Genomic DNA, 90659 nt, shown 5'->3' with positions numbered 1-90659 from the left:
GGGGGGTGTTGCCCCGGCGGGGGCCCCACGGCGGCCCCGCCCCCCCCCCCCCCGGCCCCCCCCCCGGGGGGGGGGGGCGCGCCGCCGCCCCCCCCCCCGCACGGGGCTTTCCGCGTGGCTGGGTCAGTCGGTTCCGAGGCCGTCGATCAGGCGGTTGAGGAAGCGGGTGAACGTCGCTTCAGGGGTGAGGGGGCGGCCGGGGGCGGAGAGGGCCGCGGCGAGTTCCGGGTGGTGGCCGTCCGCGGCGACGGCGGCGAGGTAACGGGCTTCGGCCGCGGCTCGACCGGGCGCCTGCGAGGCCGAGGCCTGGGCGATCTCGTGGGCGACGTGACCGACCACGAACGCGGTGAGCTGAGCGAACACCTCCAGCCTCGCCGCACCGTCCAGCCCGGTGGGCCGCAGGGCGGCGAGCGCGCGTTCCATGAAGGCCAGCGTATGGGGGCCGGGAGTGCGGCGGGTGGACAGGGCGGCGGGCAGCCAGGGATGCCGCAGCATCAGGGCGCGCTGGAGGTGGGCGACGGCCTTGATGTCGGCGCGCCAGTCGCCCGTGGGCGCGACCGTGGTCGGCAGTTCGCCGCTGACGTGGTCGACCATCAGCTCCAGCAGCGTCTCCTTGTCGGGGGCGTAGCTGTAGAGCGACATGACACCGGCTCCGACCCGTGCGGCGACCCGGCGCATGGTGACCGCTTCGAGCCCTTCCGCGTCCGCCAGTTCGACGGCTGCCGCCGTGATCGCCTCACGGCTGTAGGCGGGTCTGCGGCCCCTGCGGGGCTGGAGGTGACCCAGCCACAGCTGTTCGGGGTCGACGCCCGTGGCGCCGGTCTCTCCGTCTCGGGACACGGACTTCGTGCTCCTTTCCTCGTACGCGACACCGCCCTCGCGGGTGTCATCCAAGCATCCTCCATTCGCGTACGCTGTACGGAAACATTCTCGTACGCTGTACGGAAAACGAGGAGGGCAACGATGACAGCACGCACACACGGCCCTGCGCCGGCGCACACCTGGGCACCGCCTTCCGGCAAGGCGCCCCTCGTCTCACGGCTGATGAGGGCGACCTGGCGCGGGCTCCCGCGCACACGGCACGACGCCGGATGGGAGCCGGGGCTGGTGGTTCCGGCCGCGGACGGCAGCCCGTTGATCACCGACCACTACTTCCCGCGCGCACAGGGCGACTTCCCCACCCTCCTGGTGCGCTCGCCCTACGGCAGGGGCCTGCCCTGGTCCCCCATGTACGGCATGCTCTTCGCCGAACAGGGCTTTCACGTCGTCCTGCAGAGCTGTCGCGGCACCGGCGGTTCAGGCGGTGCGTTCCATCTGTGGCGCAACGAGGCGGAGGACGGCCGGGCCACGGTGTCCTGGCTCCGCGAGCAGCCCTGGTTCAACGGAACGCTGGGGACCGTGGGCCCCAGTTACCTCGGCTACGTGCAGTGGGCTCTCGCCCTGGAGCCGCCACCGGAGCTGAAGGCGATGGTGGTGCAGGTGGGCCTGCACGATCCCCACGCCCTCTTCCACGCGGACGGCACACTTCGCCTGGAGAACGTCCTCGCCGTCGGCGCGGGCATGACCTATCAGCACCAGGGGATGGCACCGTTTCTGAGGGCGACGCTGCGTCTCCAGCGCCGCCTGCGTGACGTCACCTTCGCGCAGCCGCTGCGCGGGGCGTACGCGTCCGCCCTCGGGGGCGAAGTGCCCTGGCTGGACGACGTGATGACGCACCCGGACGCCGACGACGCGTACTGGCGCGGCGCGTCACCGTCAGCGGCGGCGGACCGGCTGAACGTGCCGACCAGCCTGATCACCGGATGGCACGACGCACTGGTCGACCAGACCTTCGCACAGTACGAGCGACTGCGCCGGTCCGGCTGCCGGACCGCCCTGCTCGTCGGCCCGTGGACCCACACCTCCGCACTGCAGCAGGGGTGGCCCGAGATGTTCGCCGAGAGCCTCGCCTGGCTGCGCGCCCACCTGTGCGGCGACTCCTCCGGCCTGCGCCCCACCGCGGTGCGCGTGCACATCGGTGGCGAGGACGCCTGGCGCGACCTCGACGACTGGCCGGCGGACCCGGCCACCACCACGTGGTTCCCCACCCCGGACGGGCATCTCACCCGGCAGGCCCCCACGGACTCCGGTCCACTGGCGTCGTTCCGCTACGACCCGGCCGATCCCACCCCGTCCCTCGGCGGCCCGCTGCTTTCCCGCGGTGCCGGTCCTCGCGACAACAGCGGCCTGGAAGCCCGGGACGACGTCCTGACCTTCACCGGCCCGCCGCTGACCGAACCCGTGGACGTCCTCGGCCCGGTCTCGGCCCGGCTGGGCATCTCCACGGACACCGGCCACGCCGACGTCTTCACCCGCCTGTGCGACGTGGACCCACAGGGCCGCTCGGTCAACGTCTGCGACGGGCTGGGCCGGACGAGGACGGCCGGGCAGGCGCCCGCGCGGGTCACCGTGTCCATGAGCGCCACCGCCCACCGCTTCGCCGCCGGTCACCGCATACGCTGGCAGGTCAGCGCGGGCGCTCATCCGCGCTATGCCCGCAATCCCGGTACCGGCGAGTCTCCGGTGGACGCCACCACCTTCACCGCGGTGCGCGTCACACTGCACGCGGACTCCGCACTGACGCTCGCCCACGGTTCCGGACCGGCTTGACGCTTCCCCGGCGGTCCGGCGGTCCGGCGGTGCTGCCGGACGGCGAACGGCACACGTCGACGCGGGCCCCGCCGGGAGTGAACTCCCGACGGGGCCCGCGTGCTCAACGCGCTTCCGCAGCCGCCGGTTTGGGGATGAGGAACGACGTCACGACGGCGACGGCCATGATGACCGCACCCGTGATCATGGCGGTCGTGTAGTCGCCGGTCGACGACGGGTCCGCGGGCGCGGCCGCGGTCTTGACCGCGTACAGCACCGCGAAGCTCAGACCGGCGCCGAGGTTGAACGCACCCGCGTTCAGACCGGGCAGGAACCCGGGGTTCTCACGCGGGGACAGCACGATGCCGAGCCCGTTGAGCACGATGTTCCCGATCCCGGCATAGGTGATCCCCACCAGGATGGACGCCGTCAGCAGCAGCGCGCGCGAATGGCCGTGCAGCGTGAGGATCATCAGTACGACGGTCGCCGCGGCCCCGATGAGGCCGATCCGCAGGATCCGGCCGTAGCCGAAGGTGGCGGCCAGCCGGCCCGCGATCGGGCCCATGGCCAGTCCGGCCAGGGCGTACGGCGTGAGGGTCCACCACGCGGACTGCTGCGCGGACATGCCCAGTCCGGCCTGCGCGTCCTCGGCGAACGCCGGGATCAGCCCGTTCATGACGGCGAACACACCCGTCATGGTGAGTACCGTCGTCAGCAGGAGCGCCCATGTGGAGCGCTGCCGCAGATGGCGCGTGGCGACCAGCGGATGCCCGCTGCGGTCCTCGTTGCGCCAGAACAGCGCGAAGGCGCCCGCGGCGACGACGACGAGCAGGGCGATCAGCGGCCAGTTGGCCGCGGCGAGCTTGCCGGCCTCGTTCAGCGCGATGAGCAGCGAGCCGACCGAGACCACGAGGAGGACGACGCCGGGCCAGTCCATGCGCGCGGTGACCGGCGCCTTGGACTCGCGGCTCATCAGAGCGACCATCCCCGTGGCGACCGCCGCCACGACGGCCATCGCCCAGAAGACCGACTGGAACCCGTGGTGGTCGGAGAGGTAGCCGCCCGCGAGGGAGTCGACACCGGCGACCCCGCCGTTGAAGGCGGTGATCACACCGAGCAGGGTGCCGTAGCGCTTGGGCTCGGTCACCTCCTCCCGCAGCATGATCAGGCACAGCGGGACGACCGGGCCGCTCACGCCCTGGATGACGCGCCCGGCGAACAGGACCGGGACGTTGTGTGCGAACGCGGCGACGACACATCCGACGGCCATCAGGGCCAGCATGCCGGTGAGGACCTTGCGGCGGCCGACGACATCGCCCAGCCGCGGCAGGAACAGCGAGAACAGGGCCGCGGAGGTGAAGAACGCGGTCTGGGTGAGCCCGATCTCCGCGGAGGTGGCGTGGAGGGCGCCCTCCATGCTCTTCAGCGCCGGGCTGATCATGCTGGCGTTGAGCTGGAAGGCCACGCACGCGGCGAGCAGCGCGGTCAGCAGCACACCGATCCGGACGGGGGAGCCCTGCCCCGAGGCGGGCGGTCTGTCGGTTGTGGAAACGCTGGGAACGGTCATGCCTGGACGTCGCCGATCCGCTCGAGGGCGTCCACCACCAGGTTCCAGAACCGCTCGTGGTCGAGCTTCACCGCGACCTGGGTGTGGCAGTCGTCCGGGGCCGGCGCCCGGAAGTCGGCCACGGTCATGCCGAGGGTCAGGGTGCCGGTGAGCTCGATGTCCACCGGGGCCTTGCGCACCGTCATGACCTCCGGGTCGATGACGTAGGCGACCGCGCAGGGGTCGTGCACGGGCGGGAACTCGAATCCCTGGGCCTGCTCGTACATCGCGCCGAAGAAGTCCAGCAGTTCCAGGACGAACTTGGCGGGCGCGGTGCCGACCGCGGCGATCTTCTCGGTGACGGCGGGCGTCGCGAGCGCCTGGTGCGTGAGGTCGAGACCGACCATGGTGACCGGCCAGCTCTCGTTGAAGACGATGTGCGCGGCCTCGGGGTCGATCTTGATGTTGAACTCGGCGACCGCGCTCCAGTTGCCCTCGTGGTAGCCGCCGCCCATCAGGACGACCTCGCGGACGCGCGAGGCGATGCGCGGCTCCTTGCGGACCGCCATGGCGATGTTGGTCAGACCGGCGGTCGGCACGATCGTGATCTCGCCCGGCTCGTGCGACATGACCGTGTCGATGATCAGGTCGACCGCGTGGCGGCGGTCCAGCTCCAGGGTCGGCTCGGGCAGCACGGGTCCGTCGAGCCCGGACTCGCCGTGGATGTCCGGCGCCGTCTCGATGGCGCGCACCAGAGGCCGGGGGCAACCCGCGGCGAAGGGCACCCCGGTGATCCCGGCGATGCGGGCCACGGACAGGGCGTTGCGGGTCACCTTCTCCAGCGTCTGGTTCCCGACCACGGTCGTGACGGCCACGAGCTCGATCTCGGGGTTGCCGTGCGCCAGAAGCATGGCGATGGCGTCGTCGTGCCCCGGGTCGCAGTCGAGGATGATCTTTCTGGCCAACGGAGAGCCCCTTTGCTCGCTTACCTTTGGTGAAACCGATCTCCGGGGACGCCCAGGGGCGGACGCGTCCGGAGGGCGCCGAATGGTCCGGCGCCTCGGGAGACGTTAGGGAAAACGTTCTCCCGAACATTCGCCCATTCCTCACCGATGTGTCAATGGCGGTTACATCTTTCTTTCACCTCCCCCTGCTCCGTGGCGGCCTGCGACGGAAGGGGCAGGTGATAACGTTCTCCGGCATCGGTGCTGGTCGGTGCCGGTCGGTGCTGGTTGCTCCTGTGCCGGCCAGGAAACCGACCCGACAGAAGGGGGCGGAGTACGGTGACCGAGGTGACATTGCGTGACGTGGCTCGCGCGTCGGGCTGCTCCGTCGCCACGGTGTCCCGCGTGCTGGCCGGCACCCGCCCGGTGGGAGCGGAGACGGCACGCCGTGTGCGGGCCGCGGCCGAAAGCCTCGGCTACCGCCCCAACCAGGTCGCCCGCGCCCTGCGCAGCCGCTCCACCGGCACCATCGGCCTGGTGCTGCCGCAGATCACGAACCCCTTCTTCCCCTCCCTCGTACGTGAGGTGGAGCACGCCCTGCACGCCGGGGGCCGCGGCCTGCTGCTCGCCGACTGCGACGACGACCCGCGGACCGAGGCGGCCCGGATCACCGCCCTGCTGGACCGGCAGGTGGACGCGCTGCTGGTCATCCCCGTCGACGAGACACACAGCCGCGAGGCCGTCGAACTCGCCGCGGCCCGTGTCCCGTTGGTCCTGCTCGACCGCTCCTGCGGTCCCGGGATCGCCGACTCGGTGGCCGTCGACAACGCCGCCGGCATGGCCCTGGTCCTGGAGCACCTGACCCGCACCGGGCGCCGCCGGTTCTGCTTCCTCGGCGCCGCCGGGACCGCCTCGACCGCCGTCGAACGGCGCATGGCCTACGCGGCGGGCGTCGCCGCCCTGGACCCGACGGCACCGGACCGCACCCAACTCGGCGACTTCTCCGTGGAGTGGGGGCGTGCCGCGGTCGAGCGGATCTGGCCGGCCCGCCCGGACGCCGTCGTCTGCGCCAACGACCTCATCGCGGTCGGAGCGGTGCAACGCCTCGGACAGCTCGGCGTCGACGTGCCCGGCGAGGTCGCCGTCACCGGCTTCGACGACATCCCCATGGCGAGCCTCGCCGAACCGAACCTGACCACGGTCCGCCAGCCGGCCGCCCAAGTCGCGGCCGAGGCGCTCCGGCTCCTCGACCAGCGCCTCGCCGGCGGGGGAGCCGAGGCGTACCGGTCCGTCCGCCTCTCACCCGAACTCGTCGTACGCGCCTCCAGCGCTCCCCGCGCCAACGCGGCCGCGACCATCCCCGGCAGCAGAACCCCAGAGGAACACCAGTGATCGCAGTCGTCGGAAGCCTCAACCTCGATCTCGTCACACCCGTTCCCCGGCACCCGGTGCCGGGGGAGACCGTGCTGGGCGGGGACATCGTCGAGCACCCCGGCGGCAAGGGGGCCAACCAGGCGGTCGCCGCGGCCCGGCTCGGCGGACAGGTCGCCCTGATCGGCCGAGTCGGCGAGGACGACGCGGCCGACGTGATGGCCGCCGCGGTGCGCGCCGAGGGCGTCGACACCGCGCACCTGTCCCGCACCCCCGGAGTGCCCACCGGGCGCGCGCTGATCGCCGTCAACCCGTCGGGCGAGAACTCGATCATCGTCAGCCCCGGCGCCAACTCCCGCCTGACCGCGGCCGACTGCCGGGCCGCCGCCGACGTGCTGAACCGGGCCAAGGTCACCGTCCTCCAGCAGGAGGTCCCCGACGAGGCCAACCACGCGGCCGCCGAGCTGGCCGGGGGCATCGTCGTGCACAACCCCGCACCCGCCGTCGAGGGCGCCGTCCCGCCCCGCCGCGTCGACGTACTGGTCCCCAACCGCACCGAACTGGCCGCCCTCACCGGCACCCAGGTTCCGGAGACGATCGACGAGGTCGCCGCCGCCGCGGGCAAACTGAGCGGACCGGGCGCGGTCATCGTCACCCTCGGCGGTGACGGCGTGCTGCTCCTGGAGGGCACCGCGCGGCTGCACATCCCGGCCTTCGCGGTCCGGCCGATGGACACCACGGCGGCCGGTGACTGCTTCTGCGGCGCGCTCGCCGTGGCCCTGGCCGAGGGCCGCACCCTGGAACAGGCCGTCCGCTGGGCCTGCGCCGCGGCGGCGCTCAGCACCACGCGCCCCGGCGCCCAGCCGTCGCTGCCCCACCGCGATGAGGTGGAGGCATTTCTCAGGCGCTGAGGACCCCGGTGATCGAGGGCTTGTCGTGGGAGAGTGCCCGGCCTCGACGCGACTGCCGGGGGCCTGACAGCCGACACGGACGTCGACCGGCTGCGCTCCGATCTCCTCGCTGCCGTCGCACAAGCGGCGGGTCGGCTGGCGGAGTTGCCGCGACCAGGCCGCCACGTCGACCGCCCGTCGGCCGCCCGAAGCATCGACGCCCTCATCAAGCGGGCACTGGCGACTGCACGCCGAGTCGGCCGACTCGCACGGGATATTGCGTTGTGGGACCAGGAACAGCCCCGTAGGGTCCCGGCATGTCCCTACGAGTACGTATGCGTCAAGCCCTCCCGGAAGCGATGCGCGCCCGCGACAAGGCCGCGGTGAGCGCCCTGCGCTCGACACTCGCCGCCTTTGACAACGCGGAGGCGGTGCCCGTGGGCGAGACCGAGACACGTGGCCTGGCCCTGGAGCAGTCACCGGTCGGTGCCGGCGCCACCGAAGCCTTGCGGCGTGAGCTGACGGAGAACGACGTGGCGGACATCGTGCGGGCCGAGGCCACCGAACGACTCGAAGCCGCAGCGCAGTTGACCACGCCCGCGCACGCCGACCGAGCCACCCGACTCCGCGAGGAGGCCTCGGTGCTGCTCCGCTTCCTGGACGGTCACGGCACCGCCTAGCACAGGGCGGCCCCGTCGTGGCTCAGGCTCGAAGACCGACGCATGTGGACGATGACCGCCCTGTCAGGTCAGGTCCGGGTGTCAGAGGATCAGGGCGATGATCTACGGGTGTTCTGCGAAGACCTCAGCGAGTACGACCACCAGGACGAGGACGCGTTCAAGGACAGGGAATCAGGCTTCTACGCGCTCTGGTACCGACCGGCGTTGCCGAAGTCCCCGGCACCCTTGTCGATGCGGGAGAGCGGCCGGCCGTACAACGTGCGCACCACGTTCGCGCCCGCACGTGCCGCAGCGATGGCGACCTCGGCATCATCAAGTCCCGCGTACGAGTTGATCACGCCCCGCAGAGTAGTCGAGACCGGGAACAGCCCCGCCGATTCACCGGCACCGGTCGCTCACCACGGGCAGGAACGCGGAAACCGCGGCGGGTTCCGATGGTCTTCGGCTGGGGGTAACCGGGAAGCCCGGGGCGCCCCGGCGGGGGAGGGGTCGCTCCTGTGTGCGGTCCGTGTCACCCCGGCGGCCCCGTATCTCATCGGGGACATCGGGTAGGCCCCTCTGTGGGCCAGGGCGGTGCCGGCACTCGCCCCGCAGCGGAATGAGTACGAACTCGGCGAAATCGCCATCCGCCCGTCGGGCATGTGATCCGGATTCCAGGGCCCTTTCGGTAAAGGACGACTCTGGAACGGGAGATATGACCCAGACGGATCGCAGGGCATCGGCCGGTGCAGCCACGCGACCGCGGAACGAGGGGGCGGTCACAGAGGAAGTGCTGGTGCCGCAGGCGCCCCCTGCGGCACGGGTGATCGTCGCCGGGAAGGGCACCGGAAGAGACAGACTCGCCGCACTGGACGGGCTGCGCTTCCTGGCGGCGCTGTCGGTGGTGCTCTTCCACTTCGTCGGCCAGACCCCGGGGGCGATGGAAGGCATCTGGGGGCGCCCCTACCAGAGCGTCTTCCCGGAGCTGCACGGCTACTTCGCCTTCGGGCGGCTCGGCGTCGACCTGTTCTTCCTGATCAGCGGCTTCGTCATCTGCATGAGCGCGTGGGGGCGCACCCCGCGTGACTTCTTCATCTCACGCGTCACCCGCCTGTACCCGATGTACTGGATCGCGATCGTGGTGTCGGCGTGCGTCATCTACTTCGCCGACACGCCCTTCGGGCACCCGCACCCGCGAGTCCTGCTGGCGAACTTCACGATGCTGCAGACCCCGCTCGGCGTGTCCAACCTGGACCCGGTCTACTGGACCCTCTGGCCGGAGCTCTGCTTCTACCTCACGTTCGCGGTCGTGGTGTGGAAGGGTCTCACCTACCAGCGCGTGGTGATCTTCTGCGGCTTGTGGACGGTCGCCGCGGTACTCGCGCCCGCCGCCCACATCCCGCTGCTCACACTCGTGGTGAACCCGACGTCGGCCCCGTACTTCATCGCGGGCATGGCCTTCTACCTCATGCACCGGTACCGGCCGACACCTCTGCTGGGGGGCATCGTCGCCATGTCGTGGCTGCTGGCGCTGCACTTCCTGCTGGCGCCCACCGGTGGCCGCAACAACTGGGAGACCTGGTCGCCGTGGCGCGGCTGGCTGGTCCTGGCGGTCACGGTCTTCTTCCTGGCGGTCGCCGCCATCGCGCTCGGCTGGACCCGCCGGCTTCGCTGGCGCGGGCTGACCGTCATGGGCACGATGACCTTCCCGCTGTACCTGCTGCACGACACGCTCGGAATGACCGTCGCGCACCACTTCGGCGACCGGGTCGATCCCCTGCTCCTGGTCGGGGTCACGGTCGCCGCGCTGGTCGTGCTGTCCTATCTCGTGCACCGGTTCGTGGAGCGCCCGATGGTGCGGGCCATGCGGCGTTCGCTGAAGACCGCCGCGTTCGGCCCGGAGCCGCCCACTCGGCGCCGTTGAGCGACTCGGCTACCTCTGCTGTCCGCCCGGGGCGCCCACGGTCGCGGCGCCGTCGGTCTGCCGGAGTTCGGCGAGCAGTTCGTTCTGGCCGGCCAGGAGTTCGGTGAGGATGCGGCGGGCCGCGCGCAGCAGTTCGGCGACATCGCCGCCGGCGAGGGCGTAACGGACCGTGGATCCCTCCCGGATGGACACGACGATGCCGGAGCGCCGCAGCACGGCCAGCTGCTGCGAGAGGCTGGACGGCTCGATCTCGATGTCGGCGAGCAGATCACGTACGGGCACGGGACCGTGCTGGAGCAGCTCCAGGACCCGGATGCGCACGGGGTGCCCGAGCATGCGGAAGAACTCCGCCTTGGCCTGGTAGAGGGGGACTTGCATGAGTGCCTGCTCCCTGCCGCATCGGGGATGGTCCAAAGACGCGGTGGCGCCCCGGAGGGCGCCACGCGGAATGTGCCGTGCAGAGCAGATCCTTCTCGCCCCGGGCCGCGTGCAACCACGAGTTGGAATCATGCTGATGTGGTGACTTGAAGAAGTTTTCACATCATGGGCGCACGTCGGCCCGGGGCGCGAAAAGACCTAGACCTCGAGCTGTTCCTCGACGCGCTTGAGCTGGTGGCGGGCCATCGCCAGATTCGAACGGGACTTGTCCAGGACCAGATAGAGGAACAGGCCGTTGCCGTTGCGTCCGGTGACCAGGCGGATCAGGTGGTACTGGTCGCCGAGCGTGATCAGCACGTCCTGGATCTGACTTTTCAGGCCCAACTGCTCCATGGTGCGCACCTTGGCGCGGATGACGTCCGTGTTCCCCGCCGCGGCGATGGTCAGATCCAGATCCTTGCCTCCGCCCAGCGTTCCCAGGGCCATTCCGCTGGTGTAGTCGACGACCGCCGCGCCCAGCGCCCCCTCGACCGCGGTCATCATTTCCTTCAGCGACACTTCCACACTCGCCACGGTGCCTCCCCTTGATCGTCGGCTGAGTCCGGACGGCCCGGGCCGACCGGTGATCGCACCGTAGGCGCGCGGCCCGGGAGTTCGAGTGAAGGTCTTCAAGACTGACGCCCATTGATCGAGGAGTGTCGTATGCGAACACTTCGACGACTGCAACTGACCTTTCGCTTCTCTGTGCCAACGCGTTCCGGAGGTCAGGGGACGCGCAGGGCCAGGATGGCGATGTCGTCGTGCTGGTCGTCGCTCAATCGGGTGAGCAGTTCGTCGCGGAAGACCGTCAGCGGTTCCCGGGCCAGCGCGGCCGCGTGCTGGCGCAGCCGGGTGAGGCCGCGGCCGATGTCCTCGCCGGGGCGTTCGATGAGGCCGTCGGTGTAGAAGAGCAGGGTGCCTCCGGGAGGCAGGGTGACCGCCGCGGTCTCGCGCTTGAGCGCGGGGTCGACTCCCAGCACGGGGGCGTGCCCTTCCTCCAGCAGGAGAGTGCGGCCGTCGGGCTGGGCGAGCAGCGGCGGAAGGTGGCCGGCGTTGCTCATGAGCAGCCGCCACGGTCCGTCGGGAGGCGTCTCGATACGGGCGATGACGGCCGTGACGAGTTCGATGCTGGTCAGGCCCTGCATGACCCGGTCCAGGCGGTTCATCACTCCGGCCGGGTCGTCCCCGCTGTCGTAGGCCAGCGCGCGCAGCATGTTGCGCAACTGGCCCATGCGGACCGCGGCCGCCAGGTCGTGGCCGACCACGTCCCCGATCGCGAGGATCACCGAGCCGTCGGGGAGCGGGAAGGCGTCGTACCAGTCGCCGCCGACCTCGGCCCGCTCGCGGGCGGCCACGTAGCGGGTGGCGAGCTGGAGGTGCCCGAGCCCGGTCAGATCGGGCAGGAGGGAGAGCTGGAGCTGCTCCGCGGTGTGCTGTTGCAGCGCGTACAGGCGCGCGTTGTCCAGCGCGAGGCCCGCGCGGTGTCCCAGGTCGGCGGCGAGCGCCTGCTCCTGCTCGTCGAAGGGAACGGCCGGGGCGCGGCGGACGAAGGTGAGCGCCCCGAGGGCCTCCCGCCGTACGCCCATGGGCACGATCAACGCGGTCTCGGCGCCCAGCATGCGGTAGAGGGTCCACTGGGCGGCGTGCAGGGAGTCGTCCGGATCGGGCATGTCGAACTCGGTGACCACCATGGGGCCCGCCCCGCGCAGCACCTTCGCCAGAGCGGCGGCCGAGTCGTCCGGCCCGGGCAGGAACCCGCCGGGCAGGACCCGCAGCACCCGTTCAGCGTCCCGGTCCGCGACGCCGAGGCGGCGCAGCCCGTTTCCCTCGACCATGTCGACGACGCAGGCGTCGGCCAGATGCGGGACCACCACCCGGGCCAGCCGGCGCAGCGACTCCTCCGCGTCCAGGCCCGAGGCCAGTGCCCGGCTCGCCTCGGCGAGCAGACGCAGACGAGCCGCAGCGACCTCCGGCGTGGATCCCGCCTTCGGTTCCGTCGACGGTGAGGGTTTCCGCTTCATCACGTTCCTTCCCTGTGCGCCTGTTGTCATACTCTGTCATCCGCCGCCGGGGGTGCTGCGCCGTCCGGTGCGGTGAAGGCTCGTGAGCGGTTCGCCGCAGATGTACGGTGGACGTGTCGAAACTTTCGCCACGTTCTGCGAATCGGCTGGAACGTCCCGTTGCGTGGCGCCGCAGGCGTCGACCGGTGCCGTCGGTTTCCCCTCATCCGCCCTCTTTGCACGTCCTGTTGAGCGCCAGTGGTAGTGCCGGAATGGCCAAACTGAGGCGGCCCACTTCTCGGGTGTTGTCATGCTCCGACCCCGTTCTTACGCTTGGGAGCGCTCCCAATCCTGGCCGTGGCGCCCCGCGTTCCACGCAACATTCGAGGAGGGAACCCCAAGTTTCTGCGGGTCGCCGTCCCTGCGGCGGCACCGCGTCATGCCGGCCGGGCAGGGTCCGTCCCCCGTCGATCGCGCACCTTCCTCTGGAGGTCCCCCATGCGCTTCCATCGGTATCGATATCGGCCCCGGGTGTGGGCGGCCGCGGCCCTGGTGGCCGCCGCGAGCCTGATCACGCCCTCGCTCACCGCGCAGGCGGGCGCCGCCGACGGACAGGTCGTCGCCGCGCAGGTGCAAGCCGGCGGCGAGGACGACGGCGCGGACTGCGCGGTGCCCAACCCGGGCTCTCCGACGTCCAGTTCCATGCTTCCCGATCCCTTCAAGAGGCTGAACGGTACGCGCATCTCGGCCACCTCCGACTGGCGGTGCCGCCGGGCGGAGATCAGAGATCTGGCGCAGAGATCCGTCTACGGCCAGAAGCCCGCGAGACCCGCCAGTGTCACGGGCACGGTGTCGGCGAGCAGCATCACGGTGAACGTGTCGGACCAGGGCAGGAGCGCGAGCTTCTCGGCGAGCGTGAGCCTGCCGAGCGGTTCGGGACCCTTCCCCGCCGTCATCGTGCTGGGCGGGCTCGGCGCGGACACCGCCACCATCAAGGCCTCCGGTGTCGCCGTCATCAACTACGACCCCTACTCGGTGGGGAAGGAGGGCACCGCGCGGAACAACAAGCAGGGCGCCTTCTACAGCGTGTACGGCTCGTCCAGCAGCACGGGCCTGCTGATGGCCTGGTCCTGGGGCGTCAGCCGCATCATCGACGTCATCGAGCAGTCGGGCGGCAACATCCTCAAGGCGAGCGCGACCGGCGTCACGGGATGCTCTCGGTTCGGCAAGGGTGCCATCGTGGCCGGGGCGTTCGACCAGCGCGTCGCGCTGACCATGCCGATCGAGTCCGGGAGCGGCGGCGTCCCCGTCCTCCGCGGTATTCCGGGGGAGAACGGCGCCCAGCCGCTGAGCAGCGCCTACTCGGAACAGCCCTGGCTGGGCGACGCGTTCAGCTCCTACACGGGCAACCCGAACTCCCTGCCGGTGGACACCCACGAGATCCTGGGCATGGTCGCGCCGCGTGGGCTGTTCGTCATGGAGAACCCGTACGTCGACTGGCTGGCCGCCAGGTCGGGCAGCGTGGCGGCGCTGGGCGCGGCCGAGGTCTACAAGGCGCTCGGCGCGGGGAGCAACATCAGCTACTGGTCCGACGTCCAGGACGGGACCCATTGCGCTGTCAGGTCCGAGTGGAAGACGCCGTTGCAGCAGAACATCCAGAAGTTCCTGCTGGGCACGGGAAGCAGCTCCGGCGTGTTCAGGATCGCCCCCAGCAAGTCCGGCAACCTGTCCACGTGGCGGGACTGGCAGACACCGACCCTGACCGACGGGGGAGGCGGCAATGGCGGTGACCCGGGCGGCGGCACGGGAGGCGATCCGGGTGGTGACCCGGGTGGCGGTGGCACCAACGGCACCTGCACCGCCGGCTACCGCAACGTCAACAGCTGGCCCGGTGGCTTCCAGGGCGAGGTGACGATCCGCAACAACGGCACCAGCACGCTGAACGGCTGGACCGTCGGCATGAGTCTGGCCTCCGGTCAGTCCATCAGCAGCCTCTGGGACGGGGTGAACACCGGGACCAGCGGATCCGTCACGGTGCGCAACAGCTCGTACAACGGCACCCTCGCGGCCAACGGCACCGCCACCTTCGGCTTCACCGCCACCGGCAACTCCAGCCCGGCACCCGCCAACCTCACCTGCAAGAGCCCCTGAATCCCGCTGTGTTCTGATGGAGGAGTACCACCGGGTCAGCCGGTACCTGGACGGCACCGGCTGACCCGATCCAAAGCCCTCTGCGGGGGTGCCCATCGTGGCAAACCGGCACCCACGCACTTCCTCCGGAGAAGCCGCACGCGGATCGACTGCCACATCCCCCGGAGAGGATGGGCGGCCCACCGGTTGGATATTCACATCCAATCCTCCGGGTCAGGGCACCGGCAAGGGGTTTCTGGAGGCGTCACTCCAACAGGGGACCGCGACGGTTTCAATCATTCTCGGCGTACCGCCCACTGGGATTCCCTAGGTCGCACGCCTCAACGGTGTCTTGCCTTGTGAGACAAGCGAGTTGATCGCGGCCGTTCGACGCGGCGGCGGCGCCGCCCGGTCGGGCGGCGCCGACCCGTCGCCGTACGAGGGCGCGGCGCCCGGCGGGCCAGGCAGAGAATTACTCCATACGGGTGATTACGATGAATTGCCTCTTGTCACTCGATCAGACGTGTGGGTCACTGAAAGTGCGATACCGGCGGGCTGCCCATCCCCGTGCCAGAAGGACGTTGAGACAGGCAGCTGTTGGCCGGTTTTCTCCATGCCCAGGGAGACGGCGCAGGTTGCTGTGCGCCCGGCCGTGCGTGCCGGCGCGAGAGTCCGTTCGTTCCCTCCGGGCCCAGAAGCACTCCTGAGCCGTGTCCTTCCACGCCTGAAGCAGCCCGAAAGGGCTGACGGCGCTCTGCGCCGGCGGCGGTCCCGCTTCTCGGCGGCGGCGCGGACGGTGACTGGCCACTCCGCTGGTTCCTCGCATGTCCCCACCAGAGACGAAGGAGTGTCCCCATGCCCATTTCTCCGAATCAGGGTTCCACCGGCGGAGGCACGCTGGTGACCATCACCGGTACCAACCTCTCCAACACCAGCGCGGTGCTGTTCGGCACCAAGCCCGCCACGAGCGTCACCAACGTCTCACCGACCCAGGTCACCGCGGTCTCCCCCTCGGGAGCGGGCTCGGTCGGAGTCACCCTGACCACCCCGGGCGGGACGAGCAACCCGGTGTCGTTCTTCTACGTCGGCGCCCCGTTCAAGTCCTCCCTGAGCACCAGCTCGGGGCCGCTGGCCGGCGGCAACACCATCACCGTCAACGGCACCGGCCTGTCGACCGCGACCAGCGTGTCCTTCGGCGGGAACACCGCCACCCCCACGGTGAACTCCGACAGCTCCGTCAGCGTCGCCGTGCCGGCGGGCACGGCGGCCGGGCCGGTGCCGGTGACCGTGACGACCGCGGGCGGCAGCAACAACGGCCTGTCCTACACCTACATCGACGACCCCACGATCGTGACCGTCAACCCGACCTCGGGTCCGGCCTCCGGCGGCACGGCGGTGACCATCACGGGCACCAACCTCGACACCGCCAGCTCGGTCACCTTCGACGGCACCGCCGCGCCGTTCTCGGTCATCAGCGCCACCACCTTGTCGGCGGTCACGCCGCCCGGCACGGCCGGTGCGGTCGACGTCGTGGTCACCAACCCTGCCGGGTCCGCCACCGCCACCGGCGGATTCACTTACGTCACCGGCCCCGGCATCTGATCCAGCAGCCCCGTACCGGGGATGCACACGGCACCCGTCCGAACGCGGTCCCCTCCTCCGCTCGGACGGGTGTCACCCCGTTCCGGCTGTCGTCGCCATAGCCGGTCCGCCGCAGATCCGCCGTAGATACGCCGTCGTGTTGCCTGAAGGAGTACAGCCATGGCTGCCCCCACCGTCTCCTCGATCAGCCCCAACCAGGGGCCGTCCTCAGGCGGGAACATCGTCACCGTGACCGGTACCGGCTTCAGCGGCACGACAGCCGTCCAGTTCGGCGGCAGAGCCGCCACCTCGTTCACCGTCCTCAGCAGCACACAGCTCACGGCGGTGCCCCCTTCCGGCACCGGTGCGGTCAACGTCACCGTCACCACCAGCCAGGGCACCAGCACCCAGACGGCCACGTACACCTACGTCGCCGTCCCCGCCGTATCGGGTGTGACGCCCAGTCAGGGACCCGTCTCCGGGGGCACTACGGTGACGCTGACGGGCACCAACCTGTCGGGGGCGACGGCGGTGTTCTTCGACACAGTCGCGGCGACGTCGTTCACCGTCCTCGCCGCCACGAGGATCATCGCGGTGACGCCCGCTCACGCGGCGGGTGCGGCGGCGGTCACGGTGACCACTCCGGGCGGCACCAGCAACCCCGACGACCCCAGCGCGTACTTCTACTACGCCCCCGTGCCGTCGCTGACCGACATCGAGCCCCCCGCCGGATCCTCGGCCGGCGGCGCCGCGACTACCTTGACCGGCACCGGACTTCTCAACGCGACGGCGGTGCGCTTCGACATGGTGGCGGCATCGTTCACCGTCGTCTCCGCCACTCAGATCACCGTGGTGACGCCTGCTCACGCGGCCGGTGCGGCGGCGGTCACGGTGACCACCCCCGGCGGCACCAGCAATCCTCTCGGCTACGTCTACCTCGACGCCCCCACCCTGACCTCCGTGACCCCCGACCAGGGGCCGACGTACGCGGGCGCCGTCGTCACGCTGACCGGCGCGAACCTGACCAACACGACCGGCGTGGAGTTCGGCGGCGTCCTCGCGGCGTTCACCGTGCTCTCCCCGACCAGTGTCACGGCTGTCGCGCCCGCGGGTGCCGCCGGAGCGGTCACCATCACGGTGACCACTCCCGGCGGCGTCAGCAACGGGCTCACCTACACCCGGATCGCGGGCCCCGCGATCTGACTTGTGAGGGCGGCCCGACTGCGCGCCGGCCACCCCCTACGCCAACTCGTCGGTAAACCGGTGAGGTTGAAAACAGCTTACCGTCCGATGGGATTTTGTTCGTGTCATAGCAGTCTTATGAGCCGATTATGCGCTTTTCTCTTCACGTCTCCCTTCATCACAGGCGAAAAGCGAAAGGCGTGGTGTCTCTTGATGCGAAGGCTTACCTTTCTGTCGCTGGCCCTGGGGGCGGTGAGCCTCGGTCTGGCATGTGAGCTGCAAGGGTCCGTGGCGGTGGCTGCTCCGGGGCTGACGGACACGGTGCGTTCGGATGTCGCTGCCACACACGTGGAACGGAACGTGTTCGGGGCGGCGATTTCCGGGACCGTTACGGCCAGGACGAGATTGAGCATCCGCGCCCATCCGACGAGCAGGTCCGCCGAACTGGGCAGCTATCCCAGCGGCGCGCGGATCAGCGTCTGGTGCCAGGCCCTGGGCGAGAGCGTCGACGGAGACCCGGAGTGGTACCGGCTCGCGAACCGCTCGGGCTGGGTGACCGCCCGCCACGTCAGCGTCTCGAGCACCGTCCCTTCGTGCGGGCAGCCCGGGCCCCAAGGCCCGCAGGGCACGACGGGTGCGACGGGTGCGACGGGTGCGACGGGGCCGCAGGGCACGACGGGTGCGACGGGTGCGACCGGCCCCCAGGGCACGAACGGCACTAACGGGCCGCAAGGTGACACGGGTGCCACCGGGCCTGCCGGCCCGCAGGGCACGACGGGTGCGACCGGGCAGCAGGGCACGACCGGTGCCACCGGGCCTCAGGGCGACACAGGCGCTACTGGGCCGCAGGGTGCTAACGGCCCTCACGGTGACACGGGCGCCGCTGGCCCTCAGGGTGATACCGGTGCGACCGGTCCGCAGGGTGCTAATGGCCCTCAGGGTGACACGGGCGCCGCTGGCCCTCAGGGTGATACCGGTGCGACCGGTCTGCAGGGTGTTACGGGGGCTACGGGTGCGACCGGGCCTCAGGGCGACACGGGTGCGACCGGTCCGCAGGGTGCTAATGGCCCTCAGGGTGACACGGGCGCCGCTGGTCCTCAGGGTGATACCGGTGCGACCGGTCTGCAGGGTGTTACGGGTGCGACCGGGCCGCAGGGCGACACGGGTGCGACCGGCCCCCAGGGCACGAACGGCACTAACGGGCCGCAAGGTGACACGGGTGCCACCGGGCCTGCCGGCCCGCAGGGCACGACGGGTGCGACCGGGCCTCAGGGGGACTCGGGTGCGACCGGCCCTCAGGGTGACACGGGTGCGACTGGGCCGCAGGGGGACTCGGGTGCGACCGGTCCGCAGGGTGCTAATGGCCCTCAGGGTGACACGGGCGCCACTGGCCCTCAGGGCGGCACGGGTGCTACTGGGCCGCAGGGTGACACGGGTGCCACCGGTCCGCAGGGTGCTAATGGCCCTCAGGGTGACACGGGCGCCGCTGGCCCTCAAGGTGATACCGGTGCAACGGGTCCTCAAGGTGACACGGGTGCGACTGGGCCGCAGGGGGACTCGGGTGCGACCGGTCCGCAGGGTGCTAATGGCCCTCAGGGTGACACCGGTGCAACCGGGCCGCAGGGTGACACGGGTGCCACCGGCGCTCAGGGGGCCACCGGGCCGCAGGGCGACACAGGCGCTACTGGGCCCCAGGGCGACACGGGCGCTACGGGCCCCGAGGGTGTTACGGGCGCCACTGGCCCACAGGGTGTTACGGGTGCGACCGGGCCTCAGGGCGACACGGGCGCTACCGGCCCGCAGGGTGCGACCGGGCCGCAGGGTGACACGGGCGCTTCAGGCGCGCAGGGTGCCTCGGGCGTCGCCGACATCACTCCGGCCGTCGGAGACAGCGTGACGCTGACACCGGGGCAGACGCTCGCTTTGGTCGCTGTGTGCCCGGCCGGTCAGCATGCGGTCAGCGGGGGCTGGGTCGGGGGCGACGAGGTCATCCCCGTGAACAGCTACCGGAGCACGAGCACGAACCCCGATGACAGCTGGACCGTGAACTTCCACAACACCTCCGCCACCCAGAACTACTCCGTCACTCCGATCGCCTATTGCGCACCGTGACGGCCCTGGCAAAGGGGGTGCGGCACGGCCGGGGCCTGATGCGGTACCGGCCGAGTCCGCTCGGTTCGTGACCGTGAAGTGAGCGGGTCCGGGGACCCCGGTCGGCCTGGCAGGGCCGGCCGGGGTCCCCGCACGTGTGCTGCCGGAGCCCGGCCGAGTCGTCCTGGTTCGCCGCGGGGGAGTTGCTATGGCGGACGGCGCGCGAGGATGGAAGAGAGGATGGATGAAGAGACACATCCAGACACATCCATACCGGCTCACAGGAGAGGAGGAGCGGGGATGGTTACGGCAGCCGAGACCGTGCTCGAGCCCACCGAGCGTGTCCGGGCCCAGAAGAAGATGTCGGACGCTGGACTGACCACGCTCGAGCCCGCGGCACGCGTGCGGGCCCAGAAGGGTCAGTACGGGAGCCAGAGCACGCGAGGGGTCACCGGGCGTACGCAAGCCCGGAACGGAACCGGTGAGGCTCACCCTGACGGGGGTGTCCACCTGCGCGCTCGTATGTTCCGCGCCCCGGTTCCGATCCCGTACCTCAGCCTGGAGAACGTGCCCACCCGGGACCTGGTCTTCTACGGAGGCCTGGGAGCCCTCGCTGTCGCGGGGGCCCTTGAGTGGCCGGTCGCCCTGGCCGTCGGAGGAGCCACCTGGCTCGTGCGCAGCAGGCGGAAGGAAGGGCGCTGAGACGCGGTGGAGCCAAGTGGGGAGCGGTGCCCGGCAGCGCTAGGCTGTCGGGCGTTCCCATGATCCAGAACGGTGGGGAGGGAGGGCACGGCGGCCGGCGACACCTGTTTTTCCCGCGCCGCTGCCGAGGTGGGTGGTCGCCGGCCGCCTCGCCCGGCCGGCGTCACGGGCTCGTGAGGATGACGAGCTGCTGGGTCGCCCTGGTCATGGCGACATAGCGGTCGATCGCTCCTTCGACGCCCTCGCCGAACGTCTCCGGGTCGACGAGGACGACCAGGTCGAATTCGAGTCCCTTGGACAGCTCCGGGGTGAGCGACCGGACGCGAGCCGTGCTCGGGAAAGCCGGATCGCCGACGACGCAGGCGATCCCGTCGGCATGCGCGGCGAGCCAGGTGTCGAGGACCGAGTGCAGGTCCGCGGTGGATGCGTGTGCGACGGGCACGCCGCTGCCGCGGACGGAGGTCGGCACGTTGGCGTCCGGGAGCACGGCCCGGATGACCGGCTCGGCTTCCGCCATGATCTCTTCCGGCGTGCGGTAGTTGATGCTCAGGGACGCCAGGTCGATCCGGTCGAGCCCGATCCGTTCGAGCCGCTCCCGCCACGACTCCGTGAACCCGCGCCTGGCCTGGGCACGGTCCCCGACGACGGTGAAGCTCCGGGACGGGCACCGCAGCACCAGCATCTGCCACTCCGCGTCGGTGAGTTCCTGAGCCTCGTCGACGACGATGTGCGCGAACGGGCCGGCGAGCTGGTCCGGGTCGGCGGTGGACAGTTCGGACTCGTCCACCAGGCTGACCTCGGCGTCCTCACCGCGCAGCATCGTCACCAGGCCCTCGCCGTCGTCCCCGTCGGCCCCGGAGTCGGCCACGGCGGCGATCAGGTTGTCCACGACCTGCGCCATGCGCTCGCGCTGCGCGGCGATGACGGCCTCGTGCCGGGCCTTGCGCCGTGACGTCTCCGGGTCACCGAGGCGCTGCCGCGCCGCGTCCAGCAGCGGCAGGTCGGACACCGTCCAGGCCCGGGCGTCCGGGCGCTGGAGCTTCTCGACGTCGCCGGGGCCGAGCCAGGGAGCGCACATCCGCAGATAGGCGGGCACGGACCACAGGTCTCCGACGAGGTCGGCCGCTTCGAGCAGCGGCCAGGCGCGGCTGAAGGCCGTTCGCAGTTCCCTGTTCTGCCGCAGTGATCTGCGCAGCAGGTCGTCCGGGGCGTCGCCGTCGTGCTTGTCCACCAGGATCGTGAGCAGTTCCTCCCAGACCTGGTCGCGTGCCTCGTTGTGCGGGGTACCGGGGTCCGCCGCTTCGAACGCGCCGGCCCAGTCGTCGGCGGTCAGCCGGATGTCGGACCAGTGGGTGGAGACCGTCATCCCCTTGGCGGGCGGCTCCTCGTAGAACCTGACGGCCGGCTCGATCGCCTTCACCAGATCCGCGGACGACTTCAGACGGGCCACGTCCGGATCGGACTCGACCGCCGCCGTGGCCCCTTCGGCGACGAGGTCGCGCAGGGTGCAGGTCCGCACGCCCTCCTCGCCGAGGCTGGGGAGGACGTCGGCGACGTAGCCGAGGTAGGGCTGGTGCGGGCCGACGAACAGTAGGCCGCCGCGGCGGTGACCGAGGCGGGGGTCGGAGTGGAGGAGGTAGGCGGCACGGTGCAGGGCGACGACGGTCTTCCCCGTGCCCGGACCGCCGTCGACGACGAGAGCGCCGCGGGATCCCGCGCGGATGATGGCGTCCTGGTCGGCCTGGATGGTGCCGAGCACGTCGCGCATCCGAGGCGAACGGCTGCTGCCCAGGCTGGCGATGAAGGCGGACTGGTCGTCGAGCGCGGCGTGCCCGGCGAAGTCGTCCGCGGTGAACACCTCGTCCCAGTAGTCGCTGATCCGGCCGCGGGTCCAGCGATACCTGCGGCGGCTCGTCAGACCCATCGGGTTGGCGTGGGTGGCTCCGAAGAACGGCTCAGCCGCGGGGGAGCGCCAGTCGAGCAGCAGCCGGCGACCCGTGCTGTCCGTGAGGCCGAGCCGGCCCACGTACACGGGCTCGGAGTGGTCCGCGCCGACCATGCGGCCGAGGCACAGGTCCAGGCCGAAGCGGCGCAGTGTGCGCAGGCGAGCGGTCAGCCGGTGGATCTCCAGGTCCCGGTCCAACGCCTGCCGGCCCGTGCCGCCAGGCGCCCTGCGTTCGGCGGTGAGGCGGTCGGACACCTCGGCGATCGACTGCTCGAGGCACTCCGCGATGGCCGCGAAGTGCTGCTCGTCGTCGGCGGTCAGTGTCGGGTCGGCTTTGGGGGAGAGACGGTCGGGAAGGTCGAAAGCGCTGGTGGTGAGGGGGTTCATGGTCTTCGGTTCCGATCTGGGGTCGCTTGCGACCGTTGCGTGCGGCAAGGTGTCCGGCCCGGCGTGACCTCGGGCCGGCGGGTTGTCGTGTTCCGGGCCCCGGCTCGGCGATCCCGCGTGGCTCACGCGGGCACCGGCGGACTTCTCAGCTGATCGCGTCGAGCAGCAGCTTCGCGGCCACCGCCGCTCCGTCGGTGCGGATCATGTCGGCCACGGCGGCCGCTCGTGCGCGGGTGCCGGAGGCGAGGGCCGTCCCGAGCGCGGCCGACAGGGACTCGAAGGTCGGAGTCGGACCGTCGTGTGCCGCGCCGATGCCGAGGTCCGCCACCCGGCCGGCCCAGTACGGCTGGTCCGCCGCCTGGGGCACCACCACCTGAGGCGCGCCGGCCCGGGTGGCCGTCGTCGTGGTGCCCGCGCCGCCGTGGTGCACGACGGCGGCCACCCGGCCGAACAGCGCCTGCTGGTTGACCTCGCCGACGACGAAGCAGTCGTCACGGTCGTCGACCAGGGCCAGGTCGGCCCAGCCGCGGGACACGACCGCGCGGCGGCCCTGTGCTCGGATCGCGTCGACGGCCGCCTGGGCGACGTCCGTCGAGGTGCGCACGGGCATGCTGCCGAAGCCCACGTACACCGGTGGCGTCCCGGCGTCCAGGAACGCCGTCAACTCGGCCTGGAGCGGGCGCATGTCGGGCAGGGTCCACGCGCCGGTCTGGACGACGTCGAGGTCCGGCGTCCGCTGCCACGGGTCCAGGGCCGGGTCCGTCGCCAGCCACGGCCGGTCGCCGATGACGTAGTCGCGGACGTCGCTCACCGGTGGCAGGCCGATCGACGCGCGGTTCGTGTTGAGCGCCTCACCGAACAGCGTGTTGATGCTCCGGGCGTCCAGGTCCCACAGCTCCCGGTTGTCGGTCACGTCCGGCGGGAACGGACGGCCCGGATACGCCAGCGGCGCGCGGTGCGGCGACGGCAGGGTGAGCTGCTGGAAGGTCACGGACACGGAGCGGATGCCCAGCTTCTCCGCCACCGACAGCGCGCCGGCCGCGGCCGGCATCATGCCGGTCGCCACCAGCACGTCGCATCCTCCGGCCGCCGCGGTGACCGCGTCGAGCTGGCCGGCGATCAGCTCGGCCGCGCGCTGGGGCAGCGACGACGGCGACGGCGCCGCGGTCGTCAGCGCGCGCGCCGACCGGCCGACCGGCACCAGCGGTACGCCGACACCGGCCAACCGCTGCGCGAAGTCCTCGTCCGGCGGCGCGCACACCCGCACCTCCGCGCCGAATTCCCGCAACCGCACCGCGAGTGCCACCAGTGGTTCGACGTCCCCACGCGATCCATACGTCGACAACAACACACGCACTTCGCGACACCCACCCTCGTTTTCTGGCTTCGGCCGGCGATTCTGCGGCACGACGGGGGCCTTGCCGCAAGCCCCCCAGTGCGCTATACGTTGAGAGTGGAAAGGAGCGGGTGACCTCCTTTCCCTTTCTTTTTGTCCGTCCGATGCCGACGGGCGATGTCCTTTTTGCGAATATTGCGCATATCGGCTCCGCCGCCTGAGGGAATTGGCAGGAGCCGGCAGGACGGCACACAGGCCCGCGTCCTGTCGAGGGAGTCCCGGAGGACGCGGGCCGGGGCCGGGTCAGGCCGGTGGTGGGGCGAGCAGCGGGCGCTGGGCCTTCTTGTGCTCCTCGTAGGCGGCGCGGGCCGCGGTGGTCGACGGCAGCGCGGAGACCTCGGCGACCGGGACGTCCCACCAGGCGTCCGAGCCGGGCGCCGGCACCAGAGGGTCGGTCTCCACATGGACGACGGTGGTGCGCTCGGCGGCCAGCGCGGTGGCGAGCGCCTCGCGGAAGCCGTCCAGACCCTGGGCGCGGATGACGTCCGCGCCCAGACTCGCCGCGTTGGCGGCCAGGTCGACCGGCAGGGTGTCGCCGTCCAGGTGCCCGGTGGCCGGGTCGCGGTAGCGGTAACGGGTGCCGAACCGGTCGGCGCCGACCGACTCCGACAGCGCGCCGATCGAGGCGTAGCCGTGGTTCTGCACCAGCACCACGACCAGTTTGAGGCGCTCGGCCACCGCCGTGGCGATCTCCTGAGCCATCATCAGGTACGAGCCGTCGCCGACCAGCACCACGACCTCGCGGTCGGGCGCGGCCATCTTCACGCCCAGCCCTCCGGCGATCTCGTAGCCCATGCAGGAGTAGCCGTACTCGACGTGGTAGCCCAGCGGGTCAGTGGGGCGCCACAGCTTGTGCAGATCGCCCGGCATCGAGCCGGCGGCGCACACCACCACGTCGCGCTCGCCCATGCCGTTCCGCAGCGCGCCGATGATCTCGCTCTGGGCCGGCAGCGGCCGGCGTCCGGCGGTGAAGGCGGCGTCCGCCACCGCGTCCCAGCCGCGGACCAGTCCGGCCGCGCGGTCACTCCACTCCGGGGCGGCCGACCAGCCGGACAGTGCGGCGCCCAGGGCCTGGATGCCCGCGCGGGCGTCCGCGACCAGCGACACCCCGGCCTGCTTGGCGGCGTCGAACGAGGCGATGTTGAGGTTGACGAAGGCCACCCGCGGGTCGGCGAACAGGGTGCGCGAGGCGGTGGTGAAGTCCTGCCAGCGGGTACCGACGCCGATCACCACATCGGCCTCGCGGGCCAGGGAGTTGGCCGCGGCACTGCCGGTGTGGCCGATCGCGCCGACCGCCGCCGGATGGCCGTGCGGCAGCGCGGCCTTCCCGGCCTGCGTGACGGCCACGGGAACGCCGGTGGCGGCGGCGAACTCCGCGAGCGCGGCGGTGGCGTCGGAGTGGATCACCCCGCCGCCCGCCACGATCAGCGGGCGCCGTGCGCCCCGCAGCAGCCGCACGGCGGCGGCCAGTGACGCCTCGTCAGGCGCCGGGCGGCGGACGTGCCACACCCGGCGGGCGAAGAACTCCTCGGGGAAGTCCCAGGCCTCCGCCTGCACGTCCTGCGGCAGGCACAGGGTGACGGCGCCGGTCTCGGCCGGGTCGGTGAGCACCCGCATCGCCTGCACGGCCGAGGAGAGCAGTTGCTCGGGCCGCCAGATCCGGTCGAAGAACCGGGAGACGGGCCGGAAGGTGTCGTTGACGGTGATGTCGGCGGCGTACGGCTGCTCCAGCTCCTGGAGCAGCGGTGAGGCGGCGCGTGAGGCGAAGGCGTCACCGGGCAGCAGCAGCACTGGCAGCCGGTTGACGGTGGCCAGCGCCGCCCCGGTGACCATGTTGGTGGAGCCGGGCCCCACCGAGGCGGTGCAGGCCAGCGTGGAGAGCCTGCGCCGGGTGCGGGCGTAGGCCACCGCGGCGTGCACCATGGCCTGCTCGTTGCGGGCCTGGTAGTAGGTCAGGTCGTCGGGGCGTTCCAGCAGCGCCTGGCCGAGGCCGGCGATGTTGCCGTGGCCGAAGATGCCGAAGCAGCCCTCGATCAGCCGCTGTTCGACGCCGTCCCGCTCGGTGTACTGCTGGGCGAGGAACGCCACCAGCGCCTGGGCGGTGGTCAGCCGGCGTACCCGCCCGGCGGACGTGGTCGTGGTCATCGCGGGCCTCCCGCGTCGCAGATCGGCACCCGGGGGTCGGCGGCCTGGCCGTCCCACGAGGCGCGCACCCAGTGGTGGGCCGGGTCGTCGCAGCACGCCATGGTGCGCTGCGGGTCGGGCCCGGCGAGCACGTTGAGGTAGTAGAGGGGATGTCCCGGAGCGGCCATCGAGGGGCCGTGGTAGCCCCGGGGGACGAGCACGACGTCGCCCTGCCGGACCTCCGCCAGCACGTCCACCCCGTCGACCCCGGCCGAGGCGGGCTCGTACACCCGCTGGTAGCCGAAGCCGTGCGGGCCGGGGCCGCCGATCTCGAAGTAGTAGATCTCCTCCAGCACCGCCTCTCCGGGGCGCCGCTCGTCGTGCTTGTGCGGCGGATAGGACGACCAGTTCCCGCCGGGGGTGAGCACCTCGACGGCGACCAGACGGTCGCAGGGGAAGCCTTCGGGGGAGGCGAAGTTGTTCACCTGCCGGGTGGCCGGGCCCGCGCCGCGGATCTCGACCGGTACGGCCTCGGCGGGACCGTAGGCGGGGGCCAGCCGGCGCTCGCAGCGGGCCGCGGGGAGCGCGAACCGCCCGCCGGTCGCCGAGTGCACGGTGAGCCGGGCGTCGCGCGGCGCGTAGGCGAAGTCGGTGACCCGGCTGAAGACGTCGGGGCGGCCGTCGAGTTCGAGGACGGTGCCGTCGATCTCCACGCGGCCGCCGCCGGACAGCGGCAGCACGATCATCTCGCTGTCACCGGTGTCCAGCGTCCGCGAGGCACCCGGTGCGAGGTCCAGGACACGCAGCGAGCTGTAGGCCCACCCCGCGTCCTCAGGGGTGACGGTGAGGCGGAATCCGTCCGCCGCGGCGGTGCCGTCGGGCAGGTGCAGCCGACGGGACATCAGGACTCCCGGCCGAGCAGCGAGACGGCGGTGTCCACGGCACCGGCCACATCGCCGTCGGCGGGGAAGAGCATCGTACGCCCGATGATCAGACCGCGGACGTGCTCGATGTCCAGCGCGCGCTGCCAGGACGCGTACATGGCGTCGGGGTCGCCGCCGCCCTCGCCGCCAAGGAGCAGGGTGGGCATGGTGGTGGAGGCCATCATCCGCTCCATGTCGGGGACGACCGGGACCTTCAGCCAGGTGTAGGCGGAGGTGCGGCCGAGCGCGGAGGCGATGTTGTTCACCCAGATCTGCGCGTCGGCCTCCAGGATGTTGCGCACCTTGCCGCCCTCGCGCACGGACTTGAACGGTTCGATCAGGGCGAGCAGCCGGCGCTCCGCCAACTCGTTCACGGCGGTGGCGGTCCCGCTGAGCGTCTCCGCGGTCCCCGGGTCGGCGGGGTCGACGCGCAGCAGCACCTTGCCGCCGTCCAGCCCCGCCTCCTCGATGCCTCGGGCGTCGTAGCAGGTGAAGCGGTCGTCGAGTTCGAACGAGGCACCGGGGATGCCGCCCCGGTTCATCGAGCCGAGCACCAGCTTGCCGTCGAGCGCGCCGAGCAGCGTCAGGTCCTCGACCAGGTCGGGGGTGCCGAGGAAGCCGTCCACGCCGGGGCGGGAGAGCGCCTCGACGCAGCGGGCCAGCAGCTCGTGCCGGTCGCCCATGGCGGTGGGGTTGCCGCCGGCGGCCACCGCGCCGCGGGCCGGGTGGTCGGCGGCCAGGATGAACAGCGGCCGGGCCAGGTCCGCGGGGTCGAACTTCGGGCGGGCGGCGGCGGCCCGGCGGATCGCGTCGGGGTCGGTGAGCCGGATCCGGGTGACCTCGGCGAGGTCACGGGCGGCGGGGGCGGTGGCGAGGGTGGTGCTCAACGGGGTTCTCCGGTCGTGGTGGTGGCGACGGCGCGCGGGGTGGGGCGGCCGGTCAGCTCGGCGATCTCTTCGGGGGTGGGCATCGCGTCGGCGCAGGCGTGCCGGGAGGCGACCAGGGCCCCGGCGGCGTTGGCGGCGGCCAGGGTGTCGGCCAGCGGCAGTCCGGCCAGCAGTCCGGCGACCAGGGCGCCGCCGAACGCGTCGCCCGCGCCGAGGCCGTTCACCACCTCGACGGGGATCGGCGGCACCCGTACGTCCTCGGCCGCGGTGCGCGCCAGGACTCCGTGCGGGCCCTGCTTGACCACGGCCAGCCGCACTCCGCGGGCGAGCAGCAGGTCGGCGGCCCGGTCCGGGTCACGGGTGCCCACCGCGACCTCGACCTCGTCACGGTTGCCGACGGCGACGGTGGCGTGCTCCAGCGCCTGCGCGTACCGGGCGGGCGCCTCCTCGGGCCGGTCCCAGAACATCGGGCGCCAGTCCAGGTCCAGCACGGTGTCGGTGCCCGGCGCGCGCTCGGCGAGCGCGCGCAGTGTGGTGCCGTACGACGGTTCGGCGCACAGGCCGCTCCCGGTGGCCCACACGACCCGGGCATCGCGCAGCGCGGGCAGGTCCAGGTGCTCGGGCAGCAGCCGCAGGTCGGGGGCATCGGGCCGGTAGAAGTACAGCGGGAAGTCGTCCGGCGGGAAGAGCTCGCACAGCACCACCGGGGTCTGGGCCCCGGGCACGGTCACCACATGCCGCTCGTCCACGCCGAAGCCGCGCAGCGCGTCACGGACGAACCCGCCCAGCGGGTCGTCGCCGACGCCGGTGACGACCGCGCTGCGCAGGCCGTGCCGGGCGGCGGCGACGGCCACATTGGTGGCGCTGCCGCCGAGGTACTTGGCGAAGGTGCGCACCTCGGCCAGGCCGACCCCGGTCTGCTGCGGGTAGAGGTCGACGCCGACCCGGCCCAGGGTGATCAGGTCGTACGTCACGCGGCGTCCTCCAGGGCCATCGACGCCCGGTCGACATAGAGGGCGGCGTCGGCGCACTCGATGACCAGGGTCGCGGGCCAGGAGGGGTCGTAGCCGAGGGCGGTGGCCAGGCGGCGCACCGCCTCGCGCTTGTGGGCGCCGTGGACGGTCATCACCGCGCGCCGGGAGTTGGCCACGATGGTGTGCACGCCGACGGTGACGCCGTGCCGGGGCACCTCGTCGAGGGACGCGAAGTCGGGGAAGGTGCCCATGTTGTCGACGCGGGTGGTGTCGGCGAGCTCCACGATCCGGCTGGTGCTGTGGCGTTCGGTGCCGGGCGGGTTGAAGGCGATGTGCCCGTCCGAGGCGCCGCAGGCCAGGATGAACAGGTCGATGCCGCCGGCCTCGGCCAGACGCCGCTCGTAGGCGGACGGGTCCGCGGGGTCGGGGAACCACACCGCGTCGGCGGGGATGCTCCGGGTGGGGCCGGCCGCGGCGTTGAGGGGGGCGACGATCTCCTCGGCGGCGAAGCGGTGGCAGCTGTTGTGCGCGCCGTGGTCGATGTCGTGGAAGCCGCCCGGCGCGTCGGGGTCGGGCAGGACGTACTCGTCCATCATGGCGATGACGACGTGCCGCAGGTCGAGCCCGCGCTCGGCGGTCAGTTCGGCGAGTGCCTCGTAGACCGGCTTGGGGCTGCGGCCGCCGGGGCAGCCCAGGACGTAGCGCCGGCCGGAGCCTGCTGCTTCCGCGATCCCGTCCGCGATCTCGCGGGCCAGCTCCGTGCCCAGCTGGGCGGGGCTGTCGAAGACGCGCGGGGGAAGGGGGGCCGACATGGATGTCACTCCTTTACGGCGCCGGCCAGCATGCCGCTGATCATGCGGCGCTGGAGGGCGATGTAGCTGATGAGTACGGGCAGGGCGACGATGACGGCGGCGGCCGCGGTGACGCCCGGGTTGCTGTTGCGCCGGTTGCCCGCGAAGAACGACAGGGCCAGCGGCGCGGTCTGCACGCTGCGGTCGTCCGGGACGAGGACCAGTGCCAGCAGGAACTCGTTCCACGCGAAGAGGAAGAGCAGGGTGGCGAGGGTGCCGATGGCGGGTGCGGCCATCGGCAGCAGGATCGAGCGCAGGGTGCGGAACCTGGAGGCTCCGTCGACCGCGGCGGCCTCGCGCAGCGCCGGCGGCGTGGACACGAAGAAGGTGCGCATCCAGAACACCGCGAACGGCAGGGACAGGCCGATCTGCGGCAGGATCAACGCCCAGTAGGTGTTGGTGAGATGCCAGGACCGGAGTTGGTAGTAGAGCGGGATCACGGTCGCCTCGTACGGCATCACCAGACCGACCAGCAGCAGTCCCAGGAGCAGTCCCTTGAGCGGGAAGGGGAAGGCCGCGAAGGCGTAGCCGGCGAGGACGGCCAGCACGATGGTGCCCACCACCACGGCGGCGGCCACGATCAGGCTGGACAGCAGGGCCTGCGAGAACAGTCCCCGACTCCAGGCCTCGGAGAAGTTGTCGAAACTGATGGAGGTGGGGAGCGTGAAACCGCTCTGCCGGGTGCCGGGCTTGCTGAGCGCCAGCAGCACCACGGACAGGAAGGGGTACAGGGCGGCGATGGCGGCGACGGCCAGGACGGCGTGTCCGATGACGGTCTGGCGGCGGCTGGTGAGCATCCGTCAGCCCTCCTTTCCGCGCACCAGGCGCATGACGAGCCCGGTCACCACCAGCACCACGGCGGTCAGGCAGACGCTGATCGCGGCGGCGCCGCCCACCTCGTGGGTGAGGAAGGCACCCTGGTAGATGAAGACGCTGGGCACGGTGGTGGAGGTGCCGGGGCCGCCGGTGGTGGTGTTCCACACCAGGTCGAAGTTGCGCAGGGCGTAGGTGATGGTGAGGACCAGGGCGATGGACATCTCGCCGCGCAGCGCGGGCAGGGTGACGGTGAAGAACTCGCGGACCGGGCCGCAGCCGTCGATGCGGGCGGACTCGTACAGCTCGGTGGGGATCTTCTGGGTGCCGGCCAGGAAGAGCACCATGCACAGCCCGTACATCACCCAGGTGCCGACGAGGCCGACCGAGGGCAGGGCGGTGTGGTAGTCGCCCAGCCAGGCGCGGGCCAGGGAGCCGAGGCCGACGGCGCGCAGGGCGGCGTTGAGCGGCCCGTCGATGTCGTAGACCCACCGCCAGGAGACGGCGACCACCACGGTGGCCAGGATCTGCGGCAGGAACAGCACCGCGCGGAAGAAGCTCAGTCCGTACACCCGGATGCGGGACATCAGGGCGGCGAGGAAGAGGCCGAGGGCGACCGGCAGCAGCGCGTAGAAGACCACGAACTCCAGCGAGTGGCCGATCGCGGCGGGGATACGGGTGTCGGACAGCAGGGCGCGGTAGTTGCCGAGCCCCACCCAGCGGCCCTCGGTGAGGCCGTCCCAGCGGAACAGGGAGATCCAGGCCGTCTGGCCCAGCGGCCGCAGCACGAACAGCGTGTAGACGATGGCGGCGGGCAGCAGGTACCAGAGGGCGGGCCAGTACTGGCGTCCGGCCCAGGCGCGCAGGCCGTGCCGTCTCCGGCGGGCCGGTGGCTCGTGGTCGGCGTGGACCGGTGCGGGGGACGCGGGCTCGGTGGCGGTGGCCCGTCCGGAGAGGGGGGCCGCGGTCACGGGGTGCCTCCGGCGGCTGCCGCGTCCTGGCGCTGCTGCTTCTGGAACGCCAGCCAGTTGTTCTGCAGGCCCTCGGCGAAGCCGCGCGGGGAGGTGCGGCCGGCCAGCAGGTCCTGGGTCCTGGAGCCGATGGTGTCGAGCATCGTGGTGGAGGCCCAGTCGAGGTAGAAGTTCTGCCCGTCGTCGGCGAGCAGCTTGAGCCCGATGCCGTTGACCTGGTCGACGACCTTGCTGTCGGCCTTGACGGTGCCCTGGCCCGTGACCGGGGTGCGGCCGACGTTTGCGAGGGTCTGCGCGAACCGGTCGCTCATCAGCATGTCGAGGAAGGCGACCGCGGCGGGCAGGTGCTGGGTCTTGGAGCTGATGTGCCAGCCGAGGCCGAGCGAGCCGACCGTGGCGCGGGTGCCGTCGGGCCGGGTGGGCAGGGTGAAGCCGACATGGCCGTTCATGCTCTGCTGGAGAGCCGGCGCGTTCCAGGAACCGGCGACCAGGAAGACGCCCTGACCGTGGCTGAACTTGGCGACCGCGTCGTCGGAGCTGATGCCGTCGTAGCCGTTGCCGAACCAGCCGCGCTTCGCCCAGTCCTGCACGGTACGGGCCGCGGCCTCGGTGCCCTGGTCGGCGATCGTGGCGCCGGGGACCCCGCTGATCCACGACCGGATGTCGCGGCTGGGCACGTTCTGCGCCTGGACCAGGCCGATGACCTGGCTGGCGGGGTACTTCTCGGAGTTGCCCAGCATGATGGGCTGCTGTCCCGCGGCCTTGGCGCGGGCCAGCGCGTCGGTGAACTCGGCGTAGGTCGTGGGCGGCTCGATACCCAGCTCGGCCAGCTTGTCGGTGTTGTAGAACACGCCGACGTACTCGGTGGCGGGAGAGATGCCGTACAGGCTGCCGGAGCCGAAGACGGCGCCGTCGGGGGTCCAGCGGTACTGCTTGAGGGCGCCGTCGGTGAAGGTGTTCTCCCAGCCGTAGGCGCGCATCACGTCGTCCAGCGGGCGGATCAGCCCGGCCTTGACCAGCGGGCCGTCGGTGCCGTAGCCCTGGTTGCCCTGCACCAGGTCGGGCGCGTCGGTGCCGGACATCGAGTTGACGACGGTCTTCATCAGGTCGTCGAAGCCCTTGGTGACGACCTCGACCTTGACGTTGGGGTACTTCTTCTCGTACATCGGCACGAGCGCCTTGAGAGTGGCGTCCTCGCCCGAGTCGGCGAGCACGCGCAGGGTGGTGGGCCCGGGCTTGGCCACCTCCTGGACGGTCACCGGCTGGGTGATCCGCGGTCCGGTGACGCCGGACGAGGCGGTGGTGCCGCCGGCTCCGGGGACACCGCACCCGGAGACCAGCAGCCCGGTCAGGGCCAGCCCCGCGGCCCCGGTCCAACGCAGCTTGTTCATCCTTGCTCCACTTCGGGCCCGCCCGCGGGCGGACCGGGAACGGCGCCCGGAAGGCGCGGCGGTCGGGCCGCGCGCCCCCGGGGCAGCCGGGTGATCAGGAGTGGGCGGCCACCTTCGCGGCCAGCCAGGCGTAGTTGGCCGCCTGCTCGGCGGCGACCTGCGGGTACTGATCGGCGGGGGTCGGTGCCCGGTCCTGCTCGACCAGCAGCCAGTCGCGGTAACCGCCGCGCAGCAGCTCGGCCAGGAAGGCGTCGATGTCGACGTCGCCCTCGCCGAACGGCACGCAGACGTCCGCCCACCACTCGTCGAAGTCGGTGCGGCCGGCGGCCTTGGCGTCGGCGAGCACGGCCATCCGTACGTCCTTGACGTGCACGTGGTTGATGCGCTCGCGCCAGGCCCGCAGGCACTCCACCGGGTCGCCGCCGGCCAGCTGGATGTGCGCGATGTCGAGGGTGAGGCCGACCTCGGTCAGCTCCAGCAGCCGCTCGACCTCCCACGGCGACTCCACATAGGTGCTGATGTGGGGGTGGAAGGAGGGGCGCAGTCCGTAGGAGCGGGCCATCGCCACCGCGCGCTCGGACAGCCGGGCCAGACGCTCCCAGCCGGCCTCGTCCAGGGCCAGCGAGCGGTCGTCCCAGGGGCGGGCGGGGTGGTGCAGCAGGGTCTGGCTGCCCTCGTCGGCCAGGATGGCCAGCGGCGCCCGGTCGGCGGGGGTGCCCGCGGCCTCGGCGCACGCCGCCAGTTCGCGGCAGGTCTGCTCCATCCGGGCCACGTCGTGCTCCACGACGTCGTCGCCGAGGGCGTAGTGCACGGGGATGTAGGCGCCGACGGCGGCCAGGCGGTGCTCGGTGAACAGCGCGGCGGTCTGCTCCGGCGTGCCGAAGAAGCCGGGCGGGCCGAGTTCGCTGCCGTGGTAGCCGGCCTCGGCCATGGAGGCCAGCAGGGCGCCGGGGGAGGAGCCGGGTCCGCCCGCGCCTTTGCCGTACACGCCGTAGCTCACCGGCGCGTTGCCGATCAGGATGCCGTCCGGCAGGCTGCCGGAGAGGTGCGTGCCAGGGGTCGTGGTGGGGTGCGTGGCGTAGTCCGTGTCGGGGTTCACGGCGGAGCCCGTGGTGCGGCCGGTCATGCGACGGCCCCCTTCGCGGCCTCGCCGCCGACCGCGACGCCCGCCCGCGCGGCGAGCGCGGCGACCAGCGCCTGGAGACAGCGCACGTCCTCGGCAGCCCCGGCGGCGCCGGAGCGGACCGGTGCCTCACCGTGCACCGCGGCGGCGAATTCCTCCAGCTGGCGCACGAACCCGGTGTCGTAGCCGTGCCGCGCGGTGGTGTCGCGGCGCAGCGCGCCCTCGGCGCGTTCCACACGCAGGGTGGAGCGCACGTCCACCAGGTAGGGCGCGGCCATGTCCAGCCGCAGCCGGCCGTCGCGGGCGAGTACGGCGATCTCCTCGCCGTACTCGGGGTGATCCGGGAGCCAGTTCCAGTTGAGGACCAGCTGGGCGCCGTCGCCCAGGGGCGCGGTGGCCAGCAGGCACGGCGGTTCGCCCTCGACCGGCCACGGCCACAGCTGGGCGCTGTCGAATGCGGTGGGCAGGGTGAAGCCGAGCGCGCGCAGTACGGAGAGTTCGTGGATCACCGAGCCGTTCAGCACGTCCCGGTAGTAGCGGCCCAGCTCGGCCGGTACCTCGCCGAGGGCGTCCAGGGTGCGCGCGTCCTCGTAGGCGAGGGACTCGGCGATCACGGAGAGGTCCGCGTCGTCGGTCGGCGGGGCCAGCCGCAGATGCTCCACCTGCGGTTCGTCGGCGGGGTGCAGCACGGTGACCCGGACCGTGCGCGGGGTGTCCAGCTCGGCCAGCTCGGCCGCGGCGACCTCGGTGAGCGGGTCGTACATCTTCATGTAGCCGACCTGTAGCACCAGGCCCCTGGCCTCGGCGAGCGCGCCCAGTTCCTCGGCCTCGGCCACGGTCAGGCACAGCGGCTTCTCGGCGAGGACGTGCTTTCCGGCCTCCAGCGCGGCGCGTGCGGCCTGCGCGTGGGTGCCGGGGGTGGCCAGCAGTACGGCGTCGACGGTGTCGTCGGCCAGCACGCTCTCATAGCTGTGCGTGGCCCGTACGCCGACGCCGCAGCGGGCGGCCACCGCCGCCGCGCGGGAGGGGGACAGGTCGCACACGACCGTGGTCTCGAACAGCGCGCCCAGGCGCTGGACGGCGGGGAGGTGGACCGACTGAGAAATCGTTCCTGCGCCTATGACGGCGAGACGGACCGGTGGATGTGACGGCATCGAGGCTCCCTCGGCTCGGGTGCGGCGCGGTGTGCTGTCGCGGTCGCGGATGAGTGGTGTCGCGGGTGATGGTGTCGGGGGCGTGCCATCGGGCTGGGCCCTGCGGCCTGTTGGAGGCAGGGGCCGGCGGTGGCCCCGTGCACCGGCAGGCGGGCACACGCCGGGGAACGGAAGAGGGGCTTCCGAATTTCGGCGTGGGGGGATCATGACGCACTTCAGTCCAGTCAGTCCAGTGTTTGGACCAGATTTTGATCTGGTCCATGAACTGGTTGCTCTGGTACGGTCCATGACCGTGACCACGCATGACGCAACGGCCTCACCATCCGTCCCCGCCCCCGCCACCGCCGTGAGCTCGCCCGCCGCGACCGCAGGTCCGGCCGTCCAGCTCGCCCGCCGCGCACTCGGGCAATTGCTGGACCGCCGGGTATGGGCCCCGGGCAGCCAACTGCCCGGGGAGCGCGCACTGGCCCAGCGAGTCGGCGTCAGCCGCAGCAGCCTGCGCCAGGCCCTTGCCCTGCTGGAGGACGAGGGCCGGGTGCACTCCTCCCCGCAGCGCGGCTGGTTCGTCGCCACCGACGTGGTCAGTGAGCCGCCCAGCGTGCTGAAGAGCTTCACCGACATCGCCCGCGCCCGGGGCCTGACCGCCACCGCACGGCTGCTGCGCCGCGAGGTCCGCCCGGCCGGCTACGAGGAGTCGGCCCGGCTGCGCATCGCACCCGCCGCCGAGGTCCTGGAGATCGTCCGGGTACGCGGCCTGGACGACGTACCGGTGTGCCTGGACACCACGGTGCTGGTGCGCTCCCGCGCTCGGGCACTGGAGGACGCCGATCTGACGGACCGTTCGCTCTTCGCCGAGCTGGAGGCCAGGGCCGGGGTGCGCGTCATGCACAGCACGTACACCGCGCGCGCCGACGGCGCCCAGCCCCTGGAGGCGGAACTGCTGCGGGTGCCGCCGGGCACCCCGGTCCTGGTCGGCGAGGAGGTCACCTACGACCAGAACGACACCCCGGTGCTGCTCGGCCGGGCCGTGTACCGCGGCGACGCCTACCGCCTCGAAGCCACCCTGCACCGCAGCTCCGACTGACCCCACCGCATCCCAGGCGAAGGCCAACTCCCGTGAACACCAGCCCGATCCCGGCGCCCGCCGGGGAACCGTCCGGCCGTGCCGCCGTCGCGGCCCTGGACGTCGGCGGCACGAAGATCGCCGCCGGACTCGTCACCGCCGACGGCACCCTGCTGCACCGCCGTGAAGTGCCCACCGCCACCGCCGCCGAGGGAGGACTGCGCGACCCCGGTCTGGCCGGCACCGCCCGGGCGGCCCGCGCCCTCCTCGACGACGCCGCCCGGCTGGGCGTCACGGTGACCGCTCTGGGTGCCGGATTTCCCGAATACGTCGACGCCGACGGCATGTTGACCAGCCGTGAGGTACTGGCCTGGGACGTCCAGCCCGCCGCCGTACTCGCCGCCGAGGCCGCGCCCGGCCTGCCGGTGGCCGTCGGCTCCGACGCGCGTTGCGGGGCGCTCGGCGAGGCGCGGCACGGAGTCGGCCGCGACCTTCCCGACTTCTTCTACGTCTCCCTGGGTACGGGGCTGTCCTCCACCCTCGTTCTCGACGGGCGGCCCGTCGCCGGACGGCGCGGGGAGGCCATCGCCCTGGGGGAGTTGGAGGTCCCGGCCTCCGTGGACCCGGACTGGCGCGGAAACCTCGAACAGTACTGCTCCGGCCGCGGCATCGGCGCACGCCGCACCGCCTGCGGCGGCTCACCCGTACCGGGCGCCCGTGAGGTCACCGCCCTGGCCCGGTCCGGCGACCCGGCCGCGGCCCGGGTCCTGACGACCGCCGGACAGGCGCTGGGCGCGGTACTCGGCCAGCTCGTCCGCGTTCTCGACCCGTCGGCGATCGTGCTCGGCGGCGGGCTCGGCACCGGCGACGGACCGCTGCACACCGCCCTGCGCGAGGCCTACGCCCACACCACCCGCACCCGCCCCGCGCCGCCGCCCATCCACCGGGCCGCCCTCGGCCCGGACGCCGGCCTGATCGGCGCCGCGGCACTGCCGGCACTCAGGGGGCTCACGGCGTCGATTTCCTGACGCCGCGTGCGGCTTCTGACGCCGGCAGCAGGCGGGGCGTGGACCGGAACTGCATCGGTCCACGCCCCGCCTTCCGGAGGAAGGAAACCGCTCAGCAGTACAGGTTGTTACCGGGGCTCACGCCGAGGATGGAGGCGAAGCGCTGGTAGGCGTCCACGCGGCTCTGCACCTGGGCGGGATTCCTGCCGTCGCATTCCAGGGAGCCGTTGATCGAGCGGATGGTCTGCCCGAAGCCGGCGCCGTTGACCATGGCGGCGTGCGGGGTCATGGTGCCGGGACCCGACTGGGTGTTCCAGTACCACAGGCCGGTCTTCCAGGCCACGGACGCGTCGTTCTGCACCAGCCAGGGGTTGTTGAGCAGGTCGATGCCGAGCGCGTCGCCGGCAGCCTTGTAGTTGAAGTTCCAGCTGAGCTGGATCGGCCCGCGGCCGTAGTAGGCCGCCTGCCCGGCGGGGCAGCCGTACGGCTGGTTCCAGTCGCAGTAGTGGGGGTAGTTGGCGGTGTTCTGCTCCACGACGTAGACCAGGCCGCCCGTCTCGTGATTGACGTTGGCCAGGAACGCGGCCGCCTCCTGCTTCTTGGTCGTGTCGCTGCCCGTACCGGCGAAGCCGGGGTAGGCGCTGAGCGCGGCGGTGAGGCCGCTGTACGTGTAGAAGGAGTTCCGGTTCGGGAACATCTGGTTGAACTGGGCTTCGGAGACGACGAATCCGGACGGGTTGCCGCCGCCGCCGCTCGCGGGAGCGTTCCACTTCTGGTTGGCGCCTCCGGTGCAGGTCCAGATCTGCAGGCGGGTGCCGTTGGCGCTGTTGTTGTCCCGGACGTCGAGGCACTTGTTCGCGGCCGGGTTGACGATGTCGCGAGCGCCGGTGACGACCCACTGCTGGTTCGCTCCGCCGGAACAGTCCCACAGCTGGACGGCGGCTCCGTCGGCCGTGCTGCGGTCGACGACGTCGAGGCACTTGCCGAGCGCCCGCAGGGTTCCGTCACCGGAGTTGGACCACTTCTGGGCGTTCGTGCCGTTGCACTCGTAGAGCTGGACGGCCGTGCCGTTGGCGTTGCTCGCGGCGGCGACGTCGACGCACTTGCCCGCGAGGCCGGTGATCTGCCCGTCCGCCGCCCAGGCGGGCGAGACGCCGAACAGAGCGGAGAGGGCGAGAGCGAGCACCGCGCTGACCGTGAGCCTGGCCAGGGGTGAGCGTCTGCGGAGGCTGGTACCGGGGTGGGGGGTGGACATGAGGAGTGTGCTCCTGAGGAAGAGGCGATGGAGTGACGACGTGGCCGCCGGGCTCCGGTGGGGCTCGGGGCGGCCGCGAGGGTGGGGGACGACTGCGCGCCGGCGAAGAGCGTCGTTGCCACACGAGCACTCAACCCGGCGCTGTGGGAGGGGCCTGACGGCCTGGAATCTAAAGGTCTAAACCAATGCGGTCAAGAGCTGTACATGACATCTGGCCGATAATCGAGGGGCGACCGAGGGGGGCGACGGCCACGCCGTCGCCACGAGCCGCAGGGAAGGGGCCGTCGGCGAATAGGGCTTGGTGGATGGGACCTTCATCGGTGTGGCCCGCGAACAGGCGGCGACCGATGCGGTGTTGGACGAGTACACGGATCCGGGCAGGCGGGTGGCCCGCGACGGCGACTCTGTCCGGGAGTTGTGGGTTCACCGGATCGAGGAGCACGTCCGCCACTGCGGGCACGCCGATCTGCTGCGCGAGTGCATCGACGGCCGGGTGGGGCAGTGGCGCGCGTCCTGCATGACGTCAGCCGGGGCAGCGGCGCGGTCCGCGCGGCGCAGTTCTCCGGCTGTCAGCGCGGTACAGGTGGCGCCGAGGCAGAGCAGGCCCGGCACACCATGACTCGCGGACGGGTGCGGTGCACGAACCCGTGGTGGCGGCCTCGTCCCTCCCCGTGCGTGCGGCCGGCACTTACCTGTCAGGTCATCGCTCCCAGCGCTCCCACCTGCCAGGATCGCAGGTGCAACAGAGCCCGACCGGCCGGAAGGACGACATGCCCGCCTATGCCATAGCTCACTTGCAGGAGGCTGCTCCGCACCCGGAGATCGCCGAGTACATCGAGCGCATCTCCGCCACCTTCGAGCCGTACGGTGGCCGTTTCCTCGTACACGCCACGCGGCACGAGGTGAAGGAGGGCCACTGGCCCGGGCACGTCGTGGTGATCTCCTTCCCCGGGATCGCCGAGGCGCGGGCCTGGTGGGACTCTCCCGCGTACCAGGAGATCGCACCGCTGCGCTCGCGGCACATCGAAGGCGACATCATCCTGGTCCCCGGTGTCCCCGAGGACTACGACCCGACCGGCGCCGCGAAGGCGATGCGGGCGGCGCTGCCCGCCGAGCAGCCCTCGGATTCGGGCACGCCTTGACAGGCCGGCCCCGTCACCCGCAGGATCACCCCGTGAACCTGTCAGACAGCCAGACAGGTGGTCCGGGGCCCCGGCGCGTCAGCGCCATGGAAGCGGTGCTCGGTCACCTTCGCGGCGCCATCGAGCGCGGTGACTACGCCATCGGCGACAAGCTCCCCTCGGAGGCGGAGCTGTGCCGCACCCTGGAGATCAGCCGGCCCGTGCTGCGGGAGGCCCTGCGGGCCCTGCAGACGATGGGGCTCACGGTCTCCAGGACCGGCAAGGGCACCTTCGTCGTCGCCGACGCCGTCGAGGACCCCACCTTCGGCGACTACGCGGCCAGCGACCTCCTGGAGGTGCGCCGCCACGTCGAGATCCCGGTCGCCGGGTACGCGGCGCGGCGGCGCACCGCCGAGAACCTCGACCACCTGGCCCACCTCCTGGACCGGATGGAGCAGGAGACGGACACCACGGCCTGGGTCGCGATGGACACCGTCTTCCACCTGGCCGTGGCCGAAGCCGCCCAGAACCCGGTCTTCCGCCGGGTGATCGAGGAGATCCGGGACGCGCTGGCCCGCCAGTCCGCCTTCCTCAACGAACTCGGCGGCCGACGCGAGCAGTCCAACCGCGAGCACCGGGCGATCGTCGAGGCACTGATCGACGGTACCGAGCACGACGCGGTGCAGGCCATGACCCACCATCTCGACCGCGTCGAGACGACCCTCACCGACATCATGCGCCCGACCCGCACGGACGCCCCCACCGAAGACGGACCCGAGGCATGAACCAGGCAGTGATGTACGGAAGTTCGGTGGCCGGGGCCCCTGTGATCCGGGAGCCCCTGCACGCCCCCGTCGCCCACCTCGTCCGCGGCGGGGTCGTCGAGGGCATCCACTACGGCTCGGTCGTCGTCCTCGGCGCCGACGGAGCCGTGGAGCTGCAACTCGGCGACATCGAGGCCGCCTTCTACCCGCGCTCGGCGCTCAAGCCGGTCCAGGCGGTGGCGATGCTCCGGGCCGGGCTGCCGCTCGACGGGGAACTGCTGTCGCTGACCGCGGCCAGCCACTCCGGGGAGGAGCGGCACCTGACCGGCACCCGGCGCATCCTGGAGCTGGCCGGAGTCACCGAGGACGATCTGCGCAACGTCCCCGACCTGCCGTACGACCCGGTCGTCCGCGACGCCTGGGTGCGCGAGGGGCGCCTGCCGTCCCGGCTCGCGCAGAACTGCTCCGGCAAGCACGCGGCCATGCTCTACACCTGCCGCCTCAACGACTGGCCGCTGGAGGACTACCTCGACCCGGGCCACCCGCTGCAGCGGGCCGTCGCCGAGGCCGTCGAGGACCTCACCGGGCAGGCGATCGCCCGCGTGACCGTCGACGGCTGCGGAGCGCCGCTGTTCGCCGTCTCGCTGCACGGGCTCGCGCGCGCCGCGGCCCGGATCACCACCGCGCCGGCCGGCACCCGCGAGGCGCGAGTGGCGGACGCCATGCGCGAGCACGCCGAGACGGCCTCCGGCTCCGGGCGCGACGTCGCCGCACTGATGCGCGCCGTGCCCGGGCTGCTCGCCAAGGACGGCTTCGAGGGCGTCCAGGTCGCCGCGCTGCCGGACGGCCGGGCCGTCGCCGTGAAGATCGCCGACGGAGCGAACCGGGCGCGCGTCCCGGTCGCCGCCGCGGCCCTCGCCCGGGCCGGGGTCGACCCGGCCGCGCTCGCCGAGTTCGCCGGGGAGCCTCTGCTCGGCGGCGGCCGACCGGTCGGCAGCGTCCGCCCCGCCCGCGCGCTCGATCCCGCCCCGGGCACCCGGCTCCGCTCGGGCGGGGGCGGCCCCCACTCCCGAACGTCCGCCTGACCGCACCGCCCACCTCCGAAAGAGGATCCGCACAGCCATGACCGCCGCAGCCCACCGCAGCGAGCACGACCTGCTCGGCCACCGCGACGTACCCGCCGAGGCGTACTGGGGCATCCACTCCCTGCGCGCCAAGGAGAACTTCCCCATCACGGGGACGCCGATCTCCGCCTACCCGCACCTGATCGACGCCCTCGCCGCCGTCAAGGAGGCCGCCGCCCTCGCCAACGAGGAACTCGGCCTCCTGGAGCCGCGGAAGGCCGCCGCCATCGTCGAGGCCTGCCGCGAGATCCGCGACGGCAAGCTGCACGACGAGTTCGTCGTCGACGTCATCCAGGGCGGCGCCGGCACCTCCACCAACATGAACGCCAACGAGGTCGTCGCCAACCGCGCGCTGGAACTGCTCGGCCACGCCAAGGGCGAGTACCAGCACCTGCACCCCAACGAGGACGTCAACCTCGGCCAGTCCACGAACGACGTCTACCCGACCGCCGTGAAGATCGCCACGGTGTTCGCCGTACGTGGCCTGCTCAAGGCGATGGCGGTACTCCAGGACGCCTTCGCCGGGAAGGCCGTCGAGTTCCGCGACGTACTCAAGATGGGCCGCACCCAGCTCCAGGACGCCGTGCCGATGACGCTGGGGCAGGAGTTCTCCGCGTTCGCGGTCATGCTCGACGAGGACCGTCTCCGGCTCGCGGAGGCCGTCGAACTGATCCACGAGATCAACCTGGGCGCCACGGCGATCGGCACCGGTCTCAACGCCCCCGCCGGATACGCCGAGTCGGCCCGCCGCCACCTCGCCGAGATCACCGGCCTGCCGCTGGTGACGGCCGCCAACCTGGTGGAGGCCACCCAGGACTGCGGTGCCTTCGTGCAGATGTCCGGCGTGCTCAAGCGGATCGCCGTCAAGCTCTCCAAGAGCTGCAACGACCTGCGCCTGCTGTCGTCCGGGCCGCGCGCGGGCCTGGGCGAGATCAACCTGCCGCCGGTGCAGGCCGGTTCGAGCATCATGCCCGGCAAGGTCAACCCGGTGATCCCCGAGGTCGTCAACCAGGTCGCCTTCGAGGTGATCGGCAACGACGTGACCATCACCATGGCCGCCGAGGCCGGTCAGCTCCAGCTGAACGCCTTCGAGCCGGTCATCCTCCACTCCCTCTCCGAGAGCATCACGCACCTGGAGCACGCCTGCCTGACCCTCGCCGAGCGGTGCGTGGCCGGCATCACGGCCAACACGGCGCAGCTGCGGACCGCGGTGGAGAACTCCATCGGCCTGGTCACCGCCCTCAACCCGTACATCGGGTACGAGGCGGCCACCGGCATCGCCAAGGAGGCCCTGGCCACCGGCCGCGGCGTCGCCGAACTCGTCCTGGAGAAGGGCCTGCTCCCGGCCGAACGCCTTGAGTCGCTGCTGCGGCCCGAGGTGCTCGCGGGCAGCGGCTCGCCGGAGGTCTGAGCCACCACCCGCCCGGAGAGTCGGCACCTGCTCATACCGGGGCAGGCGCGCCGCTCACACGGCGGTCATGCGCGCGCCGTCCGGCCGAGGGGCGTGCGTCGCCTTCCGGCCACCAGGCGTTGACACGCTTCCCGAGTGTTGGCCATGGCTTTCCCCGTCGATCTCCGCCGCTGCCAGGCCCTCGGCCTGGCCGGTACCGCCTTCCTCGCGTTGGGCGGTCAGACCGCCGGGGCCCTGCCGGTCGCGGATCTGGTCTCTCCCGAGTCCGGGCGCGCCGCGCTCGGACTGGTGGGGGTGTACTTCGGGGTCGTTCTGCTGATCGCCGCGTGGGCGCTGCTCGGCCGGGTGATCCGCGGCCCCGAGCCGCCCACGCCCCGCGCCCTGCTGCTCGTCCTGGCCGTGTGGGCGGCGCCGCTGCTGCTGGCGCCGCCGCTGTTCAGCCGGGACGTGTACAGCTACCTCGCGCAGGGCGCCATGGTCGACGCCCATCTCGACGTGTACACGCACGGGCCGGCGCAACTCGGCGGACCGCTCGCGGCCGAGGTCGCGCCGGTGTGGCGGGACACCGCGACCCCGTACGGTCCGGTCTTCCTCGCCGTCGCCTCCGCTCTTTCCGGTCTGACCCGCGGGGAGCTGCCGGCCGGCCTGATCGGCATGCGGCTGGTCGCACTGCTCGGTGTGGCCCTCATGGCCGTCGCACTGCCCCGGCTCGCCCGGCAGTGCGGCGCCGATCCCGCCGCCGCGCTGTGGCTCGGCGCCCTCAACCCGCTGGTGCTGCTGCACCTGGTCGCCGGCGCCCACAACGACGCCATCATGCTGGGGCTGCTCGGCATCGGACTGCTCGCCGCCCGCGGCCGCCTGCACGTCCTCGGTGTCGTCCTGATCACGCTCGCCGCGCTGGTGAAGGCACCGGCCGCGCTCGGCCTGCTGGCCGTGATCGCGCTGCGCAGGCACACCGGACTGGCACGCGCGGTGGCCATGACCACCGCCGTCGCGCTCGCCACCACCGTCATGGCAACCGCCCTCACGGGTACGGGATACGGCTGGATAGCGGCCCTGCGCACACCCGTCTCCCCGCACAACTGGTCGCCCACCAGCGTCCTCGGCCGGGTCACGGGCGACGTCCTCGCACAACTGGGCAGCGGCCTCGCGCCCCTCGCCACCCCGGTCTGGCACGCGGCGGGACTTCTCGCGACCACGGCCGCCGTGCTGTTCATCTGGCTCCGGCTGCGCCCCGGCCCGATCTACGCGCTCGGCCTGAGCCTCGCCGCCGTGGCCGTCCTCGGCCCGGCGATCCGGCCCTGGTACGCCCTGTGGGGCCTGTTCCTCATCGCCGCCGCCGCGCCCAGCGCCTCCGTCCGCCACCGGGTGGCCGCCGCGACCGCCGTCCTCGCGCTCGCCGTACTGCCGAGCGGCGACCCGCCGGACCTCGCCCAGGTGGCCCTGGCGGTCTCCGGCGGCGCGCTCGCCCTGGTCGTCCTGTGGCAGGCCCACCAGACGGCTCAGGCACCGGTGCTGGGAGGAACCGCGTGAGACTGCCGCGCACCGACAGGGGACGACTCGTCCTCGTCCTGTGCCTCGCCGTGGCCGTGACCGTCTTCACCGCCACCGTGCCGCTGCTGCGCGGCTGGTTCGACCTGCGCGTCTACTACGGCGCCGTGAACGCCTGGGTGCATCACGGCGGCCGTATCTACGACTACCAGGTGCCGGGGACCACCTACGGTTTCACCTACCCGCCGTTCGCCGCCCTGAGCATGCTGCCGATGGCACTCGTCGGCCTCAACACGGCGATCACGGCCGCGCTGCTGCTCGATCTCGTCGCCGTCGCCGCCGTGCTGTGGATCCTCGTCGGCCGGGAACTGTGCCGCCACGGCTGGTTCGGCTGGGCCCTGGCGGCCTGCGCGCTGACGTTGCTCGAACCCGTACGGGACACCATCAGCTTCGGACAGGTCAACCTCCTGCTGCTGGCCCTCGTGCTCGCCGACGGCTGGCTGCTGTCCGGCGGACGTGGTCGCTGGGGCCGCTGGGCGGGGGCGGGCATAGGGCTCGCCGCGGCCGTGAAGCTCACGCCCGCCGTCTTCATCGGCCTGCTGCTGCTCGCCCGGCGCTGGCGGGCCGCCGCCGTCGCGACCGCCGTCACCGTGGTCGCCACCGTTCTCGCGGCCTGGGCGGCACCGGGCGCGTCCCGCTTCTACTGGACGCACGCCGTCTGGGACACCACCCGCGTCGGCCGCCTCGACTACGTCTCCAACCAGTCCCTCCAGGGCGTTCTCGCCCGGCTCGCGGCACCCGGCGAACCCAGCCGTGCCGTCTGGGCCCTGGCCGTCGTCCTCGTCCTGGCGGTCTGGGTGTGGCGCACGCACCGGGCCCTGCGCGCCGGTGACTGGCCGGCCGCCCTCGCCCTCACGGGACTTGTCCCCTGCCTGATCAGCCCGATCACCTGGGTGCACCATCTCGTCTGGCTGCTGCCGTCGTTCGCGGTGCTGGTGCGCGCACGCCGCCTGCGGACCGCGGCCGTCCTGTACGGGCTGCTGTGCAGCAGCGTGGTCTGGCTGTGGTTCGACGACTCCTCCGGACTCGGCGGCTTCCTCGGCAGCAACACCTATGTGTGGATCACCCTGGGCCTGCTGCTGACCCTGCCGGCCGGTCGGCCCCACACCACGAGCCGGCCCCTCGCCGGCAGCACCGCAGAACCCGCGCCCGGCGAGCCACACGCCCGCCCGTACACGACGCGGCCGTAGGCCATGCCCGCGGCACAGATACCGGACGATCTTGGTGTACGGCGCCCGTTCATCCCTCCCTCATCCCGGTTCGAGACGGAGTTAAGCCCCGGGCAGAACAGTGCTGCCGCATACCACCAGGAGGTTTCGATGAGATCGTGGCGTCGCGCGGCATCCGTCGTACTGGCCTTGAGCGCCCTCGCCTTCGCCCTGACGAACCAGTCGGCCACGGCCGACCCCGGGCACAGCCGCTTCAGTTTCGCGGTGATCGGCGACATCCCCTACGGGGACAGCCAGATCGCCGATTTCCCGAAGGTGATCAGCCAGATCAACGCTGATCCCGACGTACGGTTCGTCCACCACATCGGCGACATCAAGAACGGCTCCACCGTCTGCAGTGACGACTACTTCAAGCTGATCAAGTCGGACTTCGACACGTTCGAGGACCCGCTCGTCTACACCGTGGGCGACAACGAGTGGACCGACTGCCACCGGCCCAACAACGGAAGCTACGACCCGCTGGACCGCCTGGCCGCCATCCGCGACGTCTTCTTCCCCCAGCCGGGCCGGACACTGGGCCGCAACAGCGTCCGGGTGACCTCGCAGGCCGACCAGGGCTACCCCGAGGACGTCCGGTACACCCGGGCGAACGTCGCCTTCGCCGCCCTGCACATCGTCGGCAGTAACAACAGCATGGCGCCGTGGACCGGCAACACCTCGGCCACGCCGGAGCAGGCGGCCGAGGTGCTCGGCCGTACGGCCGCCGTGGTGCAGGAGATCCGCGAGACCTTCGCGGCCGCCGCGCACGAGCACAACAAGGCCGTCGTCCTGCTCACCCAGGCCGACATGTTCGATCCGACGGTCACCGACCCGTCCTTCGCGGACTATTACGCCTTCCAGCCGATCGTCAGGGCGATCGCCGAGGAGTCGGCCAGGTTCCGGGGCCCGGTGTACCTCTTCAACGGCGACAGCCACGTCTACACCAGCGACAAGCCGCTGGACACCGGCTCCCAGTGGCTGTCCTTCTACGGCGTCACGTCCGTCGCACCCAACCTCCACCGGGTCACCATCGACGGCTCGACCGACGTCGGCAACTGGCTGAAGGTGACGATCGATCCGGGCAGCAAGCAGGTCCTGAGCTGGACCCGGGTGCCCTTCACTCACACGAAGTGAGTCCCCTCCGGGGGACACCACACAGGGAGCGCCCAGCCTCTTACGCCGGGTGCTCCCTGTGGGCCGACGGGTCTCGGTAGCGTCGGCGGGAGCGGTCGATGTCGTGCGCGGTGACGATCCCGCCGAGGCGGCCGTTGTCCATCACCAGGATGGGCAGTCCACCGCCCGCGGCGCCGAGGCGCTCCAGTACGGAGTTCAGCAGCTCGTCGGGTGCGGCGAGAGTGCACCGGGACAGCGGGGTCGCGAGGTCCCGTACCCGCAGGCGCTCCCGCTGCCCGGGCGGTACGGTGGTCAGCCGGCGCAGTTGCAGGAGGCCGCTGGGGTGACCGTCGAAGTCCAGCAGCGGCACCACCGAGTGCCCTGTCCGGGCGGCCACCTCGGACAGGAAGCTGCCCACGGTCAGCCAGTCCGGCCCGGTGACCACCGGAGTGGTCATCGTCTGCCCCACCCGTACGCCACGCAGGGCGGTGACCAGCTCGGCCCACCGCCGTTCGGTCGCGGCGGTACCGGCTACGAACAGACCGATGGCCATCAGCCACAAGCCGCCGGTCGTGCCCCTCAGGAGCACCACCCACCCGCCGGCGGCCAGCGCCATTCCCACGACCTGTCCGCTGCGACCGGCCGCCCGCTGGGCCCGCTCGCGGTCCCCCGTACGCCACCACACGACGGCCTGGACCAGCCGCCCTCCGTCCAGGGGTGCGGCGGGCAGCAGGTTGAAGACACCCAGCAGCAGGTTCGTGCCGCCCAGCCAGCTCAGCACGGCAACGGGAATCCGCCATCCCGTCGTGGCGTCCACGCCGGCCGCCGCGCCCAGCCAGACACCGCCGAGCAGCAGGCTGGCGACCGGCCCGCTCACGGCGACCGAGAACGCCGTGCGTGCTGTCGTCGGCCGGTCCATCCGGGTCAGTCCGCCGAGCGCCCACAGCGTCACGTCCCGCACGGCTATCCCCGCCCTGCGGGCTGTCAGCGCGTGCGCGGCCTCGTGCACCACCAGACTCATCAGCAACAGCGAAGCACCGACGACCCCGGCGGCCGCGTACACGACCGGTGCCAGGCCCGCCTCATACCGGGGCAGCGTCCAGCTGGCCAGACCGTACGCGAAGAAGAGCATGACCAGCGGCACGCTCCAGTGAGCCTGAATCGCCAGCCCTCGGATGCTTCCGATCCGGATCGAACCCTTCATTCCCATCACCGCCGACAGGTCACGCCCTCCGGCCGTACCCCCGCCCTCCTTCCAGGGTCCGCCACAGACCAACGAAAGGAAACATCCATCCGAATCCCGGCAGTGATGGCCGTCGCGGGCGTACGGCGGCCGGCCGTCCAGGTCCGTGGGACACATGGCGGCCGGCCGCCGGCGTGCGGGTGCTACTCGGTGACGAAGTCGCCCATCATGGCCATGTCCTCGTGCTCCAGGTTGTGGCAGTGGAGCATGAAGGGGCCGGTGTAGTCGGTGAAACGGACGACCACTTCCACGGCCTCGGCCGGACGCAGGGACACGGTGTCCTTCCAGCCGTGGTCGTACGCCCCCGGCTCCCCGTTGTTCCGCGAGACCACCTGGAAGTGGTTGAGGTGGAGATGGACCGGGTGGTGGAAGTTGGTGGTGAACCGCCACACCTCGGTCTGCCCCAGCCCGGGCCTGGCCAGAGCACGGCCCGGCTGGTACCCCAGGCCGTTGATGGTCCACCCCTCGACCGAGCCACGGAAGTGGAAGTCCCGGGTGACCGCGGCCCGACCGGGCTCCAGCGCGACCACCTCGCTCAGCTTCTCCGGCACCGTCGTGTCGTCCTCGGGTGAGCCCGACCCCACGTCGAAGCGCATGACCTCGGCGGTCGTGCCGTCCCCGAAGCGGTTCAGCAGACGCACCTTCGTGCCCGCGCGGTACCGGGAGAAGTCGGCGACGACATCGAAGCGTTCGCCGGGTGCGATCTCCAACGCGTCGTGGGAGCGGGGCGAGGACAGCAGCCCGCCGTCGCCGCCGATCTGCCCGAAGGCGTCACCGCCCTCGGGCTGCGGGTCCAACTCCAGTTTGTACACACGGGCGTTGGAGGCGTTGAGGAACCGCAGGCGATAGCGCAGCCGCTGCACCTCGTGCACCGGCCACGGCGCTCCGTTGACCAGCACCACGTCACCCAGTACGCCGTTCATGTAGGCGTCGGTGACGCCTGGAGCGTGAAATCCCGGATCCACCATGGGGTAACGGAACGATCCGTCCTCCGCGAAGGACCGGTCCGTGATCATCAGCGGAATGTCACGCTCGCCGCTCGGCAGCGGCAGCCGGTCCTCCTCGTCGTCGTGGACGAGATGGAACCCGGCCAGCCCCATCCACACGCTCGCCCCGGTGTACCCCATGCGGTGATCGTGGTACCAGAGCGTCGCCGCGCGCTGCTTCAACGGGTAGGTGTAGCTCCGCACCCCCTCGGCGAGATCCATCGCGCCGTGGTCCACGGACATGCCGTGCTTGCCGCCGGCCATGTCCTGGACGGCGCGGTGGGCGTCGTAGGAGCCGTTGGCGGGCAGGATGAGCGAGGTCGGGTAGCCGTCGCTCGCCGCCGGGGTGTGCCCGCCGTGCAGGTGCACGACGACGGGCTGGTCCAGCTCGTTGCGGTGCCGTACCACGGTGCGCCGCCCGGAACGGGAGACGATGGTGGGCCCCGGGAACGTACCGCCGTACGTCCAGGCCTTCGTCCTGAGACCGGGCAGGATCTCCAGTTCGGCCACGCGCTGGGTGATGTCGTACGCGTCCGTGGTGCCGCTGCTGGAGGCGGGCTCCAGCAGCGGCGGCACGGGCAGGGGCACCTGGTAGGGCCGGGGCAGTTCCGCCGTGCTGCCGAGCAGGTGGCCGGGCTTGCCCTCGCTGAAATAGGAGCGCAGCAGGGGCAGGCTCGCCAGGGTCACGGCTCCCACGCCGAGGGCGGCGCCACCCGCGTTCAGGAAGGTACGTCGTCTCACGCGACCAACTCCGGTTCACGGGGCGGTGTGTCGGGCGTACCGGGGGAGTCACCGGGTGGCAGCGGGGTGCTCATCACGCGCTGGGTGAGCATCGCCGTGGCCGCGACGATGGTCACCCCGAGCACCACGTGGGCGGGCACGCTGTGCTTCACACCGAGCACCACCTGGCCGAGGAGCGCGATCAGCAGGAGGACCGAGGGGCCGAGGAGCGATGACGGGCCGCCCGCCCGGCGCACCAGGAAGGCGGCCAGAGCCAGCACCATGGCCACGCCCACGATCACGCGGGCCAGCATGCCGTGCATCTCCAGCATGTCGAAGTGCCCGCCCAGGAAGCCTCCGGCCAGGGCGACTTGGGCGAGGAGCAGCACGGACTGAAGCAGGGCGACCACACGGACGGCGAGAAGGGAACGACGTAAGGACATACGGATGCCTCAGCTCTTTGTCGATTTGAGGGATGTGCGGCACGGGAAGGGCACACAGGCGTACACAGTCGTAGAACCCGGGTCATCGAACCGCCCGGGGACTCTGGGGCGCAACCCCAATGTCGAGTTCCACGGGGTGACTTGGTGATCCCCGCGCTTGAGCGTGTGGCCCGGTCAGCGGGCTTCGATCTTGTCGAGCAGGCGCGCGAGGACACCGATGCGGTCGCTGTCGCGGGGAAGGCGGGAGAGACAGGTCTCCAGTCTGTCGACGTCGCCGATCCGCATCCTGCCCGCGCCCGCCGTGTCGACGACTGCGGTGATCGTCTTGAAGCCCCAGTACTGGCTGAAGGCGCGGTCCTCGTCGCCGAGTACGGCCTCCACCAAGGGATCGAGATGGTCGGCGTCGGGGCGCGCGTAAAGGCGCGCGTAGGCAGCGAGCCGGGTCCCGGGATCGTGGGACGTGAGCGAGTCCTCGACGTCGAAGTCCTGTTCACGGCGGGTGGCGGTCACCAGGTCCGCGAAGATCTGCTCCATCAGGTTGGTGCGCTCGGGGCTGCTCGCCATGCGTTCTCGCACCTGGGTGTATTCGGCGGCGAGTTGTGCGACGGTTCCGCCCACGGTGGAGCCGGTGGCCCCCTCGTCGTCCGCACCGCCGCCGGCCACGAAAGCGAGACGGGCGGTGCGTGATGCGTCATCAGCCGCGTGACCGGCCCGCGCGCTGCGTTCCTCGGCAGCCTCGATGCGGTCCACCAGCCGCTTGTACTGGAACTTCGTCCCGCCGGGCAGCTCGATACTGTCGAACAGTGCGCCCAGCCAGGGCACTACCGCCACCGCGAGGAGTACGGCCGTCACCGCGTCGATCTTCAGACCGGGTCTGACCGCGTGAACGATCGCGGCTCCGATCGCCGAGCACGTGATGACAGCCGCGATGACATCCCGTCGATGGTCATGGCCGCTTCGCGGGCCCGGTATCGGCTCCTCCGGCATGCCGACCACCCTGGCACACGCGGCCGCGACCCGCCGGTGAATCCGAACACCAGCGCCTCCGGCAACCCGAAGGCGGCGCCGGCCCGTTGTTGCCGCCCGCGTGGTGCGGCAACTCGGGGCCGGTGAGCCGCTGCCCGGTGGGCCCTCGTGTCACTTCCGCCAGAACAGGTGGTGCGTCACGCCGCTCGGGCTGGGCACGACCTCGAGGTGGAACCGGTCGAGCAACTCGTCGGGTGACTCCCAGAGCCGCAGCCCGGAGCCGAGCTTCACCGGGGAGACGGCGACGTGCATGGTGTCGACGAGGCCGGCGTCGAGGAACTGCCGGACGGTGGTCACCCCGCCGCCGAGTCGTACGTCCTTGCCCTGCGCCGCCTCCTTCGCCCGACCGAGGACCGTGGCCGGGTCGCCGTCGACGAAGTGGAAGGTGGTGTCGGAGAGCGTGAACGAAGGACGCTTGTGGTGCGTCATGACGAACACCGGGGTGCGGAACGGGGGCTCCTCACCCCACCAGCCGCGCCAGTCATGGTCGGACCAGGGCCCCCGCTGGGGCCCGAACTTGTTGCGGCCCATGATCTCGGCGCCGATGTTGCGCGCGTAGTCCCGCGTGAAGTAGTCGTCGAGGCCCCGGCTCCCCCCGGGATCGGTGCGCATGGGCCAGCTCGCCGTGGCACCGGCCCAGGCGAACAGCTTCTCGGGGTGGACGTGGCCGAACGGACTCTCCAAGCTCTGGTCCTCCCCGGCACCGATTCCGTCACGGGAGACGTTGAAGTTCTGCACCCTCAGTAGCTGAGCCATGTGTTCCTCCGGTGGTGTCGACAACGGTGGTGAGACTCTCCGGGTGGGGAAAACTCATCGCCGCGTCTCATGGGGGAGGAAGATGCCGGCCGCGTCGATCGCGGCACCCCCACGGCCGGCCTTTCGGGGGGAGGCGCCACTCGGATCGGCCGAGTCACCTTCGGCTCACCGAGGCAGGTTCGGTTGGCCCCCGCGTGGCCCGCCGCCCAGGACCGGCGGGCCGGCGCCTCGGAGGCGCCTACGCGAGGTAAGCGGAACGTACGCCTCCACCGTCCGGACCGGAAGACCCTCGGCTGTGTGCCGCCGCTCACACGGGCTTGGCGGACTCGCGGACCGCGGGTGTGGGAGCCCGGGTCAGAAGGTGTCCCGGGCCAGGGCGGCCAGCGTCTCGTAGTCCCAGGTGAGTGCGCCGGAGCGGAGGTCGGACGTGACCGTGTCGAGCCAGTCGAGCTCCGCGGTCAGTACGGCGCGGCGGTACTCGTCCTCCAGCATGGTGATCCGCGGCAGTGTCATCCGCCGTGCCGCCTCGGCGGCGGTGTCCAGTTCGGTGAGCTGGGCCCGCACCTGCGCGGCCCGGGTGGTCAGGTCGGCCTGCAGCTCCTGCGGCAGCAGCATCATGGTGAACGAGAGCGCGGCAGGGAACTCCGGGTACTCCGCCCGCGGGGCGGCCAGCATCTCCCGCAGCCACTCACGCGTCGCCGCGCGGCCGGCGTCCGTCACCTCGTAGACGGTGCGTTCGGGGTACTGCTGGTCCCGGCTGGTCTCGCGCACCGCGATCAGCTCGGCGTCGAGCAGCCGGTCGATGGTCCGGTACAGGCTTGCCCGCTGACTGACGTTGACGACCTGGTCCTTTCCCCACTGCTTGATCAGTCGCTGGATGCCGTACGGGTGCAGCGGCTGCATGTGCAGCAGCGAGAGAACGGTGAGGCCGAGTGGGGAGCTGCGCATGTCCCGAGCCTAGCGGAATGATCTCAGGAGAACTAGTTGACGTGTTACTAGTTTCACTGCAACTATCAATCCATGACGACGCCGACCCGGCTCGCGTCCGCCGAGCGCATGCACGCGGACCACGCCACCGTGAAGCACCTGGGCCACTGGACCGAGGCCACCGAGTTCGACGTGCGCGCCCGCCACGCCAATGTCGTGCTGGACCTGCGCTCCCCGAACATCGCCTGGGACGAGCCGCTGACCATGGATGTGGAACTCGTCCGTGGCGCGATCACCTTGCTGCTGCCCGACGAGGTCGCCGTGGACAGGCGGGACCTCACCTTCGCCCGCCGCGGCCGGGTGAAGGACGCGCAGCCCGGCGCCGGTACGGCGCGGCTGCGGCTGGCCGGAACGGTGAGCGACGGTGAGATCCGGATCCGGCGCGGCGGGACCGCCCAGCTCACCGCCATGTGCTCCCGCGCCTACCTGGACGACCTGCGCCGCGCCCACCGCGAAGGCGGCCTGCCCACCGTCGACGACCCCACCCGGGAGAGGACCCGCTGACATGACCCGCACCCGCACCGCCATCGTCGTGGGCGGCGGCATCGCCGGCCCGGTAGCGGCTCTCGCGCTGCGCCGGGCCGGGATCGAGGCCACCGTGCACGAATCCCACCCCCCGACCGCCGACGGCATCGGTGGCGCCCTGAGCGTCGCCCCCAACGGCCGGGCCGCTCTCGGCCTGGTCGGACTCGACCGGGTCGGCGTCCCGATGAACGCCATCGTGCTCCAGAACCACAAGGGCCGGGCCATCACCGAACTCCGCCAGCCCATGGAGTTCACCTGGCGTGCCGACCTCCAGAGGCGGCTCTACGACCTGGCCCTGCATCAGGGTGTCCCGGTCCACCACGGCCACGAACTCGTCGACCTCCGCGACAGCGGCACCGGCATCAGGGCCGTCTTCGCCGACGGCACCACCAGCGAGGAGGCCGACGTCCTGATCGGTGCGGACGGCCTGCGCTCCACCGTCCGCCGGCTGATCGACCCCCGGGCTCCCCAGCCGCGCTACTCCGGATTGCTCGGCTTCGGCGCCCGTGTCGACGGCGCCGGACTGCCGCCCACCGGCGACCGGATGTACATGGCCTTCGGGCGCCGCGCCTTCTTCGGGTACCAGACCTTCGACGACGGCACCGGCGTCTGGTTCGCCAACCTCCCCCACCCCTACGCGACGTGGCAGCAGGTGCGGCAGACCCCGAACGAGGAGTGGCTGCGTCGGCTGGGCGAGGCGTTCGCCGGTGACACCGTCCCCGCCCTGGACCTGCTGCGGCGCACCCCGCCCGACGCCCTGGTCACCGCAGGCCCCATGGAGGACCTGCCGCACGTCCCGCACTGGCACCGCGGCCGGATCGTGCTGGTGGGCGACTCCGCCCACGCCACCTCTCCAAGCTCCGGCCAGGGCGCCTCACTCGCTGCGGAAAGTGCCGTCGAACTCGCCCGCGCGCTCCGGGACCTGCCGCACTCTCAAGCCTTCGCCGCCTACGAGCGCGCCCGCCGCGCCCGGGTCGAGCGGGTCATCGCCCAGGCCGCCCGCACCAACAGCGGGAAGGCCGCCGGGGCTGTCGGCCGGGTGTTCCGCGACGCTCTCCTGCCGCTCTTCGCGCGCCTCGCCACCCCCGAGAAGATGGCATGGCAGTACGACCACCGGATCCACTGGGACACCGCCGTCGCCACCTGAGGAACGGACCGCATCGAGCAGAGCCGCACGACTCCGGCAGTCACGAAGTCGCCGGGGTCGCGTGCTGCCGCGCCCCCCGCGGCAGGCACGGCGTCGAACTGTCCCCGTGCGCGCGGCCGCTGCGGCGGGAGAGTCATGCCCCGGTGGTTGTGCCCACTGTGCGGACGGCCGGAGCGACGGGGGCGCCGTTCCGGCGCGCCGAGCTGAGCGCGGCCTCGACCACCGCGACGGCCGCGTGGATGTCGGCCGCCGTGACCAGGGGAGTGCGTCCGTGGCGGATGTCGTCGCGGAACTCGGTGAACAGCCGGCGCAGTGCCATCACCCCGGCGGGTCCGCCGACCCGGCGGGAGACGCCGGCGCCGTCCGCACCGCGTACGGACACGGAGGGAGCGTCCTCGTCGGCGAGTACGTGGCCGTGCGAGCCGAGTACGCGCAGGGTGGACGAGACGGGGGCCGGGCCGATGCCGGCCGGTGTGCGGGCCACGGTGGCGGTCGCCACCACTCCGTTGCGCAGGCGGAGCGAGAGCACCGCCGCGTCCTCGACACCGTGGGCGCCGTGCGGGCCGTCGAACAGCGGCGCGTGGGGCGCGGCACTGCTGAAGGCGACGACCTCGTCCACGTCCAGGCCGGTCAGGTGCCGGACCGCCAGGGCCGGATACCACCCGAAGTTCATCAGTTCGCCGCCGCCGGACAGGGCGGGGTCGCAGACGAGTTCGGGGCGCTCGACCGTGGTGCCGTCGAGTCCGCCGGCCGCGAGCCACTCCGCGTCGACGGTCAGGGGCAGGCCGATCGCGCCGGAGTCCACGATGCGCCGGGCCCGTACGAGCTGCGGAGAGTAGAGGCGGTGGACGGCGGTGAGCAGTCCGCGGGAGCGGTCGGCGGCGTCCCACAGGCGCTGCGCGCCACGGGTGTCGGTCGCGGCGGGCTTGTCGACGATGACGTGGCGGTCCGCTTCGAGCGCTCTCAGCGCGAGTTCGACGTGCCGCGTGGGTTCGCTGCACACGAGGGCGATGTCGCAGGAGGCGAGGCCCTGGTCCAGGTCGAGCAGCGGAATGCCCGTCGTGCGGGCGAGGGCGGCACTGTCCTCCGCGAAGGGGCTGTCGGCGGTGTCGGCGCAGCCGATCACCTCCATGCCGGGCAGGGACCGCAGCAGCGGCACGTAGTCACGGGCGTGCCGGACTCCGGATGCGATGAGGATCCTCATGTCAGCAGACCTCCTTGACGTCGACGGGGCGGCCTTCGTCCGCGCTGAGCTGTGCCGCCAGGGCGGCGGCCAGAGCGGCACGTACCTGGTGGGGCGCGGTCAGCGGGGCGGCCACCCCGTCGAGCACGTCGCGCAGGTGCCTGGTCTGCTCCGTCATGGCGCCGTCGATCGAGGCGGGGGCGACCGGCGGCGCGGAGTGCGCTCTCGGCTCGTCCTCACTGCTGTGGTGCAGGGTGCCGGCCGTGCCCGACAGCACGAGCCGGCGGACGAACGTGCCGCGTGCCGCCAGGGCGTAGCACAGTTCGACGGTGGCGAGGGCGCCGCCGGCGAAGCGTACGAGGATCTGGAAGCTGTCGGGGGTCGGCATCCCGGGCGCCCATGTGCGGCAGGGGCGGGCGAAGACGCGGACCGGCTCGTCGTCCATGAGCCAGGTCAGCAGGTCGAGGGCGTGCACGCCGTTGTGGGCGACATGGCCTCCGGAGCGGGCCGGGTTCAGCTGCCAGCCGCGCCAGCCTCCGGGCCAGACGTGCCCGGTGTACCAGGTGAGGTGGGCCAGGCGGGGTGTGCCGATCGCGCCCTCGGTGACCGCCCGGGCGATTTCCAGGTGGACGGGCTGGAAGCGGGCCGTCTGGGCGACGAGCAGGGGCCGGCCGGCGGCCTCCGCGGCCGCGAGGACCCGGTCGACGTCGGCCACCTTCAGCGCGGCGGGCTTCTCCAGGAGGACGGCGCGTCCGGCCTGGAGCGCCGCCACGGAGAACTCGGCATGCGATTCGGGGGAGGTGCACACGGCGGTGACGTCGATGCCGTCGGACCACGCGCTCGCCGGGTCGGTGGACCAGGTGGCTCCCTCGGCGAGAGCCGCCAGCGCGGCGGCCCGCTCGGGGTGCCGGTCGACCACGTGGGCCAGCCGCATCCCCGGGACGCCCGCGAGCGCGGCGACGTGGTCACGGGCGATGGCACCGGCACCGAGGACGGCCACGCGATGGTCGCGCGGCCGCTGTCCGGGGTCCTCCGATTCCTTCTGCCCGGGCTCTTCGGGCCCTTCGGGCTCTCCGGGCACGGCGGCCTCTCCGGGCACGGGGACAGAGCGCACGCACGGCTCCTCACACTCGACTTCTCGCCTTGGAGTTCAGACGTCAGACATCGTATGTCCAAATCGTGAATTCCGGGAGGGGTGCCGTCTGCCGGCCCTCAGGTGGCGGGCCCGATCCACACCATGAGGTGGTCGGCCCGATCCACACCATGAGGCGGAAGGGTTTTTCAGGAAAGGTCACCCATCAGGACCGGCCCGCGTCGCGTACCGGACACGCAGTGCGGACGATGAGGTCATGCGCCCTCAGTCGACGGAAGACGTGCCGCCGTCCCATCACCATGTCCGCCCGGACAGGCGGTACTTCGCCCGGGCCTCGGTCGCCGTGACGTTCGCTCTCGCAGTCGGCGTGCTGACCGGATGCGGCAACAGCGGCGGTGGTTCCACGGTCAGCCCGGGGCCGACTCCTCCCAACACGGCGTCGTTCTCGTCCCAGCCGCTGCCGTCGGCGCTGGCGTCCTCCGCGTCGTCGGCCATCGCCTCCGCCCGTGCCTCGGCGTCGGCGGCGGCCTCGTCCGCGTCCGCGCGTGCCTCGGAGTTCGAGGCGTCGGTGTCGGCCGAGACCGCCCGGCGGGCCGCGGCCGCCGAGAAGGCGCTCAAGGGTGTCAAGGGAGGCGGCAACGCGCGGTCGGAGGTGAGCCTGACCGGAGTGCCCAGGGCGCAGACCGGCGGTGTGCTGGCCTCCCTGGTCACCATCACCAACAAGACCGACCGCAAGGCGTCCTACGCCGTGCAGGTCGACTTCGTGGACGCGCAGGGGCACGTGGTCGAGACCCGCTACGCAGGCGCGGAGAACCTGGAACCCGGCAAGCGTGAGCAGCCCATCGTGTTCAGCCGGAAACCTCCCGAGCCCAAGCTGACGCCCCGGCTGGCCAAGGCCGAGCGCTACTGAGCGGTTCGGTGGTGTGCGGAAACCCGTTCCGCGTTGGGCCGCCCGGGTGGTAACAGCTGTTACCATCGGTGGATGGCGAAGACACAGCTGGGCGTGCGCGTCGATGACGACATCAAGGAACTGGCCGAAGCGCGTGCGAGGGACCGCGGCCTGAGCCTCGGTGACTACATCGCCGGCCTGGTGCGGGAGGACACCAGCGGGCTGCGGCAGCGGGGCCTGGAAGCCGCGCGGCGCTTCCTCGACGAGCACCAGAGTCTCTTCGACGAGACGGAAGAGGCCGATCTCCGCCCCCGGGGAGCGCACGCCGCGTAATGGAACTGCACATCGACGTCCCCTGGATCCTGCAGGTCGCCGAACTCGCGGGAGCGGGGGACCCCGCCCCCGACGACTACGGGGTGCCCGTGGCCGCGGTCGCCTGCCACCGTGCCGAACTGCTGGGAACACCCGTCTACGACGGCCCCTACGCCCGCGCCGCCGCCCTCGTGCACATCCTCGGCCGCTGTCGCTGGCTCGAGCGCTCCAACATGGCCGTGGCCGCGGCGACGGGTGTGATGTACCTGGAGGCCTCCGGCATCCCGGTCAAGCCCACCCGCGAGGACGCCATCGCCCTGCGCGACCTGCTACGCGATCCCGGCTGCACCGCCCAGAGGATCGCCGGCCTGCTGCGCGCCTGGCCGCAGGCCACCTGATCCGCGCTCCCCGGGCAGCCGCACGGCGAGCGCCCTCCCGTACCGGCCGCATCAGACCTGCCGCCCCGCACCGGGCGGCTCTGCCGCCTTCCGGCGCGCTCGGCGCAACGCCGTGGCGCTGAGCGGCCAGAAACGATCCGCCGGCCGGGTGAAGGTGTCAAGGGTTCCAGGCGCACTTTTCCCTGCGGGCGGGCGCTGAATTGAACTAGTTGTTTAAAACGGCCTGTTGACTTCCCTGTGTGTGCTGCCCCACCCTCGTCTCATGGCGTCGACTTCTGATCAGCACACCGACCCCTTCACGCCTCCGCATCCGGAGCAGGCGCGGGCGCGGCGCGTCTACGCGTCCCTGCTCCGGATCGCCGAGCGGCACGCGGCTACCGACGAGCAACGCCGGCGACAGGTCCACCCCTCGGTCGTCGCGCCGCACGAGGCCGTCCGACTCGTGTCGTTCCTGCTCAGCGGGGCGGCGCAGCCGGATGACGGCGAACCGGAGGTGGATCGGGCCGACATCACGGCCGCGTTGAGTCTCGTCCCGCTGGTTCGCGGGGAAATGGACGAACTGGAGACCGGACTGCTCCAGATGGCACGAGGCCGTGGCATGACCTGGCAGGAGATCGCCTTCGGGCTCGGGCTCGGCACCCCGCAGGCGGCCAGGCAGCGGTACGAGCGACTGGCCGGGCGTGCCGCAGCCGACGCGGAGAACCCGGAGTAGAGGAGCCGGCCTCGGGGCTGCCCGGCCTGTTTCCTCGGGTCTGCCGACTCCGCGTCGGGCAGCAGCGGTTCAGCGCACGACGAGCGTGGCCTTATGCGGCGGATTCGGACTGGGTCTCGGCCTTGGGGGCTGCCGTGGGCTCCGGCGGGTTGGGAGCGGTGTAGAAGACGGACGTGCCCTGCTTGCTGCGTTGAGCCTGGCTCCTGGCCACAAGGTTTTCGAGAGTGGTGCGCACGACGTTGGTTTTGATGTCGCGGTCGGAGTGTGCCTGGCCGAGTGCCGTGGCGATTTCCGCCGCGGAGCGCGGCTCGCTCTGTTCGGTCAGGTGGCGGCGGACGAGTTCGGCCAGAGTGGGTTGTGCCTTCTTCGCGGCGGCGTCGTTCTTGGGCGCGGGGCTTTTGGCGGATTGCTTCTTGGCCGTGGGCTGTTTCGCGGTCTCAGTCTTCGCCGTCTTCGCAGTCTTCGCCTTCTTGCGAGGTTCGGCAGTGGCCTTCTTCCGGGGAGAGGGCACGGAGGCGCTGCCGACGGACGCGGGCTCGGGGGCCGCTGCCGCGATGCCAAGTGCCTGCTGCATGCTCACCAGCAGGGTGTGGTCGTGCTGAAGGGCGTCCAACTGTGACTGCAACGCCGTGATTTCCGCCGTGATGCGTTCCTGCTCCTTGACGTTGCGCTCGAGGTCGCTGGTTACCTGGTTGATGTACTGGGACGTCAACTCGGTGGCGGGAAGCGTGGTTTCAGGCATCCTTCTCTCCTTGCTCCGTGCCGGGCGAAGCCTGCGTGCCAGGTGCAGAGAGTCAGGCGGCAGGTACTCCGGCTGGGGGGTCTGGCCCAGTGATGATAGGCCGGGTATATCACTTGTTGACCGCCCACTTCGGCCAGTATGACGTTCAGCCCTTGCCGCGCGAGCGGATTCACGCTCAAGTGGAGGCATTACCAGGCCAAGAAGCATTGCCGCCGAGTGGCTGTGTGGCCGGGCAACCATGTGTGCGCGGGCATTCCCCGAATTCGCGGCCGTCGCCCGGCCGCAACGCGGCTTCCTGGTGCGGGCGGTGCGGTTCATGGCACGCGACGCGGGCATGCGCCACGCCCACGCCGGCGTGCTGTTGTCCAGCACGCCACACGGAAAGTGCGCCCACCTCGACGCCGATGTGCGCGATCCGCGGAAGGTCCTCACCCAGGCGGCCCGGACGCTGGACCTCGACCGGCCGGCCGGAGGACTTCCTCACAGGCCGGAGGGCCGGATCACGCTGCCGTGACCCGGCCCCCGGCCCGAACGTTCCGGGGCGGCGCCGCTCCCCCGCGGTGGCGCCCCGTTCGTGCTCACGCCGCCGCCGGCCGCTCCGCCAGGAGATATCGCGTCCAGGGCCGCACGTCGGCGAACCGCGGCTCGGTGAACCCGACGGCACGGAGCACGTCCGCGTACTGCCGCACGTCGGCGGCGGACAGGGGATCCTCCGGCACCTGCCCGTGCGCGACACCGTGGACCATCATCCCGGCGATGGCGCGGGTCACCCGGGGAGCCACCGGGCCGCTGGGGCCGCCTCACCGGCGGGGTCAGTGTGACGGATCCCGCACCGCGCCCCTTGCGGAAAGGGTGGCCCGCACCCTCACCAGGGCCGATCGTGGACGATATGAACGATCACCGCACGGCACCCGGTGAGGTCCGCCGTTTCTGGGGCCGGCTCGGTCTCACCGGGCTGGTCGACGTCCATACGCACTTCATGCCCGAGCGCGTCCTGCACAAGGTCTGGGACTACTTCGACGCGCAGGGACCGCTGACCGGTGGGCTCGAGTGGCCGATCGCCTACCGGAAGGACGAGGCGGCTCGTACGGCCGCTCTGCGGGAGTTCGGCGTCAGGGCCTTCACCGCGATGCTCTACCCGCACAAACCAGGCATGGCCCGGTGGCTGAACGGATGGGCGGCCGACTTCGCCCGTCGCACCCCCGACTGCCTGCACACCGCCACCCTGTACCCCGAGCCGGACGTCGAGACGTACGTCCGCGAGGCCGTCGAAGCGGGCGCCCGCGTGTTCAAGGCGCATGTACAGGTGGGGGCCTACGACCCGGCCGACGAACTTCTCCAGCAGGCATGGGGGTTGCTCGCCGAGGCGCGGATCCCGGTGGTGATCCACTGCGGCTCGGGGCCCGCCCCCGGCAAGCACACCGGCCCCGAGCCGATCGCCCGGGTGCTGGCGCGGCACCCGGAACTGCGCCTGATCGTCGCGCACATGGGGATGCCCGAGTACGAGGACTTCCTCGGCCTCGCCGAGCGGTACGGGCAGGTGCGGCTGGACACGACGATGGCGTTCACCGACTTCACCGAGGGATTCATGCCGTTCCCGCGCCGGGCCCTGCCCCGGCTCGCGGCGCTCGGCGACCGCGTCCTGCTCGGCTCCGACTTCCCCAACATCCCCTATCCCTACGTACATCAGCTCGACGCCCTGGAGCGGCTGGGGCTCGGACCGGAGTGGCTGCGGGCCGTGTGCCACGACAACGCGGCAGGACTGTTCGGGCTGTGACGCGCAAGCGACGACAGCCCGCGAGCGTATGCCCGTTGCACTCGTGCGGCGCCGTCCGCCAGGGCCGAACAGCCTGATATCGGGGCCGACCGGACCCCTGCGCGTCCCGGCCGGCCTTGACGATGATCAAGAGCATGGGGAGAAGGGAAAGCCACCAGTGATCGCTGTTGTAGGGCACGCCGATCTCAGCGCGTCGACGCTGGCCGTGCTGGAGGAGGAACTGCGTTCCCGTCTGGCCGCCTTCGCCCAGGCGGGAACGTCCGGGCTGGTGCGCGCCGGGAAGGGACTGCCGGTGGCGTTCGGGCGGGCCGCCCGGAAGGCGGAACTGGCCCTGGTGACGGTCCTGCCGTCCTGCAACGGGGTACCCGCGCATGTCGCCGAGCCGGACCGGAAGGCGGCCGGGGAACTCCTGCTGCTGTCCCAGCAGGTGCGGCTGGTGGAGTACGACCCCGGTGACCGCTCCTCGTGTGTGACGGCCGATGAGGGCTTGCTGCGCTCGTGCGCGCGGGTGCTGGCCGTCTGGGACGGCTCCCCTTCCTCGGGGCGGGACGCGACGGCGCACCTGGTGGCCTACGCCCGCAGCCACGGTGTCGACGTCGAGGTGCTCTGGCCGCAGGGGGCGGAGCACGAGACCACCCGCGGGGCGTAGCCCCGACCGCGACGCCCTACAGGCCGCCTCCCCAGGACCGGCGCCGTCCGATGACCGTCACTGCGGCGGCGGCTTCCTCTCCGGCTGGTCCGCCCGCAGATCGGCGAGCAGCTCCGCCTGCCCCGCCAGCACACCCGACAGGATCGAGCGGGCCACCCGCATCAGCTCCGCCACCTCCAGGTTGGCCAGCGAGTAGTACACGTTCGACCCCTCCTTGCGGGTCCGCACCAGGTTCGCCCGCCGCAGCACGGCCAACTGCTGGGACAGGTGCGCCGGTTCGATCCCCACCTCGGGCAGCATCTCCGCGACCGCGTGCTCGCGCTCGCTCAGCAACTCCAGGACGCGGATACGGGCCGGGTGTCCGAGCGTCTTGAAGAACTCGGCCTTCAGTTGGTACAGGGGCGTACTCACCCTGCCGTCCCCTCCCCGGCACGGTACGACCGGAACGGCCGGCCCACTCGGCATCGCATCCACCTACTCGTCAAGAACATGCGCCCTATCCTCGCGTGTCCTGTCGCGCCACTGTCCAGCCGGTGCCGTCGGCTCGGCCGGCAGGACTCCGGCCAGGTGCAGGTGATCGCGTGCGGCGTGGATCGCCTCGGGCGTGTGGGCGTAGTCACGGCCCTCGTGCTGAAGCAGTTCCAAAGCGCCGACGGAGTCGAGCACCTGCCGCTGCTCGGGACGGATCCCGGAGGCCAGGACGAGGATGCCGCGCCGGTTCAGCTTCTCCACCGCGTCCTTCAGGACGAGGGCGCCGGTGGCGTCCATCGTGGACACCCGCGACATCCGCAGGACGACGACCTTCACGTCCGCCACCTCGGTCAGCTCCAACAGGAAGCGGTGCGCGGCGGCGAAGAACAGCGGACCGTCGATGCGGTAGGCGACGATGTGCTCGGCGAGCAGTTGGTGCTCCTCGTCGGTGTGGTCCCCCCGGTCGAGGGACACCTGGTCGAAGCGGGCCTGCTTCGCCACGGCCCGCAGGGCGAGGGCCCCGGCCGTGATCAGGCCGATGATCACCGCGTACACCAGGTCCAGAGCCAGCGTCGCGGCCGCGGTCAGGACGAGGATCACCGCGTCGGACCGGGTGGCCCGGGCCATCGCCTTCAGCGAGCCGACCTCGACCATGCGGATCGCGGTCGCCAGCAGCACGCCGGCCAGCGCCGCCAGCGGGATCTTCGACACCAGGGGAGCCGCCGCGAAGACGATCACCGCGAGGACGGCGGCGTGGGTGAGGGCGGCCAGCCGGGAGCGGGCGCCCGTGCGGACGTTGACGGCGGTGCGTGCGATGGCTCCGGTGGCCGGGACGCCGCCGAACAGCGGGGCGGCGATGTTGGCCAGCCCCTGGCCGAGCAGTTCCCGGTCCGGGTCGTGGCGCTGCCCCACCGTCATCGCGTCGGCGGCGGCCGCGGACATCAGCGACTCCAGCGCGGCCAGCGCGGCCACCGCCACGGCCGGGGCGAGCAGTGAGCCGAGCGCGCCGGGATCGAGGAAGGAGAGGGAAGGCGCGGGCAGTCCCGCGGGCAGGTCGCCGATCGGCTTCGCGCCCAGTCCGGCGACCTGGGCCACGACCGTGGCGGCGATCACGGCGACGACGGAGAACGGCACGGTGGGCCGCCACCGCGCACCGGCGAGCATGAGCACGACGACGGACACCGCGAGCCCCACGGCGGTCCAGTCCGGCGCCTTCACGAACTCCTCGACCGCGTGCCAGGTGATGACGAGGACCTTGTCGCCCTCGGGTTTGGGCACGCCCAGCGCGTTCGGCACCTGCTGCAACCCGATCACTCCGGCGATGCCGAGCGTGAAGCCCTCGATGACGGGCGCCGGCACGTACTGCATGTAGCGCCCGGCCCTGAGCGCGGCGAGGGCGACGAGCATCACGCCGGCCATCAGGCCCACCGTGAGAACGGCGGTCGGACCGTACTGGCCGACGATCGGCACCAGGACCACGGTCATCGCCCCGGTCGGCCCCGACACCTGGAGATTCGACCCGCCGAACACGGCGGCCAGCGCGCCGGCGACCACCGCGGTCGCCAGACCCGCCTCGGCACCGAGCCCGGAAGACACCCCGAAGCCGAGGGCGAGCGGCAGCGCCACGATCGCCACCGTCAGCCCGGCGAGCAGGTCACGGCGCGGATCACGCCGCATCTGGGACAGATCCGCGCGGGAGGGCAGCAAGGAGGTGATCCGTTGATACAGCGGAACCGACACGACTCCTCAGCTTCCCCTCGCACAGCCCCACCGGGGCGAGTCACACGGAAGCTGTTCCCCCGGCTACCTGGGGGCACAGCGAATCCAGCATCTAAGCAATTGCGAAATTTAGCAATCCTGAAATCCGTTTTGTTCTGTTTGTTCCGATGAGGGGTCGTCGCGGGGCGATGGGACACATCAGCCCCACGCTCCGGGAGCCGAGCCGAGCCGAGCCGACAGGGGACCGCCCCGTAGGCTTCTCCCGCCAACTCGGTTCCGGTGAGGGAGGGGGAGAGCATGAACGCCGGCATACAGCGCGGCGCGATCGCCGCCGTACAGGTACTCGGCCTCGCCGTCTGGTTCTCCATGTCCGCGGTGGTTCCCACACTGCGCGGCGAGTGGGGGCTCGACTCCGCCGACGCCGTATGGCTGACCGCGTCGGTCCAGCTCGGGTTCGTCACCGGCGCGCTCACCTCCGCCGCTCTCACCCTCGCCGACCGTCTTCCGCCCCAGCGCCTTCTCGCCGGCGGCGCCGCCGCGGCCGCCGTGTGCACTGTGCTGCTGGCCCTGTCGGTCGATCGGTTCGCCGCGGCCGTTCCGCTCCGCTTCGTGACCGGTGTGTGCCTGGCCGGTGTCTATCCGGTCGGCATGAAACTCATGGCTTCCTGGGCGCACGGCGCCGCACGCGGCAAGTCCATGGGGGTTCTCATCGCCGCCCTGACGCTCGGGTCGACCCTTCCGCACCTCATCGCCGGCGTCGGCTCACTGCCCTGGCGGGGCGTTCTCCTGGTCGCGTCGGCCGCCGGGCTCCTGGCCTCCTGCATCGCGCTGGCCTTCATCCGCGTCGGCCCCCATGCCGCCCCGGCCGCGCCCGCCCGCAACCCCCGCTACGCCCTGACCATGTTCACCCAGCGCGGCCCCCGTTCGGCCAACCTCGGCTACTTCGGGCACATGTGGGAGCTCTACGCCCTGTGGACCTGGATCCCCGCCTTTCTCGCCGCCACGGACAGCGCCGGTCACCTCCCCGGATCGGTCGAGGTCACCGTGTTCCTCACCATGGGGGTCGGCGGCGTCGTCGGCTGTCTGCTCGGCGGCTGGGGCGCCGACCGCTTCGGCCGCCCTCCCGCCGCCATCGCGGCCCTGGTCACCAGCGGTCTGTGCTGTCTGCTCTCCCCACTGCTCATTCACTCCCCGCCGGCCCTCGTGGTCGCGTTCTGCATCCTCTGGGGCGCCGCCGTGATCGCCGACTCCGGAGTGTTCTCCACCGCCCTCAGCGAGGTCGCCGACTCCCGCTACATCGGAACGGCCCTCACGGCCCAGACCGCGATCGGGTTCGCCCTCACCGTCGTCAGCATCCAGCTGATCCCCCTCCTCGCGGACGCCGTCGGCTGGCGCTACGCGTTCCTCCTCCTGGGTCCCGGCCCCTTGGCCGGGGCCCTCGCCATGCGCGCCCTGAGAACCGGAACCGGCCCCACCGAGCGTGCGGGACGAGGGCGTACCGCCCTGCGGCTCTGATCACGCCGCCGCGGGCACCCGAGCACTGCCCGGGCTCACTCCTCCAGGTTCAACGTCCGCACCGGGCGGCGGAATCTGCCCGTGCGGAGGGTGAGGATGCCCACGCCCACCAGTGCCCAGATGACGCCCACGACCTTGGCCGGGGTGTCCAGGCTGACCCACAGGGCCGCGTTCACGACGAACCCGAGGCCCGGCAGCAGCAGTTGCAGGAGGGCGGCAACGGGTCCGCGGGCCTCCGCCCGTCCCGCGCGCCGGTCGCGCACCCAGAATCCGATCACCGCGAGGTTCACCGCGGCGAAGGCGACGTAGGCGCCGAAGTTGATCAGCGAGGCGGCGCTGCCGAGGTCCAGGAAGACGGCGGAGGCGGCGATGAGCCCCACGACGAGCACGTTGAGGGCGGGGACGCCGGTACGCGGATCGACCCGCCCGAAGACCGCGCGCGGCAGCATGCCGTCGCGGCCCATGGCGAACAGCAGCCGTGCCGCGCTCATCTGCTGGGTCAGACCGCACCCGAGCACCGCGGTGAGGTAGCCGCCCACGAACACCGCCTGGAACGCGGCACCGCCGATGTACTTGGCGATCTCCGGCGAGGCGCCCACGATGCTGCCCACGGCCGAGACGTCCGGGAAGAGCGTCTGCATGGCGTAGGTGATGGCCAGGAAGAACACCCCGGCCGCGGCCACGATGAGCAGGATGGCCCGCGGGATGTCCCGGCGCGGCTGCTCGGCCTCCTCGGAGAGGGTGGAGACGGCGTCGAAGCCCAGGAAGGACAGGGCCAGCAGCGAGGCACCGCTGAGCAGAGCGGGCAGCGGCACCGAGGCCGGGTCCCAGCCGGTGGTCCCGAAGGACTGGCCATGGGTGGCGATGGCACGCACGGCGAACACGAGGAACGCGATGGCCACGCCGGCCTGGATGACCACGAGCGCCACGTTCACCTTGGCGGCCAGCTTCACGCCCACCAGGTTCAGTGCCGTGCAGACCACCACGGTGGAGAGCACCCAGACCCACGCCGGGACCCCGGGCAGCACGGCGCCCATGTAGATCGCGGCCAGCAGCGCGTTGAGCATGGGCAGCAGCACGTAGTCCAGCGTGGCGGACCAGCCCACCAGGAAGCCCACGGGCGCCCCGAGCGACTTGCCGGCGTAGGTGTACACGGATCCGGCGGACGTGATGCGGCGGGCCATCCGTGCGTAGCTGAGCGCTGTGAGCCCCACCGCGACGAGGACGGCCAGGTAGGCCAGCGGCACATGGCCGTCGGTCGCCTCGGAGACCAGACCGAAGGTGTCGAACACCGCCAGCGGTGCCATGAAGGCCAGGCCGAGGAAGACGATGTGGCGCAGCTTCAGGCTGCGGCGCAACTGTGGACCGCCCGGGTCGTCCTGGGCCCGGTCGGGGTCGGCGGCGGTCGCGGTGTCCTGCCCGGTGCCGTCGTGTGCGGCGGGCGGTCGGTTCGCCGTGGCCTGTGTCGCGGTGCCCTGGACGGTGTGTGGGGGAAGGCTGCTGTCAGACATGGGCGTGACCGCCTTCGGCGTGCGCGGAGCAGGAGGTGAGCGCACCGTAGTGGCCGGCGGTGGCGCGTGCCGTGGTGGCCTCGTGGACCACCTCGCCGCCCACCCAGGTGACCTCGGCCCGCTGCTGGAGCAGCGCCGCCGGGTCCGCTTCGAGCGCGTAGAGGTCCTCGGACCATGCGACGAGGTCCGCCCTGGCGCCCTCGCGGATGACGCCGTACTCGTCCTCCCGGTGCCAGGCCCAGGCGCCCTCGGCCGTGTAGCCGCGCAACGTGTCGTCGAGCCCCAGACGCTCCGCCGGGGTCCAGGCGTCCTTGCCGTCGAGGCCGGCCCGTGTGAGGGCCGAGTAGAACCCGATCAGGGGGTCCATCTCTCCCACCTGCCAGTCGCTGGAGAGGGCCACATGGGCACCGGAGGCCATGAGCGAGCGCAGTCGCCAGGCGCGATCCCAGCGGGCTTCGCCGATGTTCTCCATCCAGGTGCCGGCCACGAGGTCCGGGGAGCAGTGGCGCGGCTGCATGGCGGCGGTGACGCCCAACTGGGCGAAGCGCGGCAGGTCCTCGGGGGCCAGGCACTCGACGTGCACGATCCCGTGGCGGCGGTCGCGCGTGCCGTTGGTGCGCGCGGCGTGCTCGATCGCGTCCAGGGCCAGGCGGATGCCGCCGTCGCCCGTCGCGTGGGTGTGGGTCTGGAAGCCGAGGCGGTCCAGTTCGGTGACGACCTGGGTGAGCTCGCCGAGCGGTGCGGAGGGGTGGCCGCGGTGCCCGGGCCGGTTGGCGTAGTCGTCGAGCATCCAGGCGTTGTGGGGCTCGATCACGTCGTCGGCGTAGAGCTTGACGGGGCCGAAGGCCAGACGGTCACCGCTGGGGGCGGCGTCGGCCGCCGCGCGCAACCGCTGCCGGAACGCGCCGTCGGACCCCATGGGGTGGAAGAGCGCCGCGATGACGCGGGAGCTGAGGCGTCCCTCGTCCCGGGCGCGCTGGAACAGGTCGATCTCGGCGAGCGGGACCTGCGGTTCCACCACGGTGGTGATGCCGCAGGCGGTGGCCATCTCAAGGCTGCCCAGCAGCTTGCGGTAGCGCCGCTGCGGCGAGTACATGGGGATGTCGCGCTGGAGTCCGGCCAGGCCCGCCGTCGTCATGGCGCTCGTGTAGAAGTCGGTGACCCACCCGGTGGCGCGGCCGTCGGCGTCCCGCTCCGGGCGGCCCCAGGGGATGTCGCCGCCGTCGTCCAGGTGCAGCGCGCGGACGGCGGCGTCGTTGAGCCACACCGAGTGCTGGTCGTAGGTGGTGACGAAGACGGGGCGCGAGGTGATGCCGGCCAGGTCGCGGGCGGCGGGGCGGCGGCCGTGGACCACCGAGTACACGGCGTTCTCGGCGCAGATCCAGGTCAGGTCCGGTCGCGCGTCGGCGAGTTCGGCGATACGGCGGCGGACCTCCTCGAGGGTCTCGGCGCCTTCTAGGCTGACGGCGTCGGGGTCGAAGCCGAGCAGCAGGTGGTTGTGGCTGTCGATGATGCCCGGAGTGAGGAGGCCTCCGTCCAGGCGGCGGTGCTCGCGGGCCGCCGGGGCCTCCGCCTCGTCGCCCACGAACGCGATGCGTCCGCCGGTGATGCCGACGGCGCCGGCCCACGGGCGGGCGCCGTCGAACGTGCGCACACGGGCGCCGGTGATCAGGGTGTCCAGCATGGTCGTCCTTGGTTCTGAGCCGCGCCACGAACGCGCGGCGAAGGTGCGCCGAAACGGCGCGCGCTTTTTTTGCCATCAGCGTCAAAGAATGGTTCGAGTCTCATGAGCGTCTCGGCTACTGTCAAGGGATGGCCCGCCGAAAAAATCAGGACGAACGCCGCGCCCACCTCATCCAGGCGGTCATCGACACGACCGCCGAGACCGGGCTCCGCTCCCTCTCACTCGCGGACGTGGCACGCAAGGCGGGGCTGACCCGAGGGGCCGTCCTGTACTACTACGACGACCTCGACGCGCTGTTGAGCGAGGCCTATCGCGCGGGCATGGAACGCTTCTGCGACCGGCGGGACGCGCTGCGGGACACGATCGAGAACCCGGCGCGACTCCTGGGGGAGACGATCCGCGCCGGTCTCCCGACGGGACCGGACGACGCGCTGATGCGCCTGCTGTACGAGTTCGACGTGCTGGCCGAGAGTTCTCCGCTGCACACCAAGCTGGTCGAGTCGATGTACGAGCGGCAACTGGCCACGTACCGGACCGTGCTGGAGCATGGCGTCGGCGCCGGGGCCTTCAAGCTCATCCTGGACACGCCGACGGCGGCCCTGAACCTGGTGGCGCTGGAGGACGCCTACGGGCTGCACATCGTGGCCGGCAACCGTCAGATCAGCGTGCAGCGGGCCGTCGAGGCGATGTTCGACGCCGCGCGGGCGTTCGGCGCACCGGCTGCGTGAACGCCTCATTCACTGTTGCGTGCCGCCTCGTTGATGGGCCTTGGCCGTCATCCGGAAGGCGGTGTGGGGCGGGTGAGGTCCTCCATGGCGGGTGCTCCGGTGATGGCGGTCAGGGCGCGCTCTAGAGCGTTCGCCAGGTGGCCGGCCTGTTCGCGGGTGTACCAGGCGCGGGGTTGGACGAGGTCCAGGCAGAGCGCCTTGTCGTGACGGCTGACGAAGAGGGTGGGGACGGGGCCGGGCGGGATGGTGAGGACGTGCGGGCGCGTGGCGGTCAGGCCGGGCGGCAGCGCGGGTGGAGTGCTGTAACGCGCGACGTTGCTGACGGCGAGGGTGACGGCCGCGGAGGCCAGCCGGCTCAGCATGTGCGCGGTGGCCAGGTACTCCAGTTCCGCGTGGCCGGCGTCCAGGGCCGTTTGCAGTCGGCGGCCGATCTCTGCGGCGGTGGTGCCCAGGTCGGTCTCGGGGCCGACGGTGACTGTGGCGGAGGCGGTGGAGGCGGCGAAGGCGAACTCGTCCGCCGGCAGCGGAGGACGCAGTCGTGGCCGCAGGTCGACGGGGATGAGACAGGTCAGTTGTTGATGGCCGTCCACGGGGGAGAGGAGGCCGCGGACAGCGGTCATGGCGAGGGCGCAGAGCAGAGAGTTTGCGCTCGCGCCGCGCACCCGCGCATCTCGGGCCAGGGCCTCCGTCTGCTGGGCGGACAGGATGAACCGGTGGCGGTGGGCTCCGTCGGCCGGTCCCGGTCCACCGTCGCGGGCGGCCCGCGGAGCGAGGGCCGCCGGGTGCGATGCGTCCAGCCGTGCCGACCACTGTGCGGCGTAAGCGGTGACGTCGGCGTGACTGTGCCGGGCGAGCAGGCGCTCCTCGACGGGCGCGGGCAGCCCGGCGGTGTCGGGAGCCGACGCCGCGCCGGCTCCCGTGGCCAGTTCCCGGTGGATCCGCCACAACCGCCGGTGCAGCGCCAGCATGCAGGCACCGTCGCTGACGGCGTGCCAGGCCATCAAGGTCAGCGTGTGCCGGCGGGGGCCGTCACGGTGAAGGAGGACGCGCAGCACCCGGTCGCCCGGCCGGAGGAAGTGAGCATCGTGCGGGGCCCATCCGTCGGACGCGAAGCTCAGGCCGACAGGCTCATCAGCGGCGTCGCATCGCAGGACGAGACCGCCGGGTCCTTCGACGATGCGAGCCGACAGGACCGGCATCCGGTGGGACAGCCGCTGGACGGCCTCGTTCAACAACTCGGTGTCCAGGTCCCCGTGGAGTGTCCAGCCGACGACGGTGGGACTGCCGGTCGCGGCCATCGCCGCCTCGCTGGGCGCCAGTACACGCTGCAGACTCAACTCCGCCCCTCTCGTGGACTCACTCGCGCACCGGGCAGGCCGCGCACCGGCCCGCGGAAGCACAGTCGACCACGGGCCTCACTCAAGCGGCAGGGGTCACGACCCGCGCACAGGTGCGCACCGCGGGGAGCCTTCAGAGCCGTGCGGGTGTGGCATGCCGCCTTCGGAGTAATGGGCGGTATGGGTAGTCGCATCGTGTCAGGCTGTGGTCTTCCTTGATCGCGGTCGTGTCGGGAGGCCGGGTGCACCGGGACGACATCGGCCGCCTGGACCTGGACAGGAAGGCCGCCGAGCTGGTGTTCACGACCTCAACCAGGCGCTCATGACGGCCGGGCACGGGGACGAGCCGCAGCGGCCCGGGATCCCTGATGCCGGGCAGCGCCTGAACGAGGAACTGGACCGGATCAGCGAGCGGCTCCAGGAACTGGCCGCGGCCAAGGACCGGCTTCAGGGCCTGCTGCACGCGGTGCTGGCGATCAGCCGGGAGCTGGATCTTTCGTCCGTGCTGTACCGCATCGTCACCACCGCGATGGACCTGGTCGGCGCCCGCTACGGTGCCCTGGGGGTGCTGCACGAGTCCGGCGAGTACCTGGAAGCGTTCATCACCGCCGGACTGTCCGAGGAGGAGCGCGCCGCGCTGGCCGAGGTGGAGTTCCCCCACGGCCGCGGAGTGCTCGGGCTCCTGATCCACCACCCCGAACCGCTGCGCGTCACCGACATCGCGTCCCACGCGGCCTCCGTCGGGTTCCCGCCCGGCCACCCCCACATGCGCACCCTGCTCGGGGTGGCCATCAGCGTCCGCGGCGAGATCTACGGCGACCTCTACCTCTCCGAACGCCACGACGGCCGCCCCTTCGACCGTGCGGACGAGGAAGTCCTCGTCGCCCTCGCCAGCGCCGCGGGCATCGCGATCGAGAACGCCCGCCTGTTCGGCCAGATCCGCGACAGCGCCGAGACCTTCCAGCGCCTGCTCCTGCCCACCCTCCCGGACCTGCGGCCCTTCACCGCCGCCGCGATCTACCAGCCCGCCGCCGAGCCCAACCGTCTGGGCGGAGACTGGTACGACGCGGTCATCCTGCCCGACGGCGCCCTCGGCGTCGTGATCGGAGACGTCGTCGGCCACGACCTCCACGCGGCCGGCGCCATGGCCCAGACCCGCAGCATGCTCCGCGCCCTGCTCTACGACCGCCGCACCCCGGCCAGCGGCATCCTCCGCCAGCTCGACATCACCCTGCACGCCACCACCGAGAACCCCGTCACCACCGCTCTGCTGGCCCGTATCGAACCCGATGGGCACGGTGCCTGGACGCTGCACTGGAGCACCGCAGGCCACCTTCCCCCACTGCTGATCACCCCCGACCGGCGGGCCGAGTACCTGCACGCCGACCCGGGCGTCCCGCTCGGTGTCAGCACCGACCAGGTCCGCCCCGACCACACCCGGGCTCTGCCCGCCGGGGCCGTGGTGATCTTCTTCACCGACGGACTCGTCGAACACCCCGAACACTCCATCGACGAGGGGCTGGACGCCCTGGCCGCACTCGCCACCACGTACGCGGACCAGCCGTTGCAGGACTTCGTGCGTACGCTCGCCGGCCACCACCCCAGCGACGGCCACGACGACATGGCCATCCTCGCCCTGCGCACCCCGCCCCCCGCATGACCCGGCCGCGCCGGCGCCCACCCGCGAAGGGTGCGTCAGCGCGGCGTGGACCGGGCCGCCGGCGCGCTGCCGGTCGACTCCCTGATCTCCAGCCGGGTCGGCAGCACCAACGGCCGCCCCGCGACCGCGTCCGGCCGGTCCATGGCCTTGCGCAACTCCCGCGCGCCGAGGCTGCCCAGTTCGAACGAGGGGAGTCGCACCGTGGTCAGGGACGGTTGCACGATCCGGGACATCGGCTGGTCATCGGCACCGGCCACGGACACCTCCTGCGGAACCCCGACCCCGAGGTCACGCAGCGCCGCCAGCGCGCCGAACGCCTGCAGGTCGGAGCCGCACACCAGCGCGGTCACTCCGGAGTCGCGCCAGGAGGGCCAGTTGCCCGCCACGCTGTCGTAGGCCGCCGTCACATCGATGGGGGAGCGCGCCACCACGACGCCCACCTGCTCCGACGCCTTCCGGGCCTCGTCGGTGAACGCCCTGCGGCGCGCCTCCAGAGTCCGGGTCCGGGTGTCGATGTCGAGGTAGGCGAACCTTCGGTGGCCGAGGCCCGTCAGATGGCGGGCGAGTTCCCTGGCGCTGCCGCCGACGTCCAGGTTCACGCGCGGCAGGTCCTTCTGCCGCCCAGGGGAGTCGAGGATCACCACCGGGCACGTCGGGTTCAGGGACGTCACCAGGTCGCTTTCGACCGTGGAGATGATCAGGCCGTCCACGCCCAGGTCGAGCAGCCGCTGGACGCTCTCCCGGCTGACCGTCTGGCCCAGCGCGGTGACCACGGTGAGGACCTGGTACTCCGGGCTCAGTTCGCTCAGCAGGCCCATCTGCACACTGCTGAAGAACGGGGTCGCGACATCGGGCGCGACGTAACCGACGATGCCGGTCCGGCCGGTGGCGAGGCTGCGGCCCCGGCGGTCGATACGGTATCCGAGCCGCTGCGCGGCCGCGTGGACCCTGTCCCGGGTGGCCTGGTTCGCCCTCCCGGAGTCCTTCCCGTTCAGGACCAGCGACACGATGGAAACCGACACCCCCGCCTCGGCGGCGACATCGGCGCCCGTAACCCGGCGGCGTGCCACGAGTGTCACTCCCTTCCCGCCGGAGGCCGGCGACCAGCCCCTGCGAGCGCCGCGGCCCGGTCCGACCGGGCTCGCCAGCGTCGATGATACGTTCCGCGGCTCCGGCGCCGGGGCCCGGTGAGCACCGCACGCCCGGCGGCGGCCGGGACCGGCCGCCGTCAGACGTGTGCGCACACGAGGACCGGGGTCAGTCCACGATCCTCAGGGCCCGCTCCGGGCAGGTCTCGACGGAGTTCCGGGCCTCCTCCAGCAGTTCGGCCGGGATCTCGTCGACCAGGGCGACGGCGATGCCGTCCTCCCGGAGGTCGTAGATCTTCGGCCAGCCGAAGTAGCACAGACCGTGTCCCTTGCAGAGGGCTTCGTCGACCTGCAGGCGTGGCATGGGTTCTCCTCCTACTGACTGCTGACGTGCTGTTGAGCTGCTGGCTGAGGGGTCAGCGCACGGCCACGCGGACCGACTCCATGCCCCAGATGACGAACGCGGAGTTGCGGCGCGGCTCCTCGACGAGCTCGAGGTCCGGGCACAGGTCCCGGATCGAGGTGAAGGTCTCCTCCAACTCGATGCGGGCCAGTGGGGCGCCCAGGCAGGCGTGCACACCGCCGCCGAAGTTGACGTGGCGGGAGGCGTTCACGCGGCCGACGTCCAGCACCTCCGGGTCGGCGAACAGGCGCGGGTCGCGGTTGGCCGCGCCGTACAGCATCGCGATCTTCGAGCCGAAGGGGATCTTCCGGCCGGCGATCTCGACGTCGTCGGCCAGCACCCAGCGCTCGAACAGCTGCAACGGGGGATCCCAGCGGATGACCTCCTCCACCGCCTGCCGCGGGGCCACCTCCTGCGAGGTCACCCGCGCCCACTGGCCGGGGTGGCGCAGCAGGGCGGTCATGCCGTTGCCAGTGGTGTTGACCGTGGCCTCGTGACCGGCGTTCAGCAGGACGATCACCGTGGACACGATCTCGTCGTCGGTGAGCTTCCTGCCCTCCTCGGTCTCGGCCTGGACCAGTGCGCTCACCAGGGCGTCGTCGGGCTGCCGGCGGCGCAGCGCGATGAGTTCGCGGACGTAGGCGATGAAGGCCGCGGCCGAGTCGTTGGCCCGCTTCGCCTGCTCCTCGGTGGTGTCGAGCTCGTACATCTTCACCATCGCGTGCGCCCAGTCCAGGAACAGCGGGGCCTGCTCCTGGTCGGCTCCGAGCAGTTCGCAGACGATCGACACCGAGTACGGCATCGCGTAGTCGTGCAGCAGGTCGAACTCGCCCTGCTCGACGAGGTCCGAGAGCAGTTTCCGGGAGCGGGCGCGGACCGCGTCACGCATCTGCGTCACACGGCGCGGGGTGAAGGCGGAGGACACCAGCGAGCGGATCCGGGTGTGGTCCGGCTGTTCGAGGTCCAGCAGGCTCCACTTCTCGGCCTGCCAGAAGTCGGCCCACCGGGCGTCGTGCGGCGCGACTCCCATCTCCTCGGGGGTGTACTTGTGGCCGAAGTTCCGGGTGAGACGGGCGTCCCGCTGGCACGCGAACACGTCCTCGTGGCGCGTCACGAGCCAGAGTCCCAGCGACTCCGCCCTGACGACGGGGGTGTTCTCCCGCAGGTGGTTCAGAACCGGGTAGGGGTCCTTCAGGAACTCGGGGTCGGTCGGATCGAAAATCTGCGCGTCCTGCTGCGAACTGCCCATGGTTCTTCCTTTCAACGTCAACGCTCACCGGTGCGCCGGTGCACCGAACACGGCTCCTCGGACGGTCTGCCGGCAGGCCGCTCAGCCGTTGGGCGGCCCCAGCCGCTCGCACTCCTCCGAGATCCTTCTGCGCGAGAGCATCGCGTCCCTCGGGCGGTTGACCGTCGTCGCACCGGTCAGCCGGTCGCCCAGCCGGTGCGTGACGAACAGGGCGCCGTCGCCGTCGTGTTCGACCTCGCTGCGCCCGCCCGCGAGGATGCGGCCGACGTGCTGGATCTTCATGCCCAGCTGGTCGGACCAGAAGTACGGCACATGCGCGAACGGGGTCCGGGCCGCGCCCTGCCCGCGCAGCTCGCCCAGCAGGTTCGCGGCGGCCGTCGCACCCTGCTCGCGGGCGGTGCTCCAGTGCTCGACACGCATCCGGGCGCCGAAGGCGGGGTTGTGCCAGCGCGCCGCGTCACCGGCGGCGTAGACCAGGTCCGCCGAGGTCCGGCAGTAGGCGTCGGCCTCGATGCCGTCGCCCAGTTCCAGGCCGGATCCGGCCAGCCATCCGGTGGCCGGGCGCACCCCCACACCGGCGACGACGATGTCCGCCTCGATCGCCCGGCCGTCGTCCAGGACGACGGTGGAGACCCGCCCGTCGCCCCTGACCTCCGCGACCGAACGCGACGTCAGCAGGGTGACTCCGCTGTCCCGGTGGGCGGCGCACACCCGCTCGGCGGCCACCTCGCCGATCGCCGGGGCGAGCGGCAGCGGAAGCAGCTCGACGACGGTGACGTCGAGCCCCAGCCGGACGGCGGTCGCGGCCACCTCCAGGCCGATGAAGCCGGCGCCGACGAGCACGATCGACCGGGCGGTCCGCAGTGATCCGCGCAGTACGAGCGCGTCCTCGAGGGTGCGCAGCCGGCGCACCCGGGCCTGCTCGTCCGGGAACGGCAGGGGCCTGGACTCCGTCCCCGGGGCCAGGACGACCCCGGACGCCCGCAGCTCCGAACCGTCGCTCAGCCGCAGCACCCGCTGCCCGGAGTCCAGCTCGGTCACCGACGCGCCCAGCGAGAGGGTGATCCCCAGCCGGGACCAGTCCGCGGTCGACTGGAACTGAAGCGCCGGGAGGTCGAGCCCGCCCTGGAGGACCTGCTTGGACAACGGCGGCCGGTCGTAGGGGAGTTGTGCCTCCGCCTCGATCAGCCGGATCTCCCCGTCATAGCCCTTGGTCCGCAGCGCCTGTGCGGCCGCGGTGCCGGCGACGGAGCCGCCCACGACGCATATGCCCGGCCGATCACCCACGTGTTGCTCCAACTCGCCGGCCGACAAGCGCTCGACCGGCATTCCGTGACCCGCCCGGCAGCACTGGACAGACTTCTGACAAATGAGTGGGGCAACGAGCGGAGAAGACGCCCCGGCTCATGCCCCCACGGGGAACCTACGTCCCGGCGGCACATTTAGTCAATCGTTTGACTTGCGTGTCCGCGACGCGGGGCAGCACCTGCGAAATGCTCACCGCATCTCACGGACGACGCTCTTGCTCAGCACGAAGTGCGCACCCTTCACACCGTTGACCACCTGCGTCACCCTGAGGTCGCCGGCCACGCTGAGCAGGGAGTAGGACTCCCGCTGGGACAGCCCCCACCGGCGCCCCATCTCGTAGACGGTCTCCGCGGCGGCGATGCGGACCGCTTCGTCGAGGTTCTCGTGGAAGCCGTGCACCATCACCCCCGTGTCGGTCTCCAGCAGCGGTGTGCGGATGCGCAGGTTCTTGTGCAGGACGAACTGGAGCATCACGTTCAGATGCCCCTCGATCGCGGTTCCCGAGATCTCGCCGTCGCCTTCAGCGAAGTGGGTGTCGCCGGCCCAGAACAGCGCCGACGGAACCTGGACGGGATAGAACATGCGGGTGCCCGGTACGAAGCTGCGGTTGTCGACGTTGCCGCCGAACTCTCCCGGCGGCACCGTGTGGATCCGGCCGCTCTGCGCCAGCGCCACCCCGGCGGTGCCCATGTGGGGGCGCAACGGCACGCTGACGCCGCGCAGCGCGGACTGGCGGGCGACGGTGTGCGGCTCGATGAGCGTGCCGGGGTACGGCGGCTCGTCGGCGTAGGGGTACGCGTACTGGAACAGGCCCTTGGCGGTGCCCTGTTGCCAGTCGGCCTCGTAGACCACCACGTGCTGGTGGGACTCCAGATCCGTGGTCGTGGCGTGGCCGAGCGGGGCGCGCACCGGTCCGTACAGCAGTCCCCAGTTGGCCTGGAAGTTGACGCCGTAGGGCAGACGCGGCTCCGCCTGGAGGAAGCGGCACTCCAGGACGTCCCCGGGCTCGGCGCCGGTGACGGCGATGGGGCCGGTGACGATGTGCGGTCCAGGGCCCCGGTCGTTCTTGTCGATGTTCTCGTACACCTCTCGTACGACCTCGTCCATCATGAGGTCGGGTGCCTCGCCGGCGTGGTGGGTCAGGCACTCCATCGCCACGACGTCGCCGGACCGGATCGTCAGCGCCGGTTCAAGTGCGTTGTCGAAATAGCCCCATTGGCAGGTCTCGGGGGTGGCGGTCAGCTTGTGGTACACGCAGGTCTCCCGTCATCCGGTGGTGTGGCACTCGTACGAGGAAACTGGTGTTGCTGCCTGCTGGCCGCCGTCCATACCAGGACGGCGGGGGACACCCTCGCGCTCTCCGTGGCCCCGAGCGTGGCCCATCTGGCTGTCGTGGTCGTGTACTTGGCGCACGGATGGCAATCGCGGTGCCGACTTCCGCAGTATTGCATACGATATGCGGTAGACCATAGAGCCTTGCGGCGGGCTGCGCGGGTGCGCCCGAGGTCACAGGCCTCGGCGGGCGCGGAGCAATTGGTATACCATTTCTGTCGTGGCTGTGACTTCGAGGCGGAGAACGTCCCCGACGCGCCGGCGTGGGCCCCCGAGCGCAAGCTCCTGATGCGCGGTGGCGAGGTCGTCGCCCGCGATGGTCACGTCCTGCTCCGGACCCGTCCCGCAACACCTTCACCCGAAAGGTTCTCCACGTGCCGTCGGCGTCAGACGCCTCCAGTCACCGGCCGGGCCTGCGCGGCGCGTTGGACTCCCTGCGGGGAAACCGGCCCTTCCAGTGGCTGTGGTTCTCCAACGTGTTCTTCTTCGGCGGTGTGTGGACCCAGACCCTGGTGCTCGGCTGGCTCGCGTTCGAGTTGACGCACTCCGAGTTCCTTGTCGCGGTGTTCACCGCAGCGCGCCTGGCGCCGATGTTCCTCGGTCCGGTGGCCGGCGCGTTCGCCGACCGGCACAACCGCGTCCGGCTGCTCGTCGTCGCCTGCGCCTGGGCCACGGGCGCGGGCACCGCGGTGGCGGCACTGGCCACGGCGGACCTGCTGCCGTACTGGGTACTGGTGGTCGGCGGCCTGGCCATCGGCCTCGCCCAGTCCCCGTCGCAGCCGGCCCGTGCCTCGGTGGTGCTCGAACTCGTGGGGCAGGAGAAACTCTCCAACGCCAACGCGCTCAACGCCATGGCGATGAACATGACACAGGTGATCGGGCCGGGGCTCGGCGGAGCCATGATCGCGGCGATGGGCGCTCCGGCCGCGCTGTGGGTCTCGACCGCCTGGTACGGGCTCTCACTCGTGCTGCTCCTGCCCCTGCGCGGGTACGGGAAGGTCGTCCACGACCAGGCGCAGTCGGTGCGGGCGATGGTCGTCGGCGGACTGCGGATCATCGCGCGCAGTCGGCTCGCGGTGGCGGTGCTCGTCGTCACCCTGGCGGCGAACACCCTGTTGTGGCCGGTGTACCAGGCCTTCATGCCGGTCTTCGCCGAGGAGTCCCTCGGGCTCGACGCCGCGGGACTCGGCGCCCTGCTGACGTGCGGCGGTGTCGGGGGACTGGTCGGTTCACTCGTCATCGCCGGTATGGGTGACTTCCCTTACAAGGGTGGGGTGTTCGTCTTCGGCACCACGGCCTGGGCCGCCCTGTGGGCGGTGTTCGCCCTGTCCCGCACGGTGTCGTTGTCGTTCGCGCTCATGTGCGTCATCGGCCTCACCAGCGCGGCCTTCGGGGTGCTGCAGACCACCCTGTTGCTGCTGACCACCGACCCGGCCGTCCACGGCCGGGCACTGGGACTCCAGGAACTCTGCATCGGCGTCATGCCTGTTGCCACCCTTGTCCTCGGTGCGACGGCGGAGCGGGCAGGGGTGGCCAGGACGGTGTTCTGCGCGGCTCTCCTCCTTGTCTGCGGGCTCGGGGTTCTGGCGCTGCGCGTGCCGGCGCTGCTGACGTTCAGCGGCCGCCGTACTCCATGACGCGTGCGGCGGCACGGAGGCCGCGGAAGCCGGAGACGCCGCTTCAGCTCTCCTGGCCGACGGGTTCGGCGCCGGCGCCGGGCTTCCAGCGCGCGAAGATCGTGCTGCCGCCCCAGTCGCAGACCAGGCCGAGCAGGACACCCACCGCCAGGGAGGCCAGGAGTACCACCCAGTCGTTGTTCTTGATGGCGAAGAGCGAGTAGCAGCCCACGAAGGTGCCCGGGACGAACGACGTCCACTTGAACCGTCCGAGCAGCACGATGCACATGACGAAGAAGCCCACGGAGACCGCGTAGGCGGAGTTGGCGCTGCCCAGCAGGTCCGCGCCCCGGAGCATCAGCCAGGCGCACCCCACGCCCGCGAACGAGGACGAGACGGTGAGCGCCGCCCCGGGAATCAGGCGTATACCGCAGGCGAAGTACGCCGTGCAGCCGGCGAAGCCCGCCCATGCCGAAAGGTCCATCAGGCCCGCGAATCCGCCCCAGAGACCGCAGAGCAGGCCGGTGAACGCCGCCGTGGCAAGCCGGTAGAAGTTCAAACCATTCTCCCCTGAGATGGTGTGAAGGAAGGCGGCGGACCGCCCCGGTGACCGCCGGGCGGTCCGGGGCGGTCCGCCGCGGGGTCAGGCGAGCTTCTCGGCGAGGGCGAGAGCCGCCTTCTCGAAGACCTCGGCGGGCGGGTAGGTGATCCCGGCGCCGATCATGCCGATGCCTGGCTCCTTGTGCGCGATGGCGGTGTTGATGACGGGCAGGATGCCGGTGTCGAGCACCTTGCGGACGTCGATCCCGGTCGGCAGGCCCTGGAAGCCGAGCGAGGGGATCGTGATGTTCGGGTTCTGCGCGGTGGTGATCTCGCCCATGTCCCGCGTGCAGGCGACGGCCTCCTCGACGGTGCCGCCCACGAGCGCCACGATCGCGGGCGCCGCGGCCATGGCGAAGCCGCCGAAGCCGTACGTCTCACTGATGGCGCTGTCACCGATGTCGAGCCCGGAGTCCTCGGGCTTGTAGCCGGCGAACATGGGGCCGATGACCTTCTGCGCCGGGCCGGTCAGCCAGTGGTTGCCCGGCAGCCCGCTGACCCGGATCCCGAACTCGACACCGTTGCGGGCCATCGTCGTCACGATCGTCGAGTCCTCGATGCCGTGCGCGGCGTCCAGCGCCGCCTTGGCCATGGCCAGCCAGGTCGGCCCGGAGAAGTAGTCCGAGCTGGCGATGAAGTCGAAGACCTCCTTCTTCTGCTCGGTCGTGAAACCCGTCTGCAGCAGCGAGGGGGCGAGCGCCTGCAGGAGCAGCAGGGTGCCCGCGATGTTGCGGTTGTGCGCCTCGTCGCCCATGTGCAGCGCCTGGGCCAGCAGCAGGCGCAGGTCGATCGGTCCGCCGATCTCCATGGCCTCCTTCAGCATGGGGCCCAGGACGTCCCGCATCCAGACCAGCCGGTCGATGACGCTCTGGTCGTTGGCGCCCATGCGAAGGATCTTCGCCATCTGCTCGGACAGGTTGGTGTAGGCGTAGTTGCCGTGCGTCTCGTTGTGCAGGATGTGCATGTACATCGACGCCGAGGTGACCCCCGCCATGGAACCCACGCAGTCGTGCTCGTGGCACGGCGAGAAGGTGATGGCGCCGGAGGCGGCGACCTTCTCGGCCTCGGCGAGGTCGGCGGCGAGGCCCTCGAAGACGATCGCGCCGAGCACGGCGCCCTTCATCGGGCCGGACATCCGCTCCCAGGTGATGGGCGGTCCGGCATGGATGATCGTGGTCGGGGTCATGCCGGGGACGACGTCGATCGCCCGGCCGAAGCCCACCAGCATGGGCTTGGCGCTGGTGATCCGCTCGATGGCCTCGGCGTTGGCCGCCTCGATCCGCGCGGCGATGTCCGGCCGGGCCAGGAGGTCGAGCGCGGCGATCACCTCGGGGTCGCCGCCGCCCGGGGGTGTCCAGTCGAGGGTGGTGACCTTCGCGCCCTGGGCGGAGATGTCGTCGTCGAACATCGCCAGGCCGACGTTGACGACGTTCAGTTCGCCGTCGAAGAGCTGGGTGGTGGGGCTGGTCATGCGCGGGTTCCCTCCCGGACGATGGCGCGGGCGTACTGCCCGGTTTCGGTGCTGCTGCGGGTGACGGTGACCCCCGCGGACTCGAGCGCGGCGACCTGCTCGGCCAGCGACGTCTTGTCGAGGTCGGTACCGAGGACGTAGCCGACGATCTCCAGATGACGTCCGGTCGCGGCGGCGATGCTCTTCGCCTCGGCGATCGCCGGCAGCGTGACCCCGACCGGGTCCTCGTGCGCGCCGAACCCGAGGACGAAGTCCATGACGATGACGCCGACCGTCGGGTCCTGCGCCTCCCGCACCAGGCGCTCCAGCCGCGGGGACGGGTCGATCATCGGGTGCGGACGGCCGTTGGTGAACTCGTCGTCACCGAAGTCGAGGAAGGTGTGGCCCCGGCTGGCGTCCGCGGCGTGCAGGACGTGGGCGGGGTCCTTCTGGATGTTGCTCCAGACCTCCTCCCCGGCGTCGAGCAGCGCGTACATCGACTCGTCGCACAGGGTGCCGCCGCAGAACAGCCCGCGGACGTGGCGCTGTTCTGCGTTCAGCTGGGCGCGCACGGCCTCGACGCGGTCGGCGTCGAGACCCGGAACGGCCGACTCCGGGTCGCTGGTCAGGCGTACGGCCTGGACGGCGGCGTCCTGGCTGCTCGCGGCGAAGTGTCCGCCGGCCTCGGTGACGGCCTGCTCGGATCCGCCGATGAAGTACACGACGACGGGCTTGCCCGCGGTGGCGATCTCGGCGAGGACCTTCCGCTCGACCTCCGGGGCCGGCGGCTTGGAGACGAGCAGGATCGCCTCCGTCCGCGGGTCGGCGGCCAGGGCGCGGATGCCGTCGATCATCATGACGCCACCGACCTCGGCGCTCAGATCGCGTCCGCCGGTGCCGATGAGCTGCGAGATTCCGCCGCCGAGGGCGTGGACGCGCACGCTGACTTCCTGCGAGCCGGTGCCGGAGGCCGCGACGATGCCGATCGATCCGGGACGGACCGCGTTGGCGAAGCAGAGGCCGACGTTGTTGATGATCGCGGTTCCGCAGTCCGGACCCATCATCAGCAGGCCCTTGTCATGGGCGAGCGTCTTCAGCGCGATCTCGTCGGCGAGTGCGACGTTGTCGCTGAACATCAGGACGTGCAGGTCGTTCTCCAGCGCCTTGCGGGCCTCGCGGGCCGCGTACGCGCCGTTGACGGCGATGACCGCGAGGTTCGCCGTCGGGTCCGCCTGGGCCGCGGAGGCGATGGTGCGGTGGACGATCTTCGCCTCGCCGCCGGCCGGCGCCTTGCGCACCAGGAGCTCCTCGACCCCGGCGATGACGGTGTCGGCGTCGACGCCGTCGGCCGTCACGATGACGATCATGAGGTCGCCGTTGCCCGCCCCCTCGACCTCCGGCGTGAGGAGGTCGAGGTTCTTCAGCACTGCCTTGTTCATCTCGGTGGCCATCGCGACGAAGGCCTGGTCGACGCCCTCGAACTGGTTCGCCTTCGTCGAGATCGACATCAGGGACACCGAGTCGAAATAGGTGTTCTTCTTGACCACTGCTGTGACGTTCACATGGAACCTCTCAGTTCTGCTTCCAGGCGGAGTCCGGTCAGCAGGCCGGACAGGAGGTCGGTCCCGGAGGTGTGGCCGATGCCGAGCACACGGCAGACCGGGACTCGAAGGTGCTCGGCTTGCTGCGCGGCGTCCCGTCCGTCCGGGACGAGGAGACGGTGCAGAAGGTCGAGCAGGCTCTGGCGGGCACGCCCCCGGAGGGCCTCGCGCAGTGTGATGCGGCTCAGCGGCGTCGTACGGTCCGGGTGACGGTCCAGCACACCGCGGACGGCCTCGACGTACGCGGACAGACGGCTGCCCGGCTGGGCCGCCGGCAGAGCCATCCCGGTCAGGAAGTCGTCACCGGCCGGGGTGAGCCCCGGCCCGAGGCCGAGCAGCTGCGTGATCGCCGACGCCATGCCCGGGAGGTCTCCGGCCCGCACGGCCCGTTCCAGCGCGTTGCGTCCCCGGCGCAGCCGGGCGCCGATCTCGGCGTCGAAGACGTTCACCGGTCCTCGCGGGGTGCGCATGCCCCCGGCCACTCCGTGCGCGTGCAGCAGCTCCGCCAGCACCCGTGCCCGGGCGAGCAGCTCCTGCGTACCGAGTCCCAGCACGATCGATTCGGCATACCATGTGTCGGACTCGTTGAGCGTCACGGAGTGTTTCGCCGGCTCCCCGAAGGTGATCGCATCGGCGGTCAGCGTGACGGGGTCGCCCACGGTGAGGCGCCAGGCCGACCACTCCGCGAGGTCGACACGGATGCTCCAGGGTGCGTCGTCGAGAACGCGCGCGCATAGCGTGATGAGTTCATTGTCGCAGGTCAACAGGTTTACGGCGCGACTGAAGATGGACTCCACGCGTGCTGAGAGAGGGCCGGGCCGCAGACGCGCGGCCAGCTCTTCGTCGATGGAGAGCGCCGGAGCCGAGGTCGGCAGAGCAGGCGATGTCATGACCTCTCCCCGTCGTGCGGGCGTTTCCAGCCGAGGAACCCTGTCGCCCAAAAGGTATACCATCTGGTCTTGCTGTGGAACGTTGGGCATGTTGTCCGCCCAGCGAGTCAAGGAGAGGGGAACGAGCATGCGAGTCGTCGTGGCACTGGGTGGGAACGCCCTGGCGCGTCGTGGAGAGCCGATGACGGCCGACCGGCTGCGCACCAATGTGAAGTCGACCTGCGAGGCCCTGGCAGGCCTCGCCCGCGAGCACGAGGTAGTCATCACACACGGGAACGGGCCGCAGGTCGGCCTGCTCGCGCTGCAGAACCTGGCCTACCAGGACGTCGCCGCCTACCCCCTGGACATCCTGGGGGCGGAGACGCAGGGCATGATCGGCTATGTCATCCAGCAGGAACTGTCCAACGCGCTCGCCGGCGAGCGCGAGGTGGCGGCCGTGCTCACCACGACGGTGGTCGACGAGGAAGACCCGGCTTTCGAGCGGCCGACCAAGCTCATCGGCCCGACCTACTCGGCCCAGGACGCTGCCGAGGCGGCCGCGGAGTACCGGTGGACGATCGCGCGTGACGGCGGTTCCTTCCGCCGTGTCGTGCCCTCGCCCAACCCGCTCCGGGTGGTCCAGGCGCCGGTCGTGCGCCTGCTGTTGGAGAACCAGCGGCTCGTGGTCTGCGTCGGCGGCGGCGGGGTGCCGGTGAGGATCGACGGCAAGGGCCGCGAGATCGGCATGCAGGCCGTGGTCGACAAGGACCTCGCCAGCGCGGCGCTGGCCGCCGAACTGGAGGCCGACACCCTCGTCATGCTGACGGACGGCGACTACGTCAGCGAGAACTGGGGCACCCCGCAGCAGCGGGACATCAAGACCGCGTCCGCCGAAGCCATTTCCCAACTCCCCTTCGCCGAGGGGTCGATGCAGCCCAAGATCGACGCCGCGATCCACGTCGCGAGGGCCGGCGGACGTGCCCTCATCGGGCCGCTGGACCGGCTCGACGACCTGCTGGCCCGCAAGGTCGGCACCGAGATCCGCGCGGACGTCGACGCCGGCATCGTCTACGTGTGACGGGGGCCGCTCCTGCGGCCGCAGCGGTTCCCCGGCCGGCGACGGGCCGTGTGCGGGGACCGCTGTCCCATTGGCAAAGGAAACGGAGGGCCCGCACATGGCCGACACTCCACGCGACAAGATCTCCTCGGCCGGCCGGTGGACGGCCCGCGCGCTGGCGGCGGGCGCCGCGGCGCTGACCCTTGCCGCCTGCTCGGCGACAACGGACTCCGTGCCGCCGAGCAGTACCTCGACGCCTCCGGTTCCGGCCCCGGCGACGAGCCGGTCACCCAGCACCGTGAGCAGTGAGGAAGCGACCGCGCAGCTCCTCGCGGCGGTGGGGGACAACAACACGAGCTCCGCGGCCAGGGCCATCAGGGCCGGCGCGAACCTCGAAGCGCGCGACGGCCAGGGACGGACGCCGCTTGTCGTGGCCACCAAGGCCAACCACGTCAAGCTGGCCCGCCTGCTGCTGGAGTCCGGCGCGGATCCCAACGCGAAGGACAAGATCCAGGACTCCGCCTTCCTGTACGCCGGGGCGGAGGGACTCGACGAGATCCTCAAACTCACCCTCGAGCACGGTGCCGACGTGCGCAGCACCAATCGCTACGGCGGGACCGCTCTGATCCCCGCCGGCGAACACGGACACGTCGAGACCGTCCGGATCCTCCTGGCGGCCGGTGTGCCCGTCAACCACGTCAACAACCTGTCGTGGACCGCCCTGCACGAAGCGATCGTGCTCGGAAACGGCTCCCGGGACCACGTCACGGTGGTCAGGCTGCTCCTCGCGGCGGGCGCGGACCCGTCGATCCCCGACAAACAGGGAGTCCTGCCCCGCGACCTCGCGGCACGGCGCGGCTACCAGGAGATCGTGAAGGAGATCGACCGGGCGTCCTGACAAGGGGAGGCAGCGTGAACGGCAGAGCGAACGGCCTACCATCTACGGAATGTTGAAGCAACAAGGTGACGGTTCCGCCTGCCGGGAAGAGGTACCGGTGTGGCGCGTGCCAGGGATGCGACCCCTGCTGGCCTCGACGGCGCTGGGCTTCGCCGGCCTGGCGTTGCTGATGCCGGTCGCCCCCCTGTGGGCCCTCGAGGGCGGGGCGGACGAACTGGGCGCGGGCCTGGTCAACACCGTGCTGATGCTCTTCACGGTGATCGCCCAGCTGCTGGTCGGGCGGATCCTCCAACGCCTCGGCTGGCAGAGGTCACTGGCCCTCGGCTCGTGCCTGCTCGGACTCCCCGCCCTGGGGCATCTGGCCACCAGCCAGGCGGCAGCCGTCATGGGCCTCGCGGCGGTGCGGGGCCTCGGGTTCGGGATCCTCACCGTGTGCGGTGCCACCGGAGTGGCCGCGCTCGTCGAACCCGCCCGCCGCGGCCGGGCGGTCGGCGCTTACGGGCTCGCCATCGCGGCCCCTCAGTGCCTGCTCATCCCGGTCGCGCCCTGGCTGGCCGAACGCGTCGGATTCTGGCTGGTGTTCACGTGCGCGGCCGTGCCGCTGCTCGCCATCCCGCTGGCACCGCGCGTGGCTCGCGCCCTGCACGACAGCGGCGACATATCCACCGCACCCGCCGAAGCGCGGGACACGAGCCGGCTGCGCCGCGTCCTGATCGGTCCGATCGCGGCGCTGCTCGCCATCACCGCGGCCGGCGGCGCCATCCTCACCTTCACCCCCCGCCTGCTGTCCGACCCGGTCGCCGTCTACCTCGCGCTCCTGGCGTTCACCGCTACGGCCGCGCTGAGCCGATGGGGGTTCGGACACGTCGCGGACCGCAGGGGCGCCGCCCCGGCGATCGCCCCGCTGCTGATCGCCGGCGCTGCCGGGCTCGCCGTGATCGGCGCGGGCACGGCGGGCCGGGCCGGTGCGGCCGGGCCGGTTCTGGTCGTGGCCGGCATGCTCGTCGTGGGCGTCGCCTACGGCGGCCTGCAGAACCTGACGCTGGTGCAGGCCTTCGCCGCCGCCGGCGAGCGGGCCCGCTCCTCCGTCAGCGTCGCCTGGAACGTCGGCTTCGACGCCGGTACCGGGCTCGGCGCCTTCGCCGCGGGAGCGGTCGTCACCGTGAGTTCCTACACGGTCGCGTACGCGGTTCTCGCCGCCGCCACCGCTCTTGTGGGCGCCTGCTGGGCGGGCGCATGGTGGCGGAGTCGCGGCGCGGGACGCTGAGCCTCGTCCCGAACGGCTCGATGGCCCGACGCCCTCACGCGACGGAGAGCCGGGGGCGACGTGCCCGGCCTTACGCGGCGGGAACCGCGGTCGGCGTGCGGCGGGAACCGCGGTCGGCGTGCCCGGCCTTACGCGGCGGGAATCTCGGTCGGTGTGGCCGGCCTTACGCGGCGGGAACCGCGGTCGGCGTGCGGCGGGAACCTCGGTCGGCGTGCCCGGCCTTACGCGGCGGGAACCTCGGTCGGTGCGCCCGGCCTCGTGCGGCGGGACGACCTGGCGCCCGCCAGGGCGGCCGTAGCGGCGGCCGCCAGCAGCAGCACGGCCAGGGGAACCCAGATCGCCGTGGTGAAGCCGTGCACCGCAGCGGCCCGTGTGCCGCCGTGAAACGCCGCGGCGGCACTGGCGGCCACGGTGTTGAAGGCGGCCGAGCCGATGGAACCCCCCATCTGCTGAGCGGAGTTGACCGAGGCCGAGGCGATCCCCGAGTCCTGGGCCGGCACGTCGGCGGTGGCGCTGGTCATGATGGCCAGGAAGCTGCCGCCGTTGCCGACGCTGAACGTGACCAGCGCGGGGAGGACGTTCGCGGCGTAACTGGAGTCCGGCGTCAGCAGCGTGAACTGGAACAGCCCGCAGGCGGCGAGGGAAAGGCCCGCCGTCATCATGACGCGGGGGCCGAACCTGGGCAGCAGGCGCGTGCCGAGCTGGGTGGCGGTCGCGGTGGTGACGACGCTGATGGGCAGGAAGCCCAGTCCGCTCGCCACCGCGGACCAGCCCAGCACGGTCTGCAAGTAGTAGGTGAGGAAGAGCGAGATGGACAGCTGCGCCATCATCAGGGCGCCACCGGCCAGCAGCGCGGCGACGCGGCGGCGGTCGCGCAGCAGCCGCGGCGGCAGCAGCGGGGTGGCGGCACGGGTCTGCCACCAGGCGAACGCCATGAGCAGCGCCATTCCCCCGGCCAGTGCCCCGAGCACGGACGGCGAGGTCCAGCCCTGGGCCTCGGCCCGGCTGCAGCCGTACACCACGGTCGTCAGCCCGCCACAGCCCAGTACGGCCCCGGCGACATCGACACGTCCGGACGGGCGCCGCGCCCGGTCGCGGGGTGTCCATATGCTGCCGAGCAGCGCCAGAAGGGCGATGGGCACATTGACCAGCAGGCACCAGCGCCAGCCCGCCCACTGGGTGAGCAGCCCGCCGAGCACCACTCCGAGGGAGCCTCCGGCGCCGCCGAGAGCGCCGAAGACGGCGATGGCCTTACGACGCTCACGCGGGTCGGTGAAGGTGGTGGCGACCAGGGCGAGCGCCGAGGCGGCGAGCAGGGCCGCGAAGGCGCCTTGCACGGCCCGAGCGGCGAACAGGACCTGAGCGGTGGGCGCGACGCCTCCGGCGGCGGAGGCCAGCGCGAAGCCCAGCAGCCCCGACATGAACACCCGCTTGCGCCCCGCGTGGTCGGCGATGCGCCCGGCGAGCAGGAGCAGCCCGCCGAACGCGACGGTGTACGAGGTGACCACCCACGGCCGGTCCCCGTCCGCCATCCCCAACTGCCTCTGCATGGACGGCAGCGCCACGTTCACGATGGTGCTGTCCAGCAGGATCATCAACTGCGCCAGTCCGAGGACGCACAGCGCCCACCAGCGCCGGGGGTCGGGAAGCTGTGGCTGAGGAACGGGGATCGGGGTCGGTGTGGGCCGCATGCCTTTCTGTATACCAAAAAAGCAGAATGGGATACCAAACGGAGCGGTGTGAGTCCGGTAGTGAGGGTGTCCAGGCCGCGGCGGACTTCGAGGATGTCGCCGTCGTGGGCGTCGTCGGGCCGTTCGGTCGGCTCGCCCCAGGAGGGAAGTCGCCGGCCGGCGGGTCCAACCGATGATCTGTTCCTGTGGCTACCCGCTGACAGTGTCGACGGGAGAGGCTCGCTCAATTTTCTCCCTCCCACCCCTTCTCGAAGTCATCAGATGACTGCTAATTATGTCACCAGAGGCCCGGTAGTGGGCCTCGTCACAGCCCGACCCCTCACGCCCCCGGGTTGTCCCATGCCTCGGCTCCTCTCCGAGGCCTGAGCGTCCTCTGAAGGAGGTCGGCTCCTATGCACAGATCGGATCCTGTCAACCCGGACACCGGCGACATGTCCGCCAACTCGGCCGGCGCTGCGGCGGTTGATGTGGTGGACGACGGTTCGTCTCCAGCGGGTTCGGCGGTCGGCCGGGCGCTGGGCTCGATCGGTTTCAAGCGGCACCGGCACCTGCGAGGCGGTCCTCAACGGCGCCGCGCCCGACGCCACGGCATCGGCACCGGAGTACACCTGCCCTGACCCGGGGCGGACCCAGCGGGCACCGACCCGCATGGGCCGGGCGGCGGTCCGGGGGGACGGATCAACGCCGCCCGACCCGGTGAACGGATCTCATGGCGGCGGCCCGCCCGCCGCCATGAGACCACACACATGGCGAACGGACGCCGCGAGGCATCACCCACCCACACTGCGGCCAGTACAACTCGCTGATCCCGCACGGCCGTCACCACCACTGACCGGGCCGTGCCGCGGACCCCTGACCGGCCGGCGGTCACCAGCGGGTTTCTCCAGGCCTCCACCGCGGCCGAGCGGCCCGTCTCCCGAGGCCACCTCGACGTCAGGCGTCACCGCCAACCACATCGCACCACAACCCGAGTCGTCAGGGGACCCACGGCGGAATGTCGCCATGACGACTGCGACAAAGGAGCAGAAAACAGTGTCAGCGGAGAATCCTCTCAACGACGGCGACGTCGCCGGGAGCGAAGCACAACTCATCGATGCGGCCCTCGCGTTGCACCGCGGCGGAAAGATGGCCGTCGAACCGACCGTGCCGGTGCGGGACAAGGACGACCTGTCCCTGGCCTACACACCGGGCGTGGCCAAGGTGTGCTCCGTGATCGCGGAACAGCCCGAGCTCGTCCACGATTACACCTGGAAGTCCCAGGTGGTGGCGGTGGTCACGGACGGCAGCGCGGTGCTCGGGCTCGGCGACATCGGGCCGGAGGCTTCGCTGCCAGTGATGGAGGGCAAGTCCATCCTCTTCAGGCAGTTCGGCGGGGTGAACGCGGTGCCCATCGCGC

At 71.6% G+C, this 90659-nt stretch carries 79 protein-coding genes and 4 pseudogenes (1 of these 83 cut by a window edge); 37 read left to right on the top strand and 46 right to left on the bottom strand.

What is annotated here, in order from left to right:
• Nucleotides 1-123: 123 nt before the first annotated feature.
• On the bottom strand, nucleotides 124-840 hold the full coding sequence (locus ACIQMV_RS21905; protein ID WP_402594811.1) for a TetR/AcrR family transcriptional regulator: 717 nt from the start codon (nucleotides 838-840) through the stop codon (nucleotides 124-126).
• A gap of 123 nt (nucleotides 841-963) precedes the next feature.
• Between ACIQMV_RS21905 and ACIQMV_RS21900 the strand changes: the two genes are divergently transcribed.
• A complete protein-coding gene (locus ACIQMV_RS21900) occupies nucleotides 964-2649 on the top strand; it encodes a CocE/NonD family hydrolase (RefSeq protein WP_402594809.1) in 1686 nt (561 codons plus the stop codon).
• Between the two features lie 103 nt (nucleotides 2650-2752).
• On the opposite strand, the gene ACIQMV_RS21895 is transcribed toward ACIQMV_RS21900, so the two are convergent.
• Complete coding sequence (locus tag ACIQMV_RS21895) at nucleotides 2753-4195, bottom strand: MFS transporter (protein WP_402594807.1); 1443 nt, start codon at nucleotides 4193-4195, stop codon at nucleotides 2753-2755.
• Nucleotides 4192-5139, bottom strand: coding sequence for a nucleoside hydrolase (locus tag ACIQMV_RS21890; RefSeq protein ID WP_141364909.1), 948 nt, complete (start codon nucleotides 5137-5139; stop codon nucleotides 4192-4194). The genes ACIQMV_RS21895 and ACIQMV_RS21890 overlap by 4 nt, the downstream gene beginning before the upstream one ends.
• Before the next feature lie 327 nt (nucleotides 5140-5466).
• On the opposite strand from ACIQMV_RS21890, the gene ACIQMV_RS21885 reads away from it, so the two are divergent.
• The 3 genes from ACIQMV_RS21885 to ACIQMV_RS21875 all read left to right on the top strand — a co-directional run bounded on the left by ACIQMV_RS21885 (nucleotide 5467) and on the right by ACIQMV_RS21875 (nucleotide 8059).
• Nucleotides 5467-6510 carry a LacI family DNA-binding transcriptional regulator gene (locus ACIQMV_RS21885; RefSeq protein WP_402594805.1) on the top strand — a complete coding sequence of 348 codons (1044 nt, stop codon included), beginning with the start codon at nucleotides 5467-5469 and terminating at the stop codon, nucleotides 6508-6510.
• Nucleotides 6507-7400, top strand: coding sequence for a ribokinase (rbsK, locus tag ACIQMV_RS21880; RefSeq protein ID WP_402594803.1), 894 nt, complete (start codon nucleotides 6507-6509; stop codon nucleotides 7398-7400). The genes ACIQMV_RS21885 and rbsK overlap by 4 nt, the downstream gene beginning before the upstream one ends.
• Nucleotides 7401-7738: 338 nt before the next feature.
• Nucleotides 7739-8059 carry a GatB/YqeY domain-containing protein gene (locus tag ACIQMV_RS21875; RefSeq protein WP_253266479.1) on the top strand — a complete coding sequence of 107 codons (321 nt, stop codon included), beginning with the start codon at nucleotides 7739-7741 and terminating at the stop codon, nucleotides 8057-8059.
• A gap of 209 nt (nucleotides 8060-8268) precedes the next feature.
• Here the strand turns inward: ACIQMV_RS21875 and ACIQMV_RS21870 are convergent.
• Nucleotides 8269-8397: pseudogene (locus tag ACIQMV_RS21870) on the bottom strand (phosphatase); the annotation flags it as partial.
• 437 nt (nucleotides 8398-8834) lie between these two features.
• On the opposite strand from ACIQMV_RS21870, the gene ACIQMV_RS21865 reads away from it, so the two are divergent.
• On the top strand, nucleotides 8835-9962 hold the full coding sequence (locus tag ACIQMV_RS21865; protein WP_402594802.1) for an acyltransferase family protein: 1128 nt from the start codon (nucleotides 8835-8837) through the stop codon (nucleotides 9960-9962).
• A 9-nt stretch (nucleotides 9963-9971) separates the two neighbouring features.
• Here ACIQMV_RS21865 and ACIQMV_RS21860 read toward each other — a convergent pair whose 3' ends face one another.
• From ACIQMV_RS21860 to ACIQMV_RS21850, 3 genes are all read right to left on the bottom strand, one after another.
• Nucleotides 9972-10340 carry a helix-turn-helix transcriptional regulator gene (locus ACIQMV_RS21860; protein WP_141364919.1) on the bottom strand — a complete coding sequence of 123 codons (369 nt, stop codon included), beginning with the start codon at nucleotides 10338-10340 and terminating at the stop codon, nucleotides 9972-9974.
• Nucleotides 10341-10538: 198 nt separating this feature from the next.
• On the bottom strand, nucleotides 10539-10913 hold the full coding sequence (locus tag ACIQMV_RS21855; RefSeq protein ID WP_141364921.1) for a hypothetical protein: 375 nt from the start codon (nucleotides 10911-10913) through the stop codon (nucleotides 10539-10541).
• Nucleotides 10914-11104: 191 nt separating this feature from the next.
• The gene (locus ACIQMV_RS21850) at nucleotides 11105-12400 is read right to left on the bottom strand and encodes a PP2C family protein-serine/threonine phosphatase (RefSeq protein ID WP_141364923.1); all 1296 of its coding nucleotides are present in this window, start codon (nucleotides 12398-12400) and stop codon (nucleotides 11105-11107) included.
• 477 nt (nucleotides 12401-12877) lie between these two features.
• Between ACIQMV_RS21850 and ACIQMV_RS21845 the strand changes: the two genes are divergently transcribed.
• The 3 genes from ACIQMV_RS21845 to ACIQMV_RS21835 all read left to right on the top strand — a co-directional run bounded on the left by ACIQMV_RS21845 (nucleotide 12878) and on the right by ACIQMV_RS21835 (nucleotide 17293).
• A complete protein-coding gene (locus ACIQMV_RS21845; protein ID WP_402594799.1) occupies nucleotides 12878-14530 on the top strand; it encodes a cellulose binding domain-containing protein in 1653 nt (550 codons plus the stop codon).
• An 834-nt stretch (nucleotides 14531-15364) separates the two neighbouring features.
• Nucleotides 15365-16111: an IPT/TIG domain-containing protein gene (locus ACIQMV_RS21840; protein ID WP_402594797.1), complete on the top strand. Its 747-nt coding sequence runs from the start codon at nucleotides 15365-15367 to the stop codon at nucleotides 16109-16111.
• A 159-nt stretch (nucleotides 16112-16270) separates the two neighbouring features.
• On the top strand, nucleotides 16271-17293 hold the full coding sequence (locus ACIQMV_RS21835; RefSeq protein WP_402594796.1) for an IPT/TIG domain-containing protein: 1023 nt from the start codon (nucleotides 16271-16273) through the stop codon (nucleotides 17291-17293).
• A gap of 431 nt (nucleotides 17294-17724) precedes the next feature.
• On the opposite strand, the gene ACIQMV_RS21830 is transcribed toward ACIQMV_RS21835, so the two are convergent.
• Nucleotides 17725-17856: a hypothetical protein gene (locus ACIQMV_RS21830; RefSeq protein ID WP_402594795.1), complete on the bottom strand. Its 132-nt coding sequence runs from the start codon at nucleotides 17854-17856 to the stop codon at nucleotides 17725-17727.
• Nucleotides 17857-19663: 1807 nt separating this feature from the next.
• On the opposite strand from ACIQMV_RS21830, the gene ACIQMV_RS21825 reads away from it, so the two are divergent.
• Nucleotides 19664-20065 carry a hypothetical protein gene (locus ACIQMV_RS21825; protein ID WP_402594793.1) on the top strand — a complete coding sequence of 134 codons (402 nt, stop codon included), beginning with the start codon at nucleotides 19664-19666 and terminating at the stop codon, nucleotides 20063-20065.
• A 163-nt stretch (nucleotides 20066-20228) separates the two neighbouring features.
• Here the strand turns inward: ACIQMV_RS21825 and helR are convergent, their stop codons facing one another.
• The 12 genes from helR to ACIQMV_RS21765 all read right to left on the bottom strand — a co-directional run bounded on the left by helR (nucleotide 20229) and on the right by ACIQMV_RS21765 (nucleotide 35004).
• Nucleotides 20229-22397, bottom strand: coding sequence for an RNA polymerase recycling motor ATPase HelR (gene helR, locus ACIQMV_RS21820; protein WP_402594792.1), 2169 nt, complete (start codon nucleotides 22395-22397; stop codon nucleotides 20229-20231).
• A gap of 145 nt (nucleotides 22398-22542) precedes the next feature.
• Nucleotides 22543-23748 carry a glycosyltransferase gene (locus ACIQMV_RS21815; RefSeq protein WP_402594861.1) on the bottom strand — a complete coding sequence of 402 codons (1206 nt, stop codon included), beginning with the start codon at nucleotides 23746-23748 and terminating at the stop codon, nucleotides 22543-22545.
• Nucleotides 23749-24036: 288 nt separating this feature from the next.
• On the bottom strand, nucleotides 24037-25938 hold the full coding sequence (gene iolD / locus ACIQMV_RS21810; protein ID WP_402594790.1) for a 3D-(3,5/4)-trihydroxycyclohexane-1,2-dione acylhydrolase (decyclizing): 1902 nt from the start codon (nucleotides 25936-25938) through the stop codon (nucleotides 24037-24039).
• The gene (gene iolB / locus ACIQMV_RS21805) at nucleotides 25935-26819 is read right to left on the bottom strand and encodes a 5-deoxy-glucuronate isomerase (protein ID WP_402594788.1); all 885 of its coding nucleotides are present in this window, start codon (nucleotides 26817-26819) and stop codon (nucleotides 25935-25937) included. Before iolB ends, iolD begins: the two co-directional genes overlap by 4 nt.
• Complete coding sequence (locus tag ACIQMV_RS21800) at nucleotides 26819-27727, bottom strand: deoxyribose-phosphate aldolase (protein ID WP_141364944.1); 909 nt, start codon at nucleotides 27725-27727, stop codon at nucleotides 26819-26821. The genes iolB and ACIQMV_RS21800 overlap by 1 nt, the downstream gene beginning before the upstream one ends.
• Nucleotides 27724-28701, bottom strand: coding sequence for a 5-dehydro-2-deoxygluconokinase (iolC, locus tag ACIQMV_RS21795; protein ID WP_402594786.1), 978 nt, complete (start codon nucleotides 28699-28701; stop codon nucleotides 27724-27726). The genes ACIQMV_RS21800 and iolC overlap by 4 nt, the downstream gene beginning before the upstream one ends.
• Nucleotides 28698-29513, bottom strand: coding sequence for a 6-phosphogluconolactonase (locus tag ACIQMV_RS21790; protein ID WP_402594785.1), 816 nt, complete (start codon nucleotides 29511-29513; stop codon nucleotides 28698-28700). Before ACIQMV_RS21790 ends, iolC begins: the two co-directional genes overlap by 4 nt.
• 5 nt (nucleotides 29514-29518) lie before the next feature.
• Complete coding sequence (locus tag ACIQMV_RS21785) at nucleotides 29519-30349, bottom strand: carbohydrate ABC transporter permease (protein WP_141364950.1); 831 nt, start codon at nucleotides 30347-30349, stop codon at nucleotides 29519-29521.
• Between the two features lie 3 nt (nucleotides 30350-30352).
• Nucleotides 30353-31336: a carbohydrate ABC transporter permease gene (locus tag ACIQMV_RS21780; protein WP_402594784.1), complete on the bottom strand. Its 984-nt coding sequence runs from the start codon at nucleotides 31334-31336 to the stop codon at nucleotides 30353-30355.
• Nucleotides 31333-32727 (bottom strand): ABC transporter substrate-binding protein, encoded by a 1395-nt coding sequence (locus tag ACIQMV_RS21775; protein WP_402594782.1) that lies wholly within the window; start codon nucleotides 32725-32727, stop codon nucleotides 31333-31335. The genes ACIQMV_RS21780 and ACIQMV_RS21775 overlap by 4 nt, the downstream gene beginning before the upstream one ends.
• Nucleotides 32728-32821: 94 nt before the next feature.
• On the bottom strand, nucleotides 32822-33853 hold the full coding sequence (locus ACIQMV_RS21770; protein WP_402594781.1) for a sugar phosphate isomerase/epimerase family protein: 1032 nt from the start codon (nucleotides 33851-33853) through the stop codon (nucleotides 32822-32824).
• Nucleotides 33850-35004, bottom strand: coding sequence for a Gfo/Idh/MocA family protein (locus tag ACIQMV_RS21765; RefSeq protein ID WP_402594779.1), 1155 nt, complete (start codon nucleotides 35002-35004; stop codon nucleotides 33850-33852). The genes ACIQMV_RS21770 and ACIQMV_RS21765 overlap by 4 nt, the downstream gene beginning before the upstream one ends.
• A 292-nt stretch (nucleotides 35005-35296) precedes the next feature.
• On the opposite strand from ACIQMV_RS21765, the gene ACIQMV_RS21760 reads away from it, so the two are divergent.
• Both ACIQMV_RS21760 and ACIQMV_RS21755 read left to right on the top strand, forming a co-directional pair.
• Nucleotides 35297-36088 (top strand): GntR family transcriptional regulator, encoded by a 792-nt coding sequence (locus ACIQMV_RS21760; RefSeq protein WP_402594777.1) that lies wholly within the window; start codon nucleotides 35297-35299, stop codon nucleotides 36086-36088.
• A gap of 32 nt (nucleotides 36089-36120) precedes the next feature.
• On the top strand, nucleotides 36121-37095 hold the full coding sequence (locus ACIQMV_RS21755; protein ID WP_402594775.1) for an ROK family protein: 975 nt from the start codon (nucleotides 36121-36123) through the stop codon (nucleotides 37093-37095).
• Between the two features lie 91 nt (nucleotides 37096-37186).
• Here ACIQMV_RS21755 and ACIQMV_RS21750 read toward each other — a convergent pair whose 3' ends face one another.
• On the bottom strand, nucleotides 37187-38329 hold the full coding sequence (locus tag ACIQMV_RS21750; protein WP_141364959.1) for a chitinase: 1143 nt from the start codon (nucleotides 38327-38329) through the stop codon (nucleotides 37187-37189).
• Between the two features lie 298 nt (nucleotides 38330-38627).
• Between ACIQMV_RS21750 and ACIQMV_RS21745 the strand changes: the two are divergent.
• The 8 genes and pseudogenes from ACIQMV_RS21745 to ACIQMV_RS21710 all read left to right on the top strand — a co-directional run.
• Nucleotides 38628-38831 (top strand): annotated as a pseudogene (locus tag ACIQMV_RS21745) (DUF664 domain-containing protein); the annotation flags it as partial.
• Nucleotides 38832-39099: 268 nt separating this feature from the next.
• Entirely contained in the window at nucleotides 39100-39471 is a 372-nt protein-coding gene (locus ACIQMV_RS21740; RefSeq protein ID WP_402594773.1) for a DUF1330 domain-containing protein, read from the top strand.
• Between the two features lie 86 nt (nucleotides 39472-39557).
• The gene (locus ACIQMV_RS21735; RefSeq protein WP_401780871.1) at nucleotides 39558-40235 is read left to right on the top strand and encodes a FadR/GntR family transcriptional regulator; all 678 of its coding nucleotides are present in this window, start codon (nucleotides 39558-39560) and stop codon (nucleotides 40233-40235) included.
• Between the two features lie 11 nt (nucleotides 40236-40246).
• The gene (locus tag ACIQMV_RS21730) at nucleotides 40247-41299 is read left to right on the top strand and encodes an asparaginase (RefSeq protein WP_402594859.1); all 1053 of its coding nucleotides are present in this window, start codon (nucleotides 40247-40249) and stop codon (nucleotides 41297-41299) included.
• Between the two features lie 37 nt (nucleotides 41300-41336).
• Complete coding sequence (gene aspA, locus ACIQMV_RS21725) at nucleotides 41337-42749, top strand: aspartate ammonia-lyase (RefSeq protein WP_141364962.1); 1413 nt, start codon at nucleotides 41337-41339, stop codon at nucleotides 42747-42749.
• A gap of 144 nt (nucleotides 42750-42893) precedes the next feature.
• Nucleotides 42894-44282, top strand: a complete 1389-nt coding sequence (gene mptB, locus ACIQMV_RS21720) for a polyprenol phosphomannose-dependent alpha 1,6 mannosyltransferase MptB (RefSeq protein WP_402594771.1) — start codon at nucleotides 42894-42896, stop codon at nucleotides 44280-44282.
• A complete protein-coding gene (locus ACIQMV_RS21715; RefSeq protein WP_402594769.1) occupies nucleotides 44279-45490 on the top strand; it encodes a glycosyltransferase 87 family protein in 1212 nt (403 codons plus the stop codon). Before mptB ends, ACIQMV_RS21715 begins: the two co-directional genes overlap by 4 nt.
• A gap of 129 nt (nucleotides 45491-45619) precedes the next feature.
• Nucleotides 45620-46642: a metallophosphoesterase gene (locus ACIQMV_RS21710; protein ID WP_402594767.1), complete on the top strand. Its 1023-nt coding sequence runs from the start codon at nucleotides 45620-45622 to the stop codon at nucleotides 46640-46642.
• A gap of 604 nt (nucleotides 46643-47246) precedes the next feature.
• Here the strand turns inward: ACIQMV_RS21710 and ACIQMV_RS21705 are convergent.
• From ACIQMV_RS21705 to ACIQMV_RS21680, 6 genes and pseudogenes are all read right to left on the bottom strand, one after another.
• A pseudogene (locus ACIQMV_RS21705) lies at nucleotides 47247-47642 on the bottom strand (site-2 protease family protein); the annotation flags it as partial.
• A 365-nt stretch (nucleotides 47643-48007) separates the two neighbouring features.
• Nucleotides 48008-49591: a multicopper oxidase family protein gene (locus ACIQMV_RS21700; protein WP_402594765.1), complete on the bottom strand. Its 1584-nt coding sequence runs from the start codon at nucleotides 49589-49591 to the stop codon at nucleotides 48008-48010.
• A complete protein-coding gene (locus ACIQMV_RS21695; protein ID WP_402594763.1) occupies nucleotides 49588-50013 on the bottom strand; it encodes a hypothetical protein in 426 nt (141 codons plus the stop codon). The genes ACIQMV_RS21700 and ACIQMV_RS21695 overlap by 4 nt, the downstream gene beginning before the upstream one ends.
• A gap of 174 nt (nucleotides 50014-50187) precedes the next feature.
• A complete protein-coding gene (locus tag ACIQMV_RS21690; protein WP_402594761.1) occupies nucleotides 50188-50865 on the bottom strand; it encodes a hypothetical protein in 678 nt (225 codons plus the stop codon).
• 285 nt (nucleotides 50866-51150) lie between these two features.
• Nucleotides 51151-51795, bottom strand: a complete 645-nt coding sequence (locus tag ACIQMV_RS21685) for a dihydrofolate reductase family protein (RefSeq protein WP_402594759.1) — start codon at nucleotides 51793-51795, stop codon at nucleotides 51151-51153.
• A gap of 354 nt (nucleotides 51796-52149) precedes the next feature.
• Nucleotides 52150-52743, bottom strand: coding sequence for a PadR family transcriptional regulator (locus ACIQMV_RS21680; RefSeq protein ID WP_141364977.1), 594 nt, complete (start codon nucleotides 52741-52743; stop codon nucleotides 52150-52152).
• Between the two features lie 72 nt (nucleotides 52744-52815).
• Between ACIQMV_RS21680 and ACIQMV_RS21675 the strand changes: the two genes are divergently transcribed.
• Together ACIQMV_RS21675 and ACIQMV_RS21670 are read left to right on the top strand one after the other, a co-directional pair.
• On the top strand, nucleotides 52816-53286 hold the full coding sequence (locus tag ACIQMV_RS21675; protein ID WP_402594757.1) for a hypothetical protein: 471 nt from the start codon (nucleotides 52816-52818) through the stop codon (nucleotides 53284-53286).
• A gap of 1 nt (nucleotide 53287) precedes the next feature.
• Nucleotides 53288-54454: an FAD-dependent oxidoreductase gene (locus tag ACIQMV_RS21670; RefSeq protein ID WP_402594755.1), complete on the top strand. Its 1167-nt coding sequence runs from the start codon at nucleotides 53288-53290 to the stop codon at nucleotides 54452-54454.
• A gap of 133 nt (nucleotides 54455-54587) precedes the next feature.
• Here ACIQMV_RS21670 and ACIQMV_RS21665 read toward each other — a convergent pair whose 3' ends face one another.
• Both ACIQMV_RS21665 and ACIQMV_RS21660 read right to left on the bottom strand, forming a co-directional pair.
• Nucleotides 54588-55658, bottom strand: a complete 1071-nt coding sequence (locus tag ACIQMV_RS21665) for a Gfo/Idh/MocA family protein (RefSeq protein WP_402594754.1) — start codon at nucleotides 55656-55658, stop codon at nucleotides 54588-54590.
• 1 nt (nucleotide 55659) lies between these two features.
• Nucleotides 55660-56751, bottom strand: coding sequence for a Gfo/Idh/MocA family protein (locus ACIQMV_RS21660; RefSeq protein WP_402594752.1), 1092 nt, complete (start codon nucleotides 56749-56751; stop codon nucleotides 55660-55662).
• A gap of 235 nt (nucleotides 56752-56986) precedes the next feature.
• On the opposite strand from ACIQMV_RS21660, the gene ACIQMV_RS21655 reads away from it, so the two are divergent.
• The 4 genes from ACIQMV_RS21655 to ACIQMV_RS21640 all read left to right on the top strand — a co-directional run bounded on the left by ACIQMV_RS21655 (nucleotide 56987) and on the right by ACIQMV_RS21640 (nucleotide 59041).
• Nucleotides 56987-57640, top strand: coding sequence for an FxLYD domain-containing protein (locus tag ACIQMV_RS21655; protein ID WP_402594750.1), 654 nt, complete (start codon nucleotides 56987-56989; stop codon nucleotides 57638-57640).
• 72 nt (nucleotides 57641-57712) lie between these two features.
• Nucleotides 57713-57952: a hypothetical protein gene (locus tag ACIQMV_RS21650; RefSeq protein ID WP_225078774.1), complete on the top strand. Its 240-nt coding sequence runs from the start codon at nucleotides 57713-57715 to the stop codon at nucleotides 57950-57952.
• Nucleotides 57952-58329: a fic family toxin-antitoxin system, toxin component gene (locus ACIQMV_RS21645; protein WP_402594748.1), complete on the top strand. Its 378-nt coding sequence runs from the start codon at nucleotides 57952-57954 to the stop codon at nucleotides 58327-58329. The genes ACIQMV_RS21650 and ACIQMV_RS21645 overlap by 1 nt, the downstream gene beginning before the upstream one ends.
• 262 nt (nucleotides 58330-58591) lie before the next feature.
• A complete protein-coding gene (locus ACIQMV_RS21640; protein ID WP_141364987.1) occupies nucleotides 58592-59041 on the top strand; it encodes a DNA-binding protein in 450 nt (149 codons plus the stop codon).
• A 91-nt stretch (nucleotides 59042-59132) separates the two neighbouring features.
• On the opposite strand, the gene ACIQMV_RS21635 is transcribed toward ACIQMV_RS21640, so the two are convergent.
• Complete coding sequence (locus tag ACIQMV_RS21635; protein WP_402594746.1) at nucleotides 59133-59783, bottom strand: hypothetical protein; 651 nt, start codon at nucleotides 59781-59783, stop codon at nucleotides 59133-59135.
• A gap of 316 nt (nucleotides 59784-60099) precedes the next feature.
• On the opposite strand from ACIQMV_RS21635, the gene ACIQMV_RS21630 reads away from it, so the two are divergent.
• Nucleotides 60100-60297, top strand: coding sequence for an SAM-dependent methyltransferase (locus tag ACIQMV_RS21630; protein WP_402594744.1), 198 nt, complete (start codon nucleotides 60100-60102; stop codon nucleotides 60295-60297).
• Between the two features lie 64 nt (nucleotides 60298-60361).
• Here the strand turns inward: ACIQMV_RS21630 and ACIQMV_RS21625 are convergent, their stop codons facing one another.
• Entirely contained in the window at nucleotides 60362-60553 is a 192-nt protein-coding gene (locus ACIQMV_RS21625; RefSeq protein ID WP_402594742.1) for a hypothetical protein, read from the bottom strand.
• A 119-nt stretch (nucleotides 60554-60672) separates the two neighbouring features.
• Here ACIQMV_RS21625 and ACIQMV_RS21620 point away from each other — a divergent pair, with 119 nt between their 5' ends.
• Complete coding sequence (locus ACIQMV_RS21620) at nucleotides 60673-61560, top strand: amidohydrolase family protein (RefSeq protein ID WP_141364995.1); 888 nt, start codon at nucleotides 60673-60675, stop codon at nucleotides 61558-61560.
• Between the two features lie 157 nt (nucleotides 61561-61717).
• The gene (locus ACIQMV_RS21615; protein WP_402594740.1) at nucleotides 61718-62209 is read left to right on the top strand and encodes a hypothetical protein; all 492 of its coding nucleotides are present in this window, start codon (nucleotides 61718-61720) and stop codon (nucleotides 62207-62209) included.
• Nucleotides 62210-62266: 57 nt separating this feature from the next.
• Here ACIQMV_RS21615 and ACIQMV_RS21610 read toward each other — a convergent pair whose 3' ends face one another.
• Both ACIQMV_RS21610 and ACIQMV_RS21605 read right to left on the bottom strand, forming a co-directional pair.
• Nucleotides 62267-62620 (bottom strand): metalloregulator ArsR/SmtB family transcription factor, encoded by a 354-nt coding sequence (locus ACIQMV_RS21610; RefSeq protein ID WP_141364999.1) that lies wholly within the window; start codon nucleotides 62618-62620, stop codon nucleotides 62267-62269.
• 63 nt (nucleotides 62621-62683) lie between these two features.
• Nucleotides 62684-64357, bottom strand: coding sequence for a SulP family inorganic anion transporter (locus ACIQMV_RS21605; RefSeq protein ID WP_402594857.1), 1674 nt, complete (start codon nucleotides 64355-64357; stop codon nucleotides 62684-62686).
• 339 nt (nucleotides 64358-64696) lie between these two features.
• Between ACIQMV_RS21605 and ACIQMV_RS21600 the strand changes: the two genes are divergently transcribed.
• Complete coding sequence (locus ACIQMV_RS21600) at nucleotides 64697-65914, top strand: MFS transporter (protein WP_402594738.1); 1218 nt, start codon at nucleotides 64697-64699, stop codon at nucleotides 65912-65914.
• Between the two features lie 35 nt (nucleotides 65915-65949).
• Here ACIQMV_RS21600 and ACIQMV_RS21595 read toward each other — a convergent pair whose 3' ends face one another.
• Nucleotides 65950-67425, bottom strand: a complete 1476-nt coding sequence (locus ACIQMV_RS21595) for an APC family permease (protein ID WP_402594737.1) — start codon at nucleotides 67423-67425, stop codon at nucleotides 65950-65952.
• Entirely contained in the window at nucleotides 67418-69109 is a 1692-nt protein-coding gene (locus ACIQMV_RS21590) for an amidohydrolase (protein WP_402594735.1), read from the bottom strand. The genes ACIQMV_RS21595 and ACIQMV_RS21590 overlap by 8 nt, the downstream gene beginning before the upstream one ends.
• A 128-nt stretch (nucleotides 69110-69237) precedes the next feature.
• On the opposite strand from ACIQMV_RS21590, the gene ACIQMV_RS21585 reads away from it, so the two are divergent.
• Nucleotides 69238-69837, top strand: a complete 600-nt coding sequence (locus ACIQMV_RS21585; RefSeq protein ID WP_401780832.1) for a TetR/AcrR family transcriptional regulator — start codon at nucleotides 69238-69240, stop codon at nucleotides 69835-69837.
• A 47-nt stretch (nucleotides 69838-69884) separates the two neighbouring features.
• Here ACIQMV_RS21585 and ACIQMV_RS21580 read toward each other — a convergent pair whose 3' ends face one another.
• The gene (locus tag ACIQMV_RS21580; protein WP_402594733.1) at nucleotides 69885-71174 is read right to left on the bottom strand and encodes a hypothetical protein; all 1290 of its coding nucleotides are present in this window, start codon (nucleotides 71172-71174) and stop codon (nucleotides 69885-69887) included.
• A 322-nt stretch (nucleotides 71175-71496) separates the two neighbouring features.
• Between ACIQMV_RS21580 and ACIQMV_RS21575 the strand changes: the two genes are divergently transcribed.
• Nucleotides 71497-72834, top strand: coding sequence for a PP2C family protein-serine/threonine phosphatase (locus ACIQMV_RS21575; RefSeq protein ID WP_402594731.1), 1338 nt, complete (start codon nucleotides 71497-71499; stop codon nucleotides 72832-72834).
• 35 nt (nucleotides 72835-72869) lie between these two features.
• Here the strand turns inward: ACIQMV_RS21575 and ACIQMV_RS21570 are convergent, their stop codons facing one another.
• The 5 genes from ACIQMV_RS21570 to ACIQMV_RS21550 all read right to left on the bottom strand — a co-directional run bounded on the left by ACIQMV_RS21570 (nucleotide 72870) and on the right by ACIQMV_RS21550 (nucleotide 78136).
• Nucleotides 72870-73904 carry a LacI family DNA-binding transcriptional regulator gene (locus ACIQMV_RS21570; RefSeq protein ID WP_402594729.1) on the bottom strand — a complete coding sequence of 345 codons (1035 nt, stop codon included), beginning with the start codon at nucleotides 73902-73904 and terminating at the stop codon, nucleotides 72870-72872.
• Nucleotides 73905-74091: 187 nt separating this feature from the next.
• Entirely contained in the window at nucleotides 74092-74286 is a 195-nt protein-coding gene (locus tag ACIQMV_RS21565; RefSeq protein WP_402594727.1) for a ferredoxin, read from the bottom strand.
• Between the two features lie 52 nt (nucleotides 74287-74338).
• Entirely contained in the window at nucleotides 74339-75574 is a 1236-nt protein-coding gene (locus ACIQMV_RS21560; protein WP_402594726.1) for a cytochrome P450, read from the bottom strand.
• Nucleotides 75575-75655: 81 nt separating this feature from the next.
• Nucleotides 75656-76861: an NAD(P)/FAD-dependent oxidoreductase gene (locus ACIQMV_RS21555; RefSeq protein WP_402594724.1), complete on the bottom strand. Its 1206-nt coding sequence runs from the start codon at nucleotides 76859-76861 to the stop codon at nucleotides 75656-75658.
• Between the two features lie 210 nt (nucleotides 76862-77071).
• Entirely contained in the window at nucleotides 77072-78136 is a 1065-nt protein-coding gene (locus ACIQMV_RS21550; RefSeq protein ID WP_402594722.1) for an acetamidase/formamidase family protein, read from the bottom strand.
• Nucleotides 78137-78588: 452 nt separating this feature from the next.
• Here ACIQMV_RS21550 and ACIQMV_RS21545 point away from each other — a divergent pair, with 452 nt between their 5' ends.
• Nucleotides 78589-79851 carry an MFS transporter gene (locus tag ACIQMV_RS21545; protein WP_402594720.1) on the top strand — a complete coding sequence of 421 codons (1263 nt, stop codon included), beginning with the start codon at nucleotides 78589-78591 and terminating at the stop codon, nucleotides 79849-79851.
• A gap of 43 nt (nucleotides 79852-79894) precedes the next feature.
• Here the strand turns inward: ACIQMV_RS21545 and ACIQMV_RS21540 are convergent, their stop codons facing one another.
• The 4 genes from ACIQMV_RS21540 to ACIQMV_RS21525 form a co-directional block, all read right to left on the bottom strand.
• Nucleotides 79895-80389 carry a DUF1097 domain-containing protein gene (locus tag ACIQMV_RS21540; RefSeq protein WP_402594719.1) on the bottom strand — a complete coding sequence of 165 codons (495 nt, stop codon included), beginning with the start codon at nucleotides 80387-80389 and terminating at the stop codon, nucleotides 79895-79897.
• A gap of 84 nt (nucleotides 80390-80473) precedes the next feature.
• Nucleotides 80474-81901 (bottom strand): DUF1116 domain-containing protein, encoded by a 1428-nt coding sequence (locus tag ACIQMV_RS21535; protein ID WP_402594717.1) that lies wholly within the window; start codon nucleotides 81899-81901, stop codon nucleotides 80474-80476.
• Nucleotides 81898-83442, bottom strand: a complete 1545-nt coding sequence (fdrA, locus tag ACIQMV_RS21530) for an acyl-CoA synthetase FdrA (RefSeq protein ID WP_402594716.1) — start codon at nucleotides 83440-83442, stop codon at nucleotides 81898-81900. The genes ACIQMV_RS21535 and fdrA overlap by 4 nt, the downstream gene beginning before the upstream one ends.
• A complete protein-coding gene (locus ACIQMV_RS21525; protein WP_402594714.1) occupies nucleotides 83439-84371 on the bottom strand; it encodes a DUF2877 domain-containing protein in 933 nt (310 codons plus the stop codon). Before ACIQMV_RS21525 ends, fdrA begins: the two co-directional genes overlap by 4 nt.
• A gap of 127 nt (nucleotides 84372-84498) precedes the next feature.
• Here ACIQMV_RS21525 and ACIQMV_RS21520 point away from each other — a divergent pair, with 127 nt between their 5' ends.
• From ACIQMV_RS21520 to ACIQMV_RS21510, 3 genes are all read left to right on the top strand, one after another.
• Complete coding sequence (locus ACIQMV_RS21520; RefSeq protein WP_141365033.1) at nucleotides 84499-85428, top strand: carbamate kinase; 930 nt, start codon at nucleotides 84499-84501, stop codon at nucleotides 85426-85428.
• Between the two features lie 97 nt (nucleotides 85429-85525).
• The gene (locus ACIQMV_RS21515; protein WP_402594712.1) at nucleotides 85526-86305 is read left to right on the top strand and encodes an ankyrin repeat domain-containing protein; all 780 of its coding nucleotides are present in this window, start codon (nucleotides 85526-85528) and stop codon (nucleotides 86303-86305) included.
• 49 nt (nucleotides 86306-86354) lie between these two features.
• Nucleotides 86355-87572: an MFS transporter gene (locus tag ACIQMV_RS21510; protein WP_402594710.1), complete on the top strand. Its 1218-nt coding sequence runs from the start codon at nucleotides 86355-86357 to the stop codon at nucleotides 87570-87572.
• Between the two features lie 221 nt (nucleotides 87573-87793).
• Here ACIQMV_RS21510 and ACIQMV_RS21505 read toward each other — a convergent pair whose 3' ends face one another.
• A complete protein-coding gene (locus tag ACIQMV_RS21505; RefSeq protein ID WP_402594708.1) occupies nucleotides 87794-89263 on the bottom strand; it encodes an MFS transporter in 1470 nt (489 codons plus the stop codon).
• A 392-nt stretch (nucleotides 89264-89655) separates the two neighbouring features.
• On the opposite strand from ACIQMV_RS21505, the gene ACIQMV_RS21500 reads away from it, so the two are divergent.
• Both ACIQMV_RS21500 and ACIQMV_RS21495 read left to right on the top strand, forming a co-directional pair.
• Nucleotides 89656-89880: a hypothetical protein gene (locus tag ACIQMV_RS21500; RefSeq protein ID WP_402594706.1), complete on the top strand. Its 225-nt coding sequence runs from the start codon at nucleotides 89656-89658 to the stop codon at nucleotides 89878-89880.
• 475 nt (nucleotides 89881-90355) lie between these two features.
• Nucleotides 90356-90659, top strand: a pseudogene (locus tag ACIQMV_RS21495) (NADP-dependent malic enzyme); its annotated part runs 842 nt beyond the window's last position; the annotation flags it as partial.

The sequence above is a fragment of the Streptomyces sp. NPDC091412 genome, from assembly GCF_044756885.1.
In the GTDB taxonomy this organism is placed as follows: Bacteria; Actinomycetota; Actinomycetes; order Streptomycetales; family Streptomycetaceae; genus Streptomyces.
This window is presented reverse-complemented; position numbering and strand designations above follow the sequence as displayed.

Bases quoted from the DNA above. Each gene is read 5' to 3' on its own strand.
- ACIQMV_RS21520 (WP_141365033.1), top strand. From the start codon at position 84,499: ATGCGAGTCGTCGTGGCACTGGGTGGGAACGCCCTGGCGCGTCGTGGA.
- ACIQMV_RS21710 (WP_402594767.1), top strand. From the start codon at position 45,620: ATGAGATCGTGGCGTCGCGCGGCATCCGTCGTACTGGCCTTGAGCGCC.
- ACIQMV_RS21685 (WP_402594759.1), bottom strand. From the start codon at position 51,795: ATGGCTCAGCTACTGAGGGTGCAGAACTTCAACGTCTCCCGTGACGGA.
- ACIQMV_RS21565 (WP_402594727.1), bottom strand. From the start codon at position 74,286: ATGCCACGCCTGCAGGTCGACGAAGCCCTCTGCAAGGGACACGGTCTG.
- ACIQMV_RS21735 (WP_401780871.1), top strand. From the start codon at position 39,558: ATGGAAGCGGTGCTCGGTCACCTTCGCGGCGCCATCGAGCGCGGTGAC.
- ACIQMV_RS21675 (WP_402594757.1), top strand. From the start codon at position 52,816: ATGACGACGCCGACCCGGCTCGCGTCCGCCGAGCGCATGCACGCGGAC.
- ACIQMV_RS21645 (WP_402594748.1), top strand. From the start codon at position 57,952: ATGGAACTGCACATCGACGTCCCCTGGATCCTGCAGGTCGCCGAACTC.
- ACIQMV_RS21785 (WP_141364950.1), bottom strand. From the start codon at position 30,349: ATGCTCACCAGCCGCCGCCAGACCGTCATCGGACACGCCGTCCTGGCC.
- ACIQMV_RS21670 (WP_402594755.1), top strand. From the start codon at position 53,288: ATGACCCGCACCCGCACCGCCATCGTCGTGGGCGGCGGCATCGCCGGC.
- mptB (WP_402594771.1), top strand. From the start codon at position 42,894: ATGGCTTTCCCCGTCGATCTCCGCCGCTGCCAGGCCCTCGGCCTGGCC.
- ACIQMV_RS21620 (WP_141364995.1), top strand. From the start codon at position 60,673: ATGAACGATCACCGCACGGCACCCGGTGAGGTCCGCCGTTTCTGGGGC.
- aspA (WP_141364962.1), top strand. From the start codon at position 41,337: ATGACCGCCGCAGCCCACCGCAGCGAGCACGACCTGCTCGGCCACCGC.
- ACIQMV_RS21525 (WP_402594714.1), bottom strand. From the start codon at position 84,371: ATGACATCGCCTGCTCTGCCGACCTCGGCTCCGGCGCTCTCCATCGAC.
- ACIQMV_RS21740 (WP_402594773.1), top strand. From the start codon at position 39,100: ATGCCCGCCTATGCCATAGCTCACTTGCAGGAGGCTGCTCCGCACCCG.
- ACIQMV_RS21650 (WP_225078774.1), top strand. From the start codon at position 57,713: ATGGCGAAGACACAGCTGGGCGTGCGCGTCGATGACGACATCAAGGAA.
- ACIQMV_RS21900 (WP_402594809.1), top strand. From the start codon at position 964: ATGACAGCACGCACACACGGCCCTGCGCCGGCGCACACCTGGGCACCG.
- ACIQMV_RS21505 (WP_402594708.1), bottom strand. From the start codon at position 89,263: ATGCGGCCCACACCGACCCCGATCCCCGTTCCTCAGCCACAGCTTCCC.
- ACIQMV_RS21590 (WP_402594735.1), bottom strand. From the start codon at position 69,109: ATGCTGGACACCCTGATCACCGGCGCCCGTGTGCGCACGTTCGACGGC.
- ACIQMV_RS21860 (WP_141364919.1), bottom strand. From the start codon at position 10,340: ATGCAAGTCCCCCTCTACCAGGCCAAGGCGGAGTTCTTCCGCATGCTC.
- ACIQMV_RS21600 (WP_402594738.1), top strand. From the start codon at position 64,697: ATGAACGCCGGCATACAGCGCGGCGCGATCGCCGCCGTACAGGTACTC.
- ACIQMV_RS21850 (WP_141364923.1), bottom strand. From the start codon at position 12,400: ATGAAGCGGAAACCCTCACCGTCGACGGAACCGAAGGCGGGATCCACG.
- ACIQMV_RS21515 (WP_402594712.1), top strand. From the start codon at position 85,526: ATGGCCGACACTCCACGCGACAAGATCTCCTCGGCCGGCCGGTGGACG.
- ACIQMV_RS21765 (WP_402594779.1), bottom strand. From the start codon at position 35,004: ATGCCGTCACATCCACCGGTCCGTCTCGCCGTCATAGGCGCAGGAACG.
- ACIQMV_RS21680 (WP_141364977.1), bottom strand. From the start codon at position 52,743: ATGCGCAGCTCCCCACTCGGCCTCACCGTTCTCTCGCTGCTGCACATG.
- ACIQMV_RS21835 (WP_402594796.1), top strand. From the start codon at position 16,271: ATGGCTGCCCCCACCGTCTCCTCGATCAGCCCCAACCAGGGGCCGTCC.
- ACIQMV_RS21695 (WP_402594763.1), bottom strand. From the start codon at position 50,013: ATGTCCTTACGTCGTTCCCTTCTCGCCGTCCGTGTGGTCGCCCTGCTT.
- ACIQMV_RS21875 (WP_253266479.1), top strand. From the start codon at position 7,739: ATGCGCGCCCGCGACAAGGCCGCGGTGAGCGCCCTGCGCTCGACACTC.
- ACIQMV_RS21605 (WP_402594857.1), bottom strand. From the start codon at position 64,357: ATGCGGCGTGATCCGCGCCGTGACCTGCTCGCCGGGCTGACGGTGGCG.
- ACIQMV_RS21560 (WP_402594726.1), bottom strand. From the start codon at position 75,574: ATGGGCAGTTCGCAGCAGGACGCGCAGATTTTCGATCCGACCGACCCC.
- helR (WP_402594792.1), bottom strand. From the start codon at position 22,397: ATGAACCCCCTCACCACCAGCGCTTTCGACCTTCCCGACCGTCTCTCC.
- ACIQMV_RS21775 (WP_402594782.1), bottom strand. From the start codon at position 32,727: ATGAACAAGCTGCGTTGGACCGGGGCCGCGGGGCTGGCCCTGACCGGG.
- ACIQMV_RS21585 (WP_401780832.1), top strand. From the start codon at position 69,238: ATGGCCCGCCGAAAAAATCAGGACGAACGCCGCGCCCACCTCATCCAG.
- ACIQMV_RS21630 (WP_402594744.1), top strand. From the start codon at position 60,100: ATGGCACGCGACGCGGGCATGCGCCACGCCCACGCCGGCGTGCTGTTG.
- ACIQMV_RS21665 (WP_402594754.1), bottom strand. From the start codon at position 55,658: ATGAGGATCCTCATCGCATCCGGAGTCCGGCACGCCCGTGACTACGTG.
- ACIQMV_RS21730 (WP_402594859.1), top strand. From the start codon at position 40,247: ATGTACGGAAGTTCGGTGGCCGGGGCCCCTGTGATCCGGGAGCCCCTG.
- ACIQMV_RS21500 (WP_402594706.1), top strand. From the start codon at position 89,656: ATGCACAGATCGGATCCTGTCAACCCGGACACCGGCGACATGTCCGCC.
- ACIQMV_RS21535 (WP_402594717.1), bottom strand. From the start codon at position 81,901: ATGACCAGCCCCACCACCCAGCTCTTCGACGGCGAACTGAACGTCGTC.
- ACIQMV_RS21845 (WP_402594799.1), top strand. From the start codon at position 12,878: ATGCGCTTCCATCGGTATCGATATCGGCCCCGGGTGTGGGCGGCCGCG.
- ACIQMV_RS21770 (WP_402594781.1), bottom strand. From the start codon at position 33,853: ATGACCGGCCGCACCACGGGCTCCGCCGTGAACCCCGACACGGACTAC.
- ACIQMV_RS21595 (WP_402594737.1), bottom strand. From the start codon at position 67,425: ATGTCTGACAGCAGCCTTCCCCCACACACCGTCCAGGGCACCGCGACA.
- ACIQMV_RS21840 (WP_402594797.1), top strand. From the start codon at position 15,365: ATGCCCATTTCTCCGAATCAGGGTTCCACCGGCGGAGGCACGCTGGTG.
- ACIQMV_RS21510 (WP_402594710.1), top strand. From the start codon at position 86,355: ATGTTGAAGCAACAAGGTGACGGTTCCGCCTGCCGGGAAGAGGTACCG.
- ACIQMV_RS21640 (WP_141364987.1), top strand. From the start codon at position 58,592: ATGGCGTCGACTTCTGATCAGCACACCGACCCCTTCACGCCTCCGCAT.
- iolD (WP_402594790.1), bottom strand. From the start codon at position 25,938: ATGACCACGACCACGTCCGCCGGGCGGGTACGCCGGCTGACCACCGCC.
- ACIQMV_RS21750 (WP_141364959.1), bottom strand. From the start codon at position 38,329: ATGTCCACCCCCCACCCCGGTACCAGCCTCCGCAGACGCTCACCCCTG.
- ACIQMV_RS21895 (WP_402594807.1), bottom strand. From the start codon at position 4,195: ATGACCGTTCCCAGCGTTTCCACAACCGACAGACCGCCCGCCTCGGGG.
- ACIQMV_RS21655 (WP_402594750.1), top strand. From the start codon at position 56,987: ATGCGCCCTCAGTCGACGGAAGACGTGCCGCCGTCCCATCACCATGTC.
- ACIQMV_RS21575 (WP_402594731.1), top strand. From the start codon at position 71,497: ATGACGGCCGGGCACGGGGACGAGCCGCAGCGGCCCGGGATCCCTGAT.
- ACIQMV_RS21635 (WP_402594746.1), bottom strand. From the start codon at position 59,783: ATGCCTGAAACCACGCTTCCCGCCACCGAGTTGACGTCCCAGTACATC.
- ACIQMV_RS21825 (WP_402594793.1), top strand. From the start codon at position 19,664: ATGGTTACGGCAGCCGAGACCGTGCTCGAGCCCACCGAGCGTGTCCGG.
- ACIQMV_RS21790 (WP_402594785.1), bottom strand. From the start codon at position 29,513: ATGTCGGCCCCCCTTCCCCCGCGCGTCTTCGACAGCCCCGCCCAGCTG.
- iolB (WP_402594788.1), bottom strand. From the start codon at position 26,819: ATGTCCCGTCGGCTGCACCTGCCCGACGGCACCGCCGCGGCGGACGGA.